This is a genomic window from Flavobacterium chungangense LMG 26729, from assembly GCF_000735715.2.
Classification (GTDB): domain Bacteria; phylum Bacteroidota; class Bacteroidia; order Flavobacteriales; family Flavobacteriaceae; genus Flavobacterium; species Flavobacterium chungangense.
The window spans coordinates 57,672-173,014 of the sequence record NZ_JASY01000005.1; the positions used below are offsets into that span (position 1 = coordinate 57,672).

The 115,343-nt window shown below is 33.1% G+C and carries 98 protein-coding genes (2 of these 98 cut by a window edge); 52 read left to right on the forward strand and 46 right to left on the reverse strand.

Going from position 1 to position 115,343, the window contains the following annotated elements; all coding sequences use genetic code 11:
- The 3 genes from JE46_RS11130 to JE46_RS11140 form a co-directional block, all read left to right on the forward strand.
- On the forward strand, positions 1 to 672 hold the 3' portion of the coding sequence (locus JE46_RS11130; RefSeq protein WP_031455357.1) for a 4-hydroxy-tetrahydrodipicolinate reductase. It extends 78 nt beyond the left edge of the window; only the last 672 of its 750 coding nucleotides appear in the window; the start codon falls outside the window, past its left edge; it ends in the stop codon at positions 670 to 672.
- A 157-nt stretch (positions 673 to 829) separates the two neighbouring features.
- On the forward strand, positions 830 to 2,806 hold the full coding sequence (locus tag JE46_RS11135) for an alpha-ketoacid dehydrogenase subunit alpha/beta (RefSeq protein WP_031455358.1): 1,977 nt from the start codon (positions 830 to 832) through the stop codon (positions 2,804 to 2,806).
- A 41-nt stretch (positions 2,807 to 2,847) separates the two neighbouring features.
- On the forward strand, positions 2,848 to 4,584 hold the full coding sequence (locus JE46_RS11140; protein WP_031455359.1) for a DUF885 domain-containing protein: 1,737 nt from the start codon (positions 2,848 to 2,850) through the stop codon (positions 4,582 to 4,584).
- Positions 4,585 to 4,647: 63 nt separating this feature from the next.
- On the opposite strand, the gene JE46_RS11145 is transcribed toward JE46_RS11140, so the two are convergent.
- The 4 genes from JE46_RS11145 to JE46_RS11160 all read right to left on the reverse strand — a co-directional run bounded on the left by JE46_RS11145 (position 4,648) and on the right by JE46_RS11160 (position 7,406).
- The gene (locus JE46_RS11145; protein ID WP_031455360.1) at positions 4,648 to 5,619 is read right to left on the reverse strand and encodes a quinone oxidoreductase family protein; all 972 of its coding nucleotides are present in this window, start codon (positions 5,617 to 5,619) and stop codon (positions 4,648 to 4,650) included.
- Positions 5,620 to 5,785: 166 nt separating this feature from the next.
- Positions 5,786 to 6,361, reverse strand: coding sequence for a Crp/Fnr family transcriptional regulator (locus tag JE46_RS11150; protein WP_031455361.1), 576 nt, complete (start codon positions 6,359 to 6,361; stop codon positions 5,786 to 5,788).
- Positions 6,362 to 6,400: 39 nt separating this feature from the next.
- Positions 6,401 to 6,985 carry a hypothetical protein gene (locus JE46_RS11155; protein ID WP_031455362.1) on the reverse strand — a complete coding sequence of 195 codons (585 nt, stop codon included), beginning with the start codon at positions 6,983 to 6,985 and terminating at the stop codon, positions 6,401 to 6,403.
- Positions 6,986 to 6,998: 13 nt separating this feature from the next.
- Positions 6,999 to 7,406: a hypothetical protein gene (locus JE46_RS11160; protein ID WP_031455363.1), complete on the reverse strand. Its 408-nt coding sequence runs from the start codon at positions 7,404 to 7,406 to the stop codon at positions 6,999 to 7,001.
- A gap of 258 nt (positions 7,407 to 7,664) precedes the next feature.
- On the opposite strand from JE46_RS11160, the gene JE46_RS11165 reads away from it, so the two are divergent.
- Together JE46_RS11165 and JE46_RS11170 are read left to right on the forward strand one after the other, a co-directional pair.
- A complete protein-coding gene (locus JE46_RS11165) occupies positions 7,665 to 8,048 on the forward strand; it encodes an acyl-CoA thioesterase (RefSeq protein WP_025571465.1) in 384 nt (127 codons plus the stop codon).
- A 99-nt stretch (positions 8,049 to 8,147) separates the two neighbouring features.
- On the forward strand, positions 8,148 to 8,573 hold the full coding sequence (locus JE46_RS11170) for a hypothetical protein (protein WP_031455364.1): 426 nt from the start codon (positions 8,148 to 8,150) through the stop codon (positions 8,571 to 8,573).
- A gap of 51 nt (positions 8,574 to 8,624) precedes the next feature.
- Here the strand turns inward: JE46_RS11170 and JE46_RS11175 are convergent, their stop codons facing one another.
- Both JE46_RS11175 and JE46_RS11180 read right to left on the reverse strand, forming a co-directional pair.
- Positions 8,625 to 9,884: a mechanosensitive ion channel family protein gene (locus tag JE46_RS11175; RefSeq protein WP_031455365.1), complete on the reverse strand. Its 1,260-nt coding sequence runs from the start codon at positions 9,882 to 9,884 to the stop codon at positions 8,625 to 8,627.
- A complete protein-coding gene (locus JE46_RS11180; RefSeq protein ID WP_031455366.1) occupies positions 9,877 to 10,164 on the reverse strand; it encodes a DUF3817 domain-containing protein in 288 nt (95 codons plus the stop codon). Before JE46_RS11180 ends, JE46_RS11175 begins: the two co-directional genes overlap by 8 nt.
- Before the next feature lie 103 nt (positions 10,165 to 10,267).
- Here JE46_RS11180 and JE46_RS11185 point away from each other — a divergent pair, with 103 nt between their 5' ends.
- From JE46_RS11185 to JE46_RS11210, 6 genes are all read left to right on the forward strand, one after another.
- Complete coding sequence (locus JE46_RS11185) at positions 10,268 to 10,801, forward strand: DUF6155 family protein (protein WP_031455367.1); 534 nt, start codon at positions 10,268 to 10,270, stop codon at positions 10,799 to 10,801.
- Between the two features lie 107 nt (positions 10,802 to 10,908).
- A complete protein-coding gene (locus JE46_RS11190; RefSeq protein ID WP_031455368.1) occupies positions 10,909 to 12,447 on the forward strand; it encodes a DEAD/DEAH box helicase in 1,539 nt (512 codons plus the stop codon).
- Positions 12,448 to 12,615: 168 nt separating this feature from the next.
- Positions 12,616 to 13,818 carry a tetratricopeptide repeat protein gene (locus tag JE46_RS11195; protein ID WP_031455369.1) on the forward strand — a complete coding sequence of 401 codons (1,203 nt, stop codon included), beginning with the start codon at positions 12,616 to 12,618 and terminating at the stop codon, positions 13,816 to 13,818.
- Positions 13,819 to 13,922: 104 nt separating this feature from the next.
- Entirely contained in the window at positions 13,923 to 14,969 is a 1,047-nt protein-coding gene (locus JE46_RS11200; protein ID WP_031455370.1) for an o-succinylbenzoate synthase, read from the forward strand.
- A gap of 94 nt (positions 14,970 to 15,063) precedes the next feature.
- Positions 15,064 to 15,537: a CYTH domain-containing protein gene (locus tag JE46_RS11205; RefSeq protein WP_031455371.1), complete on the forward strand. Its 474-nt coding sequence runs from the start codon at positions 15,064 to 15,066 to the stop codon at positions 15,535 to 15,537.
- A 7-nt stretch (positions 15,538 to 15,544) separates the two neighbouring features.
- Positions 15,545 to 16,513 (forward strand): YpdA family putative bacillithiol disulfide reductase, encoded by a 969-nt coding sequence (locus JE46_RS11210; protein WP_031455372.1) that lies wholly within the window; start codon positions 15,545 to 15,547, stop codon positions 16,511 to 16,513.
- A 96-nt stretch (positions 16,514 to 16,609) separates the two neighbouring features.
- Here the strand turns inward: JE46_RS11210 and JE46_RS11215 are convergent, their stop codons facing one another.
- Together JE46_RS11215 and msrA are read right to left on the reverse strand one after the other, a co-directional pair.
- A complete protein-coding gene (locus JE46_RS11215; protein WP_031455373.1) occupies positions 16,610 to 18,178 on the reverse strand; it encodes a protein adenylyltransferase SelO in 1,569 nt (522 codons plus the stop codon).
- Between the two features lie 6 nt (positions 18,179 to 18,184).
- Positions 18,185 to 18,718, reverse strand: a complete 534-nt coding sequence (gene msrA, locus JE46_RS11220) for a peptide-methionine (S)-S-oxide reductase MsrA (protein ID WP_031455374.1) — start codon at positions 18,716 to 18,718, stop codon at positions 18,185 to 18,187.
- 202 nt (positions 18,719 to 18,920) lie between these two features.
- Here msrA and JE46_RS11225 point away from each other — a divergent pair, with 202 nt between their 5' ends.
- Positions 18,921 to 20,393, forward strand: coding sequence for an aminotransferase class V-fold PLP-dependent enzyme (locus tag JE46_RS11225; RefSeq protein WP_031455375.1), 1,473 nt, complete (start codon positions 18,921 to 18,923; stop codon positions 20,391 to 20,393).
- Between the two features lie 267 nt (positions 20,394 to 20,660).
- On the opposite strand, the gene JE46_RS11235 is transcribed toward JE46_RS11225, so the two are convergent.
- Complete coding sequence (locus JE46_RS11235; RefSeq protein ID WP_031455377.1) at positions 20,661 to 20,963, reverse strand: hypothetical protein; 303 nt, start codon at positions 20,961 to 20,963, stop codon at positions 20,661 to 20,663.
- A 369-nt stretch (positions 20,964 to 21,332) separates the two neighbouring features.
- Between JE46_RS11235 and rpsA the strand changes: the two genes are divergently transcribed.
- Both rpsA and JE46_RS11245 read left to right on the forward strand, forming a co-directional pair.
- Entirely contained in the window at positions 21,333 to 23,111 is a 1,779-nt protein-coding gene (gene rpsA / locus JE46_RS11240) for a 30S ribosomal protein S1 (RefSeq protein ID WP_031455378.1), read from the forward strand.
- Positions 23,112 to 23,240: 129 nt separating this feature from the next.
- Positions 23,241 to 25,865 carry a DUF7619 domain-containing protein gene (locus JE46_RS11245; protein ID WP_031455379.1) on the forward strand — a complete coding sequence of 875 codons (2,625 nt, stop codon included), beginning with the start codon at positions 23,241 to 23,243 and terminating at the stop codon, positions 25,863 to 25,865.
- A 79-nt stretch (positions 25,866 to 25,944) separates the two neighbouring features.
- Here JE46_RS11245 and JE46_RS11250 read toward each other — a convergent pair whose 3' ends face one another.
- Complete coding sequence (locus tag JE46_RS11250) at positions 25,945 to 26,469, reverse strand: biopolymer transporter ExbD (RefSeq protein ID WP_031455380.1); 525 nt, start codon at positions 26,467 to 26,469, stop codon at positions 25,945 to 25,947.
- 12 nt (positions 26,470 to 26,481) lie between these two features.
- Entirely contained in the window at positions 26,482 to 26,997 is a 516-nt protein-coding gene (locus JE46_RS11255) for an ExbD/TolR family protein (RefSeq protein ID WP_031455381.1), read from the reverse strand.
- 212 nt (positions 26,998 to 27,209) lie between these two features.
- Between JE46_RS11255 and JE46_RS11260 the strand changes: the two genes are divergently transcribed.
- Positions 27,210 to 27,764 carry a fasciclin domain-containing protein gene (locus tag JE46_RS11260; RefSeq protein ID WP_031455382.1) on the forward strand — a complete coding sequence of 185 codons (555 nt, stop codon included), beginning with the start codon at positions 27,210 to 27,212 and terminating at the stop codon, positions 27,762 to 27,764.
- Between the two features lie 82 nt (positions 27,765 to 27,846).
- On the opposite strand, the gene JE46_RS11265 is transcribed toward JE46_RS11260, so the two are convergent.
- From JE46_RS11265 to JE46_RS11290, 6 genes are all read right to left on the reverse strand, one after another.
- Positions 27,847 to 28,425 carry a PhnA domain-containing protein gene (locus tag JE46_RS11265; protein WP_031455383.1) on the reverse strand — a complete coding sequence of 193 codons (579 nt, stop codon included), beginning with the start codon at positions 28,423 to 28,425 and terminating at the stop codon, positions 27,847 to 27,849.
- 93 nt (positions 28,426 to 28,518) lie between these two features.
- A complete protein-coding gene (locus tag JE46_RS11270; protein WP_157505908.1) occupies positions 28,519 to 29,025 on the reverse strand; it encodes a hypothetical protein in 507 nt (168 codons plus the stop codon).
- Positions 29,026 to 29,032: 7 nt separating this feature from the next.
- On the reverse strand, positions 29,033 to 29,494 hold the full coding sequence (gene coaD / locus JE46_RS11275) for a pantetheine-phosphate adenylyltransferase (RefSeq protein ID WP_031455385.1): 462 nt from the start codon (positions 29,492 to 29,494) through the stop codon (positions 29,033 to 29,035).
- A gap of 81 nt (positions 29,495 to 29,575) precedes the next feature.
- Positions 29,576 to 30,268: a DUF421 domain-containing protein gene (locus JE46_RS11280; protein ID WP_031455386.1), complete on the reverse strand. Its 693-nt coding sequence runs from the start codon at positions 30,266 to 30,268 to the stop codon at positions 29,576 to 29,578.
- 62 nt (positions 30,269 to 30,330) lie between these two features.
- Entirely contained in the window at positions 30,331 to 30,933 is a 603-nt protein-coding gene (locus tag JE46_RS11285; RefSeq protein ID WP_157505909.1) for a zinc ribbon domain-containing protein, read from the reverse strand.
- A gap of 77 nt (positions 30,934 to 31,010) precedes the next feature.
- Positions 31,011 to 31,982 (reverse strand): D-alanine--D-alanine ligase, encoded by a 972-nt coding sequence (locus JE46_RS11290; protein ID WP_031455388.1) that lies wholly within the window; start codon positions 31,980 to 31,982, stop codon positions 31,011 to 31,013.
- A 433-nt stretch (positions 31,983 to 32,415) separates the two neighbouring features.
- Between JE46_RS11290 and JE46_RS11295 the strand changes: the two genes are divergently transcribed.
- The 4 genes from JE46_RS11295 to JE46_RS11310 all read left to right on the forward strand — a co-directional run bounded on the left by JE46_RS11295 (position 32,416) and on the right by JE46_RS11310 (position 35,409).
- Positions 32,416 to 33,039 carry a PASTA domain-containing protein gene (locus JE46_RS11295; protein WP_031455389.1) on the forward strand — a complete coding sequence of 208 codons (624 nt, stop codon included), beginning with the start codon at positions 32,416 to 32,418 and terminating at the stop codon, positions 33,037 to 33,039.
- Positions 33,029 to 34,075, forward strand: coding sequence for an RluA family pseudouridine synthase (locus JE46_RS11300; RefSeq protein WP_031455390.1), 1,047 nt, complete (start codon positions 33,029 to 33,031; stop codon positions 34,073 to 34,075). Before JE46_RS11295 ends, JE46_RS11300 begins: the two co-directional genes overlap by 11 nt.
- 178 nt (positions 34,076 to 34,253) lie before the next feature.
- On the forward strand, positions 34,254 to 35,036 hold the full coding sequence (locus JE46_RS11305) for a HipA family kinase (RefSeq protein ID WP_031455391.1): 783 nt from the start codon (positions 34,254 to 34,256) through the stop codon (positions 35,034 to 35,036).
- Positions 35,026 to 35,409, forward strand: a complete 384-nt coding sequence (locus tag JE46_RS11310; protein ID WP_031455392.1) for a DUF3037 domain-containing protein — start codon at positions 35,026 to 35,028, stop codon at positions 35,407 to 35,409. The genes JE46_RS11305 and JE46_RS11310 overlap by 11 nt, the downstream gene beginning before the upstream one ends.
- Before the next feature lie 292 nt (positions 35,410 to 35,701).
- Here the strand turns inward: JE46_RS11310 and JE46_RS11315 are convergent, their stop codons facing one another.
- A complete protein-coding gene (locus tag JE46_RS11315; RefSeq protein ID WP_031455393.1) occupies positions 35,702 to 36,808 on the reverse strand; it encodes a pectate lyase family protein in 1,107 nt (368 codons plus the stop codon).
- A gap of 234 nt (positions 36,809 to 37,042) precedes the next feature.
- On the opposite strand from JE46_RS11315, the gene JE46_RS11320 reads away from it, so the two are divergent.
- Complete coding sequence (locus tag JE46_RS11320; RefSeq protein ID WP_031455394.1) at positions 37,043 to 37,612, forward strand: Crp/Fnr family transcriptional regulator; 570 nt, start codon at positions 37,043 to 37,045, stop codon at positions 37,610 to 37,612.
- A 391-nt stretch (positions 37,613 to 38,003) separates the two neighbouring features.
- On the opposite strand, the gene JE46_RS11325 is transcribed toward JE46_RS11320, so the two are convergent.
- From JE46_RS11325 to JE46_RS11340, 4 genes are all read right to left on the reverse strand, one after another.
- Positions 38,004 to 38,510, reverse strand: coding sequence for a GNAT family N-acetyltransferase (locus JE46_RS11325; RefSeq protein WP_031455395.1), 507 nt, complete (start codon positions 38,508 to 38,510; stop codon positions 38,004 to 38,006).
- A gap of 84 nt (positions 38,511 to 38,594) precedes the next feature.
- A complete protein-coding gene (locus JE46_RS11330) occupies positions 38,595 to 39,233 on the reverse strand; it encodes a hypothetical protein (RefSeq protein WP_031455396.1) in 639 nt (212 codons plus the stop codon).
- A gap of 46 nt (positions 39,234 to 39,279) precedes the next feature.
- The gene (locus JE46_RS11335; RefSeq protein WP_031455397.1) at positions 39,280 to 39,759 is read right to left on the reverse strand and encodes a hypothetical protein; all 480 of its coding nucleotides are present in this window, start codon (positions 39,757 to 39,759) and stop codon (positions 39,280 to 39,282) included.
- 156 nt (positions 39,760 to 39,915) lie between these two features.
- Positions 39,916 to 40,515: a hypothetical protein gene (locus JE46_RS11340; protein ID WP_031455398.1), complete on the reverse strand. Its 600-nt coding sequence runs from the start codon at positions 40,513 to 40,515 to the stop codon at positions 39,916 to 39,918.
- Positions 40,516 to 40,782: 267 nt separating this feature from the next.
- On the opposite strand from JE46_RS11340, the gene JE46_RS11345 reads away from it, so the two are divergent.
- Both JE46_RS11345 and JE46_RS11350 read left to right on the forward strand, forming a co-directional pair.
- Positions 40,783 to 41,184, forward strand: a complete 402-nt coding sequence (locus tag JE46_RS11345; protein WP_031455399.1) for a helix-turn-helix domain-containing protein — start codon at positions 40,783 to 40,785, stop codon at positions 41,182 to 41,184.
- A 265-nt stretch (positions 41,185 to 41,449) separates the two neighbouring features.
- Entirely contained in the window at positions 41,450 to 42,550 is a 1,101-nt protein-coding gene (locus JE46_RS11350) for a site-specific DNA-methyltransferase (protein ID WP_031455400.1), read from the forward strand.
- Here the strand turns inward: JE46_RS11350 and JE46_RS11355 are convergent.
- The 5 genes from JE46_RS11355 to thrA all read right to left on the reverse strand — a co-directional run bounded on the left by JE46_RS11355 (position 42,547) and on the right by thrA (position 49,275).
- Positions 42,547 to 43,527: a BstXI family restriction endonuclease gene (locus tag JE46_RS11355; protein ID WP_031455401.1), complete on the reverse strand. Its 981-nt coding sequence runs from the start codon at positions 43,525 to 43,527 to the stop codon at positions 42,547 to 42,549. The two genes, JE46_RS11350 and JE46_RS11355, sit on opposite strands and share 4 nt — an antisense overlap.
- Positions 43,520 to 43,735, reverse strand: a complete 216-nt coding sequence (locus JE46_RS11360; RefSeq protein WP_031455402.1) for a helix-turn-helix domain-containing protein — start codon at positions 43,733 to 43,735, stop codon at positions 43,520 to 43,522. Before JE46_RS11360 ends, JE46_RS11355 begins: the two co-directional genes overlap by 8 nt.
- Positions 43,736 to 44,100: 365 nt before the next feature.
- Entirely contained in the window at positions 44,101 to 45,390 is a 1,290-nt protein-coding gene (thrC, locus tag JE46_RS11365; protein WP_031455403.1) for a threonine synthase, read from the reverse strand.
- Positions 45,391 to 45,830: 440 nt separating this feature from the next.
- On the reverse strand, positions 45,831 to 46,754 hold the full coding sequence (locus JE46_RS11370) for a homoserine kinase (RefSeq protein WP_031455404.1): 924 nt from the start codon (positions 46,752 to 46,754) through the stop codon (positions 45,831 to 45,833).
- A gap of 73 nt (positions 46,755 to 46,827) precedes the next feature.
- On the reverse strand, positions 46,828 to 49,275 hold the full coding sequence (gene thrA / locus JE46_RS11375) for a bifunctional aspartate kinase/homoserine dehydrogenase I (protein ID WP_031455405.1): 2,448 nt from the start codon (positions 49,273 to 49,275) through the stop codon (positions 46,828 to 46,830).
- A gap of 547 nt (positions 49,276 to 49,822) precedes the next feature.
- Between thrA and hutH the strand changes: the two genes are divergently transcribed.
- From hutH to JE46_RS11390, 3 genes are read left to right on the forward strand one after another with little or no spacing between them, the layout of a single operon-like run.
- Positions 49,823 to 51,337, forward strand: a complete 1,515-nt coding sequence (gene hutH, locus JE46_RS11380; RefSeq protein WP_031455406.1) for a histidine ammonia-lyase — start codon at positions 49,823 to 49,825, stop codon at positions 51,335 to 51,337.
- Between the two features lie 48 nt (positions 51,338 to 51,385).
- Positions 51,386 to 52,030, forward strand: coding sequence for a DUF47 domain-containing protein (locus JE46_RS11385; RefSeq protein ID WP_031455407.1), 645 nt, complete (start codon positions 51,386 to 51,388; stop codon positions 52,028 to 52,030).
- 29 nt (positions 52,031 to 52,059) lie between these two features.
- Entirely contained in the window at positions 52,060 to 53,391 is a 1,332-nt protein-coding gene (locus tag JE46_RS11390; RefSeq protein ID WP_031455408.1) for an inorganic phosphate transporter, read from the forward strand.
- Positions 53,392 to 53,505: 114 nt separating this feature from the next.
- On the opposite strand, the gene JE46_RS11395 is transcribed toward JE46_RS11390, so the two are convergent.
- From JE46_RS11395 to JE46_RS11430, 8 genes are all read right to left on the reverse strand, one after another.
- The gene (locus tag JE46_RS11395) at positions 53,506 to 54,255 is read right to left on the reverse strand and encodes an acyl-[acyl-carrier-protein] thioesterase (RefSeq protein WP_031455409.1); all 750 of its coding nucleotides are present in this window, start codon (positions 54,253 to 54,255) and stop codon (positions 53,506 to 53,508) included.
- 79 nt (positions 54,256 to 54,334) lie between these two features.
- Positions 54,335 to 55,255, reverse strand: a complete 921-nt coding sequence (gene miaA, locus JE46_RS11400) for a tRNA (adenosine(37)-N6)-dimethylallyltransferase MiaA (protein WP_031455410.1) — start codon at positions 55,253 to 55,255, stop codon at positions 54,335 to 54,337.
- A 153-nt stretch (positions 55,256 to 55,408) separates the two neighbouring features.
- Positions 55,409 to 56,245: an ion transporter gene (locus JE46_RS11405; RefSeq protein ID WP_031455411.1), complete on the reverse strand. Its 837-nt coding sequence runs from the start codon at positions 56,243 to 56,245 to the stop codon at positions 55,409 to 55,411.
- A gap of 30 nt (positions 56,246 to 56,275) precedes the next feature.
- Positions 56,276 to 57,637, reverse strand: a complete 1,362-nt coding sequence (locus JE46_RS11410; protein WP_031455412.1) for an exonuclease domain-containing protein — start codon at positions 57,635 to 57,637, stop codon at positions 56,276 to 56,278.
- A 126-nt stretch (positions 57,638 to 57,763) separates the two neighbouring features.
- Positions 57,764 to 58,456 carry a YggS family pyridoxal phosphate-dependent enzyme gene (locus JE46_RS11415; protein WP_031455413.1) on the reverse strand — a complete coding sequence of 231 codons (693 nt, stop codon included), beginning with the start codon at positions 58,454 to 58,456 and terminating at the stop codon, positions 57,764 to 57,766.
- 114 nt (positions 58,457 to 58,570) lie between these two features.
- On the reverse strand, positions 58,571 to 58,996 hold the full coding sequence (locus JE46_RS11420) for a hypothetical protein (protein WP_031455414.1): 426 nt from the start codon (positions 58,994 to 58,996) through the stop codon (positions 58,571 to 58,573).
- A 47-nt stretch (positions 58,997 to 59,043) separates the two neighbouring features.
- Entirely contained in the window at positions 59,044 to 59,931 is an 888-nt protein-coding gene (locus JE46_RS11425; protein WP_031455415.1) for a 3-hydroxyacyl-CoA dehydrogenase family protein, read from the reverse strand.
- A gap of 89 nt (positions 59,932 to 60,020) precedes the next feature.
- Complete coding sequence (locus JE46_RS11430) at positions 60,021 to 60,986, reverse strand: Gfo/Idh/MocA family protein (RefSeq protein WP_031455416.1); 966 nt, start codon at positions 60,984 to 60,986, stop codon at positions 60,021 to 60,023.
- Between the two features lie 197 nt (positions 60,987 to 61,183).
- Between JE46_RS11430 and JE46_RS11435 the strand changes: the two genes are divergently transcribed.
- Positions 61,184 to 61,825 (forward strand): protein-L-isoaspartate(D-aspartate) O-methyltransferase, encoded by a 642-nt coding sequence (locus JE46_RS11435; RefSeq protein WP_031455417.1) that lies wholly within the window; start codon positions 61,184 to 61,186, stop codon positions 61,823 to 61,825.
- A gap of 145 nt (positions 61,826 to 61,970) precedes the next feature.
- On the opposite strand, the gene JE46_RS11440 is transcribed toward JE46_RS11435, so the two are convergent.
- Together JE46_RS11440 and JE46_RS11445 are read right to left on the reverse strand one after the other, a co-directional pair.
- Positions 61,971 to 62,975, reverse strand: coding sequence for an NADP-dependent oxidoreductase (locus JE46_RS11440; RefSeq protein WP_031455418.1), 1,005 nt, complete (start codon positions 62,973 to 62,975; stop codon positions 61,971 to 61,973).
- 11 nt (positions 62,976 to 62,986) lie between these two features.
- Positions 62,987 to 63,787, reverse strand: coding sequence for an SDR family oxidoreductase (locus tag JE46_RS11445; protein ID WP_031455419.1), 801 nt, complete (start codon positions 63,785 to 63,787; stop codon positions 62,987 to 62,989).
- A gap of 99 nt (positions 63,788 to 63,886) precedes the next feature.
- Here JE46_RS11445 and JE46_RS11450 point away from each other — a divergent pair, with 99 nt between their 5' ends.
- Complete coding sequence (locus tag JE46_RS11450) at positions 63,887 to 64,321, forward strand: winged helix-turn-helix transcriptional regulator (RefSeq protein WP_031455420.1); 435 nt, start codon at positions 63,887 to 63,889, stop codon at positions 64,319 to 64,321.
- 160 nt (positions 64,322 to 64,481) lie between these two features.
- On the opposite strand, the gene JE46_RS11455 is transcribed toward JE46_RS11450, so the two are convergent.
- The 5 genes from JE46_RS11455 to JE46_RS11475 form a co-directional block, all read right to left on the reverse strand.
- Positions 64,482 to 65,714, reverse strand: coding sequence for an ATP-binding cassette domain-containing protein (locus tag JE46_RS11455; RefSeq protein ID WP_031455421.1), 1,233 nt, complete (start codon positions 65,712 to 65,714; stop codon positions 64,482 to 64,484).
- 21 nt (positions 65,715 to 65,735) lie between these two features.
- Entirely contained in the window at positions 65,736 to 66,587 is an 852-nt protein-coding gene (locus tag JE46_RS11460) for a sulfurtransferase (protein WP_031455422.1), read from the reverse strand.
- 18 nt (positions 66,588 to 66,605) lie between these two features.
- A complete protein-coding gene (locus JE46_RS11465; protein ID WP_031455423.1) occupies positions 66,606 to 66,995 on the reverse strand; it encodes a DUF1398 domain-containing protein in 390 nt (129 codons plus the stop codon).
- Positions 66,996 to 67,018: 23 nt separating this feature from the next.
- The gene (locus JE46_RS11470) at positions 67,019 to 68,011 is read right to left on the reverse strand and encodes an alpha/beta fold hydrolase (RefSeq protein WP_031455424.1); all 993 of its coding nucleotides are present in this window, start codon (positions 68,009 to 68,011) and stop codon (positions 67,019 to 67,021) included.
- Positions 68,012 to 68,145: 134 nt separating this feature from the next.
- Positions 68,146 to 69,027 carry a mechanosensitive ion channel family protein gene (locus JE46_RS11475; RefSeq protein ID WP_236010721.1) on the reverse strand — a complete coding sequence of 294 codons (882 nt, stop codon included), beginning with the start codon at positions 69,025 to 69,027 and terminating at the stop codon, positions 68,146 to 68,148.
- A gap of 203 nt (positions 69,028 to 69,230) precedes the next feature.
- Here JE46_RS11475 and JE46_RS11480 point away from each other — a divergent pair, with 203 nt between their 5' ends.
- On the forward strand, positions 69,231 to 72,212 hold the full coding sequence (locus JE46_RS11480) for a LamG-like jellyroll fold domain-containing protein (protein ID WP_031455426.1): 2,982 nt from the start codon (positions 69,231 to 69,233) through the stop codon (positions 72,210 to 72,212).
- 76 nt (positions 72,213 to 72,288) lie between these two features.
- Here JE46_RS11480 and JE46_RS11485 read toward each other — a convergent pair whose 3' ends face one another.
- The gene (locus tag JE46_RS11485; RefSeq protein ID WP_031455427.1) at positions 72,289 to 72,726 is read right to left on the reverse strand and encodes an acyl-CoA thioesterase; all 438 of its coding nucleotides are present in this window, start codon (positions 72,724 to 72,726) and stop codon (positions 72,289 to 72,291) included.
- Between the two features lie 510 nt (positions 72,727 to 73,236).
- Between JE46_RS11485 and dnaK the strand changes: the two genes are divergently transcribed.
- Positions 73,237 to 75,117: a molecular chaperone DnaK gene (gene dnaK / locus JE46_RS11490; protein WP_031455428.1), complete on the forward strand. Its 1,881-nt coding sequence runs from the start codon at positions 73,237 to 73,239 to the stop codon at positions 75,115 to 75,117.
- 1,321 nt (positions 75,118 to 76,438) lie between these two features.
- Here dnaK and JE46_RS11495 read toward each other — a convergent pair.
- Together JE46_RS11495 and JE46_RS11500 are read right to left on the reverse strand one after the other, a co-directional pair.
- Positions 76,439 to 78,337 (reverse strand): hypothetical protein, encoded by a 1,899-nt coding sequence (locus JE46_RS11495; RefSeq protein ID WP_031455429.1) that lies wholly within the window; start codon positions 78,335 to 78,337, stop codon positions 76,439 to 76,441.
- A 175-nt stretch (positions 78,338 to 78,512) separates the two neighbouring features.
- A complete protein-coding gene (locus JE46_RS11500; RefSeq protein ID WP_031455430.1) occupies positions 78,513 to 80,408 on the reverse strand; it encodes a hypothetical protein in 1,896 nt (631 codons plus the stop codon).
- A gap of 952 nt (positions 80,409 to 81,360) precedes the next feature.
- Here JE46_RS11500 and JE46_RS11505 point away from each other — a divergent pair.
- From JE46_RS11505 to JE46_RS11580, 15 genes are all read left to right on the forward strand, one after another.
- Entirely contained in the window at positions 81,361 to 82,851 is a 1,491-nt protein-coding gene (locus JE46_RS11505; RefSeq protein ID WP_167343431.1) for an O-antigen ligase family protein, read from the forward strand.
- Positions 82,852 to 83,463: 612 nt separating this feature from the next.
- Entirely contained in the window at positions 83,464 to 83,691 is a 228-nt protein-coding gene (locus JE46_RS11515) for a hypothetical protein (RefSeq protein WP_031455433.1), read from the forward strand.
- Between the two features lie 72 nt (positions 83,692 to 83,763).
- Positions 83,764 to 84,972, forward strand: coding sequence for a DUF4221 family protein (locus tag JE46_RS11520; protein ID WP_083480874.1), 1,209 nt, complete (start codon positions 83,764 to 83,766; stop codon positions 84,970 to 84,972).
- Between the two features lie 2 nt (positions 84,973 to 84,974).
- Positions 84,975 to 85,439, forward strand: a complete 465-nt coding sequence (locus JE46_RS11525; protein WP_031455435.1) for a hypothetical protein — start codon at positions 84,975 to 84,977, stop codon at positions 85,437 to 85,439.
- Positions 85,440 to 85,605: 166 nt separating this feature from the next.
- Positions 85,606 to 87,921 carry a hypothetical protein gene (locus JE46_RS11530; protein ID WP_167343432.1) on the forward strand — a complete coding sequence of 772 codons (2,316 nt, stop codon included), beginning with the start codon at positions 85,606 to 85,608 and terminating at the stop codon, positions 87,919 to 87,921.
- Positions 87,922 to 88,076: 155 nt separating this feature from the next.
- Positions 88,077 to 90,806: an outer membrane beta-barrel protein gene (locus JE46_RS11535; protein ID WP_031455437.1), complete on the forward strand. Its 2,730-nt coding sequence runs from the start codon at positions 88,077 to 88,079 to the stop codon at positions 90,804 to 90,806.
- A gap of 71 nt (positions 90,807 to 90,877) precedes the next feature.
- Complete coding sequence (gene lepB / locus JE46_RS11540; RefSeq protein ID WP_083480876.1) at positions 90,878 to 92,005, forward strand: signal peptidase I; 1,128 nt, start codon at positions 90,878 to 90,880, stop codon at positions 92,003 to 92,005.
- A 120-nt stretch (positions 92,006 to 92,125) separates the two neighbouring features.
- Positions 92,126 to 94,069 carry a hypothetical protein gene (locus JE46_RS11545; protein WP_031455439.1) on the forward strand — a complete coding sequence of 648 codons (1,944 nt, stop codon included), beginning with the start codon at positions 92,126 to 92,128 and terminating at the stop codon, positions 94,067 to 94,069.
- Between the two features lie 223 nt (positions 94,070 to 94,292).
- Positions 94,293 to 94,520 carry a hypothetical protein gene (locus JE46_RS11550; protein WP_031455440.1) on the forward strand — a complete coding sequence of 76 codons (228 nt, stop codon included), beginning with the start codon at positions 94,293 to 94,295 and terminating at the stop codon, positions 94,518 to 94,520.
- A 69-nt stretch (positions 94,521 to 94,589) separates the two neighbouring features.
- A complete protein-coding gene (locus tag JE46_RS11555; RefSeq protein ID WP_031455441.1) occupies positions 94,590 to 95,795 on the forward strand; it encodes a DUF4221 family protein in 1,206 nt (401 codons plus the stop codon).
- A gap of 472 nt (positions 95,796 to 96,267) precedes the next feature.
- Positions 96,268 to 97,101 carry a hypothetical protein gene (locus tag JE46_RS11560; protein ID WP_031455442.1) on the forward strand — a complete coding sequence of 278 codons (834 nt, stop codon included), beginning with the start codon at positions 96,268 to 96,270 and terminating at the stop codon, positions 97,099 to 97,101.
- Positions 97,067 to 98,212 carry a hypothetical protein gene (locus JE46_RS11565; RefSeq protein ID WP_167343434.1) on the forward strand — a complete coding sequence of 382 codons (1,146 nt, stop codon included), beginning with the start codon at positions 97,067 to 97,069 and terminating at the stop codon, positions 98,210 to 98,212. Before JE46_RS11560 ends, JE46_RS11565 begins: the two co-directional genes overlap by 35 nt.
- Before the next feature lie 646 nt (positions 98,213 to 98,858).
- Positions 98,859 to 99,992 (forward strand): AAA family ATPase, encoded by a 1,134-nt coding sequence (locus JE46_RS11570; RefSeq protein ID WP_031455444.1) that lies wholly within the window; start codon positions 98,859 to 98,861, stop codon positions 99,990 to 99,992.
- Entirely contained in the window at positions 99,982 to 100,422 is a 441-nt protein-coding gene (locus tag JE46_RS11575; RefSeq protein ID WP_031455445.1) for a hypothetical protein, read from the forward strand. The genes JE46_RS11570 and JE46_RS11575 overlap by 11 nt, the downstream gene beginning before the upstream one ends.
- A 200-nt stretch (positions 100,423 to 100,622) precedes the next feature.
- A complete protein-coding gene (locus tag JE46_RS11580; RefSeq protein WP_031455446.1) occupies positions 100,623 to 101,192 on the forward strand; it encodes a DUF6252 family protein in 570 nt (189 codons plus the stop codon).
- A gap of 67 nt (positions 101,193 to 101,259) precedes the next feature.
- Here the strand turns inward: JE46_RS11580 and JE46_RS11585 are convergent, their stop codons facing one another.
- Positions 101,260 to 101,934 (reverse strand): hypothetical protein, encoded by a 675-nt coding sequence (locus JE46_RS11585; RefSeq protein ID WP_031455447.1) that lies wholly within the window; start codon positions 101,932 to 101,934, stop codon positions 101,260 to 101,262.
- Positions 101,935 to 102,090: 156 nt separating this feature from the next.
- Between JE46_RS11585 and corA the strand changes: the two genes are divergently transcribed.
- The 8 genes from corA to JE46_RS11625 form a co-directional block, all read left to right on the forward strand.
- Complete coding sequence (corA, locus tag JE46_RS11590; protein WP_031455448.1) at positions 102,091 to 103,161, forward strand: magnesium/cobalt transporter CorA; 1,071 nt, start codon at positions 102,091 to 102,093, stop codon at positions 103,159 to 103,161.
- A gap of 50 nt (positions 103,162 to 103,211) precedes the next feature.
- The gene (gene pta, locus JE46_RS11595) at positions 103,212 to 105,305 is read left to right on the forward strand and encodes a phosphate acetyltransferase (RefSeq protein WP_031455449.1); all 2,094 of its coding nucleotides are present in this window, start codon (positions 103,212 to 103,214) and stop codon (positions 105,303 to 105,305) included.
- A 74-nt stretch (positions 105,306 to 105,379) separates the two neighbouring features.
- Positions 105,380 to 106,576 carry an acetate/propionate family kinase gene (locus JE46_RS11600; RefSeq protein WP_031455450.1) on the forward strand — a complete coding sequence of 399 codons (1,197 nt, stop codon included), beginning with the start codon at positions 105,380 to 105,382 and terminating at the stop codon, positions 106,574 to 106,576.
- 11 nt (positions 106,577 to 106,587) lie between these two features.
- A complete protein-coding gene (locus JE46_RS11605) occupies positions 106,588 to 107,169 on the forward strand; it encodes a hypothetical protein (protein WP_031455451.1) in 582 nt (193 codons plus the stop codon).
- A gap of 72 nt (positions 107,170 to 107,241) precedes the next feature.
- Positions 107,242 to 109,986 (forward strand): helix-turn-helix and ligand-binding sensor domain-containing protein, encoded by a 2,745-nt coding sequence (locus JE46_RS11610; protein WP_031455452.1) that lies wholly within the window; start codon positions 107,242 to 107,244, stop codon positions 109,984 to 109,986.
- A 243-nt stretch (positions 109,987 to 110,229) separates the two neighbouring features.
- The gene (locus JE46_RS11615) at positions 110,230 to 113,253 is read left to right on the forward strand and encodes a SusC/RagA family TonB-linked outer membrane protein (protein WP_031455453.1); all 3,024 of its coding nucleotides are present in this window, start codon (positions 110,230 to 110,232) and stop codon (positions 113,251 to 113,253) included.
- A 4-nt stretch (positions 113,254 to 113,257) separates the two neighbouring features.
- Positions 113,258 to 114,745, forward strand: coding sequence for a RagB/SusD family nutrient uptake outer membrane protein (locus JE46_RS11620; RefSeq protein ID WP_031455454.1), 1,488 nt, complete (start codon positions 113,258 to 113,260; stop codon positions 114,743 to 114,745).
- 67 nt (positions 114,746 to 114,812) lie between these two features.
- Positions 114,813 to 115,343: the 5' end (the start) of a glucoamylase family protein gene (locus tag JE46_RS11625; RefSeq protein ID WP_031455455.1), read on the forward strand. Its footprint extends 843 nt past the window's final position; only the first 531 of its 1,374 coding nucleotides appear in the window; it begins with the start codon at positions 114,813 to 114,815; its stop codon lies off the right edge, out of view.

Below are 115,343 nucleotides of genomic sequence, written 5' to 3' on the forward strand. Positions count from 1 at the left end.
CTTAAATGGGTAATGAAAAGAAACCATACTTTAGAGAATCGTAATACAGCGGAATATCTGGGAATCGATTCTGACGAGACAGGAAGAATATATTCCAGCGAAACAACTCCAATTGCAGAATTATTAGATAGTCAGCCAGTTGATGTAATAATTGATTTTTCATCTGGTACCGGCATTTACACTTATGGTGAAGCAGCAAGTAAGCGAAAAATCAAGATAATTTCTGCAATCTCACATTATACAAAAAAAGAAAAAGATTTTATAGAATCACTTTCTAAAATGACAACCGTATTCTGGAGCCCAAATATAACTTTAGGTGTAAATTATTTACTGTTTGCTTCCAAATTTTTAAAGAAAATCGCTCCATGGGTGGATATTGAAATTATTGAAGAACATTTTAAAGGAAAAGACGGAATCTCCGGAACAGCCTTAAAGATCGCAGAAGCACTGGAGGTAGAAAAAGATGAGATAAATTCTGTTAGAGCTGGCGGAATTGTTGGTAAGCATGAAGTTGTTTTCGGATTTCCGTTTCAGACCGTAAGGCTGGTACACGAAAGTATTTCACGTGAGGCTTTTGGAAGCGGTGTAATCTTCGTTGCCGAAAATCTAAGGGATAAAAAAGAAGGGTTGTTTAATTTTGAAGATATTCTCACTCCGTATTTTGCAGTTTAAAAAAGCCTTAAGAAATTACGATGAATGAATTTTACCTTAATGATTTAAAGATAGTACCATAAAGTTTCATTTATTAATGATCTTTCAATGATTAATTGTTTAACAAATGCAATTAGGATTGTTGTATTTTTATATATTTGAAATAAAAATAACTACAATGATCTTTTACAGACAAGACCTTACTGACGCTCAATTATTAGATTTATATAAAAAAATACTAAAGCCTCGTTTAATCGAAGAGAAAATGCTCATTTTGATCCGGCAGGGAAAAGTATCAAAATGGTTTTCCGGAATTGGTCAGGAGGCTATTGCAGTTGGTGTTACAGCTGTTTTGGATGAATCTGAATATGTATTGCCAATGCATAGAAATCTGGGCGTTTTTACTTCAAGAAATATTCCGCTGCATCGACTGTTTTCGCAATGGCAGGGAAAAGCGAATGGATTTACAAAAGGGAGAGATCGGAGTTTTCACTTTGGAACACAGGAATACAAAATTATCGGAATGATTTCGCATCTTGGTCCACAGTTGGGCATTGCAGACGGAATTGCCTTAGCCAATAAACTTCAAAATAATAAAAAGATAACAGCTGTATTTACCGGTGAAGGCGCAACAAGCGAAGGTGATTTTCATGAAGCTTTAAATATTGCCGCAGTCTGGAGACTGCCTGTTATGTTTATTATTGAAAATAACGGTTACGGGCTTTCGACCCCTACGAATGAACAGTATTTGTGTGAAAATCTGGCTGATAAAGGACTAGGCTATGGTATGGAAAGCCATGTTATTGACGGAAATAACATTCTGGAAGTTTATACTAAATTATCTGAACTAAAAGCTTCAATGCAGGAAAATCCTCACCCTGTATTATTAGAATTTAAAACTTTTAGAATGCGCGGTCATGAAGAGGCGAGCGGTGTAAAATATGTTCCTCAGGAATTAATGGATGAATGGGCTGCAAAAGATCCCGTTACAAATTATCGAAAGTTTTTGACAGAAACGGGTATTTTGACAGCCGAATTTGATGAACAGCTTCATAACGAAATCAAACAGGAAATTGAGGATAATTTAGCCATAGCAAATGCAGAGCCAGAAATTGTGCCAACTCTTGAGGGAGAATTAGATGATGTTTACAAGCCTTATGAACATGAAGAAATTAACCATTCATCAGAATCTAAAAATATTCGTTTTCTGGATGCCATCAGAAATAGTTTGGAACAATCTATGAAACGACATGAAAACCTTGTTATTATGGGGCAGGATATAGCAGAATATGGTGGAGCCTTTAAAATAACAGATGGTTTTGTTGAGTTTTTTGGAAAAGCCCGGGTTCGCAATACTCCTATTTGTGAAAGTGCAGTTGTTTCAACCGGAATGGGGTTATCAATTAACGGTTATAAAGCGATTGTTGAAATGCAGTTTGCTGATTTTGTTTCAACAGGTTTTAATCCCATTGTTAATCTACTGGCAAAATCCCATTACCGCTGGGGCGAAAAAGCTGATGTTGTTGTGCGAATGCCTTGTGGTGGTGGAACTCAGGCAGGACCATTTCATTCGCAGACTAATGAAGCCTGGTTTACCAAAACTCCAGGGTTAAAAGTAGTTTATCCGGCTTTTCCGTATGATGCCAAGGGATTGTTAAATACTTCAATAAACGACCCGAATCCTGTTTTGTTTTTTGAGCATAAACAGTTGTACAGAAGCATTTATCAGGATGTTCCAAATGATTATTATACGATTCCGTTAGGAAAAGCAGCCTTGATAAAAGAAGGAAAAAAGATAACTATTATTGCTTTTGGCGCAACGGTACACTGGGCATTGGAAACGTTAGAAAAAAATCCTGATATAGAGGCTGATTTAATCGATTTAAGAACTCTGCAGCCTTTGGATACCGAAACTATTTTTGCATCGGTTAAAAAAACAGGGAAAGTTATTATTTATCAGGAAGATACCTTGTTTGGCGGTATAGCAAGCGATATTTCGGCCTTAATAATGGAACAATGTTTTGAATTTCTTGATGGACCGGTAAAGAGAGTTGCCAGTTTAGATTCTCCAATTCCGTTTACAAAAGCTTTGGAAGATCAATTTTTACCAAAAGACAAATTCGAAAAAGAACTTATTGATCTATTGGCATATTAAACCATGATCATTTTGCATTTATACTTTATAAACTAATAAACATGAAAAAAATATTTATTTCAATTATTACACTTCCCCTGCTTTTTTCCTGTAATAAAAGCACTAAATCCAATCAGGATGCAGATAAAAAATTTGACAACTATAAAGATGGTTTTGTTACTGCTTTATGGCAAATTAATCCAGAATGGGCATCTGCTGTGGGATATCATAAATTAGACAGTCTTTTGGTAACTCCAAATGCGGAGGCTGATAAAAAACAACTTGATTTTGTAAATGCACAATTAGATTCTTTAAAACAATATAATATTGAAGACTTATCGGATAAGAATAAAACAGATTTCCATATGATAAAAAATCAACTGGAAAGCACAATATTTAATATTAAAGAATTGAAATCATCAGAATGGGATCCATCAGAATATAATGTTTGTGGTTTATTTGCTGAAATTTTAAATGGCAATTATGACAGTTTAGAAATTCGCCTCCGTGCTTTTAATACCAAAATGAATACTATTCCGACTTATTATGAGGCTGCCAAAAAGAATATTAAAAATCCAACTATTGAGCATACTGAACTGGCTATTGCTCAAAATTTAGGTGGTTCTTCTGTTTTTGAAGCCGATTTAAGATCAGCTTTAGAAAAGAGCAAATTAAGTGATGCTGAAAAAAAGGAAATGCTTGACAAGGCTAAAGTTGCTGTAAAAGCAATTAAAGATTATGCAGACTGGTTAAAAGCATTGCCTAATAAAACGCCACGTTCTTTTAGATTAGGGGAAGCTTTATATGCTAAAAAATTCAATCTTGATATTCAATCCGGTTATTCAGCTGATGAAATTTATAAAATTGCTATTGATCATAAAAAAGACCTGCATGATAAAATGTTTGCCCTTGCCGATAAGCTTTGGTCAAAATACAAAGGGAACACTCCTAAGCCAACTGATAAACTGTCAGTAATTAAACAGGTAATTGATCAGATTTCGCTAAAACATACAACTCCTGAGAAATTTCAGTCTGAAATAGAAAAACAAATTCCAGAGTTAACGGCCTATGTTAAAGCCAAAGATTTATTATACATTGATCCGTCAAAACCATTAGTAGTCCGTAAAGAACCGGCATATATGGCCGGGGTTGCAGGAGCATCAATATCAGCACCAGGACCGTATGATAAAAATGCAAATACCTATTATAATGTAGGCAGCATGTCTGGCTGGACAGCCGAAAATGCCGAGAGTTATCTGCGTGAATACAATGATTATATTTTACAGATTTTAAATATTCACGAAGCTGTTCCGGGACATTATACACAATTGGTTTACAGTAATCAGTCGCCAAGTATTATCAAATCTATTTTAGGAAATGGTGCCATGATTGAAGGCTGGGCTGTATATGCAGAGAAAATGATGTTGGAAAGCGGTTATAAAAACTCTGATGAAATGTGGTTGATGTATTATAAATGGAATTTAAGAGCAACCTGCAATACAATTTTGGATATTAGTGTTCATACTAAAAATATGTCTAAAGAGGCTGCTTTGGATTTGCTTATCAACGAAGCTTTTCAGCAAAAGGCGGAAGCTGAAGGAAAATGGAAACGTGTTACTTTATCGCAAGTACAATTATGTTCTTATTTTACAGGCTATACTGAAATTTATAACTTAAGAGAAGAACTTAAAAAAGAGCAAGGTGATAAATTTAATTTGAAACAATTTCACGAAAAATTCCTGAGCTTTGGAAGCGCACCGGTAAAATATATTAAAGAATTGATGTTGTCTAAAGAATAGATAGATCCTTTAATTCAGTAAAAAGGGTTTGACGAGATTAAATTATCTTATCAAACCTTTTTTTTAGATAGTTACAACCAGACGTTTACCATCAGAGACATCTTTATTCCACATTTTCTCAATATCGATTAAACTAACTTCTTCAATATTTACTTTCAATTTATTTTGAGCTGCAAGAAGAAACATTTCCGGAAGTATTTCTGAAAAAAGTAATTTCACTTCTTCTTTAGTCCAGCTTCCTAATCCGGAACCTGATAAATGAAGATCCACACTTCTTAAAATTCCCGATGATAATTGAATAGTGTCGCCTGAGATGGAACCAATTGAAACAAATCGAACTTTATTTGTAAATGACCCGTTTCCTTTTAATGCTGATAAAATCAATTCAGCAGAATGTCCCCATAAATAATCCAGAATAATATCAATTGGCGTATTTTGATGGATTTCTTTGAGTTGACTGAGTATCGATTCATCTTCTTGTTTAAGAGAAATGATTTCATCAGCACCTAATTTTAAAAGGTTTTCAAGTGTCTTTTCATTTCTTCCGGTTACGATTATTTTTTTTGCTCCGTAATGTTTTGCAAGCTGAATAGCCATTTGGCCTGTAAAGCCCGTAGCTCCGTTTATTAAAACAGTTTCTCCCTGTTTCATTCCGGCTCGAAATCGTAATGCCATAGCTGATCCTGCAATTGCATTGGGCATTGCCGCTGCTGTTGTATTATTAATTCCTTCCGGTAACGCCACCATTCTGTTTTTTTCAACAATTGCCTTCTCAGCAATTGTTCCCGTAATTCCTCTTGCGTAAACCCTTGTGCCATCTTCTAATAAACCAACACCGTCACTTCCTATTACGGTCCCGTTTTGATTTTCATTTTCAGATGAATAATGTTTGCCGCTGGCTTTTGCTTTATCCAGATTGGTAATAGCTACTGCTTTGACCGAAATTAAAATTTCGTTTTCATTTTGTGGAATTGGATCTGCAAATTCTGCATATTTTGGCATTTCGCCTTTTTTGTAAATTACTGCTGCTTTCATATGTTGATATTTATTGATTTTTATCGGTCATATGTAATTCGCATATCTTTATTGGTGCTTACGACCAATTTAAGGTTATGCTCATTTCATAAGTTTAAATTTTATGATACAAAGCTAAATAGCAGTTTAAAGACAGGCGATAACATTTGTTATCAAATTGACCCGATTATTTTTTCTGAAGTAATTTGCTTTTAATCCGGCTTAAATGAACCGTACTTACACCAAGATAAGAAGCAATATAATGCTGTGGAACACGCTGAATAATTTGAGGATTTTCCTCAGTTAAATTTAAATATCGCTGAGATGGAGAATCTTTTATAAAAGAAACAAAATGGTGTATATAATCGAACGTGCGCTCAAAAATCTTGTCAATAAACTGATCTCTTAATTCGGGAATTTCCTTAATTTCTTCCAGGATTATATCAACATCACTTTTATGAATCCACCATAAAACAGAAGGTTCAATGGTTTCAATAAATACAGGGCTTGGGAGTTTTTTAATAAAACTTTCGATGGAAGCTACGCTTTGGTTTTCGAAAAAAAACTGGGTAGTAAGATCCTTGCCGTTATTGTTGAACCAAACCCGGATACAGCCTTTTTCGATTATAAAAAGTCTTTTTGAGATTTCGCCTTCTTCTAAAAGTATTGTTTTTGCAGGAACTTCAAGGCGTTTGAAATAGCTTGTATATTCATTCCATTTTGAATCATTAAGAGGGAAATTATTTCGGAATTGATTGAACATTAATTATATGTTTTTTACTTAAGTAAATTAGAATTAAATTTATATAATTTTTAAATCCTTTGCTAATACAATATTTGTTGTAACAAGTAAATTATCGCTCATCCCGTAAGTTTTATTTTTTTCAAATCCTTTAAACTCTGAAGCACTTAAAATTATAGTTATTCCATTTTCTGTTAACAAAGTAAAAGTTTGTGGATATATAAAATACGTCTTGTTTGTACCACCAATGTTTGAAGTATACACTTCTTCCCAAATTATTTTGAAATCAATAATTCTTTGCCCGACTATGTTAATCCATTTTTCATCATTAGAAACATCAGATTTTTGTTCATGAACATTAGTTTGCTCCGTTAAGTCAATTTGTTTTGCTAAAAGGCCATAACTAAAAAATGTATCATCCCAAAAAATATAAATCGTTAGGTTATCGGTCTTAAAGTAAATAGAATGATCTAATGTATCAATGTCTGGGTACTTTGTTCTGTATGATGGCTGAGTAAAAACATCTTCTGTGTTTTCGTCAAAATAAAATTTTATTTCTCCGTAAATAACACCACGGATTGTCTCACCGATAAAAAATTTACGGCATTCATTTTCATATATAATGTGCTTATTTGATAAAATCATCAGTATTTAAAACCTACTTCGAATTTGATTCCACCTCAAATAATTGAACCTGACTTTTCAATCTGTCAATCAGTAAATTCATCATCCTTTTGTTTAGGCTTGATGAGTTTTGAATATAGGTGTTATACTCTTCAATAGTAAAAAGTGCCATAACAATTCCTTTTAAAGAATTTCGGAACTTAATATCTTTTTGAATGGAATTTTCGATGACCTGCAATTTCTTTTCTACAGTGTATGAATAAAAATCAGCTTTGTTTTTATTGACATAATTAATGAAAACGGCAATAAACAAATCGTTCTGAAGTTTTAAAATGGGTCTAAGGATTTGATTTTGAAATAACTCATCAGCAGATGACTGAGCGCTGATAGTTCCTAAAGTTTCGCCTCTGAATTCTTTTAAAAAAGTGTCTCTCTCTGCCATGGTTTTTCTTTAAAATTATAAAAATATCTTTTATAAAAATACTTTCCCCGGATTTAGTTACTGACAAAATCTACAAAAAATAAGTTCATAAATTAAAATATTTCGTTGACTGTAATTTTAATATTTTGGACTTTTAAAAATGATTTTTGAAATAATTCAGCAGCAAATTTTCGAATTATTGAAATCTTAAGGATTAATAAAAAAACATAATTCGATTATGGGAGTAAAAAACTATTTTTACCCCTATAAAATAAAAATATGAGATTCCATACCAGAAAATGGGTTAAGCCCCAGGATTTAAATCCAAACGGAACTTTATTCGGCGGTCAGCTATTAGCCTGGATTGACGAAGAGCTGGCTTTATATTCAATTGTACAATTAGAGAATCCACGGGTGGTAACTAAGCACATGTCCGAAATCAATTTTAAAAGTTCTGCCAGACAAGGTGATATTGTAGAAATTGGAATCGATGTGGTGAAATTTGGTACAACTTCTTTAGTTCTTAAATGTGCCGTAAGAAATATGATGACACGCGAAATTATCATTACAATTGATCACACCACTATGGTTAACTTAGGCGAGGACGGAAAGCCAAAACCACATGGAAAAACCAAAATTGAATTCGTAAAGGATCGTTTGTAAAATAAATTTCCCACCATATAAGTTAAGTAAGTAAATATAAACTTTGCTTAAAGTTACATGAACTTATATCATTTATATGGTAAAAAAAACTCTTAGAAAATGCTGAAAAATTTTGTAACTGTTTCTCTATTATTTGCTTTTTTAATGTCCTGCAATTCTAAGGATGAAAAAGACAAATACAATCATATTGTCTATCAGGCTGTAAATAATAAAGACACTGCAATTTTGGCTATTCAAATAAACGAAAAACGTTTTTACGGGCGTTATGAACGATCATATTACAGAAATGGTAAAGATTCCGGAGATGTAAGGGGAGAAGTTAGAGGGGATACTTTAAGAGGGGATTTTCATTATATATCAAATGGAGGTAGTTGGAAAAGGGAGCCATTGGCTTTATTAAAAAAAGAAAATAAACTGTTTTTAGGAAACGGTGTAATGGGAACTTATATGAGTCTTCCGTGCTTTTTGCCGGGAACTCTTAATTATAAAAACCCGGAGTATGTTTTTAAAGAAGCAAAAAAATAGTTTCAGGTTTCAGATTTTTTAAAGATGTTCAGCCTGAAACCTGAAGCTTATTTACCTGTCCAAATGACCAATTGCAGAAGGTAATTCAAAAATTTCCAAATCAAAGTATACTACAGAAGCCATAATATGGTCAAAAATATCTGCCATAATATATTCATAATTGGCCCAGCGTTTATCACTCGAAAAGGCATAAATTTCTAAAGGAACTCCATGTTCTGTAGATTGTAGCTGACGGCAGATAATATGCATATTTTTATTCAAGCCCGGATAATTAACTAAATACTGTATAATATATTTTCTAAACAGTCCCAGATTAGTCATATTTCGGCCATTAAGGGCCAGAGATTTATCGATACCGCGCAAGTGATTGTACTTCTCAATTTCTGCTTGTCTGGTTTCAATGTAAGAACTTATCAGCTGCACCTTTTTCATCTCATTCAAATCATCATCATTTAAAAAACGAACGCAGCTGCTCTTGATCAAAACGTGTCTCTTTATACGTCTTCCTTCTGATTTTTGCATGCCACGCCAGTTCTGAAAAGAATCTGAACTTAAAGCATAGGTTGGAATCGTGGTAATGGTATTATCAAAATTCCGGACTTTTACAGTTGTCAGGTTAATTTCGATTACATCTCCATCGGCACCAAATTTATCCATTGTAATCCAGTCACCAATACGAACCATATCGTTAATTGCTACCTGAACGCTCGAAACAAATCCTAAAATGGTATCTCTGAAAATTAAGATAATGATAGCCGAAAGGGTTCCCAGAATCGTTAGTAGTTCTCCTTTTTTGATTCCGAATAAAGTCGAAATAATCATGGCAACTCCGAAAATCCAAAGCACAATCATAATTACCTGAACGAAGCTGTCAATAGGTTTATCGCTGTATTCAGGTTTGTTTTTTAAATAATCACGTAATGCATTAAAAATTGTTCTGATAATCCACAAACTGATCAAAACGATATAAATTCCAACTATTTTTCCAAAAAGCAATTCCCAATACTCATATCTGTCCAAAATAATTGGCACTGCTTTGTAGATAAAGAAGAACGGAATTAAATAAGCCGTATATTTTGTGGTCTTATTGTGAATTAAATAATCGTCAAATTTGGTTTTGGTTCGCTGAGCAAAAATGGCTGTTAGCGTTACCAGAACAAACTTCGCTATATAATAAATGGCAAAAGCCAGTGCTATCATAATAGCAATATTAAAGACAAGGCTGATGTAAGACGCAAAACTGCGGCTCATTCCCCAATCTCTGAAAAGCGGATATAAAAAATTGAATATTTTATCCAAAAACTTATGCATTGTTTTCTAAATATTTTCTCTCAACATAAAAAGTTCCAAACGGTATAAGCGAAGCAACAAGAATAATTCCGAAAGTTTTTAAATCCCAGTTCTGAGATTTTTTTAATAAAGCAGCCAATACAATGTAGCCAATAAATAAAACTCCGTGTCCCATTCCAAAAGGACGTACAATTGTATGATAAAGTTCGGGGTTGTTTGATTTAAGAATAAGCATATTAGCAATTAATACTAAATAAGAGATTCCTTCTAAAATAGCTGTAACTTTAAAAATCTTAAGCATGTATATATTTTTTGAGATTATAGCAGCAAAATTAAGTATTATAGCTGATTATTGAAGTATGTATAATAAAAGTAATTTACTTTTGTAATCTTAAACTTTGAGTATGAGTAAGCGGGATTTAAAAAAATATTTAGGAGAATTAAATAAGGAACAGCTCGAAGAACAAATTATTGAGTTATATGAGAAATTTAGTCCCGTAAAAGTGTTTTATGATTTTGTTTTTAATCCGAAAGAAGATAAACTTTTACAGGAAAGCAAGACGAAGATTTCACACGAATATTTCCCCGTAAAAAAACCTGGGGCAAAATGGCGTCCAAAAGCAAAAATGCGCCGTTCTGTGGCTCAAAAAATTATCAAGCATTTTATTTTATTGGGAGTTGACCCGTTTGTAATTGCAGATATCATGTTCTATAATATTGAAATAGCACAAACATATTCGTCAGGAAATTTTATAAAACAGGAGTTATTTTATAAAAGCATGCTTAATTCTTTTGAACAGGCAGTAAATTTTGTGATTTCCAACGGGATTTTAAATGAATTTAAAGCAAGAATTGTAGCGATTCAACAAGAAACTATTCAACAAAAGTGGAAAATCAGATATGAATTTGAGACAATTTTAGACAAAATCGACATATAAAAACACTTCCCATAAAAAATCTTATTAAAAAGCGTAATTTATTTTACGTTAAAATACAATGAATAACTGTTTTTTAGGTGTACTTTTGCAAAAATCCAAAAATTACAATGCTTCAAAACACTTTAGAAATAGAAAGAGAAGAGAAAAAAGAACTTTATGCATATCAAAAAGGTGATATTGACGCCATTTTTGAACGTTTAGACAATGCTCCCTCAAAACATCATTTATTATACCAGCTCCCTACAGGTGGTGGAAAAACGGTGATTTTTTCCGAAATAGTTCGTCGTTATTTAGCTAATAATGATAAAAAAGTGGTAGTTCTGACACATCGTATTGAACTTTGTAAGCAGACTTCAAAAATGCTGAAAGGGTTTGGGGTTTCCAATAAAATTATCAATAGTAAAGTAAAAGAACTACCGGATCAAAATGATTACTCATGTTTTGTGGCGATGGTTGAAACTTTAAAAAACCGTATTAATGACGAGAAATTACATCTTGATAATATTGGTTTGGTGATTATTGATGAAGCCCATTACAATTCATTCAGAAAGCTATTAAACTCATTCAAAAACGCTTTTATTCTTGGAGTAACGGCAACACCTTTGAGTTCGAATATAAAATTACCAATGCATCAGAGTTATGATGAACTTATTGTGGGAGATACTATTAGTTCATTAATCGACAAAGGATTTTTGGCACGTGCTACAACTTACAGCTATGATGTAGGTTTGACCTCTCTAAAAGTGGGGATCAACGGAGATTATACCGTAAAATCATCTGATGATTTGTATACTAATACTATCATGCAGGAAAAACTTTTGCATGCATACACAGAGCGCTCATTGGGTAAAAAAACCCTGATTTTCAATAACGGTATTCATACTTCGTTATATGTTTATGAAACCTTTAGAGAAGCCGGTTACGACATCAGACACCTTGATAATACAAGCAGTGCCGAAGAACGTAAGGATATTTTGGCCTGGTTCAAAAAAACGCCTGATGCTATTTTAACTTCTGTCGGAATCTTAACCACAGGTTTCGATGAGCCAACAGTTGAAACTATTATCCTTAACAGAGCCACAAAATCACTGACATTGTATTACCAGATGATTGGTCGAGGGTCTCGTAAATTGCCGGGCAAAGATGAGTTTACAGTTATCGATTTAGGTAATAATGCAGCCCGTTTTGGTTTGTGGAGTGAGCCTGTAAACTGGCAGCACATCTTTAAATCACCCGAATTTTATTTGGAGAATTTGCGTGATGATACTGAAATTGAATTGTATTTCAAGTACAATATGCCACCAGAGTTGCGTGCAAAATTCAGTAAAACTGCTGATGTAACTTTTGATGTTGATGAAGAACATAAATTAGCCATTAAGCAAAATTTACGTTCTAAGATTGTTTTGGATAAATCGCTGGAACAGCACGCGGGAATGTGCGTTGATAATACCGAAACACTTCAGGAAGCAAAAGCATTAGGCAAAGAGCTGGATGATGATATCGAATGCCGAATTAAACGTTATGCGAAATGTTTGAGTCAATGCAGTAAAAATTACCGCGAATGGCTGGTTGAAGATTACAAGAAAAACATGATCTTGCTTATTGGCAAAAAGTATCGTGAAAAAATCATGAACGAACCGGATTGATAAAATTTTTAGTTTCAGGTTTAATGTTCGAAGTCAAAAATGTCAAGCAAAAACGAAGCGTATTGCAGTTTTATATTGAAATTGATTTTGGCATTGAAATTTAAATTGATTGTTGATATTTGCAGGCATTGAAATTGATTTTTGTTATTGAATTTGATATTGAAAAAGATGAATTTGAAGAAAATTTTAGTTTTATTTTTAATTAGTTTTTTTTATAATGTTTCCGCTCAAAAAGATGGATATTGGGATAAAGAGCGTGCCACTACAAAAGAAATACTCGTGTCTGCAGGTGACAGAATCAATGTTAAAACTGAAGATTTACCTATTGGTACAACTGAAATTGTTTACAGAATAACACTTTTGGATGAGAATCAGCAAATGGCAAATAGTCTGGTTTCTGTACTAAAAGCTATTCCTGATCCTTACGGAATAGGGCAGGGTTCTGCAGGAGCAGTATTAATAATGTCAAAAATTTCAGGTGATGATAAATGTACTTATGCAGTTTTTACCTCAGATACAAATGCAAAAAAATACATTGATAACGGAAAAGTAAATGATGCCTGTTATGCCCAGACAGAACCAGTAAGTAAAGATGCTAAGCGTTTGTCAATAGACAAATCTTCTTGCCTTAATGCAAACACCACTACAATTTGGTTTGGCTTCGAAAGCAAAAACTGGCTATTGAAACAAAAAATAGTTTTAGAAGTTGTGCCCTGGGTTGATACAAAACTAAACCGTGGATGGAATCAGGATAATAAAAACGAAATTGTCAGCTTGTGCAAAACCTCAACAATGGCACAAAAAATGGCAAATTCTGACGATTTTTGCGTCTGTATTTTAGATAAAATCATGAAGCAATACCGTTATGGCGAGTTTCAAAAATTGCTTGCCATAGAGAAAACTAAGGTTTATAAGGATTTTGGAAATTCCTGTTATAATGACGCTTCTATTTCTAAAAACGTTTATAATGATTTGCGTACTCAGGCAAATACTTTAATTAGACTTCAAAAATACAACGAGGCAATTCCTAAATTAAATACAATAATCACCGCAGGAAAAGCCACAGCACTTGATTACAGTTCTATTGGTTACAGTTATATTTTGACCAAACAATACGCAAAAGCGATAAAGTTTTTAAAAGAAGGTGAAAAACTGGATGATACTGAATTACTTCTAAAATTAAATTTAGCACATGCCTATTTGGTTAGTGACAATTACGGTGATGCAAAAGCAATTTACAAAAAGTACCAGTCCCAAAACGTTACTGATAGTTTAAGCTGGACAGACAAAACCAAACAGGATTTTGCTCTTTTTCAAAAAGCAGGATTGCCTTCATCCGACTTTGAGAGGATCTTGAAATTATATAATTAAAAATATTTTCACCATATAAGTGATTATAGGTTTATTTAAATTTGCCGAAAAAGCGAACTTAAATTTTCTCATAATCACTTATGTGGTTTAAAAAAGCATCACCTATGAAAGCGACTTACCATAAATATATGCTCAAATTTAAGCGCCCTTCCGGAACTTCCAGAGGTGTTATGACAGAAAAAGAAACCTGGTTTATAATTCTGGAAGAAAACGGTAAAAAAGGAATAGGCGAGTGTGGTATTTTAAGAGGACTAAGTGCTGACGACAGGGAAGATTATGAGGCCAAATTAAATTGGGCTTGCCAAAATATTGATTTAGGAGAGGATGTTCTTTGGAAAAAATTACTCGAATTTCCTTCCATTCAATTCGGAATCGAAATGGCTTTTTTATCCCTGAAAAGTGAAAATCCGTATTTGTTATTTCCTTCAGATTTCACGAATAATTCAAAATCAATTGTCATAAATGGTTTGGTCTGGATGGGAGAAGAAACCTTCATGAAAGAGCAGATCGAAGAAAAACTGCAACAGGGTTTTACTTGTATAAAACTCAAGATAGGAGCCATAGATTTTCAAAAAGAACTTGAGTTATTACGCTTTATTCGCAGCCACTTTTCAGCAGAACAAATTGAAATTCGTGTTGATGCTAACGGTGCTTTTTATTTAAATGAAGCTTTAAATAAATTAAATCAATTATCTGGTTTTGAACTGCATAGTATAGAGCAGCCTATTCAAAAAAGCAATGCTGACAGTATGGCAGAATTATGTAAAAACACCCCTTTTCCTATTGCCTTGGATGAAGAATTGATTGGTGTGTTTTTATTCGAAGAAAAAGAAGCACTTTTGCAAAAAATAAAACCGCAATATATCATTTTGAAACCAAGTTTTGTTGGTGGCTTCAGAGGAACTCAGGAATGGATTGTATTAGCAGAAAAATACAATATAGGCTGGTGGATTACCTCAGCACTTGAAAGTAACATTGGTTTAAATGCGATCGCGCAATGGACGTTTTTACTAAATTCTAACATGCCGCAGGGATTGGGTACCGGAGCGCTTTACACCAATAATATTGATTGTCCATTGGAAGTTTTGAACGGACAATTGTGGTACAGTAAAACTAAAAACTGGGATTCGGCTTTTTTAGAAAAGGCCTGATGAAATCACTTTTTTTAATTCTCAAAATCCGAACCAACAAATTCAGTTTAGCGTTAAATTAAGTAACTTGCATAAAATTTAATTTGCAGAACTAATGGTTGAGATTGAAAGAAAGTTTCTTGTAAAATCAGACAAATTTAAGGCACAGGCTTTCGCCCAAAACAAAATCGCTCAGGGCTATTTGAGTTCGCTTCCTGAAAGAACTGTCCGCATTCGAATTAAAGGCAAAAAAGGATTCATTACGATAAAAGGAATCGGCCAGCATGGCGGAATGACGCGTTTTGAGTGGGAGAATGAAATTCCGTTAGACGAAGCACAGGAATTGCTTAAATTATGTGAGAAGGGAAAGATTGAAAAAACACGTTTCGAAATACAATCAGGCAAACATGTTTTTGAAGTGGATGAATTTTATGGAGAGAACGAAGGTTTGGTAATGGCAGAAGTAGAATTGGAATCTGAAACGGAAACTTTTGAAAAACCGGATTGGCTGGGTGATGAGGTTACAAATGATGAAAGATACTACAATGCTTATTTAAGCAAAAATCCTTTTAAATACTGGCAAAAATAACAATTTTATGACACATACATACGATCTGATTATTGTGGGAGGAGGTCCAATCGGGCTTGCATGCGCAATTGAAGCTCAAAAGAAAAACCTGAATTATCTGATTATCGAGAAAGGAGCAATTGTGAATAGCATTTTCAATTATCCTTTGTATATGACTTTTTTTTCTACGGCAGAAAGGCTTGAAATTGGTAATATTCCATTCAACTGTCTTGCTCCAAAACCCGGACGTCAGGAAGCATTGGAATATTATAGAAACATTCACCGTTATTTTAATTTTAATATTAATTTATTCGAAAAGGTCACAGAAGTTCAGAAACTCGAAAATCAGCTTTTTAAAATCACAACAGATAAAAGTCTTTACGAAGCTAAAAATGTAGTTGTCGCAACCGGTTTTTATGATATTCCGATTGAAATGAGCGTAAAAGGTGAGGAGCTGCATAAAGTTCGTCATTACTACAAAGAAGCTCACGAATACGCTTTTAGGGATGTTCTGGTTGTTGGTGCGAATAACTCCTCAGTTGATGCGGCTTTGGAATGCTGGCGTAAAGGGGCAAATGTGACTATGGTAATTCGTAAAACCGAAATCAATAACCGGGTAAAATACTGGGTAAAACCTGATATTGAAAACCGAATAGCTGAAGGCAGTATAAAAGCGTATTTTGAATCGAATATTACTGAAATCAGGCAGGATGAAGTAGAAATTGAAACTCCAAACGGCAAAATATCTATCAAAAATGATTTTGTCCTGGCACTAACGGGTTACAAACCTGATTTGTCTTTCCTTGAAAAAATGGGTATTGAGTTATCCAAAGATGAATTGAAAATACCAACTTATAATGCTGAAACGATGGAAACGAATGTTGAAGGATTATTTTTGGCAGGTGTGGTTTGCGGAGGCATGCAGACTCACAAATGGTTTATAGAAAATTCACGTATCCATGCCAGTATGATTGTGGATTATATTACTTCAAAATAAAAGTTTTAATTACAATTCTCACATTGAGCGGAGTCGAAATGCTTTAGAGATAAAAGGTTCTCGACTCCGCTGAACTGACAAAAGTTAATCTGCATTTTAAGAACTGCACGAAAGCATAGAGCATCCTACTTTTGACCTCGCCCAGTCTGGTCGTTTTGCAAACCATTTTTCGTATTCAGGCTGTTCGTCATAAGGATTTTTTAGTAATTCATATAATTCTGAAATTAGCGAATAATCTTCTTTATCAGCAGCATCAATAGCTAATTGCGCCATGTAATTTCGTAAAACATATTTAGGATTAACTGAATTTTGAAGTTCAATTCGTTCGTTATCTGAAGTGTTTTCGTGATTAAGACGCTGCATATAATCGGCAAACCATAATGACCAATTGTTTTTAATCGTGTCTTTGATTTCTTCCGGTTTGTAAAAAGCATCTTCAATAGCCTGCAGTGCTTTTTCTGCCGAATCGCCTTTTCTGATTTTGTTCAGATTACGATAAAAAATAGTCATATCGGTTTCTGATAATTGCAGATTTGATTCTAAATAGGCTATAAATTCAGCATCATTTTCTGATGGAGTTAATAATCCCAGTTTGGATAAAATCATTTTTGTGTAATCTGAATTGAAATCAGTAATGAACGATTCTAGTATTTTCTCTAAAGGCTCAGCTTCATTGATTAACGGATAAAGCGAATTAGCTAATTGAAACAAATTCCATTGTGCAACCTGAGGCTGGTTTCCAAAACGGTATCTTCTGTTTTGACTGTCGGTTGTATTCGGTGTCCAGTTTGGATCGTAATTTTCCAGCCAGCCATAAGGCCCGTAATCAATCGTTATTCCGTGAATAGACATATTATCGGTATTCATTACGCCATGAACAAAACCTACGCGCTGCCAGTGCAGGATCATTTCTCTGGTTGTATCAGCTACGGTTTTAAAAAACTGTAAATATTGTTCTTTTGGTTCTCCTTTAATTTCAGGGAAATAATGTTTGATATTGTATTCAACAAACTGCTTTAGATTCTTTAACTCATTTCGGGCAGTAAGCATTTCAAAACTTCCAAAACGTATGAATGATGGAGCGACACGGCATACAATAGCTCCTTTTTCGTAAGCCGGATTTCCGTTGTATAAAATATCACGTAATACTTCATCGCCGGATAAAATCAGCGAAAGTGATCTTGTAGTTGGAACGCCTAAATAATGCATCGCTTCGGCACATAAATATTCCCGAATAGATGAGCGTAAAACCGCCAATCCGTCTGCAGTTCGGGAATACGGAGTTTTTCCTGCTCCTTTTAGTTGTAAAGTAAAATATTGATTATTATGTTCAACTTCAGTTAAATTTATAGCTCGTCCATCGCCTAATTGTCCTGCCCAGTTGCCAAACTGATGTCCTGCATAACACATCGCATACGGACGTGTTTGCGACAGAATTTCTTTTCCTGAAAAAACATTTAAAAATTCTTCAGTGTGAATTTCATCTTTTGAGATTCCAACCAATTCCGCAACTTCTTCTGAAGCGTGAATTAGTTTAGGATTGGATGGTTTTGTTGGATTTACATACGAAAAAACTGCTTTGGAAACCTGACGAATTTCATTGGTTTCATCAGGATCTGCAGGCAATTCAGAGGTAAAACGATTGTGTGTTTTTAAATTTTTCATTCTGGTTTATTCTTTTAATTTATCAGCGTACATTTTTTTTAATTTGTACACTTTAGGATCGATAACCATTCGGCAATAACCTGCTTCGGGGTTGTCATTGTAATAATTCTGATGATCTTCTTCGGCTTCATAAAACACCTGAAAAGGTTTTAGTTGCGTTACAATTGGATCTGAAAAAACAGATTTTAATTCATTGAAAACCTGTTCAGCAATTGTTTTCTGTGTTTCATCATGATATAAAATAATAGAACGATATTGTGTTCCCTGATCGGCACCCTGACGATTAAGAGTTGTAGGATCATGGCTTGTCATGAAAATGGTAATTAAGTCATGGTATGAAATTATGTCAGGGTTAAAAACAACCTGTATCACTTCTGCATGTCCGGTTCTTCCGGTACAGACTTCTCTGTATGCCGGATTTTTAATCTGACCATCAGAATAACCGGATTTTAAGGTTTCAATTCCTTTTAAACGCTGGATTACAGCTTCAATACACCAAAAACAGCCACCACCAAAGGTTGCTACGGATAAATTTTTCATTTATTATTTTTTAGTTATCGATTTAGCCTATTAGTTATGTAGGGTAAATTAATAAATTGTTTGTAAAAAGGCGATTTTATTAAATATATTAAGGATATAATTTTGATTTGAAGTTTATTATTGATAAATCTGCAATTTTGGTAAAAAACAATATATTTGCTGTCAAATAAAAAGTACATCTAAGTACCGCAAAAATAATACCATGACTTTAGAAGCGTATTTTAATAATTTCCGAAAAAATATTATTGGAATTAATCAGGAATTTACTTCTCCTTACGGGAAAAAACAAATTATTTATACAGACTGGACGGCCAGCGGAAGGCTTTATCGTCCTATTGAAGAGAAACTTCTAAATGAATTTGGGCCTTTTGTGGCTAATACTCACACAGAAACGACTGTGTCAGGTACTGCCATGACAAAAGCATATCATCATGCCAGACATATTATCAAGCGTCATACAAACGCCAGTTCTGATGATGTTTTGATTACAGATGGTACCGGAATGACAGGTGTTATCAATAAGTTTCAACGAATTTTAGGATTGAAAGTTCCTGAAAACCTGAAAGCTTTTACCACTATTCCGGCAGAGAAAAAACCAATTGTTTTTATTTCACATATGGAGCACCATTCTAATCAGACTTCCTGGCTGGAAACGATTGCGGATGTTGAAATTATTCCGTGTTCTGAAACTGAAAAAGGGCTTTTTAGTCTGGATAATTTAAAAGAATTATTAGAAAAATACAAAGACAGAACAATCAAAATTGCCTCAATTACGGCATGTTCAAACGTAACCGGATTAAAGACGCCTTTTCATGATGTAGCAAAATTGATGCATCAGTATAATGGTGTTTGTTTTGTAGATTTTGCCTGTTCTGGTCCGTATGTTCAGATTGACATGCATCCTGAAGATCCGGAAGCCTATCTGGATGCTGTTTTCTTTTCACCGCATAAATTTTTGGGTGGTCCCGGAACTTCGGGAGTATTGATTTTTAATAAAAAACTATACAATAATATGATTCCGGATTGTCCCGGCGGAGGAACCGTTAGCTGGACAAATCCGTGGGGTGAGCATAAATATATCGATAATATCGAAGACCGTGAAGACGGTGGAACACCAGGTTTTCTACAAGTGATTAAAATAGCCCTTGCGATTGAGCTGAAAGAAGAAATGGGAATTGACAACATCCTGCAGCGCGAGCATGAAATTGTAGATTTTGTTTTTAGTGAGCTGAATCCGATTTCGAATATCAAAATTCTGGCGGGACATCATCAGGAAAGGTTAGGAGTAATTTCGTTTTTTATAGAGGACTTGCATTTTAATTTAGGAGTAAAATTACTGAATGACAGATTCGGAATTCAAACCAGAGGAGGCTGTAGTTGTGCGGGAACTTACGGGCATTTTTTACTGCATGTAGATCAGGAAACTTCGAATAAGCTGGTTGATGAAATTACGATTGGCGATTTAATCAAAAAACCGGGATGGATCAGAATGTCAATTCACCCAACGACAACGAATGAAGAAATTGCTTTTGTTTGTGAAAGTATTAAAGAACTCGCTGAGAATCACGAAAGCTGGAAACTGGATTATACTTATGATAAAAATACGAATGAGTTTGTGCATAAAAATGCTAATTCTTTTGAAGATGAATTGGTTGCTGGTTGGTTTAATTCTTAAGACTGAAAAAAAAATATATAAACCCGACAGGTTTTCAATACCTGTCGGGTTTGTTTTAATTAGTCTTTTTTAAATTCTGTTTCTAACCTTTAGAAATAATACCAAAAAGAAAATGTAAACAACAAAATAAATTTTTATTCTATTATTGTTTTCAATTTCTTCTGAAATATTAATATTTTTTTGATCTTCATAAGCAAATTTTGAAGTTTTATGATCTAATTTCCAAATATATAATGAATCTTGGTGGTCGGTCATGTATTCGTATATTTATTGCTCATACGATTGATGATTTAAAATGATTCCTTTTCTATCTTGATTGGTCAAGATACTTCCTTTATTGAAATAAAAAGTTGTAGATGTTGAAGTTGAAGAACTTTTTCCACTTCTGGAACTTGATATTTTTGTAGAATCAATTTTTACTTTTATCTTTTTAAACTGTTTTTCATGTTTAATGATTTTATAATTGTCTGTAAATTCAAAAATAAAAAGGAATGTCATAAAAGTTGAAAAAAGTAGTAACCCTATTAATAATAAGGATAATATACTTGACTTTGTATTTTCTTTTTTCATATTTGATACGATTTTTAGCTGTAAATATAGGAGGTTATATTAGAAATTTAGATTCAATACTTAATGGAGAATAAAACTTCTAATTTAGCCCCGATAGAGCGGTTATCCTTTTATGGCAGGGTTTGCCATAAAAGATAAGAGCGAAAGCGGGACTTTTGGTCTTGAAAAACCACAAAATCATGTGCTTCTGACCAATTAACTGATAATCATACCTGTTTTTGTTGGCTGTTACAAATAAATGTATTAATTTTGCAGTCCTTTTGGCAGAGAAGAGTTTCCATTAGGAATCAACTATTTATGTAAAACAACTTCTGTTTTTTTACTGCTTTATGAAACTCAGGGAAAACAGAATACAAATTTTTTATCAGCATGTCTGAACAATTAAAATCACAAGAAGAGTTTTTAGCAAATTTTAACTGGCATAACTTCCAAGAAGGAATCGACGCAGTAGATGAGAAAAACTTATTAGAGTTTGAAGAACTAGTATCAAAAACTTTCATCGCTACAGATCAGGAAGAAGTAGTTGAAGGTGTTGTTGTTAGAATTACAGATAGAGACGTTATCGTTGATATCAATGCTAAATCTGAAGGTGTTATTTCTTTAAACGAATTCCGTTACAACCCAAACTTAAAAGTAGGTGACAAAGTTGAAGTATTAATCGACATCCGTGAGGATAAAACAGGTCAGTTAGTATTATCTCACAGAAAAGCACGTACTATCAAATCTTGGGATAGAGTTATTGCAGCTAATGAAACTGGAGAAATCGTTAACGGTTTTGTTAAATGCAGAACTAAAGGAGGTATGATCGTTGACGTATTCGGTATCGAGGCGTTCTTACCAGGTTCTCAAATTGACGTTAAGCCAATTAGAGACTACGATGTATATGTAAACAAAATGATGGAATTCAAAGTGGTAAAAATCAACCACGAATTCAAAAACGTTGTTGTATCTCACAAAGCGCTTATCGAGGCTGATATTGAAGTACAGAAAAAAGAAATCATCGGTCAATTACAAAAAGGACAAGTATTAGAAGGTGTTGTTAAAAACATTACTTCTTATGGTGTGTTCATTGACTTAGGTGGTGTTGACGGATTAATTCACATTACTGACCTTTCTTGGAGCAGAATCAACCACCCAAGTGAAGTTCTTGAATTAGACCAAAAATTAAACGTTGTAATCCTTGATTTCGATGATGAGAAAACAAGAATTCAATTAGGATTGAAACAATTAAACGCTCACCCATGGGATGCTTTAGATGCTAATTTAACTATTGGTGATAAAGTAAAAGGTAAAGTAGTTGTAATCGCTGATTACGGTGCATTTATCGAAGTTGCTGAAGGTGTTGAAGGTTTAATCCACGTTTCTGAAATGTCATGGTCTACTCACTTACGTTCTGCTCAGGATTTCGTAAAAGTTGGAGATGTTGTTGAAGCTGTTATCTTAACTTTAGATAGAGATGACCGTAAAATGTCATTAGGTATCAAACAATTGACTCAAGATCCATGGACTGATATTACTTCTAAATACCCAGTAGGTTCTAAACATACAGGTATCGTTAGAAACTTTACAAACTTTGGTATTTTCGTAGAATTAGAAGAAGGAATTGATGGATTAATTTACATCTCTGACTTATCTTGGACTAAGAAAATCAAACACCCATCTGAATTTGTAAATGTTGGTGAAAAACTTGATGTAGTTGTATTAGAATTAGATGTTGACGGACGTAAATTATCTTTAGGTCACAAACAAACTACTGCTAATCCTTGGGATCAATACGAAGATTCTTTTGCTGTAGGAACTATCCACAATGGTGAGATTTCTGAAATCGTTGACAAAGGAGCTACTGTAGAATTCGGAGATGATATCGTTGCTTTCATTCCTACTCGTCACCTTGAAAAAGAAGACGGAAAGAAATTGAAAAAAGGTGATACTGCTGATTTCAAAGTAATCGAATTCAACAAAGAATTCAAAAGAGTAGTTGCTTCTCACACTGCTATCTTCCGTGAAGAAGAAGAGAAAAACGTGAAAGCTGCAACTGAAAATACTTCATCTAACTCTACTACTAATGCACCAGCTGCAACTTTAGGAGATAACAATGATGTATTGGCTGCATTAAAAGCTAAAATGGAAAAAACTGAGAAAAAATAATTCTTAGCTTTTTATAAATAGAAAGTCCCACAGCAATGTGGGACTTTTTTTGTTTTTATAATTTCTTTTTTAACAAATAAAGTTGTGTTATTGTTTTGAAAAGTTACTTTTGTGTGAAAATTTATATATATGAAGAAAATTTACTTTTTGGTTTTGAGTTTTTGTTTTTTTAATGGATTGAAGGCGCAAACTATTACTTTTGGAAGTGCCCCTTTCAAAGATAGATTACTTGCTGCCAGTACTACCAATGGTTACGCAAAAGACATAAATGGCAATAATATTGCTATTGATACAAACAGAAATAAGGAGATTGAGGCCTCAGAAGCATTAAATATTTATTTTTTGGAATTAGGAGGAACTTCAGCAACAATTTATAATTTACAAGGAATTGAGTTTTTTGCCAATTTAAGGACACTAAACTTTTATGGACAAAGAGTAACAGGAGATTTAAGATCATTAAAAAATCTGGAAAAATTAAATTGTGGAGGGGATTTAGTTACTACTCAACTTAATATTAACGGACTTAATTTAAAAGAATTGTATGCTGAATATAGCTCTACAATAATGCCTTATTTACTTGATAATGGTCCTACAGGGATCTCACAATTTACCAATCTGGAAGTTTTGTATTTGGGAAGCGATAAATTGACATCAATAAATCTTTCAGCACTAAAATCACTTAAAACGCTGGTTATTACAAAGACAAAAATAACAAACCTTGATTTAAGTGGTCTAAGTAATCTTGAAAGTGTAAATTGTAGTTACAATTTATTAACAAATTTAGATTTAACAAATTGTACAAGTCTTTTAAATCTAAATGCTGAAAATAATAAATTTACTACATTTTCATTTGGAAATAATTTTAAAATCGAATCCTTAAATTTGGCAAAAAACACTTTACTTGAAAATTTAAACATTAAAAATTTAGAAAAATTAAGAGTTATAGGTGTAAATAATTGTAGTTTGACAGAATTAGATTTATCTGATTTAGCATATCTTAATGGAATAAGCTGTAGTAGAAATAAATTGTCTAATCTAAATTTAAAAGGATGTGATAGCATACAAACTCTTTATTGTGATAATAATCAACTTCAAACTATAGATTTTTCTGCTTCTACAAAAATTTCATATTTTGATGGAGGAAATAATTTTTTTAAAACATTAGATTTTTCTAATTCCCTACTTGAGTATGTCAATTGTTCAAATAATATAAACTTAGAGTCTTTTTGTGTGAAAAACGGAAAATTAATGAATGAATCATATCTGAATTTTTCAGGCAACCCTAAGTTAAAATATATATGTGCTGATGATAAAGAAATTAACCTGATTCAAAATATGATTACCAATTATGGTTACACAGGATGTCATACAAACTCATATTGCAGCTTTACTCCTTCAAATGACTTTTATATAATTGAAGGAAGTCAGAAAATAGATTATAATAATAATGGATGTGATGCTTTTGATATTTCAATTCCAAATTTAAAATTTAAGATTACCAGTAATAATTCAGGTACATTTATTACTAATTCAGCGGGTAATTATTCACTTCCGGTTCCAAGTGGAACACACAGAATCACACCTGTTTTTGAAAATTCAAATTATTTCAGTATATCACCAACAACCGTGAATATTGTTTTTCCTGCTAGTCAAAGTCCATACATGCAAAATTTTTGTATTAAACCGAATGGTTCATATACTGATTTGGAAGTTTCACTTTTACCAATTGATGCAGCAAGGCCCGGGTTTGATTCTTCTTATAAACTTATCTATAAAAATAAAGGAAATACAATACAATCTGGTGGTGTAAGTTTAACTTTTAACGATGCAGTTATAGATTTTATTACTGCAGATCTGACTATCTCTAATCAAAATGCTAACAAACTATCTTGGAATTTCAGCAATCTTAAACCATTTGAAAGTAAAGAAATTACTTTTAAAGTTAAAGTAAACGCACCAACTGCAACTCCCGCAGTAAATAATGGAGATGTTTTGATTTTTACCGCAAACATAACTTCAGTTGCTACAGATGAAACACCTAAAGATAATACATTCACTTTAAACCAAACTGTAGTAGGTTCATACGATCCAAATGACAAAACCTGTTTAGAAGGTTCGATTATTACGCCAAGTTTAATAGGTGAGTATGTACATTACATGATCCGTTTTGAAAATACCGGAACTTATGCAGCACAAAACATCGTAGTAAAAGATATGATTGATTTATCAAAATTTGATATTTCTACTTTAATTCCAACCAGTTCAAGCCATTCTTTTGTAACTAAAATTTCAGAAGGAAACAAAGTAGAATTTATATTCGAAAATATCAATCTTCCTTTCGATGATGCCAATAATGACGGTTATGTTGCTTTTAAAATCAAAACTAAGCCAACGTTAAAAGTTGGAGATTCGTTTACTAACGAGGCTAATATTTATTTTGATTATAATTTCCCGATACTTACCAATAAAGCGACATCAAAATTTCAAACGACTTTAAGTAATCCAGATTTTGAGTTTTCTAATTATTTTACTTTGTATCCAAATCCTGCAAATAATGTTTTGAACATTAATGCTACTCAAAATATAGAAATACAATCATTAGCGATTTATGACATTTTGGGGCAATTGGTTATTGCGGTTCCAAATGCAAAATCGGTTTCTAATATTGATGTTTCAAAGCTTAGAACAGGAACTTACTTTATAAAGGTTAAATCAGATAAAGGAAGTTCAGGTATGAAGTTTATTAAAAACTAAACTATTAAGCAAAAAGTCCCGCATTACTGTGGGACTTTTGTTTTATGATTGGTTATTAGGAGTTCTTCTTGAAGTTTTATTATTTAGAAGCTAATAATTTTGTTTCTTCAGGAGTATAATAATCTACAATTGCATAAGAATTGATTCCTGTAATATTTATTTCATCAAGAATATTAACCAGATTTCCGTAATTAGATTTTTTACTCGGCTTGATGATTACTGTAACACCTATTTCAGGTTTTCCCATTCCGGCAGAGTATTGATGAACTTTTTTATCAATAATTAATAATTCTTTGCGTATTCCATCTTTTCCATATTCTACTTCTTTAGGTTTTTGAACAGGTGAGTATAGCAATCCCATGTAAGTAATCATTTTGTCATTATCATCGAGTAACACAGTTAAAATGCGATTTTCATCTGGTTTGCTGCAACCAGGTTCAGGACCGCAACCTCTGTCCCCATGTCCAAAGTCCATAATTTTCGGTTTGGCCAATTCAGTTGTAACCATAAAGAACACAATCAGTAAAAATGAAACGCTGACCATTGCTGTTAAATCAACTCTGGTGCTTAATTTTCTGCTTCTGACTTTTTTATTAATTTCCATAGATTTTGAATTTTAGTTCGCTGCTAATAGTTTGGTTTCTTCGGGAGTGAAATCATTATCAATTACATAAGTTTGAATTTTAGTAATTGCCATTTCATCCAGAATATCAACTAAGTTTCCGTAATTAGATTTATTACTTGGCTTTATGATTACGATTGGACCTTTATTTGGATCTCCAGTATAATTATAAATATTAATTTTTTTATTAGATAGTTCTTTACGAATACCATTTTTACCATACGAAACGTTTTTAGGATTTTGTAAAGGATTGTCTAATAAACCTTGATACGTTATTATTTTGTCATCATCGCCTAATAATATTGTGTAAATTCGCCCTGCGTTAATACATGCTATTGATCCACGACAGCTATTTTTTTCTGGCAAGCTGAAATCCATTACAGTCGGTTTCGCCAATTCCTTCGTAATCATAAAAAATATAATCAGTAAAAAAGAAATACTAACCATAGCGGTTAAATCAACTTTGGTATTTAGTTTTCGGCTTCTGACTTTTTTAGGCATATTTTCCATAAAAGATAGGTTTTGATTCTAAAGTTAATAATAAAATGAACATAAAAATGATGCATCTTTAGAAATTTGATAAAAAATAAAATAATTTATTAAATGCCTTGTTTACAAGGCTTACTGCTGGTATTTTGCATTTTTTGTTATCAGGTATTTTTCTTTTGAAAACCAAAATGGGTTTATCCCCGTAAATGACCTTATAACTTAAAACATTCATTATGAAAACTAGAAAATTTTTAGCAACAGCAGTTTTAGCTTTAGGATTTGCATTTACATCAAACGCTCAAAAAACAGTAATGGTAGGCGGAGCAGCGATGTATCCAAATAAAAATATTATTGAAAATGCGGTGAACTCAAAAGATCATACTACATTGGTTGCTGCTGTAAAAGCAGCAGGATTAGTAGAAACATTACAAAGCAAAGGTCCTTTTACCGTTTTTGCGCCTACAAACAAAGCCTTTGACAAACTGCCTGAAGGAACTGTTCAAACATTATTGAAACCTGAAAACATCAAAACATTACAAACTATCCTGACGTATCATGTTGTAGCAGGAAAAATGAATGCTTCGGATATTGCAAAAGCAATAAAAATGGGTAAAGGAAAAGCAACTCTTAAAACAGTTAGCGGCGGAACTTTAACTGCCTGGATGGACGGGAAAGATTTGTATATTTCTGATGAAAGCGGAAATAAATCGAAAGTTACCATTGCAGATGTTAATCAGTCAAATGGTGTAATACATGTAGTAGATACTGTATTGTTGCCAAAAATGTAAAATTATAATAAGGTTAATTGATTCTTTTACAAGTTTTTTAAGTCACCCTTTTGTTAATACAATAAAAGGGTGACTTTTTTAGTTATATCTTTTTAACGTATTGGGTAATGATTACAATTTGCTGACCATCCACTTTTCCTTCAATATATTCGGCATTTTCATGGTCTAAACGAATGTTACGAACAGCAGTTCCTTGCTTGGCCACCATGCTGGATCCTTTTACTTTTAAATCTTTGATTAAAACTACAGAATCTCCGTGTTCTAAAATAACACCGTTACTGTCACGGTGAATAATCTTGTTTTCATCATCTTCGCCTTCGCCGGTTGCCTTCGCCCATGCAAGCGTATCTTCGTCTAAGTACATCATATCTAATAATTCCTGAGGCCAGCCGGCAGCACGCATACGGCTTAACATTCTCCAGGCTACGACTTGAACAGCAATATTTTCATTCCACATGCTGTCGTTTAAACACCTCCAGTGATTTAAATCGACATTATCCGGGTTTTCTATTTGGTCAATACAAATGCTACAGGCTAATACAGCTTCATCAATACCGCCTTTTTGAGTGGGTAAAACGGTATACACTTTTAGGTTTTCTTCAGCGCTGCAAAGTTCACATTTAGATCCGCTGCGTTTATTTAATTCTCTTTCGATGCTCATTTTTTAGTGTTTGTTTGAAAGGGCGAAAGTAGTTTTAATTTATGTCGTAGGCAAATTTAGGCTTGATGTTTACATGTTGAAAAAATCATAAATTTATTTTTGTAATTCTTGTAAAAGAGAATAATGTGCTGTTTTTAAAGATCTAATTAAGTTTTTTTTCTCAGATCCACCGGACATATTCTTGTAAAGACCGACTTTTTTATAAATTTTATTCCCAATTTTATAGTTAATTGTAGATACCATTGTCGCAGAGGATAAATCAAACATCCAAGAAATATCAGTTATTTCAGCTTCAACATTAATATCGGAAACATTGGCTGTTTGATTTTTAAAATACTTTACTTTTAAATTAATTTTAGTTTCTTTAGCTAATTGTGCTACTGATTCATTAAAAGTTTCATTTATATCAGGTCTTCTTTCAATACCTGCTCTAGGGCCTGATTTTTTAATGTTTTTTACACTATTCTCATTAATTGAAAATACAATTGTTTTACCATTAAAATATTCCTGATTGAGGTTGTTTTTTGAAAAATTACTTTTAGTTGCACAGCTAAATAGACTGAGCATTAATAAACAGAGTATTATTTTTTTTAATTTCATATAATATTTATTTCTTAGCTATTCTTACCGCATCCGGAACCAGCATTTCATATTTACCGTTATTACGTAATACATCACGAACAATACTTGAACTGATAAAGGAAGTTTGTGCAGCAGTCAGTAAAAAGATGGTTTCAATTTTAGATAAACGTCTGTTGGTGTGGGCAATGGCTTTCTCGAATTCGAAATCTGCCGGGTTTCGCAATCCTCTTAAAATAAAATTTGCTTTTAGTTTATGACATAAATCTATTGTTAAGCCTTCGTAAGTAATTACAGAAATCTTGGGCTCATCTTTAAAAGTCTCTTCAATGAAACGTTTTCTTTCTTCAAGTGAAAACATGTATTTTTTTTCGGCATTCACACCAATTGCAATTACAATTTCATCAAAAAGAGAAATCCCTCTTTTTATAATATCTTCGTGTCCCAATGTGATCGGATCAAACGATCCAGGAAATATAGCTTTTTTCATTTTTTCATTTTTGAAATTCAGGTTTCAGCAAACAGAGCTCAATTTTTTTATTGAATTTTGAGTTTGATATTGATATTGAATCTAGGTTATTCGCAACGTATTTATTGAAGCGACCCATTCGTCCTTTTGACAGATTTTGCATTTTGCAGTTCCTGATTTTTGTTTTTCAGTATGTCCACAGAAACTACAGGAGTAAGTTCCTTCTCTTGGAATAATTTTGTTTTTTTCAGTAAATAAAGCGGGTAATATTGGTAATCCGTATCCGACTTCTTTGTCGTCATAGTAAAAAACACTTATTTCGCCGCTGGGTTCTATAAATGCATGTTTTACCTGTCCTAAATGTTCGATAGATTTTACCCGAAGTTCTGAGAAAAATTCATCCTGAGCCAATGTTTCTTTTTTGAAACTGGTTACAGAAAATTTCCCGTTATTAATAAGGCACTCAGTTTTACCTTCAATAAATTCTTCAAATTTTTTGCTTTTTCCGGTCAGCCAGGTAACAGTGCGATACAAAACGATTATAACTAAAAAAACGATTGCAGCCGGTACAATGCCAACATCTTCGTAAAACATTGGGTCTCCCGCTGCAGAACCTAGAGCAATTACAATTACGGTTTCAAAAATCGATAATTGTTTTACGCCTCGTTTTCCGGCGAGTTTTAAGGTCAGCAGTAAAATGATGAACATTACGGTTGAACGAAATATGACTTCCAGAAGAAATACTCCCGGTAATTCATTAAATAGCAATCTATTCCATTCGAAGATTTCTTTCATTTGTTGAGGTGCTAAGGTTCTGAGGAACTAAGTTACTGAGTTTTTATTGGAAAATTAAACTATTATTTTCGCCTTATTTTTATTATTTCATCTTCCTGATAAAGTTTTAAAATATCTTTTCTGGAATAATACACTTTTTGATCTGAAAAATTTTCTGGTTTATCCAAATCATCGATTTCGTATGGCATATAGGCCTCAAAATCATTATGGGTAGTATAAATGCTGTCTTTGGTTACTTTGTCAATTCTCATGTTCGAATAATAACCGTTAGAGAACTTTAAATTATAAACGTCCCCCTCAATTGGATTTTTTATTAGAATACTGGTCTCGTCCTTTTCTTCAAAATAATTACTGATTGAAAAAATAATGAATGCAACTAAAATAATGGAACCCAAAAACATCCAGGGTGTAGCATCTAATTTTTCATTTCTCAGTTTTAGTTGAATACTTTCAGGTAAATCTTCGTAATCAAAATTTTCATCGCAATGATTACAATTAATAAAAACCGTTTTACCAACCGGAAACAAAGGAACTAAGGTAAGAGAAATATATTTTCTGTAAATACTAAAATGCAATGTGTTTTCTTCGTTACATTTTGGACATTTTTCGTTTAAAATTATTCCATTTTTTATGTTTGAATCCCGGGTTCCAACTAAAATCATCATAAATCAATGTGTGACATTTTATTAAAAAAATGAGGTGCTGAAATTTTAGAATCTTAGCACCTCATTATCTTAGCATCTTATACAAGTGCCAGTTCAATTGCATTTGTAAACAAATCTTCAAGAGATATTCCGGCTGCTTTGGCTTGCTGCGGAATTAAGCTTTCTGTTGTTAATCCCGGAATAGTGTTCATTTCCAGCATGTGTGGTTCGTTGTTTACGATAATGAATTCGCTTCGTGAGAATCCTTTCATTTTCAACACTTCATAAGCACGTTTGGCTGTTTCGCCAATTTTTTGTGTCAGTTCATCTGAAATTCTCGCAGGAGTGATTTCCTGAGATTTGCCTTCGTATTTGGCTTCGTAATCAAAGAAATCATTGTCTGATACGATTTCGGTAATTGGCAAAACGATAATTTCGCCTTTGTAATTGATAACGCCAACAGAAACCTCAGTTCCGTCAAGGAAACTTTCGATGATGATTTCGTTGTCTTCTTTGTAAGCTACTTCAATAGCGATTGGCAATTCGGCTTCGGTTTTTACTTTTGAAATACCGAAACTTGAACCTGCTTTGTTTGGTTTTACGAAGCAAGGCAAACCTACTTTTTTTACGATTTCGGCTGTATTGATTTCGTCTCCTTTATTTAGGTAATAAGAGATGGCTGTTTTGATTCCGTATGGTTTTAAAACCGATAATAAATCACGTTTATTGAAGGTTACGGCTGCCTGATAATAATCGCAGGAAGTTTGTGGAATCCCTAACAATTCAAAATATGCCTGCATGAGTCCGTCTTCGCCCGGAGAACCGTGAATCGCGTTGAAAACACAGTCAAATTTGATTTTTTCTCCGTTTACAGTAACTGAAAAATCATTTCTGTCAATTGGAAATTCAGCATCGTTTTCGTCTACATAAACCCATTTTTCTTTGAAAATATGAATTCGGAATCCGTTGTATTTTGTTTTGTCAAGGTATTGTTTTACAACGTTTCCGCTGATTAGAGAGATTTTATATTCGCTTGAATATCCGCCCATGATGATGGCTATGTTTTTCATTTTATATTTTTGTTTCAGGTTTATTCTTAGTTTTTATTTGTTTGCTACGCCAATTCGGCTAAAGCCTCGTGTCATGTTTTACAATTTCTTTTTTGTCAGACTGAGCGGAGTCGAAGTCCCCGCAAAGTGATTCGCATATAGGACTTCGACTCCGCTCAGTCTGACACCATTGTCAATAATAGTGACGAAAATGCTCTTATGAAACCAAAAGCCCTAGCCCTGATGGTAGCAGCATCCTTTTGTGCAGTCCCGATAGCTATCGGGAGGCGCAAAAGATACAGCGGACAGCAGGAAACAGCTTCTGAAAATTGAAATTTCAATAATCTTTGTTTTCAACATTAATAACATCGTGTTACTTTCTTGCTTAAAACAAAATTATCATTTTTTTTCAAACGAAATAGCTTTATCTTTGCGTTCATCTAAAAATAAATTTATGAGTTTACGTAAGTATTTAACGAGCCGTGTGTTTTTTTTACAAGTGTTGGGTGCAGCTGCTATTATTGCGGTTCTGGGTTATTTGTTTATGCATTGGCTAACGTTTACAACAGATCATGGACATGAAATTGCAGTTCCGAATTTAGCTAAACTAACGGAAGAACAAGTAGAAGAAAAACTGGATGAGCTGGATCTGGATTATGTGCTTTTGGATAGTGTTGATTATAGAAGCGAGTTTCCTAAATTTAGTGTAGTAGAGCAGGATCCATTGCCGGGAACGATGGTGAAAGTAGGAAGAAAAATATATATAAAAATTAATGCATCGGGATTTTCGTCTGTTCGAATTCCGGATTTAATTGATAAAACGTATCGTGAAGCAGTTCCAACACTGAAAGCTTTAGGACTTCAGGAAGGAACGATTACGTATATTCCGAATCTTGGAAAAGATATGGTTTTGGAACTTCGCTATAAAGGCAGAAACCTGAAAGCAGGAGACAGAGTGCTGAAAGCGTCTAAAATCGATTTGGTTTTAGGTGACGGAAAAGCAAGTTATGTAGATGAAAGTGAGGCTGTAGACAGTACTGCTGCGCCAATTGAAGAAACCCCAACTGATGAACAATAATAGTGAAGAAAATTTAGATCTGGAAGACGAATTATTCGAACATTTCAGGTTTGATGTGCCTAAAGGTCAGGCGCTGTTGCGTATTGACAAATATTTGATGAATATGATTCCGAATGCAACCCGGAATAAAATTCAGAATGCTGCCAGTGAAGGAAGTGTTTTTGTTAATGAGATTCCGGTAAAATCAAATTATAAAGTAAAACCTTTTGATATCATTACGGTAATGTTATCGCATCCTCCGTTTGAAAACAGAGTAGATCCGGAGGATATTCCGTTGGATATAGTTTATGAAGATGAGGCGCTTTTGCTTATCAATAAACCACCCGGATTGGTAGTGCATCCCGGACATGGAAATTATACAGGAACTTTGGTGAATGCTTTGGCATTTCATTTTGAAAATTTACCAATGAACAGCAGTGAACGCCCTGGTCTGGTTCACAGAATTGACAAGGATACATCAGGACTTTTGATTATAGCTAAAACGGAAGCAGCCATGACACATTTGGCCAAACAGTTTGAAGCTAAAACGACGGAACGTGAATATGTCGCTCTTGTTTGGGGAAATGTTGCTGAAGAAAGCGGAACCATTGAAGGAAATTTAGCCAGACATTTAAAAGACCGCATGCAAATGGCGGTTTTTGCTGATCCTGAAATTGGAAAGCCTGCAATTACACATTATAAGGTTTTAGAACGCTTTGGTTATGTGACTTTGATTTCGTGTCGTTTAGAAACAGGAAGAACACACCAGATTCGTGCGCACATGAAACACATTGGTCATCCGTTGTTTAATGATGAGCGTTACGGGGGGCATTTGATTTTGAAAGGAACGACTTTTACCAAATACAAACAATTTATAGAGAATTGTTTTAAAGCTTTGCCACGTCAGGCGCTGCATGCTAAAACCCTTGGTTTTGTACATCCAAATACAAAAGAATTGATGCGTTTTGACACCGAATTGCCTCAGGATTTTCAGGATTGCCTTGAAAAATGGCGTAATTATTCGAAATCACATCATGTTGAGGATGAGGAGGAATAATTAGATAATGAGGTAATTAGTCAATTAGATTACATACTTAAATATTGAAAGCTCCTGATGGAGCTTTTATTTTTTTGTGAATTGTGGGAATTTTGAAATAAGAAGTATAAAGTTCTAATTTCTTAAATGAGTAAGTTTGTAGTTATAAAGTACTGCTTATGAAATATATTTTACCTGTATGAAAAATAACTTCGATCTTAGAACGGTAAATGTTACGCGTTATATCACGCCTTTGCGCGAGGGAGGTTCTTTACCTGCTTTGGCGGAAGCCGATGACGATTTTAAATATGTCCTGAAATTTAAAGGGGCAGGTCACGGGGTAAAAGCTTTGATTGCCGAATTGATTGGCGGACAAATTGCAAAAGCCTTAAAACTCCAGCTGCCGGAATTGGTTTTTGCCAATCTGGATGAAGCTTTTGGACGTACCGAAGCCGATGAAGAGATTCAGGATTTACTGCAGGGAAGTCAGGGATTAAATCTGGCACTTCATTTTTTGTCAGGTGCCATTACTTTTGATCCGGTCGTAACAACTGTTGACGATAAGCTGGCCTCACAAATTGTCTGGCTCGACGCTTATATTACCAATGTCGACCGTACTTTTAAAAATACCAATATGCTGATCTGGCATAAAGAACTATGGCTGATCGATCATGGTGCGTGTTTGTATTTTCATCATTCCTGGAATAACTGGGAACAGCATGCCAAAAGTCCGTTTGCATTGATTAAGGATCATGTATTATTGCCTCAGGCTTCACTTTTAAAAGAAGTTGATGCCGAATTCAGAGCACTTTTAACTCCGCAAATAGTAGAAGAAATAGTTAATACGATTCCGTTGGAATGGCTGCAGTGGGAAGATACAGATGAAACTCCTGAAGCCTTGCGAAATGTATATTTACAGTTTTTGCAGACCCGATTAAATCATTCCGAAATTTTTGTAAATCAGGCTCAAAATGCAAGATAGTCACTTATATGAGTATGCCGTAATTCGTGTGGTGCCAAGGGTAGAGCGCGAAGAGTTCCTGAATATTGGAATCATTTTGTTTTGCAAAAAAGCCAAATTTATAAAAGTATTATCACATATTGATGATGCGAAAATACAAGCCCTTTCGAATGATTTTGATGTAGAACAATTGCACTGCAATATAACAGCACTTAAGAAAATTGCAACCGGAGACAAGGACGGCGGACCCATTGGAGAAATGGATATTCCATCGCGTTTTAGATGGCTGACAGCGATTCGAAGTTCTGCCATTCAAACCTCAAGGCCACATCCCGGAATGTGTGAAGATCTGGAAAAAACAATTCAGCGTTTGTTTGAGGATTTGGTTCTTTAACTTTTAAGGTTTAAAGGTTTTCTCTAAAGACTCACTGTTGTGTGTCTGACAGAATATTTGAAAATCGTACAAAGTTTTATCTACAGATTAAATGGGTAAAAATGACTTTTATTTCATCAGATTAAATCTTTTTAAAATCCTCCGTTAAACAAAAAAGCACTTAAAAGACTATATAACTGTAAAATAAACACAAGAAACTTATTTTAATTTAAGGCTAAAATAAAAAAACCACGAACTGCACAACTGCAATCCGTGGTTAAAAACGAAACTAATTTTTTCTATTTTGGTTTCATTAGAATGAACCGCAAATGTTACCGCCTAAAGTAGCTCCCGCATTAGAAGAAATATCTGCTTTGACAGCTGTTTTATTAAGTTTTACAATAGTATAAGGAGGTGTAAAAGCTGTTTTGTTACCTGCTTTATTTCCTGTTGTATTTGTGAAAACATTGTCGGTTTCAGTAACAGCAGTATAACCACTCATTAAATCGATTGGCGTTTTTACACCTTCAAAAACGTTGCTTTCTATACGAATATCAGCTTCAACACCGGCAGCAATACATTTGTTGCTTACAGTACTATTGAAGAAATTGTTAACCAAATGCACTTTTCCAAAACGAACTCTAGGCATTCTTTCTTTACATCCCGGAGCCCACCAGCATCTTGCAAAAGTGATTCTTAATTTTCCACGATCGGCTGTTGCACCATCGCTTGAACCAATTAAATTTGAATATCTGTGATCATCAGAACCTCCTGATCCACCAGCTTTTGGTGCTTTTAGGTAATGAAATTTAGAATACGTAACCGAAATATAATCAGATTTGTTTTTGATGTCGAAGTTTCCGTCAACACCATCTCTAAATTCGCAGTGGTCAACCCATACATTTTGGCAGTCGTCTAAGATAGCATTGTCCCAGCCATCTGTATCATAAGCACCAGGACCTTCAAAAATTAAGTTTCTGATGATTAGATTTTTACATCTTTTGATGTTAATGATACCGGAACCGTCTTTAGTTTGATTATTAGAAACCAATTTTGCTCCGCTTGCTCCGTAAATAGTTTTTCCGGTTTGATCCTGTAATGATAATCTTGTTGTAACGGTAATAGTTCCGGAAACTTTAATAACTTTTACCGAACTGCTTTCGATTGCAGATTTCAACTCAGCATAAGTTGTAACAACTTTTTCAGCTGCAGAACCTCCTCCGGTTGTGTTTCCGTTTTGTGAAGCCCAGCCAGGTACTTCTGAGCAATTTCCGATTTTTGATGTCGAAATACTACCTGTTTCAATGTTTCCTTCAATAGTTGCTGCTTCATTTGATGAAGCAATTTCTTCAGAATTACACGCTGTAAAACAGAAAACTACTGCAGTTAAAAAAATGGATAATGTTGATTTAAATTTCATAATGTAAGTTTGGGGGTTTATAAATATTTAACAGTACAAATCTCTATATATCATTTTGTAAAAAAAATGAATAAGTTCAAACTTTTGTAAAAAAAATAAGCTAAATAGTTTTTTTAACAATTGTTGATTTACAAAAAAGAACAAATAATATACTTTTGCGTAATCGATTACACTGTTTTTTCCCCCGAATCTGACAGTTATCGAAAAACCACGTTTACTTAAAAAAATATAAACATGTACAACCTACTAAGAAAAAGCATTGAGCGAAAAATTCCGCTCACTGATCAGGAATGGGACATTATTGTCTCAAAAACACAACTTATTAAACTAAAAAAGAATCAATTTCTTCAAATTCAAAATTCCTACAACAGTTATCAGGGATTTATTTTAAAAGGACTGTTTAAAACGTACGCGTTAAACGAAAATGGAACCGAAAGCGTTATTTTCTTTTCGTTTGAAAACGAATGGATGTGTGACCTGCAGAGTTTTTATCATCAAAAACCCACCACGTATAATATTAAAGCTATTGAAGATAGCGAAATAGTAGTCATCAATAAAGAAGAAAAAGCACAGCTGTTTGCAAAAGTACCTAAACTCTTTCAGTTTCATGTACTAATGATCGAAAGTGCCAATGTAGCTATTCAGGAGCGCCTTCTTGATGTTTTAAATAAAACTTCCAAACAGCGTTATCTCGATTTTAAGGAGCGTTATCCTCACAAGGTGCAGAAAATAAATAATAAAAATTTGTCTTCGTATCTTGGAGTCTCTCATGAGTTTTTATCAAAGATTAAGAAAAGATGCTAAGTTTTTGATATACAGATTAGTTTAAGTTTTTATATATAAAAAAATCCCGCGAAGTCACAAAGTTTTATTTCACGCAGATTCTGCAGATTTGAGCAGATTTTGCAGATTTGAGCAGATTTAAAAAAAGATAATCTGCTTAAATCTTTTTTAAATCTGCGTGAAAAAACTTTGCGCATCTATTTGTAGCCAGTAACGAATTAAAAATAGCCAACTAAAGGATCGAAATAAATTTTATTTTCACGCAGATTTTGCAGATTTGAGCAGATTTAAAAAAGATAATCTGCTTAAATCTTTTTGAAATCTGCGTGAAAAAACTTTGCGCCTTTGCGAGATTTAAAAAAAAAATTTGCGAACCTCTGCGTAACCCTTTGCGAATCTCTGCGGTAAAACTCTAAAGTTTCTTCTCTAAAAATATAAACTCCAATGGTTCATCAGAAACCGTAACATGAATTCCGCTTTCCGGAAAAGCTTCACGCGCACCCGTATCCACATAACCATGGCGTTTGTACCAGGCAATAAGTTCCTCACGAACAGAAATAACGGTCATGATAATACTCGATAACCCCAAAGCTTTCGCCTGATTTTCGGCTTCTGCCAAAAGCTTTTTCCCGATGCCCCTGTTTTGAAGTTTTGGCGATACGGTCAGCATTCCTAAATACAATTGATGTTCTTTCTCGACCAATAAAACCGAACCGATAATCGTATTATTCTCTGTAAACTTCAGAATCGTATTTTTTGGATCCAGAAAGATTTCGGTCATTTCTTGTTCGTCGGTTCTTTTTCCTTCGAGTAAATGCGCTTCGGTTGTCCAGCCTTTTTTGGAGGTTTCGCCTCTGTAAGCCGAATTGATTAAAGTTACTAATGGCGGAATATCTTCGAGTAATGCTTTTGTAATCATTTTTTTGTGAAATGTAAATTGTAAAATGTCAGATGGCGAGTTAGATTTTAAACAAAAGTTGGGGACGATGAAGTAAAATTGAAACTACTGTTTCTTTAATCTGTTCTCAAATTTTGATTTTTTCCAGGCATCAATCATTGTTTTCTTATCTTCCTCATTATTATAATTAATATTCACACCAAAATCATAACCATTTATCAGTTTGCTGTATAAAATTTGATTAAGAATTACTTTTCCGTCCGGAGCATAAATTGTAGTGTAAAAAGTATTGAATTTAATTCCTTGGATTATTTCTTTTCCTGATGAAGAATCTACTTTTATACCCTGATCAACATAGGTTTGATAAATTAATGCATTTAAATCTTTATTAGTTTGTTCATATTGCCCGGAAAAATCCTCTTTGAATGGCTCTGATGTTGAAGCGAACAAATTAAATTGATTTTTTTGGAAACTAATTAAGTGTTTTAAAGACTTCAAATCCATCTTTTGTCCTGATGATTTTTCTATTGCTTTTTGCCCTTTTTCTTCCTGTTGCTCTGTGATATCTTTTGAAACAATTGACCAGCCAGTTGGAACTCGAATCTCCCAGCCAATTTCTCTACTTTTATATATTTCTCCTTTTAAAGTTCCTTCGTCAACTTGTTTATTTGGGTCTTTTCTATCGCATGAAAATAATAATAATGAAATAGTGTATATCAATAATGTTATTCGGGATAATCTCATATTATATTTTTTTAAAATTATTTATTTAGGTTTTTATATTGTGATATTATTCAAAAATACCCCACACATGTTTGGAGTCTACAATTGCATTTGGATTTTTTTTGATCTTGTCTAAAAACCAATCGAATTTACCATAATTACTTCGAACCTTATAGCTTATTTTACCGCCGTAATCATTGATAATTATTTTCCAGACTCTTCTTTCATTAATCACAATATTGGTTCTTCTTACCTCAATAATAGTAGAAATATCATGTTTGATTACAGGCTCATTTAATTGAATGCGGTATAAATTTTCTTTATCAAAATAAAAAACCGGCTTTGGAAACAAATACATTTCTAAACCAAACAGAAAGTATTTCGGGCGTGCAGATATCCTTATAAGTGATTGTAAATCAATATCTGTTCTTTTTTTAAACTCAATAGTTCTTTGTTCCTGGTAATATTCAATGAAAGCCAATATTCGTTTATAATTTAAAATTAAAATGAGTATTACGGCTATAAGAACGAGAATTTTTATGTTCATAATTTGGTTTAATGTTTTATTTTTTGATTAAAGCAATTAGGGTCAAACATAAGAAACTATTCCTAAATAAAAACTATAAACTGCACTAAGATAATCGGTGTAATTGTGGTTTTAAATTTATAGAAAACATCAAATTTATATCGGACAAAATGAATATTACTCAATCGAGCTGATTTTTATATGCTCAAATAACCTTCCTGTATTGGGTAAAAAGTAGAATCCATTTTTATTGAGTTTGTAGAAAGCATCTTCAGACTGAATAGAAGAAATTTGCTTAAGCGTATTGTTTTCAAAAAAGTAAATACCTTCAGATTTTGGAAGTTGTTTTATTTTTAAGCTTTTTGGTACAGAATCAACACTAAGTTTTGCCCCTACATCAGAAACTGAATACACAGAATTCCCTTTTTTATTATCTTCATAATGTTCAGAATAAAACCAAATACCATTTTTCTGAAAGCTGCCAGTATCTGAATCTGATTTTAATGGTGGAGCGTAAGCAATGATTACAGAATCATTTTCTAAATAACAATTTGTATCAAAAACAAAATAGGATTTATCTTTCTTGCACAATATTTGACTGATCTGCGGATATCTCGAATTTTGCCCCATTGTAATTAATAAATTTTCTTTACTCAATAAAGTATCGATAGTTTTATATTCTGAATATGTTTCTAAATCGACTTTCTTATAATTATTATTTTTCTCAGAACAGGAGAATAACACTATAGCTAAAAATAATAAAGCAGTTTTTTTCATTTTATAATCAATTGGAAGGGGACAAAAAATATTTTTTTAAATGTATTAAATATTTAACTAATGAAGTCCTAATCTTCGTACTTACTTTTTGTTTATTAATAACACATTCAATTTGTGTTGGGGACGTAGAAATAATTTTTAGATTTGTTTAATTGTAAACTGGATAAACAATAATTTATATAAAATACGAAAAGAGTATCTTACAAAAACAGCTTTGTTTTTTACCAAAATTAATTTTCGTTTAAGAATTTTAAATATCTTTGAATTATGAGTACAGCAACAAAACCAAAACATATCGGCAGAAACATAAGCCGTATCAGAGAGCTTAAAGATATGAAACAGGAAGCACTGGCGCAGGCTTTAGGAATAAGTCAGCAGGCAGTTTCTGCTATTGAAAACAGCGAAACTGTGGAAGAACAAAAACTAGTTGAAGTGGCAAAAGCTCTTGGAGTTTCTGTTGAAGCAATTAAAAACTTTTCGGAAGAAGCGGTTTTTAATTATTTTAATACTTTTAATGATACTGTTTCAAATAGTAGTTTTGGACAAGGAACATATAATAATGAATGTACTTTTAATCCTTTAGATAAAGTTGTTGAACTTTACGAACGTTTGGTTCAAGCTGAAAAAGATAAAGTTGAGTATTTGGAGAAGTTATTGAACGGGAAATAATTTTTTGAATATTAAAATAAAAAAAGAGATCTGTTAAGGTCTCTTTTTTTTGTTCTATTGCTAGCGGAGCGTCTTGCTCGTGCACGTTGCAAGGGGATAACAGCACTTCTTAAATACAAAAACATTTTTAAATTAAGCCTCATTCTCAAATCTCTTAGTAACGGTTGTTAGTGTACTTACGTTTATTTTTGTTAATAACGTCTTCAATTATTTTTTGTAAATTAGATTTTTTGTTATTAAGTTTGCATACTATAATTAGCTATTAATGTCGCATAAAGAATTACGTCATACACAGTTTTCATTGATTGAAAATAGTTTTAGAAATGAAGTTTGTTTTTCTACAGGAAAATCCATCGCTATTATGGGAGATTCTTTAGAAAAATTGAAATTAATTCCTGATTCGTCAATTTCTTTAATTCTTACTGATCCACCTTACCACAGTACAAAAAAAGATAATATTGCAAATGATAAAGCGTTTGGAACTGACGAAGAGTTTATAAGTTGGATGAAAGGTTATTTTATTCAATGGAAAAGAATTTTAAAGCCTAACGGTTCCATTTTCATGTATTGTTCTTCTGCAATGTCTGCAAAACTTGAAATAGCTATGTCTGAATATTTTAATATTCTTTCACATATAGTTTGGACCAAACCAAATGATCCAGGATTTGACGGATGGAAAGGAAAGATGAAAAAAGAAGCATTAAGACAATGGTATCCGCATTCGGAGAGAATTTTATTTGTTGAGCCTGCAATGGAAGGAAATTTAAAACGCTCATGGTTTGGAAATTTTTTAAAAGAGAAAAGAACTATTGCAGGCTTATCTGGTCATCAATTGACAGAAATTGTTGGAGCTTATGGAAAAGTGAATCATGGTGGAGCGGTTTCAAACTGGGAAACAGGAAGGAATATCCCAAGTCGAGAACAATATGATAAAATATGTGTGGCAATTTTGGAAACTGGAAAAGTTTCGGTTATGCCGGATTATGAGGATGTGATTAGAAAATTTGAAGTTTCAGCAGATATTCAATTTATGGATGTTTGGGATTTTAATTCTGTTCGACCATATAAAGGTAAACATCCAGCAGAAAAGCCTTTAGAAATGTTAGAACATTGTATAAATGCAACTACATTTGAAGATGATATTATTTTAGATTGTTTTGCTGGTTCTGGGAGTACATCAATTGCTTCTTTGAACTTAAACCGTTACTCAATAAGTATTGAGTTAGAAAAAGAATGGTATGAAACAATCATTAACAGAATTGAAAATTACAAGAGTTTACCTGCAACGGTAAATGATCAAAAAAACTCAATAATGAAGTCTACCAAATATATTGCCAATAAGGAACAGGTTAGCTTGTTTGGTTAAAATTCAATTCCTTCATTTAGGTTCTTGTCAACTATTATTTTCATCCATTTAAGAGTATCAATTATTCCAGAATCTTTGCAAACAACATTGCAATGATGATGACCCCAACCAAGGTTATAAGGTTTATGATTAAAAGCTCCAGTTCTTAATTCTTTGATATGGAATAAATTAATTTCGGTCACTGTTAAGTCTGGTACAATTCTTCCTTCTGCTTGGACTAATCTACTTAAAAAACCAATTCCTTTTAATTTTTCTAAACACAATGGACAAACAGTGTTTTCATTGTTATCAATCATTCGGTTTTCTTTAAGAAGTTTGTGTTCAGAAAGTTTTCTTTCTTTACAAACCTCTTCAATATATGATTTTCGCTCTTTAATTTGTTCGATTGACATTCCAGCTTCTAACGCAACCTTTTCCGAGTCGAAACATAGCCAAAAAAGATATTCAAGTTGGTCTTGACAATCTTTCATTACTTCTTTACTGGCGTACTCATAAACTCTAATTCCAGCACCTTTTAGTTTACTAATGTTAAATCCATAACTTATCTTTTCATCACCAGATGATGTAGTTGATGGAACTCTAGCAACAAAAACGCCACCAAGAGGTTCAGTTCTGTTTGTTGCAGGTTTTAGTTTTTTATTAATTGGGTTATATTCATTCCATTGTTGTCTCGTTTCGTAAAAAAGTATTGCATTTTTACCAAGCTCTAAACCTTTAGACATCATTTCAATTTCAAAGTTCTCTTTCCAAAAATAATCTACAGGATTTATTAGTACGATAAAACCATTTTCAAATTTCCCTTCATTATCAGGTGCTTGACTTGTCAAGTCGAAAAAATCATAAGGAATTAAAACGGTACTATTTCGATTTACTCTATTTTGAAAAATTACATCATCATCGGCACCTCTTGTCTGTCCAGTTTTGTATATTTTACTTTTTAAAAGTTTCGGTAAACTTGGAATTTTCTTTTTACTCATCAAATAACTCTTTTAAATCAACATTAAGTGCTTTTGCAATTTTATCAATGTTAATAAGAGTAATATTTTTTTCAGCTCTTTCTATCATTCCGATATAGGTTCTATGTAAATCAGCTTTAAAAGAAAGTTCTTCTTGAGAAAGATTTCTTTCTTTTCTGATTTCTCTAACACGCCGTCCAAATTTTGCAAGTATTTCTCTATTATCCATTGAGATTGTTTTCAATGTTCAAAGCTAATTATAGTATGCAAAATATGCTACATACTAAAGTTAGCATTTAGTATTGAGCGATATATTTAAAATTAAAATAAGTTCAGTTAATTTTTCTTTTTTGCACTTTCGCCGTAGTATGTTTGTTAGCTCATTTATAGACGAAACAAACTATCAAGTGTACATTTAAAATCGAATAGATAAGCGAAGAATTATTTTATTTTTCTTGCAATAATTTTTAAACTTGACATAGAATAATTATTTTTTGGTAGAAGAAAAACCTAAAGATGCCTCGGATAGCACTATTAATAAAAAAACGACTGAAATAAATCTCAGTCGTTTTGTATATGATATAAATAAATTTGTTACCCCAAGAACTCCTTCAACTCCTCATAAGTCCCAATCTTCACACTAACTTTTTCCTCATTAATTACACTCTCAATCTGAGCAGGAATAGGAAGTGTAATTCCTAGCGCCGGTTCAACAACATCTAGAAACTTAATTGGGTGAGCGGTTTCTAAGAAAATTCCAATGGCATTGGGGTGTTTTTCAAGCTCTTTTTTCAGACCTAAATAACCAACCGCGCCGTGCGGTTCTGCAATGTAACCGTCTGTGTTATAAATTTTCTTCATAGCATCAAGGGTTTGTTTATCTGTATAGCTATAAGAAGAAAAATCTTTTTCGAAAGCTTTCAGGTCATTATTGTATAATTCCTGAATCCTGATGAAGTTACTTGGGTTTCCAACATCCATTGCGTTAGAGATGGTTGCTTTAGAAGGTTTCGGGTCGTATTTTCCGTTTTCTAAGAATCTTGGTACGGTGTCGTTTACGTTTGTAGACGCTACAAAGTGTTCAATTGGCAAACCTAATTTCTTTGCCATAATTCCGGCACAGATATTTCCGAAGTTTCCGCTTGGGCAAGAGAAAACCAACGGTTTGTTTTGGCTTTTCAACGCTTTGTAAGCAAAGAAGAAATAAAACATCTGCGGCAGCCAGCGCGCAATATTAATTGAGTTTGCCGAAGTCAGGTTTTTATGCGCTAAAGTTTCATCTAAAAACGCTTTTTTTACCATATCCTGGCAATCATCAAAAACACCGTCAACTTCAAGTGCTTTAATGTTTTGCCCTAAAGTAGTCAATTGTTTTTCCTGAATGTCGCTCACTTTTCCTGACGGATATAAAATGACAACATCAACGCCGTCAACGCCTAAAAATCCGCTTGCCACTGCGCCTCCCGTATCTCCGGAAGTTGCCACTAAAACGGTGTTTTTAGCGTCTTTTTTGTCTTTGTTGAAATATCCCAAACAACGTGACATAAAACGCGCTCCAACGTCTTTAAAAGCCATTGTCGGACCGTGAAATAATTCTAACGAATAGATTCCGTTTTCGACTTTCACCACCGGAAAATCAAAAACTAAAGTATCAGCAATGATTTCTTTAAGTTTTGCTTCTGGTATTTCATCGCCAACGAATTGTTTAATCGCTTCAAAAGCAATTTCTTCGTGGCTTAAACTTTCGATTTTATCAAAAAAAGACGGATCTAAAGCAGTAATATTTTCCGGGAAATATAATCCTTTGTCACTCGCTAATCCTTGTATCACCGCTTCCTGAAAAGAAACTTTTGGGGCATTATGGTTTAAACTGTAGTATTTCATTTTTATTTTAGATTTTTAGACTTTAGATTTTTAGATTTTTAGAAAGTAAATTCCAATACTAAAATTCTAAATTCCAATAAATTATGTTTTACTATTTTAATCGCTTTTTTGTCATTTCGACGGAGGAGAAATCTTCGCAAGTAACTCCGCAACGAAAGTCCAATCTTTGTCGGGCTTCTTGGGGAGATTTCTCGTTCCTCGAAATGACAAACTGTATGGTTATGCTTTGCGTCTGTACTTTGTCGAGCTTCTAGCGGAGATTTGCTTCGCCTATTCGCTATCGCTCGGGTCTCCTTCGTCGAAATGACAAACTGAACGGTTATGTTTTGTGTCTGTACTTCGCGTAGGCTTCAACTTCGCTCAGCCTGACAAACGCCTCGTATAAATCTTAATACGTAATTCTTCGTACTTAATACATTTCACAATTCACATCTCATATTTTACAAAACGCGTACTCCGTCCGGGTTAATTTTCGAAACATGAATCTCATAAGGTAAATTCATTTTTTCGTAAACCTCGCTCATGGCTTTTGCTATTTGGTCGGCAGTTTCTTTTCCTCTGCTTAAAGCAAAAATCGACGGACCGGAACCTGAAATTCCCGAACCTAAAGCACCGTTTTCGTAAGCGGTTTGTTTGATCTGGTCAAATCCCGGGATTAAAACACTTCTTAGAGGTTCTACGATTTCGTCATGAAGCGATCTTCCAATCAATTCGTAATCTTTGGTGTAAAGACCTGCAACCAATCCGCCCACATTTCCCCATTGCATGATCGCACTTTTTAGGGAAACGTTTTGTTTTAAAACCGAACGGGCATCCGATGTTTTTAATTCGATTTGCGGATGAACCACTGTTGCGTATAATTCTTCCGGGCTGTCAATTCTGATAATATCAAGCGGAGCATAACTTCTTACCAAAGTAAATCCACCAAGAAGGGCAGGAGCAACGTTATCAGCATGTGCGTTTCCGCTGGCTAATTTCTCGCCCTGCATCGCAAACTGAACCAAATCTTTACGGGAATATGGTCTTCCTAATAATTCATTAATTCCGAAAACCGCTCCCGCAGAACTTGCAGCACTGCTTCCGATTCCGCTTCCGGCTTTGATGTTTTTATAAATTTCGATTTCAAATCCAAAATCCAATTCGTCCAAAGTAGCTAACATCGCCAAAGCCGCCACACCCGAAACGTTTTTCTCGGTTTCAAGAGGCAAATCGGCACCCACAATTTTAGTAATCCGAACGCCTTTCTGATCTGATTTTCGAACGATCATTTCATCGCCCGCATTGTCTAAGCAAAGTCCAAGAACGTCAAATCCGCACGATAGATTTGCGATAGTAGCCGGGCAAAATAGTTTAATCTGAGTCATAAATTATGTTGTTGGTTGTTGGTTTTTAGTTGATGGTTTGTCTATCAACCATCAACTAAAAACGATCAACTAATTATATGTTTCCAATTCTAATTACATCCGCAAAAATTCCTGAAGCGGTTACGGCAGCACCGGCACCTGCTCCTTTGATCAATAAAGGCTGGTCTACGTAACGATCGGTGTAGAAAAGCACGATATTGTCTTTTCCTTCCAAATTATAGAAAGGATGATCTTTTGGAATGAACTGAAGACCAACACTTGCTTTTCCGTTTTCGAATTGCGCTACGTATTTTAGTCTTGAATCTTTTGCTAAAGCTTCTTTGTAAATGTTTTCAAAATGAGAAGCGTGTTTGATTAACGATGCAAAGAAATCTTCGTTGTTTGTTGTTGCTAAGCATTCAGCTGGTAAAAACGATTCATTTGCAATAGCGTCAATATCCATTTCGTAACCGCTTTCACGAATTAAAATCAGGATTTTACGCGCTACGTCGATTCCGCTTAAGTCGATTTTAGGATCCGGTTCTGTGAATCCCTGAACTCCGGCTTCTTTCACCACATCATGGAAAGAATTATTCTCATCAAAATTGTTGAAAATAAAGTTTAAACTTCCAGATAAAACCGCTTGGATTTTATGCACTTTATCACCTGAAGCGATCAAGTTTTTTACAGTATCGATAATCGGTAATCCCGCACCAACATTCGTTTCAAATAAAAACGGAGCGTTATACTGGCGAGATAAACTTTTCAGTTTTTTATAATTGTCGTAAGCAGATGAACAGGCAATTTTGTTACAGGTTACAACGGCAATGCTTTCTTTTAAGAATTTCTCATACATTTCAGAAACGCTTGCATTTGCTGTAATATCTACGAAAATGCTGTTTCTTAAATTCAGTTCTTTGGCACGTGCGATGAATTCTGTCGGAATAGCAGCTTCTCCTTTATCCAAAGTCGACTGCCAGTCTTTTAGAGAAATTCCGTCCTCATCAAAAATCATTTTTCTGGAGTTCGACAAAGCAATTACACGAACATTGATTTTTAGAACCTCTTTTAAGAATTTCTTTTGAGAGTGAATCTGCTCGATGAATTTCTCACCCACATTTCCAACACCCATTACGAATAAATTCAGCTGTTTGGTGTTTTCTTCAAAGAAGTTTTCGTGTAAGGTGTTCAGTGCTTTCTTAACATCTCTTTCGTTGATTACTGCTGAAATATTTCTTTCAGAAGCTCCCTGAGCAATCGCACGGATGTTTACGTTATTTTTTCCTAAAGTACTGAACATTCTTCCGCTCAGACCCTGATGATTTTTCATGTTTTCACCTACCAAAGCAATAATGCAAAGGTCTTTTTCGACAATGCAAGGGTCGATTTTGTTTTGTAAAATCTCAACGTCAAAAGCTTTGTTGATCGCTTCTTCGGCATTTTCAGCATCCGAATTCAGGATTCCGATACAAATTGAATGCTCAGAAGAGGCCTGAGTAATAAATATAACGTTGATTTTTTCGTGTGACAATACTTCAAACAAACGTTTTGATGAACCTGAAACCCCAATCATTCCCGGGCCTTCAAGCGTCAGTAGCGAAATATGGTCAATATGGCTGATTCCTTTTACAGGAGTAGTTTGTTCTGAAATCTGATTAGAAATCAGAGTACCTTCTGCTTCCGGTTCAAATGTATTTTTGATTAAAATTGGAATGTTTTTTCTTAAAACCGGCTGAATCGTTGGCGGATATAATACTTTGGCACCAAAATGAGACAATTCCATCGCTTCCTGATACGAAATATTTGCAATTGGCTGTGCCTGTTTTACAATTTTTGGGTTTGCTGTAAACATTCCGTTTACATCGGTCCAGATTTCAAGCTGTTCAGCATTGATTGCTCCGGCAATGATAGCAGCAGTATAATCAGAACCTCCACGTCCTAAAGTTGATGTGATGCCATCAAGAGTCTGAGCAATAAAGCCAGGCAAAATAGTAATTCGGGATTGATTCTCTGCAAAATATTCCTGAATCAAAACATTTGAAACTTCAAAATTTACAACCGCTTTGCTAAAGTCATTATTCGTTTTGATTAATTCACGGCTGTCTTTATAAACTGCATCTTTGCTAATTTGCTGATAGGCCTGAGCAATAATATATGAAGAAAGTAATTCGCCAAAACTCAAAATAGTGTCTGCAGTTCTTGGGGATAATTCGCCCAAAAGGAAACAGCCATCCAGTAAAGTTTCTAAATGATTGATGATTCTTTTTACGTGGCTCAGCAAACTGCTTTGTTCGCTTACCGGAATCAGTTCTTTTAAAGTATCTAAGTGTTTTTTCTCGATTTCAGCAACGATATCCCTGAAGGTTTCATCATTTTCAGCTGCTTTTGCTGCTGCCAGATGTAGCAAATCGGTTACTTTGCTTAATGCCGAAACAACAACAACGAGTTTGTCCTTTTCGGCTTTTTGTTTAACAATTTCGAGAACGAGTTTTATATTTTGTGCATTGGCAACCGAAGTTCCGCCAAATTTTAATACTTTCATTTTGATGTTTTTTTCTTTTATGCAAATATTTTTATGTATCCAAAGTCTTTCTTCTTTCAGGAAAAAAGTATAGATAAACAGGATTATATGTAAAAATGTATACCCCTAAGGGGTTGTAGTTGTTGTAGTAGAAATTGTGGTAACAGCAATTGCAACTTCTGATTGAGTTGTCATTGTAGATTGATATTTTGTGCTGCTACTTTTCATTTTTGATTTTTCAAAAGTACAGTTTTTTATAAAAGTTAAAAAGCTAAATTGTTTTTTTGCGAATATTTTAATAAAACAAATGATAAAAAATCAATATTGAGTATTTGTTAAAATTACAAGCTTTAAGTTGGGTTTTTGATATATTTAAGATTAAAATTCATCTGATCAAAGAATTTGTTTTTAACTGGATTTGTACTAAAAGCGGTATTTGTATTTCTAAGTTAGGATTGTGAAATAAATAATTTTAAAAATCACTTGATTAGAAATTTTAATTATTGTGATAAATTGTTGCTTTTTAATGTTGATTTGTTGAATTTTGACGTTTTAATTTGAAACCATCATGAGGGAAATCCATTATATTAGTACTGAAACCATAACTTTAGAGACATTGCAGGAAATTTTAAGTCACGATAAGGCATTAGAATTATCTGAAGAAGCTAAAGTAAATGTGCAGAAATGCCGTGATTACCTGGATAAAAAAATGGCTTCACATTCTGAACCTATTTACGGCATCAATACAGGATTTGGATCACTTTACAGTGTAAAAATTTCGAATGAAAACTTGTCAAAACTTCAGGAAAACCTTGTAAAATCACATGCTTGCGGAACCGGAGAAGAAGTGCCGGCTGAAATTGTAAAATTGATGCTGCTTCTTAAAATTCAGTCCCTGAGCTACGGGCATTCGGGAATTCAGTTACAGACCGTAAACCGTCTGGTCGATTTTTATAATAATGACATTCTTCCTGTAATATATACGCAGGGGTCACTTGGTGCATCAGGGGATTTAGCGCCTTTGGCTCATTTATCTTTACCTTTGATAGGAGAAGGAGAAGTCTATTTTAAAGGCGAAAGAAAAGTTTCTGCCGAAGTTTTAAAACATTTCAACTGGGAACCGATTGTTTTGCAGTCAAAAGAAGGGTTGGCTTTATTGAATGGAACACAGTTTATGGGGGCTTACGGAGTTCATATTTTGATTAAAGCCTATAAATATTCGTATTTAGCAGATTTGATTGGAACGATTTCTCTGGAAGCTTTTGATGGAAGGATAGAACCTTTTAATGAACTGATACATTTTATACGTCCTCATAAAGGGCAGATTGTAACGGCACAGCGAATTAATGAATTTTTAGAAGGAAGCGAAATTATTGTACAGCAAAAAAAGCATGTTCAGGATCCGTATTCTTTCCGTTGTATGCCTCAGGTTCACGGAGCGTCAAAAGATGCGATTGATTATGTTCGAAAAGTATTCAAGACCGAAATTAATTCAGTTACCGATAATCCTAATATCTTTATTGAGTCAGATCAGATTATTTCAGGTGGAAATTTTCACGGACAGCCTTTGGCATTGGCATTGGATTTTATGGCAATTGCTTTAGCAGAATTGGGAAGCATTTCTGAAAGAAGAACGTATCAGTTAATTTCGGGTTTACGCAATCTTCCGGCATTTCTGGTGGATAACCCGGGACTGAATTCAGGATTTATGATTCCGCAATATACAGCGGCAAGTATTGCCAGTCAGAACAAACAGCTGGCAACACCTTCAAGTGTTGATAGTATTGTTTCGAGCAACGGGCAGGAAGATCATGTAAGTATGGGAGCAAACGGAGCAACAAAGGCGTTAAAAGTTATGGACAACTTAGAGCGTATCCTGGCAATTGAATTATTAAATGCTTCGCAGGCTATAGCATACAGAGAACCATTAAAATCAAGCGATTTTATAGAAATGTTCTTAAACAGTTACAGAGAAATTGTGCCTCTGGTTAAGGAAGACCGAATCTTACATTATGATATTGAGAAGACCATTTTGTTCCTGAGTAGTTTTCAAATTGAAAACGATTTGTTAACAATGGCTTAACATTGTAAAACAATATTGAAGTAATTTTGCACTATCAAAAATATAAAAATGTCAATAAACAGTATTTTCCAATTTTTAGTGCCGAAAGACAAAAAATTCTTTCCACTTTTTGAAGAAGCTTCAAGCAATTTAATTGAATTAGCTTCTAACTTACACGAAGCTGTAAATCTTCCATTGAAAGAAAGAGAAGTTCTTTTTCAAAAAATTGATGAATTAGAGCAAAAAGGAGAAGACATTACACGTCAAACAAACTTGGAACTGAGCAGAAACTTCATCACTCCGTTTGACAGAGAAGATATTCATACCTTAATTACTTCAATTGATAACGTTGCGGATTACCTGCACGGTGCATCAAGCCGAATGAAATTGTATCAGGTTGATAAGATTACAAAATCGATCAGAAAAATGACAGAAATTAACCTTGAAGCTTGTCAGAATATTGACAGTGCGGTAAAAGAGTTGAGAAATTTAAAGAATTTTAAAGTCATTAAAGATGCTTGTGCCAGAATCAATAAACTGGAAAACAAGTCTGATAATGTATATAACAAAGCAGTTTTTGAAATTTTTGAAAACGAAACAGACGCTAAAAATATCATTAAATATAAAGAAGTGTTATCTGTTTTAGAATCAGCAACAGACAAATGTAAGAGTGTTGCCAACATACTGGAATCTATTTCTGTAAAACATTCTTAATTCAATTTTTCATTCTGAAGTTATAATTTATGACGCTACTTATAATTATTATAGTATTAGCTTTAATTTTTGATTACATCAACGGTTTTCATGATGCGGCAAATGCTATAGCGACTGTTGTTGCAACAAAGGTTTTGACGCCTTTTCAGGCCGTTCTTTGGGCAGCATTTTTTAACTTTCTGGCGTACTGGGTTTTCGGATTTGGAGTTGCAGATACTGTTGCCAAAACAGCGCACACAATGGAAATTAACCTGGTAGTTATTTTAGCAGGAGTTATTGCGGCAATCTGTTGGAACTTATTGACCTGGTGGTTAGGAATTCCTTCCAGTTCTTCTCATACTTTGATTGGAGGTTTTGCAGGAGCAGCTATAGCGCATGCAATTGCAGTTCACGGTTTTTCAGGTTATCCCGGAGAAGACGGAACAACACATTACTGGTACGAAATCGTAAGCTGGTATAAGGCAGGAAAGGATGGCGGAATGCCTTCGGGTGTTATCATTATTATTGCTTTTATTGTATTAGCACCTTTATTAGGAGCGTTAGCCTCTTATTTAATATCAATTTGGTTGTTAAATGCTTCCCGTAAAAATATTGGTCCTAAAATATTTACTATAGCTTTAATGATTGCAACAGTTTGGCTTGTCAGTAATCTGATGGTTCCTTATTCAGAAATTGAAAAACCTCGTTTCGATTCACATTTTTGGAGCGTAGCTTTTGATCCGCATAATATTAAATGGTTTTTAGTTGCTTTTATTATCTTAACGGTAAGTGCTTTTTGTTTAATATTTAGCAGTTTAAATTTGCATCAGGCTGATGCAGCTTTGAAAAAAATGCAATTACTTTCTTCAGCGGCATTCAGTTTAGGTCACGGAGGAAACGATTCTCAAAAAGTTATGGGTATTATTGCAGCTGCTGTTGCAGTTTATATTAACACAAATCCGGGAGTTCACATGGATTCATGGTTAGATGTTGTTTTGCCTAATGATGACAAGGGAATAAAAGGAGTAATGCCAGGCTGGATTCCGCTGGCGTGTTATTCTGCAATTGCTGCAGGAACTTTGAGCGGTGGCTGGAAAATTGTAAAAACGATGGGATCTAAAATTACAAAAGTAAGTTCGTTTGAAGGTGTTGCTGCTGAAACCGCAGGTGCTTTGACGCTTTACTTTACAGAACATTTAAAAATTCCGGTAAGTACAACGCATACCATTACAGGATCAATCATCGGGGTTGGATTAACGAAACGTGTATCTGCTGTTAGATGGGGAGTAACCGTAAGTCTGATCTGGGCATGGGTATTAACGATTCCTATTTCAGCTTTATTGGCAGGATTGGTTTACTTTGTTCTGAGTGTTTTTATCTAAATGGGTAAAATGATTTTTGTAAAATGTGAGATGTAAATTACATTTAATAATATAAAAAAAGCTGGTTTCTTAATTGAAACCAGCTTTTTGTTTTTTTGTGGATGTTAAAAAGGCTTATTTTTTCCAGTTTAGCTGTAAGGCATAACAGGTTTTTTCTCCTTTGGTGATGCTAAAAGTAGTAGCGGAATTATCTTCGGTATCACTTTCATGAATTATTACGGTGTCTTTTAACGAAAGTTCTTTCATGAAATTCATTTCGAAACTTTGTACTTGTTGTTTCAGAATTCGTTTTGGTTCAACATGATCCAGACACCATTCCAGATATTTTACGTTATTAACGTGGTTTACAATATCCAGATCTGATAAGTAAACTGTTTTTTCGAATACAGCTTCTTTTTCATAATTGATATTGATTTTTGAAAAGCCTTCTATTGTGGCTCTTTTATCGGGAAATAACTCAAAATGTTCATAGGGTAATGCCAAAGCTTCCGGACGACGTAGTTGTGTGTTAAAAACCGCCCAATACGTTTCGCAGCCTACAATCTTTTTTCCATTTACATACATTTCCAGTGCACGTACAGATCGTGAATTTTCAAGGCTGTTGATCCAGGTGGTTACGGTTACAGTATCTCCTGATTTAGGCAAATCTGTAATCTCAACGCGCATTCGGCTTAAAACCCATGCCTGGTGAAATTCCTGCATGTCATAAAAACTGATGCCTCCAATTTCAGAATGTGCTGCTGCAGTGAGTTGTAAAATATTGCAGAGATCTGTATATTTTAGAAACCCGCTGGGTGTACATTGTGTGAAATTGATTTCCCAGTCTTTGCTTAGAATGGATGTGAAGTTTGGTGATATTGGCATTAATTTAGACTCTTAGATTGTTGGACTTCTTAGATTTTAGATTTTTCGAAAATAGAATAAAGAGTAATGAAAAAAGATTTTATTTTACAATTTCGTCAATATAATCTATAATTTTTTTTCTCTCTGCAGCGTAATCAAACCATCTGGTGTTTTCATTTCGTTTGAACCACGTTAATTGTCTTTTGGAAAATCTTCGGGTATTTTTTTTGATTTCCTCTATAGCGAAAGGCAAAGTAAATTCTCCGTCAAAATAACTGAATAATTCTCTATAACCGACGGTTTGAAGCGCATTTAACGCTTTATTAGGATATAATGCTCTGGCTTCTTCAAGTAAACCTTCGTTTATCATAATGTCGACACGTTGGTTGATTCGACTATAAATTACTTCTCTAGCGGCTTCTAAACCAATTAAGATGGGAGTGAAGTTTCTGTTGTTTTTCTTTTGATTCAAAAACGATGAATAGGGTTTTCCTGTTCCGATGCAGACTTCTGTAAAGCGCATCATTCGCTGCGGATTTTGAAGGGTCTGCGGATTTTCTAAAGTAATTTTTTGAAAGTAATCCGGGTCGAGATGTTGCAATTGCTGCTGTAAATATTCAATTCCGAGTTTTTCGTAGTTTGAATTGACTTCTGAGCGTACTTCGGGGTTGATTTCAGGGAATTCGTCAAAACCTTTCAATATGGCATCAACATACAATCCGGAGCCGCCAATCAGAATCGCGAAATCATTATTTTGAAACAATTCTTCGATTTTTGCTAAAGCTTCTTTTTCGTAATCGCCAACAGTATAGTTTTCGAAAATAGATTTATTCTGAATGAAATGATGTGTTGCTGATTGTAATTCATCCTGATTTGGAACGGCTGTACCGATGCTCATTTCTTTAAAAAACTGACGGCTGTCACAGGATATTATTTCGCAATTAAAATGTTTTGCCAATGCTATGCTTAAGGCTGTTTTGCCTATGGCTGTTGGTCCGACAATGGTAATTAGGTATTTCATATGTTTTTTAGCCCGGATGGAAATGGAAACCCCGGACTTATATTTGTTAGTTTTTGTGGCCTAAAAGAAGCGACTTTAGAAGCTGCTTTTATGACTTAAAAAACAACAAAGATAAGGAGGAGTTGCAATGTACAGCCGGAATAGCTTCATAAATTAATGATGTAATTCGGTTCCGCACTCGTGACAGAATTTAGCATTGTCAAAATGAAGCTGTGAACCGCAGATCTGACAAGAGGTTTTTGTAGAGACGGTATTGTTTCTGAGACTTTTTTTAGCAAATTCGGCTGTTACGATTCCGGTTGGAACTGCTATGATTCCGTAACCTAAAATCATGACCAGCGCCGCTATAAACTGTCCTAATGGAGTTTGAGGAGAAATATCTCCGTAACCAACGGTTGTCAGTGTTACAATTGTCCAGTAGATCCCCATTGGAATACTCGTAAACCCGGAATCTTTTCCTTCGACAAGATACATTATGGTACCAATTATTACTGTGCTGATAAGGACAAAATAGATAAAAACCAGAATCTTTTCCTTGCTGGCGTCAATCGCTTCTTTCAACTGAAATGACTGATGTGAAATTTGAGGGAGCTGGAGAATTTTGAATAATCGAAGGAAGCGTAAAGCTCTTACGATTGATAAAATGCTTGCACCGGGGAAAAATATCGATAAATACATAGGTAAAACAGCGAGTAAATCGATGATTCCGTAGAAACTGAAAATGTATTTGATGGGTTTTTGAATGGAAATGATTCTTAGAGCATATTCAATTGTGAAAAAGATGGTGATTATCCATTCGCAGATCCATAATTGGTAATGATATTTGGAACTGATGCCCTGAACTGTGTCGAGCATTATTAGCAGAACGCTCAATAAAATCAAACCTAAAAGAACTAAATCGAACATTCTTCCTAAAATGGTATTAGTACCATACAGAATGATTTTGACTTTTTCCCTGAAGATTTCGTATTGTGATTTTTTGTTTTTCATATCCTTAAAGATAATGAAAGTTTTGTTTTACTAAAAATGAAGTATTTTCAACGATTTGCTTTTTCGGATGTATTGCTGAATAATGTTTTTTACGTCGCGATTGTGCTGCATAGGAATCAGAATTTTGTTCAGGATTTCGATATTGGTAATCTGATAATTCAAATCGTAATAAGCGTAGCCTTTATAGATTCCGTTTTCGATTAAAACAGCACTTCTTTCGTTTACATTTCGGCCTCTGTCCAGTAAAATCATGCTTTTGTTTTCAAAACTATTTTCAGAAATAAACTGCTGAACCCTTAAATTGTAAATTTCAGGAGTGATTTCGCCAATACAGGCACCATCACATTCTTTGATTTTGTATTGAAAACATTCTTTCTTGGTCTGATATAAACCGGTCAGTTTTTGGCACAAATGATATTTCGCGGTGAACTTGAAAAGTGCATTTTTACCTTCCTGCAAAGAAGCAAATGATGTGATTTCTTTTTTGCGTCCGTCGGCTTTTCCGAGGTTTATATTCAGATAGCCGTTTGAATCTTTTTCCACATAAATGGCGAATGGAAAAAAACTCTTTTTTTGTGAGCGGTTGTGTCTTGGGCGGTTTATTTTTACTTCTTCACTTTCTTTCAGTAAAGCAATTAATTCGCTTCCTGTTTCCTCATAGGTGATAGTAAAAACTTCGGCCTGTATTCTTTTGCTCTTTGTGGTAATTCCTGTAAAATGCTGATTGACTCTTTTTCGGATATTGAGACTCTTACCGATATAAATTAAATGTCCACCTTCGTTATGAATGTAATAAACGCCTGTTTTTGAAGGCATCTGGTTTACCAAATCCTGAAGTTTTGGTGAAATTCCTTTTTCAATTTCAAATTTTACAAAATCTTTGAGGATAGTTTTTTCCAGATCTTTTTCCAGTAATATTTTGAATAATTTGGTCGTGGCAATAGCATCTCCGCTTGCACGATGTCTGTCGGCTATTGGAATTCCGAGAGAACGGACTAATTTTCCTAAACTGTAAGAAGGCTGTTCCGGAATTAATTTTTTAGCAAGTTCAACGGTACAAAGTGTTTTTGATTCGAAATTATAACCTAAACGTCTGAATTCGGTACGCAGGATTCTATAGTCAAAAGAGGCGTTGTGTGCTACAATAATACAATCAGAAGTAATTTCGATGATTCGTTTCGCGACTTCAAAAAATTTAGGAGCAGAACTCAGCATAGCATTATTGATTCCGGTTAATTTAGCCACAAAAGGCTGAATCGGAATTTCGGGATTAACAAGGCTGATGAATTGATCAACGACTTCATGGCCATCAAATTTATAGATGGCGATTTCGGTAATTCCCTCTTCATTGAATTGGCCTCCGGTGGTTTCTATGTCTAGTATTGCGTACAAATTAAGTTTTTGGTTGTCAGTTTATTGTTTATAGTTTGTTGTTTGTTGTTCATGATTGTTAGTTTACAGTTTTTTAAGTTATAGGTAAATCAACCAAAAACCAAAAACCATCAACCAAAAACTCTTCTATCTTCCTCCAAAAATGCTACTGCCAATTCTAACCATTGTGCTTCCACATTCTATAGCAAGTTGGTAATCGCCTGACATTCCCATTGAAATCGTTGAAAAATGTGTTGCTGTTGAAATACATTGCTGTGTGTCCCGGCATTGTGCATCTTTGTTTTGAAGCGAATCAAAAATCGATTTTAAATGAAGGAATTCTTTTTTGATTTGGTTTTGATTTTCTGTAAAAGTTGCCATTCCCATCAATCCTAAGATACGAATGTTTTTCATCTCTTTAAATTCAGAAGAAGACAATAAGGCGGTCAGTTCTTTTTTGTCAAGACCAAATTTTGTTTCTTCTTCGGCAATATATATTTGAAGCAGGCAATCAATTATTCGATTGTTTTTTAAAGCTTGTTTGTTGATTTCCTGCAATAATTTTAAGCTGTCAACACCATGAATCAGACTTACAAATGGCGCCATAAATTTGACTTTATTCGACTGAACATGACCAATCATATGCCATTGAATGTCTTTTGGCATTTGCTCGTATTTATCGGCCATTTCCTGAATTTTATTTTCTCCAAAAATACGCTGGCCGGATTCGTAAGCCTGCATCAAATCTGAAACAGGTTTTGTTTTTGAAACCGCAACCAGAGTCACGTGCTCAGGAAGGGTTGACTTTATTTCTAGCAGATTTTGCTTTATTGAATTCATTTTCGATTATAAATCTTAATTAGTTCATTATTTTTTTCATTTACAAAACTTTTAATGTCCATTAAAAATATGTTTTTTAAAACTTTTGCATCATTTAATTCAGAAAGGCTAAGGTTAAGTTTCTGAAATATCTTCTTTATTATTTTCAGTTCTGATTACTTTAATTTTTACATAAAAAAGCGAGGTTTTAAAATAGTAAAACTCACCGTAAATATTTTCTGAATATGAATTTTCATAATGAATAGCCTGGTGATAATCTCCTTTTATTAAATCGCTATATTTATCAAAATCATATTTCCTTTTTTCAATCTTTGATAATTTATCATAGTTTTCTTCATTAAAATGATTTACATAAAGTTTATATGAGAATCCTCCGCTTCCATTTAGAATCTTTGTTTGATTCCTTTTGATTTTACTTTCAATTGATGTGCTTATTCTCCCTTCTGAAATGATATCTCTACCATTTTTTTTACAAATGCTATCAATTTCATTTGTTGTAAATTTTTTAATTGAATCTATTTTACGTTTTGAGAAAAACAAACCATTGTTGTAAAATGAACGATAAATAAAAATAGATTTTTCATTACTTACATAAACTGCTTGGAAATCTTCTCAGCCTTTTTACTTTCGCTGTAATCATAAAAACCTTCTCCGGATTTTACTCCCAGTTTCCCGGCTCTAACCATATTCACTAATAACGGGCAAGGAGCATATTTTGGGTTTTTGAAGCCGTCGTACATTACATTTAAAATGGCAAGACAAACGTCAAGACCAATGAAATCGGCTAATTGAAGTGGTCCCATTGGATGTCCCATTCCTAATTTCATTACCGTATCAATCTCATAAACGCCGGCTACTTTGTTATATAACGTTTCGATAGCTTCATTTAGCATAGGCATTAAAATTCTGTTGGCAACAAATCCCGGATAATCGTTTACTTCGACTGGAACTTTACCCAGTTTTTCAGATAAATTCATGATTATTTTGGTGACTTCATCGCTGGTATTGTATCCGCGAATAATTTCGACCAATTTCATAACCGGTACCGGATTCATAAAATGCATTCCGATAACACGCTCCGGATGTGCAACAACAGCACCAATTTGCGTAATTGAAATCGATGAAGTATTGGTTGCTAAAATCGTATTATGTGAACAATATTCGTTTAATTGTTTAAAGATATTGAGTTTTAATTCTACATTTTCTGTCGCTGCTTCGACTACCAGATCAACTCCTACAACACCGTCCTTGATATCAGTATACGTAATAATGTTCGTAATGGTTCTCGCAACATCTTCCTGAGTGATTGTTCCTTTAGACAGCATACGTTCGAGGTTTGCAGCTATAGTCGCCATTCCTTTGTCTAATGATTTCTCAGAAACATCAATCAGTTTTACAATAAAACCGCTTTGCGCAAAAGTATGTGCAATTCCGTTACCCATTGTTCCTGCACCAATTACAGCTATAGTTTTCATCTAATCTGGTATTTGAATTTTAAAAGTTAAGGTTTAAAGCGGCTTTGAAGCCTGCTTTAAACCTTAAAGATAATAAGTTTTATTTTTTATTATTTATCGAAACAATCAATAATCTGATAAGCGACTCTTAATGCATCTGTAGCTTGTTCTAATGTTACAACCGGAGTTGTATCAGTATTGATAGCATCGGCAAACGAATTTAATTCGTCTAAAATGGCGTTGTTTTGTTCTACGTCCGGATTTGTAAAATAAATTTGTTTTTTTACCCCTTCGGCATTTTGAAGAATCATATCAAAATCTCCCGGAACTTCCGGAGCATCTTTCATACGGACAACTTCACATTTTTTCTCCAGAAAATCAACTGAAATATAGGCATCTTTTTGAAAAAAACGTGTTTTACGCATGTTTTTCATCGAAATTCGGCTTGCAGTTAAATTGGCGACACAGCCATTTTCGAATTCAATTCGTGCATTGGCAATGTCCGGAGTTTCACTGATTACCGAAACACCACTGGCATTGATATTTTTAACTTTTGAATTAACTACACTCAAAATCGCATCAATATCATGTATCATTAAATCCAAAACTACAGGCACATCCGTACCACGAGGATTAAATTCGGCCAAACGATGCGTTTCAATGAACATCGGATTTTCGATCATGTTTTTGGTAGCGATAAACGCAGGGTTAAATCGCTCTACGTGACCAACCTGTCCTTTTACATTGTATTCTTTTGCCAAAGCGATAATTTCTTCGGCCTCATCAACAGTGTTGGCAATTGGTTTTTCTATGAAGATGTGTTTTCCTGATTTGATGGCTACTTTGGCGCATTTGTAGTGCGAAAGGGTTGGAGTTACAATATCGATTACATCCACGGCGTGGATTAATTTTGCAATTGTGTTGAAGTTTTTATAGCCAAATTCTTTTGAAATTCTTTCGGCATTTTCCTGATTTTCATCGTAAAATCCAACTAATTCGTATTTGTCAGATTGTTGTAATAAGCGTAAATGTATTTTACCTAAGTGACCCGCACCTAAAACTCCTACTTTTAACATGAGAATGTATTTTAAACAAAAATAGAATTTATTTGTCGAAAGTGAAAATGAATTTAGCTAATTGTGAATTGTGAATTGTAAATTATGAGTAACGGCTTCCAACTTTCGACCATCAACTTTATTAATTTAATAATTAAAAATCAATATTTGATTTCCTTTTTAGTTTCTTATTTTTGCAAAAATAAAACCTACCCATTTTGAAAGATACTGCCAAACATCAAGGACTTCGCAATCAATTAGTAAGCACTTTAGAACAAAAAGGTATTACTGACAGAGCGGTTTTAGATGCGATAAAAAAAATCCCGAGACACCTTTTTTTAAATTCGAGTTTTGAAGATTATGCTTATCAGGATAAGGCTTTTCCTATAGGAGCAGGGCAGACTATTTCGCAGCCCTACACGGTTGCTTTTCAATCGCAGCTGCTGGAAGTAAAAAAAGATCATAAAATTCTCGAAATTGGTACTGGCTCGGGCTATCAGACTGCTGTTTTGTTTATGCTGGGTGCAAAAGTGTACAGTGTTGAAAGACAGAAAGAGCTGTTTAAAAGCACCTCCAATTTATTTCCTAAATTAAATATCAGACCTAAACATCTTTCGTTTGGAGATGGTTATAAAGGCCTTCCGAATTATGCTCCGTTTGACAGCATTATTGTTACGGCAGGTGCTCCGTTTATTCCACAGCCGTTGATGGCGCAGTTGAAAATAGGAGGAAGACTGGTGATTCCGCTTGGCGAAGACGTTCAGATTATGACTTTATTAATTCGAAAGAACGAAACACAATTTGAAAAACATGAATTTGGAGAATTTAGATTTGTGCCTTTGTTAGAAGATAAAAATTAGAAATAAATGCCCCACAATAATTTAATATTTATGGGGCATTTTTATTTGGGATCAATAAGCAAAAATGTTTTAAGGTCTTAGAGAATTAGTTTTCACAATAGTTATAATAGAGTAACTGAAATTTACCGGGCTGTACATACAAAAATTACTTAATCTTAATTACGACTTTTCCTCTGGATCTCCCTGTTTCAACATAAGACAATGCTTCGTTAGTCTGTTCGAATGAAAAGACTTTATCAATAACAGGTTTTATAATCCCGGCTTCAATCAGTTTTGTTATTTCGCTTAACTGTCTGCCTTCTGCTCTCATAAACAGAAATACAAAATTGGTGTTTAATTTTTTTGCTTTTTTCTTTACTCCCAGACTAATCAGTTTCGTTACTAATTTTAAATACCAGGGCAAACTAATTGTTGTGGCAAATTCAGGCGTTGGTGGGCCTACTAATGAAACAAGCTGCCCTCCAGACTTTAAAATTCGTAATGATTTTTCTAAAATTTTTGAATCTCTGTTACTGTGCAAAACAAGATCATAATCTTTCAGTTTTGTTTCAAAATCTTCCGTTTTGTAATCAATAATAAGATCGGCACCAAGAGATTTTACTAATTCAATATTTTTTGCGCTTGTAGTTGTGGCAACAAAAGCCCCTAAATGCTTTGCTAACTGAATAGCAAATGCGCCAACACCACCCGAACCAGCCTGAATGAAAACTTTTTGCCCTTTTTGTATTTTTCCTATTTCAACAAGAGCCTGCCAGGCAGTTAAACCAACCAAAGGTATAGAACCTGCTTCCTCCATTGAAAGGTTTTTGGGTTTTAAGGCAACATCATTTTCATTAATAGAAATGTATTCAGCAAAAGTACCAACCCTATAATCTGACGGACGAGAATATATTTCGTCGCCAACCTTAAACTTACTGACTCTGGAACCTATTTTGGTTACAACACCTGCCACATCGTGACCATCGATGAAAGATGGCTTGTAGGGTAAAAACAGTTTAAAATCACCATTTCTAATAAGTGAATCTAATAAATTAACACCTGCAGAATGAACTTGTACCAATACATCATTTTCATTTACAATTGGTTCTGCCCAATCTGTCAAATGTAATTTTTCTTTTTTGCCGTATTTTTTTACTATGAATGCTTTCATTTTTTTTCTTTTTAGGCTTTGTTTAATTGTTTGAGAACATTTTTTTCTAAAACTCCATAAGCAAAATGTTGCAGGTTTATTAAGGCAGAAGTCCCTTTGCCTACAATATTTCTAAATTTTGGCTTATCTGTTTGAACTACTTTAAGCACTTTTTCTGCAACCATCGCAGGATCTTCGGCCTGATCTACCAAGTTTTCTGTGAATTTTTCAATCTTATTTCTTAACGTATTGTAATCTTCAATTTTATTTAATGTTGTTGTGGAATTATCTAAAATGCTTGTTTTAAAAGCAGCCGGTTCAATCATGGCAACACTAATATTAAACTCGTTCAATTCGTATCTTAATGATTTGAAATAACCTTCTAAAGCGTGTTTTGAAGCCGCATAGTAAGCTGCATTAGGAAATGATACAAGTCCTATAATGGAACCAACAGTAATTATTTTGCCAAATTTTTGTTTTCTAAAATGGGGTAATATGGCATTAGTGACTTTAATGGTTCCCCAAAAGTTAGTTTCCAATTGCTGCCTGCCCAACTCAACAGGCGTTTCTTCTGCAATACCTGACACTAAAAATCCGGCATTATTGATAAGAATATCCAATTGCCCTATTTTCTTAAAAATTCTTTCCGAAAAACTATTTATCGATTGTTCTGAATCAAGGTCTAATGCTATCATTTGAAAAGGAATCTTACCTATATACTTTTCAGGATTCCGACTTGTACCAATTACATTATAACCGTTTTTGTGTAACTCGTTTGCGATAAGTAAACCAAATCCAGAACTTGCACCCGTTACTAAAATATTTTTTTTCATTATTATTTGTTTTAATTTAATCCGTAAATTTGCTTGCTAAATGCAAGTGCAAATATATAAACAACTTTTAAAATGCAAGTTAAAATTTAAAAATAATTTATGGAATTGAATAAAAAAAGATCAGACTGCCCACTGAGCTGCTCTCTTGACGTGTTTGGAGACAAGTGGTCTTTGCTCATTATCAGAGATTTGATGTTTGGAAATAAATGTACTTATAATGATTTTTTAAAGTCAGATGAAGGTATAGCTACCAATATTTTAGCATCAAGACTGAAAGGGCTTGAAGAAAATGGTATTATTGAAAAGTCGGCTCACCCGGACAGTAAAGCAAAATTTTTGTACAAACTGACCCCAAAAGGAATTGACTTATTGCCCATAATTATGGAAGTCTATATTTGGTCGGATAAATATTATGAAATGCCAGCTGATCTAAAAGCAACAATTCAGGAAGCAAGGAAAGACAAAGAGAAATTTGTAAAACAGATTACAAAGGAATTGAAAATAAAAATAAAAGATAAAAAAAGCGACAGCTAAAGAAGTACCATCATAACTATTTAAGAATAAAACAACCTTTTTTAAAGCGATTTAAAAAAGGTTGTTTTTGTTTTTTCGAACTTCCAAAAGTAGCTAACAGGTTGTAAAAAAGTAAAGCTTTTTAATTATATAAAAGTTTGATATTCAATATTTTAAAATGCTACTTAATTCTTCCAACCGATCCCGTTTCTGAAGGAATAAGTTCAAAAACTGAAGTAGGAGCAAGACCTGATTCGATTCTGTGTGAAACGTACAAAATAGCTACATTGGTTTGCTGTTTGATAGTATTGATTAACTGAATCACCAAATCTACGTTTTCGTCGTCCAGACCTTCCACAGGTTCGTCCAGAATTAATAAAGGCGGATGTTTTAAAACAGCACGGACAATTAGTGCTACTCTTTGCTGTCCGATTGAAAGATCTATAAAACGTTTCTTTTTTAAATGACTCATTTCAATTACTTCCAGCCATTGTGCAACGATTTGTTTTTGTAAAGTTGTCGGTTCAATATACAATCCGATAGAATCGAAAAAACCGGATAGGATCATTTCTTCCAGGGTGTGACTTTTCTGAAACAGATCCATCATGGCGGTGGTATAAATACCGATTTGCTTTTTGATTTCCCAAACGCTTTCGCCGCTTCCTTTTTTTCTTCCAAATAAAAATAAATTCTGACCATATCCTTTCGGGTTATCACCTGTAATTAAGGATAAAATAGTGCTTTTTCCGGAACCGTTCGGGCCAATTAACTGCCAGAATTCGCCTTGTTTGATGGTCCATGAAATGTTGTCCAGAATTTTTCGGTCTTCATAACTTACTGAGACATGATCCATTTTTATTAATTCACTTTCGTGAAAAGTACCCGTTTCATGAGCCTTTGGAATTGCAGCTGTATTTAAGGTTTTAAAATGGTTTTCGGTTTTTGAAATAGGGTATAAAGTAAACGAATTGTCTTTGATCTGGACTTTATTCACCACAAAATCCATTAGATCAACCGTACGATTTACAAGCTGAATAATAGATATTGTATCAGTAAGTTTTTCTAAAGAAAGAGCCAAAGCCAGACGCGAAGTCTGATCTAAGTGATCGAAAGGGTTATCGAAAATGATAAAATCGGGATTTTGGCTGATACAGTATTTTAAGAACTCTTTTTTGCGTTCTCCGGAAGAAAATGTCCGCAATTGCCTGTGTGATTCAGGAGATGCTTCAACAGATTCGTATTGATATTCTCTTTCGATGAATTTTTCAATTGAAATATCTGAAAATAAAATTCCTTTTTGGTTGTTAAAAACGGCTAATTCTTCTTTAGCTTCGCCGGATAGGAGGGAGTCTATGAACTTTTTTTTATTTACCTGATTGGTTAAAAGAATGTCCCAATGTTGTTTTTGATGCATTATGTATTTCTTGAAAGGATATTATTTTTTAGTGTTGATTGGTAAATTATTTCGGGACCATTCGCTCCAGGAACCCACGTAAAGCTGTGGAATTGGAATTCCGGCATAATCCATTGCTAATAAAGTATGGCAGGCCGTAACTCCTGAACCGCAATAAACGATTACATTCTCCGGTTTTATGGTTCCTAAAATTTCAGTGTATTTTTTTGCCAGTTTTTCAGCAGAAAGATAAAAACCATTTTCATCTAAGTTTTCGCTAAATGGAACATTAACCGCACCCGGAATATGACCTGCAATCAAATCCAATGGTTCTGTAAGGCCTTCAAAACGTTTTTTGTCTCTTACATCAATAACGATATTTTCAGGATTGTTGCGGGCTTTATCTACCTCTTTGATGTTGCTTAAAGAGAGCTCCCAGTTTGTAACCGGATATTTTTCAGCTTTCTCAAAACTTTCTGTTTCTGAACTTACAGGAAAACCTGCTTGCATTGCAGCCAGTAAACCTCCGTTTAAAACCTGTACTTTTTCATGGCCAACAGCTTTTAGCATCCACCAAAATCTGGAAGCAGCGTTTGAACCATTTTTATCATCATAAATAATAACGTGACTTTGCGGTGTAATACCAAGTTTTGAAAGTACTTCTGCAAATTTATCCAATGAAGGTAAAGGATGTCTGCCACCATTTGCAGGATTGCAGTCGGCAGTAGCTAAATCTTTGTTTAAATCGACGTAACGGGCACCTTTTAGATGTTCGTTTTTATAATTTTCTTCAGCATTGAGTCCGGCTCTCGCATCAACCAAAATAATTCCAGATGATTTTTTTAGCAGAAGTAATGTTTCGGGACTGATTATGGGGAACCAATTTTGCGACATATGATTTCGTTCTAAAAATTAACCCGGAATTTTTTCAATTAAAATTTCGGCACCTGATTTGTCAAAATAAGTGCAGGTCATCTCGATAATATCAACACGCCATTTCGCGATTCCGCACTGTCCGGAGTGATTGCAAAATGTAATATAATCGGTCTGGCCATCCTGATGGGCTACCAGAAATTCTATAAAACGTTCTTTGTTGGCTGTATCTTCAACTTTTATTTCAGGGTATTTTTCTTCTGAAATCACAGAATAATTATTTACACCATAATATTCCACATGGCCGTCGTTTACAAAAGTATCATAACCTTTTACGCCCAAAATAATTAAATCCTGTATATAATTTGGAAAATCGGCACCGCTTTTTACTTTGGCATGCGCCTCTTTTATTTGTTCTATTGTAAACATAAAATTTGATTTAAGGTTTTACTTTATTGTTTCAAAAATACGATTAAAGGTTTTATAAATGCATCAAAAGATTCAATATGTGGCAAATGTCCGGTGTCTGCAATTTCTACAAGTTTAGAATTGAGAATTGCTTTTTGTGTTTTTTTGCCCAATTCGGCATAATTGCCCATTGTTTTCCTGACTTCTTCCGAAACAAGCGGTTTTCCTAAAGCGGTTTTATCCCTTGTTCCAATGATTAATAATGTTGGACTTTTGATGTTTTTAAATTCATATAAAACAGGCTGTGTGAAAATCATATCGTACATCAATGCCGAATTCCATGCTACAATATTATAGTTTGAAGCAGTTGTCCAGCCGGCACCTAACTCTGCCCATTTTTGGAAATCAGCATTCCATTTTCCGTCATAATAATTTGCCATTTGGTATTTTTTGATGGCTTCGTAATTTTGTTTTAATTCGCTTTCGTACCACCAATCGACAGGTTTGTACGGAACAACTAATTTCCAGTCTTCTAAACCAATCGGATTTTCCAAAACTAATTTTTCTGCAGTTTCAGGATACATCAGTGCAAACCTTGTAGCTAGCATTCCGCCCATTGAATGCCCTAAAACAGCTGTTTTTTCAATTCCTAAATGATCTAGCAGCTTTTTCGTATTCTCAGCAAACTGCTGAAATGTGTACTGAAAACTTTCCGGTTTTGATGATTTTCCAAAACCAATCTGATCGGGAACAATAACTCTGAAACCTTCTTTTGTAAGGGCTTTGATAGTGGTTTCCCAATAGGTTCCGTTGAAATTTTTTCCGTGCAGTAAAACAATATTTTTATGGTTGTAGTGGGAAGGGGTTATGTCCATATAAGCCATTTTTAAAAGCTGACGCTGATTGTTCAGTTCAAAAAACTTTACAGGAAAAGGATATTCGTAATTACTTAAATTAATATCGAGCTGTTTTATCTTTTCTTCCTGCGAAAAGCAAATAAGAGGGAGCAGCAATAATAAAAGTTTTATGGTTTTCATTTGAAAGCGAATTTATTTGAGAATTATAAATTTACCGCTATGCATTTGAAAGGCAAAAATTATAATCTTAAAATTATCAGAAAGTGGGAATAATATAAAATGAGCCTATTAGAGATACGATATTTAATGCTGCTTTAGGAATGAGGCTGACTTTGATCTGTTTTTATTGTTACGACTCTTTGTGGATAAGGAATGTTGATTTCTGCTTCATCAAAACGTTTTTTTATACTCTGCAGTAAATCACAATACATTACAAAACCATCAGTAGAATTTTTTGCCCAGCCCCATGCTTTCAGGGTTACGCTTGAATCAGCCAAAGCCACAACTCTTGCAATTACTAAAGGTTGTTTCTGCTTTTTATTCTCTGGAGTTCTGGTGTCAATAAAAAGAGGATGTTTGGCAATTTCATCTTTCATTATTTGTAATGCTTTGTCAATATCAGATTCATATCCAATCCCAATTTCGATTATTTTACAGCATTTGGTGTCGTGCATATTTGTATTTATGATAATCTGATTACTAATGACGGAATTCGGAATGATGATTCGATTGTTCTCTGCATCTTTCAGAACAACCTGCCTTAAATTGATATCTTCGACCGTACCGACAAATTTATCAATAGTTATTTTGTCATTAATTTTAAAAGGTTTAAAAATGACCAGAAAAATACCGCTTACAATATTACTTAAAGCCTGTTGAGAAGCAAGACCTGCTACTAAAGAAATAACGCCGGCACCTGCCAAAAAAGAATGTCCTATAATCTTAAATTCGGGAATTTGGATTAAAGCAAAAGCAAATCCTAAAATGTAAATCACCGTAATAATTAAATGTTTTAAAAACTTAAAACCCGTTGGATCGTATTCTTTATTGTTCAACTTTTGATGTAAAAAGTAGCGAAGTACTTTTTCTGTTATCGCACCTAAAATAATGGTTGTGATGGCTATTATAGCTATGAAGACAGCTATTCTGAAGTCTTTTGTGAAGTCGATCATACGATTTAATTCTGAATTAGACATTAAGACGCTAATTTACGAAGTTTTACAGCTATCAAAAATAGTTTCATAATATTAAAAGAATTATCTCATGGCTATCATGAGGCATTAAAAGGATGCAGGATGGGGCAGGACAGTATCTTATTGGCTTATAACTAAATTGGTTATAACTATTTAACCAATTTTAACCAATTATGACCAAGAAAATTACTTTAACATTTAAGCATATGCTTAAAGTTTTTATGATTTGCGGGTTAATCACTTTTTATGGTGATTTGAATGCCCAGACATTAGCATTTCCGGAAGCTACCGGTTTTGGACGATTTACCACAGGAGCCAGAGGGGCTGCAAATCCTCAGATTTATTTAGTAACCAATTTAAATGACAGCGGACCGGGATCATTTCGTGATGCCGTTAGTCAGGAAGGAAGATTTGTAATTTTTAAAGTAGGAGGTATTATTAACGTAGCCTCTTCGATTGCAATAGCAAAAAACACAACTATCGCCGGGCAGACTGCAACAGGAGAAGGAATTGTGCTGCTGGGAGCTAAGGTGTCATTTACCGGAGCTAGTAACACAATTGCCCGTTATGTTCGTATTCGTTTTGGAGCGACCACTCAAAATCAAGATGCATCGGGTATCTCAAATGGGGCAAATATAATTTTGGACCATATGAGTTTTACCTGGGGTACAGACGAAGTGTTTTCTGTTAACTGGGATAGCAAAGGTGTAAGCCCGGATAACATAACGATTCAAAATTCTATTATTGGACAGGGAATGCACCGTCACAATCATTCAGCGGGAGGATTGATGCAGCCTCCGGCTGGCGGTAAAATAAGTTTAATAGGTAATTTATATATATGTAACAAAACCCGTAACAATAAAGTAAAAGGGATTAATGAGTTTGTAAACAACGTTGTCTACAACTGGGGGAACTACGGAAATACTTATGGACATACTGAATCCGGTGATGCCTACATTATGGGTGGAGATTCTGCCGGAGGTTCAGATGTTAATATTATCAATAATTATTTTATAGGAGGACCAAATACAAGTACTACGGTTTCATCACCTTTTAACCGCGGCAATGATAATTTCTCTTTATATGGCTCTGGAAATTATTTTGACAACAATAAGGATGGGGTGCTAAATGGTACGTTAGTTCCTTACGACTTAACAGGATATCCTACGGGAGATGTAGCCACTCTTTTGTCAGCACCATATGATTACCCGATGAAAAACCCAACATTGTCTGCTGTGGATGCTTATAATAAAATTGTAGCGAGTGTTGGGGCTTCGTATCCAAGACGTGATCAGGTGGAAAATTTAATGATTTCAGACTTGATGTCTAAAGGCACAACCGCTACGTATGTGTATGTACAAAGCGATTTGACAAGTAAATTTGGTTTCATCAACGGTGGAGCAGGACATGTTTATGGCGCTCCGGCCTCTTTGGATACCGATAATGACGGAATGCCGGATGCATGGGAAGACGCTAATGGATTAGATAAAAATACTGCTGATGCTTTGGCAGTAAGTACAACAAATGCTCCTTATCTGAATATTGAAGTGTATATTAATGGACTGACTAATATAACCCCTGCAGACTTTGTTGTTCCACCGTCAAATGTGAATTTTACTAATGTGGTTTCTACTGAAGTTCCATCATCAAGTTCTTTAAAAATAAATTGGATTGATGCAGCTACTAATGAAGATAATTATATCGTGGAGCGTTCAGTGAATGGTACAGATTATAATGTTATCGCTACCCTTGGAGCAAACGTTACAAGTTATAATGACACTGGTTTGGATCCAAATACCCAATATTATTATCGCGTTAAAGCAAAAAATACTACAGAATCATCTGTATACGAAACAGGAACGGTAACGACACCTCCAATTCCTTCAGCACCAACAAAAGCCTCAGTGCCTAATCCAGGTACAGGACTTACTAATATTCAGTTATCAGGTGGTAATTTAACGTTGAAATGGAGCGGAAGTACGAACACAACAACTTATGCTGTTTATTTTGGTACAGATCCTTTAAACTTAACAAAACTGGGCGATGTAGCTTATGTTACTGCTCCAGTATATCAACTCACAGGATTAAGTCCGGCAATAACGTACTATTGGAGAATTGATGCTTCTAATGCTAAAGGAACAATAACTGGCGATGTGTGGAATTTCCGTGCCCTCACGCCAGAACTTGTTGGTCATTGGCCGTTTAAGGAAACTGCAGGAGAAGGTCAGCAAATTGCTGATATTACAAACTATGCAAATGATGGTCAGTTAGATGCAGCTTTTGATAATAGTACTGTTCGTGTAGCAGGAAAAGAGAACAAAGCGATAGATTTTGCAACATTATTGCCAAATAAACTTATGGTAAGTATCCCAAATCAGGATCAGATATTATTTGATAAAAATTCTTTTGCTATTTCATTTTGGATGAAGGCAGATCCTGCTCAAATGCCAACAGGATCGACATCAAGTTCGTATATTTTATGTAAAGGATCAATCACAAAAAAGCCTGCAACGGGTGCAACAGGAAAAAGATTTAATGTAGAAATCAAAAGTAACGAATTGCGATTTGCAATAGATTCTGATGATAAAACGAAAACAGAAATTAAATCAACCCTTCCAGCAACTAATTATTATAACAATAATTGGGTAAATGTGGTTGTCATGAGAGATCTTACTGCATCTAAATTAAGAATATATACTAATGGCGTTTTAACAGGTGAGGGGAATGATACAACAGGAACAACAGTTGGTATTGGTGAAGCAACTGATTTGGTAATAGGTAACATTGGAGCGCTTGAACTGTTTGCAAGTTCTACCCCACAACCTTACAAAGGATTGTTTGATGAACTTAAAATGTTTAATTATGCTTTAACTGCTGCGGAAGTTACAGCTTTATACAATCAGACATTTTTGAATACCAATAAATTCAATCAAAGCAAAAGCAATATTGTTGTATATCCTAATCCGGCAAAAGAGAAGATTTTTATCCATATTCCGGATAGTAATTTGTCTTTTGTAACTGCAACTTTAAGTGATGTGACCGGGAAAATCATTCTTAAAGAAAAGATTGCGTCAGACGGGAATGGAACTTTTATTTTGAATATATCCAATAAAAAAGTAGCAGGACTTTATATCCTAAACGTTTCAGGAGAAAATTTAAATGGCAATTACAAAATTGTAGCAGAATAAAAACAGAATATTTGTTATAAAATAAAACCGTTACATTAATTTGTAACGGTTTTATAATTTTAAGGAATCGGTTTATTTACAACCCGACAAAATCATCACTTTTTGGGAAAATACTCAATGCTTCGACAGCAATTTCAGGTGTTGGAGAAGCTAATTTTCTAAGTTTTGTATCCATCCAGGCACCATCAACAGTAATAGTAGCACAAAGTGTATCATCTTCTCTTCGGAATTCGTGGATGATAGACCAGCGTGAAGCATCAGCCTTCATTTTGGACGTTTTGGTATGGATGAAAATTTTATCCGAAAGTTTTAATTCTTTTCTAAAAACACATTCCTCTCTAAATAAAACAGGTCCAAAGTTTTGTTCCTGCATTACCCTTAGAGTCAAACCAAGTTCTGACAGGATTTCAATACGATGCTGTGCGCCAAAATCGTAATAAGCACTGTGACGAACGTGAAAATTGGGGTCGAGATCTGACCAGCGAAAAGATATTTCTTTTATAAATGAAGCCATTTTTAATTGTAATTTAAATAATTTGAAAAATCGAAATTACGAATAAAAGAAAAAAAGTTTGTCTTAAAAAGGCTAATTTTTGGAATTGTTTTTTTGAAGGATTGATTCTATATTAATTAAGGAGGTTAAAATAAACTCCAAGATTCTTAGCTTTATAGTTATCTGACCTGTTCGGGTTCGTTATATTTAGATCACCAAGTAATTCTAAACCTAAATTTTATTTTAATTGAAGTTCAGTGCACTTCGTTTGAAGTAGTATCCTTTATTGTGATGGCGGTTCATTATAAAAAATACAGAGTATAGCAGGAATCAGCTACTTGGCTCCTTAATATTGACATGAAATATAGACGTGTGCCATGATTGTCAGGTTTTGAAAATGCCATGTTGTCAGATTTTTTTTTGCGTGTCAATAGTAAACTGACAATTTACTTTCGTTTTTTATATTGGCACAAAGATTGACTTATGCCACCTGAGTTATTAAAATGTATATCAAAATTAAATATATAAAAAATGGGTAAAATAATCGGAATTGACTTAGGTACGACGAACTCTTGTGTTTCTGTAATGGAAGGTAACGAAGCAGTTGTTATTCCTAACGCAGAAGGAAAAAGAACTACACCATCTATCATCGCTTTTGTTGAAGGTGGAGAAATTAAAGTAGGTGATCCTGCAAAAAGACAAGCAGTAACGAATCCTACAAAAACGATTGCTTCTATTAAACGTTTTATGGGACACACTTTTGCTGAAACTCAAGATGAGGCAAAAAGAGTTCCTTACAGTGTTGTAAAAGGGGACAACAATACGCCACGTGTGGATATTGATGGTCGTTTATACACTGCTCAGGAGTTGTCTGCAATGACACTTCAAAAAATGAAAAAAACTGCTGAAGACTATTTAGGTCAAACTGTAACTGAAGCAGTTATTACTGTTCCTGCTTACTTTAATGATGCACAACGTCAGGCTACTAAAGAAGCTGGAGAAATTGCTGGTCTGAAAGTTATGCGTATCATCAACGAGCCAACTGCTGCTGCACTTGCTTACGGATTGGATAAAAAAGGAACTGATCAAAAAATTGCTGTTTACGATTTAGGTGGAGGTACTTTTGATATCTCTGTTCTTGAATTAGGAGACGGTGTATTTGAAGTATTATCTACAAATGGTGATACTCACTTAGGTGGTGATGATTTTGACCAGGTTATTATTGACTGGTTAGCTGACGAATTCAAATCTGAAGAAGGTATTGATTTACGTTTAGATCCAATGTCATTACAACGTTTAAAAGAAGCTGCTGAGAAAGCTAAGATTGAATTATCATCTTCTGCTGAAACAGAAATCAACTTACCTTACGTAACTGCTACTGCTTCTGGACCAAAACACTTAGTGAAAAAATTATCCAGAGCTAAATTTGAGCAATTATCTGATACTTTAGTAAAACGCTCTATGGAGCCAGTTGCTAAAGCATTAAAAGATGCAGGTTTATCTACATCTGATATTGACGAAGTAATCCTTGTAGGAGGTTCTACTCGTATGCCAAGAATCGCTGACGAAGTTGAAAAATTCTTCGGTAAAAAAGCTTCTAAAGGTGTTAACCCTGATGAGGTTGTTGCTATTGGAGCTGCTATTCAAGGTGGAGTTTTATCTGGAGATGTAAAAGATGTATTGTTACTTGACGTAACACCTCTTTCTTTAGGTATCGAAACTATGGGTGGTGTATTGACTAAATTAATCGAGTCTAACACAACGATCCCAACTAAAAAATCTCAAGTATTCTCTACTGCTGCTGATTCTCAACCATCTGTTGAAATCCACGTATTACAAGGAGAAAGAGCAATGGCTGCTGATAACAAAACTATCGGTCGTTTCCACTTAGATGGTATCCCGCCAGCACCAAGAGGAGTTCCTCAAATCGAAGTAACTTTCGATATCGATGCTAATGGTATCATCAAAGTTTCTGCAACTGACAAAGGAACAGGAAAATCTCACGATATCCGTATCGAAGCTTCTTCTGGATTAACAGCTGAAGAAATCGAAAAAATGAAAAAAGATGCTGAAGCTAACGCTGATGCAGATAGAATCGCTAAAGAAAGAGCTGAGAAATTGAACGAAGCTGATAGTACTATCTTCCAAACTGAATCTCAATTGAAAGAGTTAGGAGATAAATTAACAGACGATCAAAAAACAGCTATAGAATATGCTTTAACTGAATTGAGAATGGCTCACCAATCTCAGGATCTTGACGCAATCCAAAAAGGATTAGACAATGTAAATGCAGCTTGGAAAACAGCTACAGAAGCAATGTACGCTCAAGGTGGTGAAGGTCAGCAAGCAGCTCCACAACAAGAGCAGTCTGGAGACAATGTTGAAGACGTTGAATTCGAAGAAGTCAAATAAGTACTGATTAACATCAGTTAATAATAAGTGTTAAACCGCTGTAAACAAAATGTTTACAGCGGTTTTTCTTTTTTATGTATTTTTGTTTCTGCTGTTTTTTAATCGTTTTTTATCATATCACATATATGCAGTAAAAAAGCATACAAACAGAAGATAAAGCGGCTTAAAATTGAAGGCGAAGTCAAAGCTCTGATAGATAAAATACCTGAGAACAGGGCATTTATTTCTGTTCCTGAAGCTGGCATGCTTTTTGGCATTGCCAAAAAGACCCTTTACAGGCTTGTCGGCCAGGGAAAAATTCCTTCAGTCAATCTTGGAACCCGCGTATTTCCTGCGTTTTTATTTTTTTTCGACCTACTGTGCCCCGGTTTTGCCATAAAACTCAAATTACCAATTTTTTTAATTTTTTTTAGGTAATTTAACGGGTTAACTTGCTTGAAATGAGTGTTATAATTCTAAATGTGTTGAATTTCAAAAATACATAATAATTCTACATAATGAAAAAAAACATTTTGATCCTTTTTTAATAGAAATTTCAAAAAAACGATTTAAGTTTTTGTGGCAAAAAAGGTATCCACTCCATTTGTACTGTGCCACGATTCTGCCATATAACTTAGCCTGTTGAAATATATTTAAAAACCGTCTTAATTTTTTGTGGCAAAAAAGGTATCTATTCCAATCTCAGTTAATAATTTTAGCCTATAAAAATACCATGTATAATTTATTTTTTAGACACCTTGAAAATGGAAATCACTATATTTATATAAGAGGAAAAATCACATAGAAAGTTTAATCAGTTATATTTTATTCATTTTAGATAAATGATGAGTTTTACTACAGGGCTTCACAAAACATTTTCAAAAGAGTCGGTCAAAAGTTTCAAATCTTCAAGCAAAAGGTTGGAATTAACTCTTTACTAAGGTTATAGGATTCGAGCCAGTGTTAATTTCTTTATTTTTTTAGTTGTTTAGGTTTTTTAAAAATGTCTGTAAAGTATAAAAAATAGTGACTTTTGCTGTTTTTTTTATAAAATATGATCTTACTACAGCTACAACTTTGGAGCATAGCTTAATCCCGTCCTTTTTTTGACTTAAGTTTTGAAATTAGCCTTGCTCTGTAAATGTGTTAGATTGGAATTCCTGAATGTGATGAACGAGCAAATGTCTAACGAAAATTAATGCTTACGTTAGCAGGCATCTCCTTGGTGTACTATGTAGGTATAGCCTCAAAATATGTTATATTGCTTAGGCTCACTTCTGAAACGTAATACATTAACTCTCAGATTTTAATAACTACATGAAAGGTAAAGATCTTCTCTGTACTAATAATTATCAAATCCTAACCATCTTTGCTTGTGTTTTTTATCAATATAAAAAATATGTTCTTCTTTGCCAGTACTATAATTTTTTAACCATAAAAGGCTGTTTTTTGGTGTATTGTAATAGAGTGTAGTATCTTTTGCAGTCTGCTTGCCTAGCGTTTTCCAGCCTTTCTGCCAGTAAAATAATTCGTATTTCTCCCCAGTATTAATATGATTATTATCATTTCTTACCTGAAAAGCAATACTTCCTATTAACTGTGGCTTTAAAAAATGTAATCCCAGCGAGAAGTCTTTACCTCCAGAAAACGATAGAGGATCATTATCAAAAGCTCCGTTTTCCCATTTAAATTTCCTGTTATTTATTTTTACAACTTCTCCGTCTAAATTTTCTCCATCTACGTTGTAGAAGGCGAGCAGGCTAAGGTATGTTTCTTTTTTATTAGAATAAAAGCGAACATACTTAAATTTTTTAACCGATTTTACTTTTACAGTCTGAATATGGGTGCTATTAAAATTTGATATATTATAAAGCGTAATTGCGTTTTTAAAATCTTTAGTATCAGACCCTTGAAAAACTCCTTGATTGAGGTTTTTTATCCAATCAATTATTCTCCTGTTTTTTGGTGAGCTTAATCCGCATTTTCGCAATAGGATACTGGAATTATATGTTGATTTATCGGGTTTAAAAAAATGAATTTTTTTTGAGCTATCAATAAAGAAAGGATAGTTAATTGGAATTACAGTATTGTTTTCAAGACTAGCCGCCATATATAGAACATTGATGCCTACATCATTAAAAGTAAAGTTATTGTCGTGGTTCTGACCAAATGAAATTGCTTTCCATTGATCATTAACATCAAAAACGCATAAAACAGGCTTTGTGGATGATGTGGAAAAAAGTTTATCAATATTAATTTTTACAGTTGGTACATAGGTAGAGGTAACATCTTTTAAGTTGGGAGCATAGATATAATTCTGCTGTAAACTATATGTTTTTCTCATAACTTTAGGCAAGCTTTCGCCTATATATTCTTTCTTTAAGTCAATGTTTCCTACAACGTCTGTCGAATACTCTTCATTGCCATACTTCACATACAGCCAGGAATGTCCTAAAGCTGGATGATTACCCCAGTGAGGTGTCATATCACGTGCGCTTATAATGCCTAAGGACCTGAATACATTTACAAAATAATTCACACCGTCATCACATAAACCAAATCTTGATTTTTCAACTTCGTTTATACTTAGAGTTTGAGGGTAAAAGGTCCTTATTTCTATAATAATTTGAAAATCAAATTCACGTGTTATGGAGTCAACTACATATCGAAGCGATTTTCCCTCATTGAGAAGCTTGGGAACCCATGAATATTTTAAAGCCAGCTCTTTTCTTGAATTTTCGCTAATAGGCTCATCACTATTTTTGTAAGGAAGTATAAAGTTGCAGAAATCATCAAAAGAAGCTCTTTTTTGTTTTGGAATTTTATTCCATGCATTAAAAGCTAAATTGATATTATTTATCAAATATTTAGAGTTTATAGTATTAATGTCAGGGAGTAATTTCGCTTTGTTTGTATCTGTTTCTTTTGAGACTGAATCTAATATTTTCCTAAAAACTGCTTTGCGATAATCATTCATTGGATAATTGCTTATGCTGTCAAAAGCACTATTAAATCCATTTATTTTTTTTTCTGAATTGTGCCCGGGCATATTTTCAATCAGGAACTCTGCAGCTTTATATCTCAGGCTGTCAGAAGAATTTTTGCTGTACAAGTCTAAAACATTTTGTAATTCTTGTCTGTTGTCAGCTGCCATTTCTAAAGCTTGTGATAAAGGACTTGAATTCTTTGAACAAGACAGAAGCGTTAATAATAAAATAAATAAGTGAATTCTTTTTTTCATTTTAAATTTTTATAAAGTGTTTAAAAATATTTTAATTATTTACTAAAGCTTGGGCTTGGACAAACGTAATATTCATTGAAGCGATAGGTTATATGTTTTTAATTTTACTGGGATGTAATTATTTTTGTAATACAGTGTTTTGGCGGCTTTTTGTTTTACGAAAAATGGCGCTGGTTTAAAAATTATCAAATCCTAGCCATTGTTGATGTTTGTATTTATCAATTGTAAAAACATGCTCTTCTTTACCCTCAGTGTGATTCCTTAACCACAATAGTGAATTTTGAGGAATGGAGTAGTGCAGGACCGTATCTTTAGCTGTTCTTCTTCCTAGTGATATCCATTTTTTGTTCCAATAAAAAAGTTCATATTGATTTCCAATATTTATGTGGTTGTTATCATTTCGTACCTGAAATTCAATAGAATGGATTTCTGTAGATTTATTGAATTTGAGTCCTAGAGAAACTTCTTTTCCTCCCGAAAAAGATAAGGGATTGTCATCAAAAGCCCCTTTAGTCCATTTAACCACTGAATTGTTTTTTTCAATAACAGTTCCTTTTAAATACTCGCCTTGACTATTGTAAAACGATAATTTTGCTAAATAAGATTCTTTATCATTGGAGTAAAATCGAACATATTTGAACTTTCTTTTATTTATTATTTTGACTTTATTTATCTGGGTACTTTTAAAATTAGATATCGTATGTAGGGTTACCGCATCACTAAAATTAATATTGTTGGCTCCTTGAAAAACACAACCATTTAGATTGTTGATCCAGTCAATGTTACGGGTGCTTTTTGGGCTGCTAATTCCATATTTTCTCAGTAATTGTGAATTGACAATTGATTGAAAAGGTCTGAAGGAATGAATTTCTTTTTTTTTGTCTAAATAAAAAGGATAATTAACAGGAGTAATAACATTGTTGTTTGGTATACCAATCATGTAAAGAACATTAATTCCGACAGCATCGAATGTGTAATGTTGATTATTGTATCTGCCAGATGAAACTGCTTTCCAGGTATTATCTACATCGAAAACATATAAGAACGGCTTTGAATCTTGTGCTTTGAAAACATTGGGAATATTGAGATTTACAGTGGGAGCGTATTGAGTTGTCACATCTTGGGAAAATGGAGAAAAAGTATATTGATCCTGTCTGCTGTATCTTTCTCTAAATACTTTTGGAATACTCTCACCAATGTATTGATTTTTTAAATCTACACCACCCTGTACATCGGTAGAATATTCCTCTGAGCCATATTTTACGTAAATCCACGAATGCCCCAGGGAATAATGATTGCCCCAATGAGGGATCATTTCTTTTGCACAAATAATTCCTAAAGATCTAAATACATTCACTATATAATTGACCCCATCGTCGCATGTGCCTACTCTAGTATCTTCAACCTGGCTGATACTTAGTGGCTGCGGGTAGTAATTTTCCATGTTTGTGATACTGGAATGACTAAATTCAGCTGTTACAGAATCCACAATTTTTTTTAGTGAAATGTTGTTTTCAAGTTTTTTATAGACCCATGAGTATTTTTTGATCAGTTTTTCTCGTGTATTTTTTTCAATTGGTTCACTTCCGCTTTTGTATGGTAATACATATTCACAAAATTCTTCAAAAGAACCTCTTTTGTTTTTTGGCAGTTTATTCCATGACTCGAATGATAATTCTATGTTCTTTATGAGGTAATTAGAAGTAAGGAACTGCATATCTGCAATCAATTCAGCGTTTTTTAAAGTAACTTTTTGTGAAACTGAATCAAATATTTTTCTGAATACCTCTTTTCGCGTATCACTTATGGGATATTTACTCATGCTTTCAAAAGCATTTTCAAACCCAGCTAAAGATTTATAAGACTTACGATTTGGCATGTTTTCTATTAAAAAGACCGCAGCTCTGTACTTAAGACTATCAGAAGGTTTTTTCTTGTAAAACTCCAACACTTTTTCCATTTCATTTCTATTATCTCCAGCTTCACTTAATGCTTTAGTTAAACTGTCCGAATGATTTTTGCAAGATGCCACAATTAAAATCAAAATCAGTTGGTATAAAAATTTATTCATTTCATTTAAGTCAGGTTGTTATACAATGTGAGGCTGATTAATATAATTCATTAAAAATAAATTATAATATTGCAAGTATGGTAATTTAACAAGTAGCAATGTTGGCTGGATCTGATCATGTTTTATCAATTTAATTAAATGTTCTGTAGAAGTGTGCAACATTAAAATAACATTAGAATAAAATTAAATAAAACGCAATATTTTTAATTATTTAATAGTTATAATTAGATTAACACAATCTTATTTGTTTAAATTTATAAATAATTTAAATTATTTTTTAAATATATAATTTATTTGTAAATATATTTATATTTTTACAATCGATTACATTTTTTAATTTTTGAAGATAAGTAAAATAATGGCTATTAAAAATTATGAATTTAATATTTATGAATAATGTAATGTGATTACTTATCACTTACGTCTTAACAATAAATATTGAATTTTTTGTAAGATTTAACAAATACGCAACAAATTAAAATAACAAGGTTTTACATAAAAAAAGAAGATTTGGATTAGAGAAAATTAAAATAACATAATTAGCTTGGTAATGATTTTAAAAAATAAGGTTTTATTTCTTTCAAAGTTTTTGAGCATCACTGCAGTAATTATTCTTATCTTAATTCTTCCTCAAATTAATATGAAGGATTATGCGCAGTCAACAATAACTAGTAAGTTCATTATTTTTCAATATTTTATCATCTCGCTTATTATTTTATGTGTTGTTGAAATCCTGTACAGTAAAAAAAGAATCTTTTTGCTTTCTAAGATTGATCTTGTTTTAATAATACTTGCTGCTTACATTATCATTAATCGTTATTTTATTCAATCTCATTACGGATTTTCAATTCGATTTATGGAATTGTTAGGACTTAGTATTTTTTATATCATTCTAAGACTTAATTCATTCAAAATTTTTTTCTGGTTGCTGCTTTGTATTATAATTTCAGGTATGATACAAGCGTTACATGGATATTTTCAGTTATTGGGTTTTTTATCTTCAAATCATTCGGGGTACAAAATCACGGGAAGTTTTTTTAATCCCGGACCTTATGCCGGTTTTTTAGTAGCAGTTTGGATAATTGCTTTGGGGATGTATTTGTTTCATGAAAAAATAGTAAGTCAGTTACAAATACAGGATGGTAAATCTTCATTGTTTGCAGAGCATTATTCAAAGCACATTTTTTTGTATATTCCCCTTCTTACACTATGGTGTATATCCATGCTGCTTTGTGTTTTACAATCCCGTGCCTCCTGGATAACTGCATTGGTGTGCGGAGGAATATTAATTGATTTAAAGTTTCATTTTTTTAGAAAACTCAAAAAAAGATTAGTTGGCGGCTACTCTAAAATAGCTTTACTAACCTTATCAATATTAATTGCCTGCCTTATAAGTTTTGCTATTTATAATTATAAAAAAAGTTCTTCGCAGGGAAGAACATTTATATGGAAAATTAGCAGCGAGATGATTTTAGACTCTCCTTTTTTTGGAGTTGGTTTTGATCGTTTCAAAGCGCATTATATGAGTTACCAAGCCAATTATTTTAAGGAAAATGCTAAAATAGCGGAATCCTATTTGGCAGATAATACTTATTATGCCTTTAATGAGTTTATCCAGTTTACAGCTGAAAACGGTTTTACAGGTTTATTAATTCTAATAGCATTAATTTATACAACATTTTGTGTTTCAACTGAGCCTGCGTTGGAGTCGTATTCGCAAATTATAAAGTCTGCTTTATTGGGAATACTTCTTTTTTCTTTTTTCTCTTATCCTATGCAGATTCTTCCTATAAAAGTGATTATGTATTTTCTATTGGCCGAGTTGGCTAATTTAGATTCAAAAAAATCAACATTTTTAGTTCATGATAATGTTTTAAATCAAGGAGTTAAAAATAGTTTTAAAGTTTTTGGTATAGCTAGTAGTGTTGTTTTTATAACAGCTGGAATAATAGATGTAAGACAGCTGCATGAGGCTTTTAAAAACTGGAATGAAGCACAAAGGAGATATAATACCAATGATTATGCTGTAGCAGTTCAAATCTACGAGCAAGTTTATCCTGTTCTGTATGATGAGGGGGATTTTTTGATGAATTATGCCAAAGCTTTATCCTTAAATAAACAAGATAAGCGGGCTATTGAAATTTTTGAACTAGCAAAAAGACAGTTAAACACAACTATTATTGAAACTGGTTTAGGAGATGCTTACAAGGGCGAAAAGGAGTATGATAAAGCAGTTGTAGCTTATCAAAACGCTTACGATATGATTCCTTCCAGGTTTTATCCATTATATCTCAGAGCAAAATTATATGAAGAAACTGGAGAACATGAAAAAGCGGTAGTTGTTGCTCAGCTAATTTTAAGAAAAGAGGTTAAAATATATTCAACTGCTATTGTTGAGATGAAAGCTGAAATGAAAAAAATAATTACCAAATATGATAAATGAACCAGTAAGTTCTTATATGGTCTTACTTGAATAATGAAAGTAGGCTGATTTAATTTGAAATCATTTAAGAGTTAGGATTGCCTTGGGATTTAATGTCCTTCTGATATTTTGAAAATATAATTGAAAGGATTAGTTTAAAATGATAGCATTATGACTTACACTGAAAGAAAAGAAAAGGAAAGCTACCTTCTGTATTTAATAGAACATAAAAGACTGAATTCTCTAGAAAAAGTAGCGGGGGACTACAATTGCAGTATCAGGACAATCAAAAGAATGTTGAACAGTTTAAGATATGAAGGATATAATATCAGATACTGCAGAAAAAGTAATAAATATTTTATGGCCAAGTAGCAAAGTGACAGAATTTGTCCCTATAATGTTATTCTTTTGTGAAAATAAGACCTCTGGTCTCCTAATTAAAAAATATAATCACACATCATTTAACTAAAATATGAGCTTATGAATTAAACTCAAATGAAACCAGAGGAAGTCTTTAATTTTATTGACTAAATAATAGCAAATGAAACTATTATTTAATATTTGGTAAAGGTAGTATTTCCTAAAAGACTTTTACAAGACATAAAATAATTTGTAAAATTTAAATTTATTAAAATGAAAAAAATTATAGGAGTTTTAGCAGTTTTTACTTTTTCAGTAGTAATGTTTTCAAACACAGATACCGAAAATCAATCAAATCAAGATACTAGCTTGAGTAATCTTTTGCAATTAAATTCAGCTAATGCTGAATGTACACCGTCCGGCTCATCCTCTGCAAATGCTTTTTGTACAGCATCAGGCAGATGCAGGTATGATACTACAACAAGAGATTGTCACTTGTAGATTGCTTATTAATAACAATTAATTTATAATTCAAGACCAGACTTGTGTTTGGTCTTGTTTAACAATCTTTTTATGAAATTAATAAACCTTAAAGTATTATGCAGCCTGCTGCTTTTTTGTATGATTTTATCCTGTACATACAATACAAACAAAATTGAAAATGTAAATCAAGGGAAACTTACAGCGACAATGCAGCTAAGTGAAGTTCAGACAAAAAGAATTATTTTGGATACCAATACGGCTCCTAAACCTCAATATATTCAAATATATAAAGACTTGAACAACATATTGAACCTAACCTTTCTAAATACCTACAATAATTCTATCTATTTTTATAATTACAAAACATCAGAGTTTTTAAAAAGAATAACTTATGATAAAAATGGAGTTGATGGAATTGATATGCCTTTGGGGTATCATATTAAAAATATGGATTCTATTTATGTATTTAATTATAAAAATTTGGAATTATTGATTACTAATGATAAAAGTAAAGTATTTGATAAGATACCATTAACTGATAATCAGGATTTCAAAAAGTCGTCTAGTCAATCTTTGTATTATTCTCAATTCCTCCCTGAAACTTCTAACCCTTTTTTAGAAACTTCTAAGGAGCTATTGCTCCCTGCTCAATACATTAGAGCTATTCCCGATTCATTAATTTCTAAAATAAAATTTCTGGAACGAATTAGTCTTAAAACAAATGAATTAACACTCAATAATACTTATCCTTCTTCATTATATGGAAACAATTACAATTGGGATGATGAAACATTTACGGAAGTTTTTGCTGAGCTTCATCCTGACGGTGATAAAGTAATTTACAGCTTTCCAATTTCACACGAACTTTATATCACCAAAATTGGTTCCGAACAGTACAAAACTGTATATGCAGGAAGTAATTTTGCTGGAAATATTTTATCGATTGATAAGAAACCAAATAAAACAACAAGAGAAAACTTAATCCTGCATATTGCCAGCCAGGACTTATATGCTGCGATCAAATACGATAAGTATAGAAAGGTATATTATCGTTTTTTGCGCAGGGCAATTCCTAATTCAACAATTAAGAATCAGATTAAGGAGAAACCTATAACGGTAATAATACTTGATAGCAATTTTGGCTATTTGGGGGAAAGCACTATAGGAACGAGTGAAGATTGGCACTGGCAGAATAGTTTTGTAACAGAAGAAGGACTTAATATAGAATTCATAGATAAAAAAGATGTTAATGAAGGAAGTCTGAACTTTAAAATATTTGTACCTAAAAAAATTAAATAAACATGAGAAAATTATTGTTTTACACCATACTTTCGTCTTTAATTGCTTTTTGCTTTTCATGTAATAAAAGTATTCAGGAAAAAGAAAAAGATCAATTAACCGATGCTGTTGATAATATCGGGATAAAAAAAAATATAGACTGGATCGTAATACTTCCTGGTTTAGGATGTTCAGGTTGCATTCAGGAAGCTGAAGATTTTTTGAAAAAAAACGCCAATAACAAAAGAATCTTTTTTGTATTGACAAAAATAGAGTCCCTTAAAATTTTGCAGCAAAAAACAGGCGTAAAAATAGGTGAACATTCTAATATTATAGTAGACAGAGCAGATCAGTTTATTGTTCCCACAGACAATAGCATTTATCCCTGCATTATCAAATTTAGTGACGGAGAACTCTTAAGCCATGAGTTTCAATCTCCAGATAACTCAAACGCTTTTGAAAAGCTTAAAGCCAGAGTAAGTTTGTAAAAAAAATTACTTGTTTTTAAATAAGATTGCCAGTTAGGAGTTTTTGTTTCATAACAGTTAAGATCTCAATGTACATTCTATAAAAGCCATTTTAAGTTACCAAATAGTGAAAAGCCAAGCGAAATATCATATAGCCCTATTGTTACTAAGGTTTAGCGTGTGTTTGTTGTATATCATATCAGCAGTATGTTATTCTCAAACAAAGACTAGTACTGCCGACGTGATAGCCGACAACATTCAGACACTGACCAAAAATCATAATTTAGATAATGTTTATATACAAACCAGCAAAAACATATACGAAACCCAGGAAGATCTTTGGTTTAAAGCGTATGTATTAGACTCACAAAGTTTTATTCCTTCTTTACGCAGTAAAATTTTATTTGTTCAGCTCATCGAAGATCAAACCGATAAAGTGGCCTGGGAAGAAAAATATGAAATTGAAAATGGTTTTGTATCAGGGCATTTATATTTAGATGATTCCTTAAAACCTGGTTCTTACACATTGGCGGTCTACAGTTCGGCATCTTTTTACAAAGGCATCAAAAGTTTTAATTCAGCAGCCAGGATAAACATCCTAAAAAGCATTAATGACAAACCCAGGTCTCAAAGTAAGGCATCTCAAAAAGATACTGATTTAAATTTCACACTTTTCCCTGAGGGTGGAAATATGGTCTCGGGCATTCAAAATAAAATTGCTTTCAAGGCTTTGGATTCAAAAGGATTACCAGTTGATGTGTCTGGAAAATTGTATGAAAACAACATTGCGGTGTTAGATTTTAAAAGTGTTCATGTAGGGATGGGAAGTTTTTTATTTGAGCCCAAATCAAATAGTAAATATCACATTGAACTGAGCAACAAAACAAGTTATCCATTACCGCAGATTTTCAACCGTGGTACTGTTTTACATTTACTGAGTAATGATAATAACTTCGCTGTCTTTAATGTACAAAATAGCGGGAGTGCAATCAAGGAGAATGTTTTTTTAAGAGTGCAGTCCAGAGGTATAGTGTATAGTGTTGCAATTGGAGTTTTAGAAGATAAATTAACCATTAGAATCCCTCTAAAGGAGTTGCCTCAGGGTATTGCCGAGGTAACTCTTTTTAATGAAAATATAGAACCAATAGCAGAGCGCTTGATATATGTTAATCAGCAAAAGAAATTAAACATAGAAGCTTTGCTTGATAAAAGTGAATACAAAAAAAGAGAAAAAGCCAGTTTAAAAATAAAGGTCACCGATGAGAATAATCAACCTGTAATTGCTAACTTGGGAGTAAGTGTAGTTGATCAATTGTATATAAATAAATCCGATTCAAGAACTATAATGAGCCATTATTATCTTTCTAGTCAGTTGAATAGTAAAGTTTATGACCCAGGGTATTATTTCAATAAAGACAATACCAATAAAGACAGTGCACTGGATCTGTTATTGCTTACCCAGGGATGGAGACGTTATATTTGGAATGAAAACAACTTGAAAGAACATAATATACTTTTTAAGACTATTCTATCAGATAGCATTTCCGGAAATCTTGGGCTGGAGAATCCAAATAAAAAAAACTCAGAAGCAATACCAAAAATTGTAATGGTTTTTACATCTGATCCTTTGAAAGGACAAGACATTTTTACGGCCAATCCTAATGGCACCTTTAGTATAACCCCGAATCATTTAAAAATGGGGGAAGGGGAGAATCTATTTATTAAACCAATGACAGCTGATAAACCCAAACATGTTATTGCTATAAAAGACAATTCATTTGATATCATAAACTCAAGCAGGAAAGAGATAGCCGGTAACTATCCAGTTGATAAATTGGTAAAGGAAAATTTTGATGATATATCTAAAACATTAATGCGTTTGGATCATCTTCAAAAATTAGATGAAGTTGTTATTGGAGATAAAAAAAAGAAAGTTTTTAGAAATAAATATTTAGGAACCTTGGATAGCTTATCACGATTGAATTCCGGGAATTCGGATTTTGTATGTTTGGAAGGAGGACCGTCGAGGCCTATTTTAAATTGTTTTATGAACAATCACCATGAAGGCAAAACCAGAGCTCCAAAAAACGGAGAAAAGGTTGTTGTGCTTCTGGGTAAAAACAGAGAAATATTAGGTACCGATTATCCGCACCAAAATTATTACGGGACAAGTGAAATTATTTATAAAAATCCTGATCAGGATTTAACGGAAGAACAGCTTCTGAAAAAGTTCAATTTAAAAATGATCAAAGGCTATTATGGAAAGCGGGAATTTTATGAAGCGGTCTACGATCAGGTAACCATAAACGATCCTTTCCCTGATTACAGAAATACCCTGTTTTGGAAGTCCGATGTTATTACTAATGAAAAAGGGGAAGCTGTTGTAGACTTTTATTGTTCGGATATCGACACCATCTTTTTAGGGCAAATTGAAGCAGTAAATGCTGGGGGCTTGCTTGGAATGGGAAATTTCAAACTTAAAGTTGCAGCTAAAGAGAATTAAATTATATGCTGCTCTTGATGATTTCTCATTATAGATTTTATTACCAGTTTCGATTTTTAAGGTCGTCAAAATTATAATATAAAATCATTATTAGATAAAGATATAATAGAAGCCAGCTTTTATGCAGATTCAACATTATAAAAAAATACCAATTAATGAAATTAACTATAAATTATATCCTATTGATCTTTTGTTGTTTTGGCAGTTTTTATTCTTTTGCACAAAAGAACATTGTTGTCAATGGCAGGGTAATTAACCATAAAGCGGAATCTTCCATAGAATCAGCTACAGTTTATTTAATTCATTCAAAAGATTCCTCTGTAATAGCATACACTATTTCAGATAAATACGGACGTTTTAAATTAGAGACCAGGTCTAAGGCAGAAAATGTAATATTCAGGATTTCAGCAGAAGGTTATCAGGAAATCTCTAAGACATTGGAAAATATCAGCGAGGATCTAGATTTAGGGGTATTCAAGCTTTTGGAATATGAAAACAAACTAAACGAAGTCATAATAAAGAGCATAGCACCGCCTATTCGTATCAAAAAAGATACTTTGGAATTTAATGCATCTTCATTTAAGCTTCGCCCGGATGCAAATGTTGAAACGCTATTGAGACAATTGCCAGGTGTTACCATTGATGCTGACAAAAAAATTATGGTAAACGGTAAAGAGGTCAATCAAATACTGCTTAACGGGAAACCTTTTTTTGGAGAAGACGGTAAAATCGCTCTTCAGAATCTACCTTCGGAAATTATTAAAAAAATACAAATCTCCAATACTAAAACTAAAGAGGAGGAATTTACAAAGCAAGCCTCCAGTTCTAATAAAGCTTCTATTAATTTAACAATTGAAAAAGATAAGAGCAAGGGTTTCTTTGGAAAATTTCTAGGGGGATATGGCAGTTCTGACCGGTATGAAAGCAGTGCCTTGCTGAGTTATTTCAAAGATAAAAGAAGAATTAGCTTTTTGGCTTCTTCCAATAATATCAATGCCACTGGATTTTCTATGGATGAGGTTTTTGATAACATGCGGGGAGGGAGAAACTCAGGGTCTCGCGGACCCGTAATTGGAAGAGGGCCGGGAATTATCAAATCAAATTTAATAGGGCTGAACTATGTTGATGAATGGTTTAAAGGCAACAAATCAAATGGAAATTATTTTTTTACAGATTCTGATTCTGAAAATAATAACAGAACATCAGAACTTACACTCTTGCCTGAGAGTTCTTTACTCGCCGAATCGACTACCAAAACAAAAAGGGGTTTTTCAAAACACAATGCAGATTTTAATCTTGAGTTTGATATTTCGGCAATGACAAAAATTATTATTACTCCAAAACTCGACATCGGAAACACTACAGAAGCTGTTTCTTTTTATAGAAAGACCACCGATGATAATGATCAACTGATCAATACTACTGATTCTGACAATTCGAATCAAACTGATAACACAAATTTTCAGAATAATATTAGCGTTTTTACAAAAACAAAAAAGAAAGGAAGGTATTTTACGGCTAATTTTTCTAATGAAAATTCAAAAACGGACTCCAATTCGATTATAGAATCCACTACAATTTATCAGCAGGGAGATACACCAGATGACATTCGTAATCAAAATGTCAAAGCAGTAAATAAGAGAGACAGTTATTTAAATTCTTTGCGTTATACAGAACCGTTAACGGACTCTTTGAGCTTGAATTTTAATATCAATACGGAATGGGAAAAAATAGTCGATGACAAAAAAACGTATGATCGCAATTATACCGTTCATCAATTAGTAGATTCCCTTACCAATTATAGTTTATCTACCAGATTCCAGATTAACCCTAAAGTGGGCTTTACCATCAATAAAAGTAAATTGAATTTAACAGTCTCTACAGGAACCTATTTTGTCACGGCGCAAAACAATGCAGAATATATAAATCAGATTACATCCTTAAATAAAAATTATATAATTCCTGAGGGATCATTAAAAGGAAGTTATCAGTTTACAGAAGAGAAAGGATTGTACATGTTTTATGAACGTAGATTTTTAATTCCTAAAGATTATCAGATTTTAGCAGTTCCTAATCTGGATAATCCATTAGTGACAAGAACCGGAAATCCGGATTTGAAAGCATCAACATCGCATGTTGCTTATTTTACTTACACCAGTTACAATCCTCAAACTCTTTCTGGCTATGATATATATTCTAATACCACTATTTATGATAATCAAATAATAGCTGCCTCAGCTTTTAATAGTGCCGGGAGACAAATTTCAACTTATCAGAATGTTTATGGTACCTACAATACGCTATTAGGAATTGAATGGAATAAAACAATAAAGAAGAATTTACATGTATTTCTGCTGATGTTCGCGATAAACACGGACTATCTTTTAGATAAAGGATTTACCAACGGGCAATTGTATTCTGCAAAAACATTACGTTTTTCTCCTGTTCTACAGCTTTCCTATGATTATGGAAAATTGATGAGTATCAAACCAAGATATAGTTTTGCATATAATGATACCAAATACACTAATAGTTTTATTAATTCAACATCTAATAAACTGCATAATTTTAATATTGAAACAACCTGTTATTGGCCAAAAAGCTGGGTTTTTGGAAATGACTTTGGCTATACTTACAATTCAGATATTTCCGGACCGTATAAAAAATATTTTTATTTATGGAATACCAGTTTATCCTACAAATTTGCAAAAGATAAAATGACTTTCAAAGTAAAAGTATATGATTTGCTGAACCAAAATCAGAGTACTTCAAGAACCATTACACCAACAGCTGTTGTGGATGCTGAAAATACAGTTTTAAAGCGTTATGTTATGTTTTCATTACTGTATAAATTTCAAAATTTCGCCACAAAGAAAAAGAATTAAAAAATAACTATATACACTAAAAATCACCTTAAGAAGTGAATTTTGAATAAGTAGAACTACACATTAATTTTATGATAAAAAAGATACTGATCAGTTCTCTGCTGCTATTTTTAATAGTTTTAGGTTTATTTTGGCTTAGTGCCGCAATACTGCTTTTTATAGTAACCTACAGTATTATATCACATTATATTAAATTAATTAAGCATTCTTTTTTAAAAAAAACAATTAAATGCATAGTTGTGTTTTTGTTTCTTTTATCATCATTGATCTTTAGCAGGATGTTAATCCTTGATTTATTTAGAATTCCAAGTTCTTCAATGGAAAACCTGTTTTATCCTGGTGATATTATTGTGGTGAATAAACTAAAATATGGCCCAAAATTACCACGTTCTCCTTTTGATATTCCTTTTATAAACCTGGCTTTTTATAACAATAAAAATGCTTTGTCAAGAATAAAGAGCAACTGGTGGAATTACAATCGGTTAGCAGGTACAACAAATGTTAAAAGAGGAGATGTCTTTGTGTTTTCGTTGGACATAAGCCGAAAATATTTTGTTGTTAAACGATGTGTTGGACTCCCGGGAGATACAATAAAGATAATTAAAGGGGAAGTCTATGCGAATTCCACACTATACAATTCTCCTGAAACGGTCAAAAACAGTTGTAATTTCAGATTAAAAAACAAAAAAAAATTCTTCACTATAATTGATTCACTAAAAATAGAAGAAAATTTAATTTACGACAATAGTTCTCCAAATTGGGCTAGTGGAATCTTTTCAAAACACGAATTGCAGATACTCCAGAAAATGAATTGCATTGACTCGATAAAAAAGAATATAGACCATCTGAATGTTGCTCAGGAAGAACTATTGAAAACCACGGACAGCAGATGGACTTTAGATGATATGGGGCCTATAATAATACCAAAAAAAGGAATGGAAATAGATTTGAATCCTGATAACTTTTTGCTGTATAAAAAAATATTTAACTTATTTGAAAATAGTATTATCATACAGCGAAACGGTATTTACTTCATTGATGGCGAAAAAGAAACTACATATAAATTCAAACTAAATTATTATTTTATGATGGGAGACAATAGAAAAGGGACTTCAGATTCAAGATCTTGGGGATTTCTTCCAGAATCTAATGTTATAGGAAAAGTTCAGTGTGTATTATTTTCGAATAAAAATAAATAAATTTTAATGAGATGGATTGTTCAAAGTGGTTTAAATTAAGATTATCAAATACTTGCAGCTATTGTATTTAGACAGGCTCGTCATTGGAGAACACATAAGAATATAACCGAATTGGGATTTATGAAAAAAATAGTATGGATTATTATATTGATTGTAGTTGGATCCTGTGCCAGACACAATGAGGAATTTCAACTGGAGGTTCCGCAGGATGTTATAAAAAAAAGTAATGAGGCTAAAGAATTTGTTTTAAAAGCCTTAAAGCCAAAAGATGATTTTAAATCTAAATCAGCAAGATGTCTTTTAGATAATTTAAGGTATCAAAAAAACAGTAGCGGCTTAAGGCAAAAAACATATGATAAGCTTATCAATGAATACTACAAAAATCAAGATTCTTTGCTTCTGCAAATGACTGATATCAAAGATGAATTTCCAGAGGATACTGAATCATATGATGTTGATTTAATGAGCAAAAAGAGTCTTTTGAACAACATTGAAGACAGCTATAAGACTTTTTTGGAATGCCGCTGGAACCATCAGATTTCCTTGGATACCTATTGCCAGTATGTACTTCCATATAAAATAAATAAGGAGCCCCATACTTTAGAGTGGAAGAATAACTTTAGAAACGAATTTATAAAAGATAATGGCAGATCTGTTTTCCAACAGGACATTACAGGCGCTGCGTCGAAAGTACATAAATGGCTTTTTGAAAGAAAAAGTGCATTTCGTTTGCATAGTAATGAGATAGGCTTAAATATACCAGATCTTTCAGTAAATACCTTAGACAAATTGATGTTTGGCTCATGCCATGAAATTTCAGCTGTTGGTGTAGGGTATATGCGTGCACTGGGAATTCCTGCTGCAATAGATTTTGCCCCGACTTATTTGAATACCAATGCAGGTCACGAATGGAGTGCTGTTATTGTTGATTCTACGCATTGTCTTCCATTTGACATTACCACTAAAGAAATAAATGTCATTAAAAAAGACTTTTATTTCTTTTCTAAAGTTTATCGAAGAGCTTACATCCCTGTTAAAGAGTCACATTTTATGCAGAGAGGAAATTGTAGTTTTTTGCCGGAATTTTTTAATAACCCATTTATAAAAGATGTTACAAATTCATACACAAAAACAAGCAATATTAATATTGAGGTTGTAAATGATTTTAGTTCAAAATTTGGATACATCTGCGTCTTTAATAGGAGAACATTATCATGGAGTCCTGTGGGCTGGGGTAAAATTAAAAATGGAATTGCATCCTTTAATAATGTTGGCACTGGTGGTGTTTACTTAGCTGTAATGATTGAAGAAGATGGATCAGCTCCCATCAATTCCTCTTTTGTATTAAATAAAAATGGAAAAGTTACCTTTTTAAAAGCTAAACTATCAGCTCTGGAATCGGTAAAACTGTTTCGAAAAATTAACAGCAATCAATTTAAAGAAGATCAGAAAGACCGTATGATAGGAGGGGTGTTTCAGGGAGCAAATCGTTTAGATTTTAAAGATGCAATAAATCTGTATAACATAAAGAAAAACCCTGGAGATTTTTTCAATAGCATTGAATTGGAGAGTAAAAGTATTCAGGAATTTAAATATGTAAGATATCTTTCGCCAGAGAAATCATTTGGGAATGTAGGTGAAGTAGAATTTTACCAGGCTGGGAGCTCAATTCCTGTCAAGGGAAATGTAATTGGTACAGTCGGCTCTTTTTATGATAATCCCAAAACCACCAAAGAAGCGGCATTTGATGGAAGCGTCTTAACTTTTTTTGATTCTAAATTTGCTGATCACAGCTGGGTGGGGCTGGATTTAAATTTCAAGAGGAAAATCAGTAAAATTAGATTTATTGCAAGAAACGATATGAATTGTGTACAGACGGGAAATCTATATGAACTTTTTTACTGGGATGATAAGTGGATATCGTTAGGAAAAAAGACCGCAGAAACAACATCGCTGATCTATAAAAATGTGCCCAAGAATTCTCTTTTGTGGCTTAGAAACCTAAGTGAGGGCAATGAGGAGAGAATATTTACATATGAAAATGGAAAGCAAGTTTGGTGGTAGAAGCAGGATTGAATAGAATGTATGAAATTAAAAATATAATCACAGATCGTTTAACTAAAAAATAGGTTTATGAATTAAAGCTCACGTAACCAGAGGAAGTCTTTAGTTGTTATAGGCTAAATGATAGCTTTAACTAAGTCTATTATTTAATATTTGGAAGAGTAGTATTTCCTCACAGACTTTTGCAAAAAAAATAATATTGTAAAAATTTAAATTATCAAAGATGAAAAAAGTAGTAGTAGTTTTAGGTTTTTTTGCCTTTTTTGTAGTCATTGCATCAAATACAGATATTCAAAATCAGTTGAATAACGATGTGAATATGAGTACTCTTTTGAGATTAAATACGGCAAATGCAGAATGTATACCCGCTTCAAACGGAGCATCAGCAGGAAGATGTTCGTTTTCTGGCAGATGTTTCTATGATGTGACAGTTAGGGATTGTGCTCTTTAAAAAGTGTATAACAATTAAATAAAAACTAAAGACCAAACTAAATGGTTTGGTCTTATCTACAATTTCACCATGAAATGCATAAACCTTAAAGTATACAATTTACTATTTTTTTTGCTCCTTTTATCCTGTACCTCCAATACAAATAAAATTGAAAATAGAAAGAAAGGAAAGCTTCAAGAATCAATGGAGTTAGCCGAAATACAAACAAAAAGTATTGTTTTAGATAGCAATACCTCTCCCAAACCACAGTATATACAAATATTTGAAGATGAAAACGGTCTGCAGAATTTCACTTTTTTAAATACGTTTAATAACTCTATATATTTTTATAATTATAAAACTTCTGAATTCATAAAAAAGATAAGTTATGATCAAAATGGAACTGAAGGAATTCAAATGCCTCTGGGATATCATATAAAAAATATGGATTCAATATACATCTATAATTATTCCAACTTGGAGCTCTTAATTACTAATAGTAAAAGTAAAGTCCTGGAAAAGATTTCGTTAATTGGAAATCATGATTTTAAAAAATCATCAAATGTTTTATTATATTATCCTCAATTTTTCCCCGGAACATCAAACCCCTTTATAGAAACTAACAAAGAATTATTGTTGCCAGCACAATATCCTCGCACTCTTTCTGATTCGTTGCTATCTAAGATTAAATTTCTCCAACGAGTTAATCTTAAAAATAATAAAGTGACATTCAATAATGTTTATCCCTTTTCATTATATGGAAATAATTACAATTGGGATGATGAGATTTTCACTAAAGTCTTTACAGAAATACACCCTGATGGCAATAAATTAATCTACAGTTTCCCTGTTTCACATGATTTATATATAACAACGATAGGGTCTGATGATTATAAAGTAATATATGGTGGAAGTAATTTTGCTGGTACAATTACCTCCATAGATAAAAAAGTAAAAGAGAATACCCGAGATAAAATTGGACAGCATATTGCTTCTCAAGATTTGTATGCTTCTATTAAATATGATAAATTTCGAAAAGTATTCTATCGTTTTTTAAGAAAACGGATTACTGATGCTTCAATTCATATGCAACTTAAAAAGCAGCTTATTGCTGTTATTATCATGGATAGCAATTTTAACTATTTAGGTGAAACAGTTATAGGAGCAAGTGAAGAATGGAACTGGCAGAATACTTTTGTAACAGAAGAAGGGCTTAATATCGAATATTTAGATCGTAAAGATATTGCGGAAGAAAATATAAACTTTAAAATATTCATACCGAAGAAAATTAAATAGCTTTTCTTAGAATATTAAAAAGAGGTTCTGTCACATTTGGGAATGAGTTTATTTTGACCAAGGCGGTTATGCATCTTTCATTCTTTTATGTGGAATCAGTGTTAATGCAGTCTTATATATAATAAATGATTATAATAATTTTTTAAAAAAAAATATCCACTAAAGGAGATTCAAGTTGTTTATTTTAAGGTATTTAAATGTAAAATAACTCCAGTTCTGCTCACGATTATATTTACTATCGCTGGTTTAATCCTTTTACATTAAGTGGGCAAAATGAGGCTTTTTGGTTTTCTTTTGCCGCAGGCTCAATTGGAAGACTAATCTTTTCTTTGATTGGAATATTAGTTTATTTGCCTATTCTGACTGTTGAAAGACAAAATATTTGAATTAATAATGTTTACGTATTGAAAACCAGATATACATAAATGGGAAGACCCAATGTTTTTAAATTTTATTAATAATGTATTGAGTTATGAAAAAAACAATTACAATTATTCTAGCATTATTCTGCTATTCGTGTCAAAAAAAACAAGAAAAAGTCGAAATTGATGTTCCTTTATCAGTGGCTGAAAAAACAGTATCTTTAAAAAACAGTGTTTTAAAGGAAATGCATAGTGAAAATTCATTTCAAATTGAATCAGCTAAAATTTTTTTAGATAATCTAAAATTTCAAAAAAGTTTAAATGGCGAGAGGTACAAGCTATGGAGCAGATTAATAAACGAGCATTCAAATAAAACAGATAGTTTATTAATGGAGATTGGAATACGTAAAAATAATTTTTCTCCAGATGTTGAATCGTATGATATTCTTGCAGTAAAAAAAGAAAATATAGTCAGTAACTTACTGCTGACTTATAAGACTTATCAAAAAAGTAAATGGCAGAATGAGATTTCACTTGACACATATTGTCAATATTTGCTTCCATATAAAATAGGTAAAGAACCGTTCGTTCCTGAATGCAGAAATTATTTATTAAATCAATTTTTAAAAGAAAAAGGTGATTCTATATACAGTGCAAATCTCGTTTCTGCTGCGAAACAAGTGCATAAATGGTTATATTCAAAAAAGTATAAATTTAAGATCCTTGGGAATGAGGAGCAAGCTAATATACCTGAGATGTCAGCAGATATTTTAGATAAATTAAATTTTGGCACATGTCATCAGCTTACGGTAGAAGGAGTTAGTTATATGCGTGCCTTAGGGATACCAGCATCAATAGATTTTGCACCGACATATTTAAATATTAATGCTGGTCATGAATGGGGGGTCAGTGATTTTAGATTCGACGCACTGTCTTCCTTTTGATATTACCTCAAAAAAAATAAATAATATAAAAAAACAATACTTTTATTTTTCAAAAGTATACCGAAGAACCTATCTGCCTGTTAAGGAATCTCACTTTATGCAAAGAGGGGAAAGTATCGCTCTGCCAGCACTGTTTAATAATCCATTTATAAAAGATGTAACAAAATTGTATACGAAAACAGCTAATTTTCAGATTCCAGTTCCAAAAAATGTTACATCAAAGTTTTGTTATATCTGTGTATTTAACAGGAGATCCATGTCTTGGGACCCTGTTGGATGGGGGAAAATAGAAAATGGAAAAGCATCATTCAATGATGTTGGGGTAAATGGAGTATATCTTTCAGTAGTTGAAGAATCTAATAAGCTTGCTATAGTTAATTCGCCCTTCATACTAGACAAAGAAGGCAAGACCAAATTTCTAATTTCAAATCCCTCAGAAACAGAAACTGTTAGATTGTTTCGGAAAGTTAATAGTAATGTATTCAAGGACGTCCAGAAAAGCCGTATGGTCGACGGAGTATTCCAAGGATCTAATTCCATAGATTTTAAAAATCCCGTTAATTTTTATACAATCAAAAAAAATCCCGGAGATTATTTTAATACCGTTCAAATTGAGAAGAAGGGAAATAATGGGGTTAGATATGTTAGATATTATTCCGCTAAAGATTCTTATGGAAATGTAGCTGAAATTGAATTTTATCAGAGTGATTCTGCTAGTCCTTTAAGAGGTAAGATAATTGGGACAGAGGGTTCATATTTGGATGATCCAAAATGCACAAAAGAAGCTGTATTCGACGGAAATCTTCTTTCTTATTTTGACTCAAAATTTGCTGATCATAGTTGGGCAGGCCTTGATCTAGGCGTTAAAAAGGAAATAAGTAAAATTAGATTTATAGCTAGAAATGATATGAATTGCATTCAGATTGGAAATATTTATGAGCTTTTTTATTGGAATAACGGTTGGAAAACATTAGGAAAAAAAACTGCAAAATCAACTTTTCTTGATTACAATAATGTGCCAAAAAAATCTTTATTGTGGTTAAGAAATTTAACAGAAGGCAATGAAGAAAGAATTTTTACTTATGAAAATAAAAAACAAGTCTGGTGGTAATAAAGGTAGAAGAAAAATGGTTTTCTAAAAGTTTCGAACCTAAACTCGTTAGAATTTGATTTTGTTGGATTTCTAGTTTCCCGAAATGCGATGTGCCACAATTCTGCCACAAAACTTAGACTGGTGAAATATCTTTAAAACAGCCTTAACTTTTTGTGGCAAAAAAGGTATCCACTCCAAAAGTGTAGTTCAAATTTTTATGCCATGTAAAATTTGAGCGGTTTTGGAGATAATCAAATTAAGCTTTTAATTAATAGGTGTGTTGAAAAACGGGAATATAATAGAATCATATTTGCGAAAATCCCTGTATTTACTGATATTTAGCTCTTATATGTGATTTTTAGTAAATTATATCTTTTGAATGGGTTTTGATTAATTACGTCTTTTTTTAGATTCGGAAACTTTTGAGATCCAATGAGTGGACAAATCTTTAATTTAGTAGTCTTTTTACTTGTTATTTTGTAGGTTTATTTGTATCTTATTTGTATCATTTTGTAATGTATTGGTATATATAGGTTTGTTACTTTCAAATAAGTGAAATAATTCTTTTGTATTAAGTAATTAGTACAAAGTATTAAGATAGAAACCGGGTCAGAAATGACTCGGTTTTTTTATTTATATTTACATTGTAATTACAAAATGAGAAATGGAAAAGTTAATAGTTAAAAATTTTGGACCAATAAAAGAAGCTGAAATAGATTTGACTAAATATGTTGTGTTTATTGGAGATACTTCTACAGGAAAAAGTGTTTTGGCGAAGTTGATTTCAATTTTTAGAGATTTTTTTAATTTATTGAAAGATAAAAATAATACAGGCGAATTTAATTACGAAAAAGAGCTTGACTTATTTAATCAGTTGAAAAATTATAATATTGATTTTAATTCTGAAAATTCTCTTTTTGAATATTATAATTCAGGACTTATTTTAAAAATTAAAAAAAATAAAATTGATGAAATTAAGGATGATCATAAAGGAGGTAAAAGTTTTGTAAAAATAAGTGATTTACCGGAAAATTTATTACAAGAGGAAATTAATAAAATATATTCTATAATGATAAATAGGGGAAAATCTGTTTATTTTCCTCCAGAAAGAATGTTAACATCTTTGATTGGGTCTTCGATTTCAGGACTATGGGCTAATAATGTTGCGCTTCCAGTTTGTTTTAAGAATTTTGCAGCTAAATATGAGGTTGCTAGAAAAGAAAATGAAAATATGTTATTTGAAGATTTTGGTTTCAGTTATTCTTTCGTTAATAATGAAGAAATAATATCTAATCCTAATGGAGAGTTTCAATTGCATAAAGCTTCAAGTGGAATCCAATCATTATTGCCGCTTCTTTTGGTTCTAAATTATGAATTGAGATTAGAAATTTTGAAACCAGAACTAAATTTTTTAGTTGAAGAGCCTGAATTAAATTTATTTCCTATAAAACAAAAAAAGTTAATTGATTATTTGATACAAAATATAAATGGTACAAAACATAAATTAATAATTACGACGCATAGTCCATATGTGCTTTCCGCATTAGATACGCTAATTTTGGCTAAAAACACTTTTAATGAACGCGAAGTTTTAAAGAAAGAAATTAACGATATTGTTTTTTATTTGCGATGGTTGGATTATGAAGATATTTCTGTTTACGAAGTAAGAAATGATGGAAAAGTATATTCAATCAAAAACGAAGAATTTAGAAGTATTGATACGAATGCAATTGATGGAGTCTCAGATATTATTTCTGAAGAGTTTGATAAACTAACAGAGTTACGATATGCACAATAGTTTTGATGATTTGATTGAAGCGCATCAAGATTGTTGTTCAAAAAGTAAAGTAGCTTCTGAGAATGGAAAACGGTTTGAAATTGACTCAAATGAAGATTTTACAAGAATTAAAATCGACGATTGTTTGATTGCTTCTCAACAAGTTGAAAAATGTGATTTTGGATTTATTAGGCATTCAAATGACGAATTTTATTTCGTTGAACTAAAGGGAAAAGAAATAAAAAAGGCACTAAGTCAAATCATTAGTGCGATCACACATTTTGAGGATCATTTTGTTGGAATACCTAAAGACAAACGATATGGATTTATTGTGAGTTCTAAAAATCCGTTAGCTGGTCAGGCAACAAATATTTTAAAATTAGAATTTGCTAAAAAGTATGGCAAAATTTTAGAGATAAAAAATATACATTGTAAATATATACCAAAATAAACCGGGTCAGAAATGATCCGGTTTTTTTTATGAAATTAAGTTAAAGTATTGAAAAAAAAAGTTGTATGTGTTTGGTGTTTTTTAATAAATCATCTTGTTGAAATTATTTTTAAAAACAACTTTTTATTTATTTTATTAGGTCTTTTATTGTTTAAATTTGCCGAAAATCATTTAAACAATTTAAATCCTAAAACCAGTTTATGACAAAATTTCTATCTATTGGATTACTTTTATTATCTATTGTATTCGTTTCATGTAGTAGTGATGATAATAATTCGGAAAGCGCAATATCAGCTACTATTAATGGTAAAGAATGGAAACCAACAAAAATTAATAGTGTTACTTTGGTCAAAGTTCCAGGTTACCAACAGCTTTTTAATATAAACCTTCAGGATAATTCAATAATGTTATCATTGGCTTTTACAAGCGAATTAACAAATAATGATGGAATGCCGGTAAAGCAGTACAATTTTTTTGAGGATCCTGAAGATGGTCAGATTAGCGATGCATTATTTGTAAATACGTATTTATATTCGAACGGAAATACGCTTACGGAACATTTTCCAAAATCAGGAAAAATTACAGTTACTTCCATAGATATTGCGAAAAAAACAATATCGGGAACGTTTAGTTTTAGATCAGAAAAAGAAACGTCTGAGGATTTAAAAATTAAAGATACAAATCCAAGTTCAACTCCAAATGTTTTTGAAGTTACAAATGGAGTATTTACAAATTTATCATATACAGTAACTACATCTCCAGCACCGTAATACTTTAGTATATATAAAACATAAATATTAATGAACCGGGTCAGAAATGAACCGGTTTTTTTATGATTTAATTTTTATGAAAAAGGCGATACCAAAAATTTCTTTTTACAGCAACAGCTCCGCCTACGACATGAGAGATTGTAGGTGTGTCTAATTCTATAGCACCCAAGTTTATGGGCTTTAATACTGTAATAAAGTAATCAATGTATCCGGCTTTACTAATTGATATTCTATCGTTTTTATTTACTTTTATGCAAAATCTGCCATCTGCATCAGGATGAAATATTTTGTCATAAAGAACAATATTTACTTCTTCAAAATTTGGATTTGTTTCGCCAAGAAAAATTTTCCCTTCAATTTCTATTTCTTCTTTTTTATTATCCATAGAAATATTAGTTTCTATTGGCTTTTTATCATTTTGTTCTATTCTTATCTTTCCCTGAGCTTTTATAGTTTGAGTTCCCAGTCCTAAAAAAGCAATTATTGAAGCAGCTGCAATTACCCAAATTGATTTTTTTTCTTTTGGGATTACTAAATTTCGATTGATTTGAGAGTTATTAAATCGTCCGCATAATTTATCATTTTCATTAAAAGCCATTATAATTTTCTTATCCGAAGATTTCGTAAAGTCAATTACATTTTTTTGGCAGGTGTTACAAAATCTTCCTTTTTCAACTGGAGACATTTCCATCCAATTTTCGTGACATGGTTCAGGAATTGAGATTTTTATTTTATGAATCATTTAGATGATTTGTTTTTATGGGAATAATTAAGAAACTTGATTCTTATAAAAGTAATTATTATTTTGAATTACGAACAATATCTTCATATCAAAATGATAATTGTCATTTCCTTTTCGAATTCTTTTTTGTAATATTACTATAATAAATAATTTTTGATGCGTAAGATAAAATACAAAGAAGGCCGCAAGCTACAGCATACCACCTTAGAGTATACAGGGGCTCATAAAGATCACGAATCAGAAATGCAGCTTTTTGTATATAATGATGCTGATGTTGTTGAATATGAAAAGTTTACTGTGTTAGCCTTAAATTCCTGTTTTGATTATACCAAAAATAATTGGCTAAATATTCACGGATTAAACAATATTGATCTCATTAAAACAATCGGGGATCATTTTAAGCTGGATGACTTTTTACTTGCCGATATTTTAAACACAACAAAAAGAACAAAGCTGGAAGAACAGCAGGATGTTTTATTTTTCAATATTAAATCACTTTTACCTTCAGAATATTCAGACGGACTTAAAGTAGAGCAGCTTAGTTTTATTTTAAAAGACGGAATCCTGATTTCGTTTCAGGAAAAGCGAAGTGACTTCTTTACACATATCCGGGAACGCATTCGCACCCATGCCGGAATTGTAAGGACTAAAAAAGTAGATTATCTGCTTTATTTATTGTTGGATGCGGTAATGGAAAACTTTTATATTACAATTGAAGATGAAGAAGATAATATTGAGGAATTAATTGATTTGACCAAAAAAGGAGCTGATCCGATTATTCTGGAAAAGATTGAAAATCACCGTGATAATTTTAACTTTTTAAAGCGTGCAATTGTGCCGCTTCGGGATTCCTTGTATTATTTGAAAACAATCAAAGACGATGATACAAACTCCCTTATTCAAAAAGAGACATTTAATTTCTTTGTAAGGCTGCATCAAAAAAGTCTGGAGCTTTTAGAGCAAATCGATTCAGACATGAGTTCTTTGGAAAGTGCTTCAAATTTTTATTTTTCAGAACAAAGCAGGAAAATGAATGAAATAATGAAAACGCTGACCATCATTTCGGCCATATTTATTCCGCTTACTTTTATTGTTGGAGTTTACGGAATGAATTTTGAAAACATGCCGGAACTGAAAACAGAAAACGGCTATTTTATTGTTATAGGAACCATGTTTTTATTGGTTATAGCCTTGATTATTTATTTCAAAAAGAGACGTTGGTTTTAAATGTTCAGCATTAGAATTCAAATACATTTATTAGTATCAAAATATAAATTATGAGTAAAGCAATCTATATTGCCACAAGCGACCAAAATAGCGGAAAATCAATTATCACACTCGGTTTGATGAGTATTCTGATCGGTAAAACAGCAAAAGTTGGTTATTTCAGACCTATTATTGAAGATTTTGTCGATGGAGAACAGGACAATCATATTGAGACAGTACTTTCTCATTTTAATCTTGATATCCAATTTGAAGATGCATATGCCATCACCAAAAGTAAATTAATCAAGAAGAAAAATAAAGGCAAAATAGGGGAGGTTTTAGATTTAATTATCGAAAAGTATAAAAAACTTGAAGAACGTTTTGATTTTGTTTTGGTAGAAGGAACGAGTTTCACGGGCGAAGGAACTTCAATTGAATTGGATCTTAATGTTTTGATTGCTAAAAACCTCGGAATTCCAACTATAATTATTGGTTCAGGAGTTGGTAAAACATTAGAGGAACTATTGGATAGTCTGTATCTGGTTTATGATTCTTTCAAAGTAAAAGAAGTCGAAGTCTTATCTGTTTTTGCCAACAAAGTCCAGCCGGAAAATATTGAACTGGTAACTAAAAGTCTTAAGAAAACTTTGCCAGACAATGTTCTGATCAATACGATTCCGCTAATTTCGAGTTTAAATAATCCGACCATGCAGGAAATCGTTAATGAACTTGATGCAAAGGTTTTATTTGGAGAAAATTACCTCAATAATGAAATTGGACATTTTAGTGTTGGAGCCATGCAGCTGCACAATTATCTTGTTCACCTTCATGATAATGCTTTGGTAATTACTCCGGGAGATCGTTCGGATATTATTTTAGGAGCTTTGCAGGCAAATGAATCGGCTAATTATCCAGCTGTTTCAGGGATTATCCTGACAGGGAATATTCTTCCGGAAGAAAGTATTTTGAAATTGATTGAAGGACTCTCAGCCATTGTTCCGATTATTGCTGTTGACGGCGGAACGTATCATATTACAAATAAAATTGGTGCAATTCGATCTGAAATTTATGCCAATAACACCCACAAAATTGAAACCTCAATTACAACATTCGAAAAATATGTTGATAATGATGCCTTATCTGAGAGATTAATCACTTTTGTACCTGAAGGAATGACTCCGAAAATGTTTCAGTACAATATGGTTAAAAGAGCTAAACAGCATCGCAAACATGTTGTTTTACCTGAGGGAAATGATGATAGGATTATCATTGCTGCTTCAAGATTATTAGATATGGATGTAGTCGATATTTCGATTATTGGAGATAAAAGACAAATTGAAAATAAAGTGACAGAACTCGGAATTTCGTTTGATTTTTCTAAAGTTAATATTATCAATCCAATAGAATCTGAGTTTTATGAAGAGTATGCCCATACCTATTATGAGCTTCGAAAGGCGAAAAATGTAAGCATCACAATGGCAAGGGATTTAATGGAGGATGTTTCGTATTTCGGAACAATGATGGTTTATAAAGGTCACGCTGACGGAATGGTTTCAGGAGCCGCACATACGACACAGCATACCATTTTACCGGCATTACAATTCATTAAAACCAAACCCAATTCATCAGTAGTTTCATCCGTATTTTTTATGTGTCTGGAAGACAGGGTTTCTGTTTTTGGAGATTGTGCCATCAATCCAAATCCAACTGCGGAACAATTAGCAGAAATTGCTATTTCATCAGCAGATTCAAGTTCAGCTTTCGGGATTGAACCAAAAATAGCGATGCTTTCCTATTCTTCCGGTTCATCAGGAAAAGGGGATGAAGTGGAAAAAGTTCGTACTGCGACCGAAATCGTAAAACAAAAACGACCGGATTTAAAGATTGAAGGGCCAATTCAGTACGATGCTGCTGTAGATCGTGCCGTAGGGAAAAGTAAAATGCCGGATTCTGAAGTTGCAGGGCAGGCGAGTGTGCTTATTTTTCCGGATTTAAATACAGGTAATAATACTTACAAAGCCGTTCAGCGTGAAACCGGAGCTTTGGCAATTGGACCAATGTTACAAGGTTTAAACAAACCTGTAAACGATTTGAGCCGTGGCTGTACCGTTGATGATATTATAAATACGGTTGTTATTACGGCGATTCAGGCACAGGGATTGTAATTGAAGTTAAAAGTTAGAAGTAAAATGTTATTCGGTTTTTTCGTTTAGCAACAAATAGAAATAGAATTAAAAAAATGAAAATATTAATAATAAACTCAGGAAGTTCATCAATAAAGTATCAATTAATGGTTATGCCGGAAAACGAAGTAATTTGTACCGGAATGATTGACAGAATTGGTTTAGAAAGTTCGAATGTTACTTTTAAGGCTTCATCAAATTCATATGAAGAAACCGTACCAATTGCGACTCACAAAATAGGTCTGCAAAAAGTAGCCAATATGCTGTTGGATGATCAAAAAGGAGTTATTAAATCGACTTCTGAAATCGATGCTGTAGGGCACCGTGTGGTTCATGGCGGAAGTACTTTTACAGAAACCGTAAAAATCGACGAAAAAGTAAAAGCAAAAATCAAACAGCTTTTTGACCTTGCTCCATTGCACAATCCTGCAAATTTAGAAGGAATTAATGTAGCTGAAGAAATTTTTAATTCTGCTGTTCAAATTGCTGTTTTCGATACTGCTTTTCATCAAACCATACCCGAAGTAGCGTATAAATTTGCAATTCCGAATAAATTGTTAACAGAAAGCAGGATTCGCGTTTATGGTTTTCACGGTACAAGTCATAAATATGTATCTGAAAAAGCAATTGAATTTTTAAGAGAACATAATAAACCATTTCAAAATATAATTACTATTCATTTAGGAAACGGCTGTAGTATGACGGCTGTTAAAGATGGTAAAAGTATTGACCATTCTTTTGGATTTGGTCCTACAAATGGTCTGATAATGGGTACCAGAGCAGGTGATGTTGATCAGTCGGTTATTTTTTATATGCAAAATTCATTAGGATATTCTTTGGAAGAAATAAATAACATTCTGCAAAAACAAAGCGGAATGCTTGGACTTACCGGTTATAGCGATCTGCGTGATATTGAAGGACAGGCTGAAAAAGGAAATAAAGAATGCCAGCTGGCTTTGTTTATGAATGCTTATCGTATTAAAAAATTTATTGGCTCCTATGCTGCTGCTCTAAATGGTTTGGACGCGATTGTATTTACGGCTGGAATTGGTGAAAATTCATCCTATATGCGAAAACTGGTTTGTACTGATATGAGCTATTTTGGAATAAAGCTGGATGAAGATAAAAATCAAATGCGTTCTAAAGAAAACAGAGCTATAAACAGTCCGGATTCTAAAGTGAAAATTTTGATAGTTCCAACTGATGAGGAATTTGAAATTGCCAATCAGGTTTATCATTTATTGGAGAATTAAATTCTAATTTTATGAATCAATTATTCAAAATTTATATTTTATTTATTTTTGGATTTTTATCAAGTAATTCTTTTTGTCAAAACTATAATCATGTAGTTTTTGAGGTATATGGGGATTTAAATAAAGATGGTTTAAATGATTTAGTACTTGTAAAAGAAGATAATAAAGACAAGCATAATCCATTTTTGTTAGAAATTAAATTTCAGGGAAAAGATAAAAGCTATCGTACTGTCTTAAGTTCAGAAACGGCAGTAGTTGATAAATTTCCCGGAGAAGATAACATGACTATATGTTTGTTAGAAAGTATTGAAATAAAAAAAGGAATATTAATTTTTAATCAAAGTTTAATACGAGGAACATTTACACATAAATTTAGATTTCAGAAAAATCAATTTGAGTTGATAGGTATACATTTTAATAGTGCCAATCCCGGATACTTTCTAACTGTTGATTATAATCTTTCAACGGGAAAAATGATAGAAATAAAAAAAGCGTATGAAACAGATAAAATAATCGAGAATAATACAACAATAGAAAAAATTACACCTTTGCCAAATCTCAAAAAGTTTGATCCTTTAAATTATTTGTATTAATACTTGTCGTAAAAAGTATCATCTTTCTAAATTAAATATTTGTCAGTATATTTGAGTTTAAATCCGAATACTTTGAAATCGATACTCTTAAAATTATTTTTCTTCTTTTTCATTACCTCTCAAATTCAATCGCAAGAATTACTTCCCTTTGTAGAAAATTATAGTAAGTCCAATTATCAGGGCGACAATCAGATCTGGAATGTCGTTCAGGGAAAAGATAACGCCATGTATTTTGCCAACAATCATTACTTACTACGATATGATGGCGTAATATGGGAAAAATATACTTTGCCAAACAAAACAATCATCCGTTCCATTATGATTGAAGGCGATAAAATCTATTCAGGTTCTTATAAGGAATTTGGTTATTGGTACAGAAAAGAAGGTAAAATGCATTATGTTTCAATTACCAAAAAACTACGCTTATTTGCTGAAAAAGACAATGAGGAAATTTGGAAAATATTCAGATATAACGGTTCGTTATATTTTCAATCCTTTAATGATGTTTTTATTTATGATGGAAAACATATTAAAAAAATCAAATTTCCATTTTTAATATCGTACTGTTTTGTGGTGGATAAAGAGCTTTTTGTTGCTTCTGTCGATAAAGGACTTTTTAGAATGGATGGTTCCCGAATTGCAAATCCAAAAGGCTGGAATATTTTAAAGAACACAGTCGTTCATGCAATCGAAAAACACAAAGGCAAAACTTATATTTTTACCCAAAAGAAAGGAATTTTTATTATAGAAAAATCAGGTTTGATTCCTTGGAATAATCCCTTAAACGAAACATTAAAAGTAAACGGAATCAATGTCGCGAGGTTTATTAAAAATAACAAATTAGTTATCGGAACCGGAAACAAAGGAGTTTATATTTATGATTTTAATTCAGCGACATACAAAAATATAGACCGAAATAATGTGTTGATGAACAACTCAGTTCTGTGTATTGGCTTTGATAAAGAAAATGATTTATGGCTTGGTCTGGATAACGGTATAGCACACGTTGAAGTGAATTCACCCATATCTATTTTTTATGACAATTCAGGAATTTTAGGTTCGGTATATTCCGTTGCAACCACCAATAAAGGATATTTAATTGCTTCAAATCATGGTGTTTTTGAATTTGATTCAGGTAAATTCAAAATGATGCCCAATACACAAGGACAGGCCTGGAATATTACTAAAATTGAAAATAAATACATCATTGGACATAATGACGGAACTTTTTGCTATGAAAATGGTTCTTTAGTTAAAACAAATAATATTAGCGGTGGCTGGAATTTATCAAAAAGCAGTATTAACAATACTTGTTTTCAATCTACTTATAGTGGGATTTTGGCATATGATGATATTTCAAAATTAAGTGATTATAAAAAAATTAAAGATATTTCAAAGCCTATAAAATATGTAGCTCAAAATAAAAAAAATGAAATTTTTGCTGCAGATAATTATCGTGGTTTATATCGTGTTGTGTATAGTGATGATTATCAGACTGAAAAGGTTGAAAATATCACCCAGCAGAGTAAAATACAAAATGATTTTGGGGTTAAGATTTTTGAATTTAGAAATGAAATTTTGTTTCTAATTGATAATTCATGGTTTACCTATAATTCAATTACCAATAAATTGGAAGAAAATGAATTGTTTAATACTAATTTTAAAAATATAACAGATGTAGTAGCAATTGATGAAAATCATTTTATGGTACTTCAGGAAGGTATTTTGTACCATATTTATGCTGTCGAAAATAAATTTGTCTGGAATATTATTCAGGAAAAATATTACAAAGGAAAACTCATAAATGACAATTTAAGGATTTTTAAAACTCAGAATCACTATTTACTGAATCTGGATGACGGATTTATTTCTCTTCAGCTTAAATATGAAAATAAGCAAAATACACATGTTAAAATTGAAGCATTTAATAACGGAATACTGCTTCCCGATGATTCTAAAATTAAATACAATACCGAATTAAGAATTAATGTAATATCAGGAATTTACGGAGCCAGTAAGCCTAATTTATTTTATAAAATCAATAAAAGTAATGATTTTGTACCCATTTCCGATGGCTTAATTGTACTGAATAATCTAAGTAGTGGTAATCATACCATTGTCGTTTATAAACATGACGGAGCCAATTATGATAAGGTCTGTAATTTCGATTTTAAAGTAGCCCAGCCCTGGTATTTTTCTGTTTGGATGATTTTATTATATCTCTTATTAGTAGGGGCAGTTTTGTTTTTTTATTATAAGTGGAATAAATTTCGCTATATGCAAAAACTGGAATTGCAGGCAGAAGAAGAAAGACATCAAAGGAAAATTCTGGAAATGGAATTAAAGGCCGAAAACGAACTCAATATTCAGGAATACGAAAAACACATTCTTGAACTCGAACTGCAAACTAAATCATCTGAAGTTGCCGGAAAATCATTATCTATTGCCAAACAAAGTGAAATGATTGAAAATATTCAGAGTATTCTGGATTCTGAAAAAGATTTTAATAAACTGAAAAGTGAAATTAAAAAAGCAATTAAGATCAATGAAGTCAATAAACATGAATGGGAAATCTTTGAAACCAATTTGAATCAGATTCATAATGAATTTATCATTAACCTTTCGAAGAAATTCCCAAACCTGACTCCTAAGGATATTAAGTTATGCGTTTATCTAAAAATGAATCTTTCCTCTAAAGAAATTGCACCGCTGATGAACATATCATTCAGAGGTGTTGAACTACACAGATATCGCCTAAGAAAGAAGTTAAATCTATCTCAGGAGGATAATCTTTCTAAGTTTTTATTAAGTCTGTAAGATTTTGGTTTGTTTTTTATACAAATACTATTTTTTCAATCCTTTTTTTACATTATTACAATACATCATTACTACATCATAACATTGTGTTGATGAAATTTATTTAATAATTAAGTTGTTGTTTTAAAAGGTTTTAATTGTATTATAAGAGTGTGTGATGTGGTTGTGTAGTAGTACTATATGATGTACTCAAACGTTGTAATTGTTTAATTTGGCTCTACTAACTTAAACGATTTAAACTGTATGAAAAATTTTATTTTTAGCTTTCTGGCTCTCTTGCTTTTACCGGCTTATATGTCGGGTCAGGCAATAAAAGGAAAAGTAATAGATAATAGCGGAATGGGAATCCCCGGAGCAATTATTAGTGCCCCTCAATCCAAAACTACTGCCGATGCTGATTTCGACGGAAATTTTACAATTAATGCCAAACCAGGTGAAATTCTAAAGATTTCGATGCTGGGCTTCGATGCTGTTTCTGTAGCAGCAACTTCCGGTTTAATGACAATTACTTTAAAAGAAGCAGGCGATACTGCTTTAAAAGAAGTAGTAGTAATTGGATATGGTACCAGAAAGAAAATTGACAATACGTCTGCCATTACTTCATTAAAAGCAGAAGATGTCACAAGAACAAAGGTATTAAATGCTTCTCAGGCTATTCAGGGGAAAGCTGCAGGGGTTCAGGTAACTTCTTCAGATGCACCAGGGAGTACACCTTCTGTAGTCATTAGAGGTTTGGGTACTGCATTAGGAGGCAGAAATCCTTTATATATTGTTGATGGCATGCCAACGGAAAACATCAATAATATCAATACAAATGATATTACTTCTTATGAAATACTAAAAGATGCTTCGTCCCTTGCTATTTATGGTACAAGAGCAGCAAATGGGGTTATCATTATTACTACTAAAAAAGGTAAAGGAGATAAAGTTTCTGTAGAAATTGAAAGTTTTGGCGGTATCAGAACACCGCTTAAGAAAGTAAGAATGGCAGATTCTAATCAATATGCAAGCTATTCTAACGCCTCTTTAGGCACAAACAGATTCTCTACAAATCAGCCTGTTAATACAGATTGGTTTGATGAAATTACAAGAACGGGTACTTATACTCAAAATAATATTTCTATTTCCGGAGGTTCAGAAAGTGTTAAATACTTTTTTAGCGCAGGTAACTATCAGGAAAAGGCGATTCTTAACGGCTTAGATTACAGCCGTACAAATTTTAGAAATAACAATGAATTTAAACTTTCTAAAAAAATCACTTTAAATCAGAACTTTAGCTTTACATCGGCTAATTCTACACCAAAACCATTAAGCGCATTTACAAATGCTTACAAACAGTCATCAATTGTGCCGGTGCGTTTTGCAAATGGTCAATATGGTGCTCCTTTTGCAGATGCAAGCGGAGTGGCAAGCCCAATAGGTACTTCATTTAATAATGTTGGAAATCCTGTATCACAATTAGATTTTTATAATGAAGAACAAAGAAGTATTACCCTTCAGGGTGGTTTGAAACTGGATTATGAAATCTTAAAAGGCTTAAAGTTTACTTCACAATTTAATGGTGAATACTATACCTGGAAAAATTATAATTTCGAGGATACTAAAAATGTTTGGTTAGCGGCTAATCCAACCCGTAAAGATGCTGATTATTCAAGTACTGATCCTATTAATTTATTAACGAGAGGCAGAGAACAGTATTTTAACTGGAACCTGTCTAACTATTTTACTTATAATAAAGTATTTGCTAATGTTCACGATGTAGAATTAACAGCAGGTATTGAAACTTCTGTAAAAGGGCCAAGAGAAAAATTGGTAATCACCAGAAAAAATGTGAGTCCTGATTCTAACTATTGGTCTTTATATAATGCGACAGATGCAGAAGGTGTTGATTACTCTGGTACTGTTACAAATTTACAGGATATTGTTTTCAATGAAAGTAAATTAGCATCTTATTTTGGACGTTTCCAATACAAATTAATGGACAGATACTTAGTAACCGGAACTATTAGACGTGACGGATCTTCAAATTTTGCAAAAGATTACCGTTGGGGAACTTTCCCTTCTGTAGGTCTTGGATGGATTATGACTAAAGAAAGTTTTCTGACAGATGTTAAAGGAGTTGACTTAATCAAATTAAGAGGTAGCTGGGGTAAATTGGGTAACCAAAATGTACCATTAAACAGTCAAAGTTATAATTCGGGTTTAAACAGTTATTTAGGAGGTTCAATTTTATATGAAGGATCAAGTATAACTTCTCAAATTGACCCGTCTTTAACATGGGAAATTACTGAAGAGGCTTCTGCAGGTGTAGATTTCGAACTTTTGGGCAACAGATTAAAAGGATCTTTCGATGTTTATGACAAAAATACAGATAATGTAATTTTATATGTAAAACCTTATCCGACTTCTGGAATTACAACGGCTTCTCCTTCTCATGTTGGTGAAGTTTCAAACAAAGGTTTTGAAATTGCTTTACGTTGGGATGATAAAATTAATGATAATTTAAGTTACTGGGTTGGTGGTAACTTCTCTCACAACAAAAATGAGCTTACAAGCTTAAAAGATGTTTCATTATCTCAGGTTATTGGAGGTAATTTAGGAAATGGTCAGGATACCAAATTATTATACAACAACTCAATTGGCCAGCCATTAGGTAGTTTTTATCTTTATGAATATGCAGGTGTAGATCCGGCAAATGGAAACATGCTTTATTACGATTTTACTGGTGCTAAAGTAACTCAGGATGCTTTATCTGCAACAACTGATAAAAAATACGCAGGTTCAATTTTACCAAAAGCAAACTACGGAGTTTCTTTAGGACTTGTTTACAAAAACATTGATTTTTCAGTTGACGGATATGGGACTGGCGGAGCAAAAGTGTACAATGGTAAAAAAGCACAGCGTTTTGGAGGTGAAAACATCGAAGCTTCTATGACAAATGATTATTGGACGGCAACAAATACAACATCTCAGAATCCAGCACCATTTAATATTGTTCCGGTTGCTTCAACTTATTATATGGAATCTGCAGATTTCTTTAGAATCAACAATATCACTGTAGGGTACAAACTTCCTCTTAAAGAAGATCAATTTATTAGTTCTTGCAGAATTTATTTTAATGCAATTAACCCGTTTATTACACAAAAATATTCTGGTTTTTCTCCTGAGTTAAATGGAGATGGTAATCCTTATGGAACACAAGGTGTTGAACTGGATGCTTACCCAACATTAAGATCATTTGTAATTGGTGCTAATTTAAAATTTTAATATTATGAAAAAAATATATATATCAATCTTCGTGTTATCGGCATTAACTTTTACAGGATGTGCAGATGATTACCTGGATGTTAAACAAACTGAGACTATTTCTACAGATGATATTGAGTTATTTAACAATGACAGCGGAGCAAAAACCTTTGTTACTTCAATCTACAGTAAATTTTTAGATTGGGACATGAGTTCATTCGGATGGATTGGCCTGGCAAGTATTACATCTGATGATGCTGATAAAGGTTCAACTCCAAGTGATACAGGTACTGATAAAGATGTTTTGGATGCCTTAACTTATAATGCATCAAATCCATCTGCTGAAAGTACTTTTAATGCAAACTATGATGGAATCAATAGATGTAATCAGGCATTAGCGATTCTTCCTAAATTAGACAAAGCTGATCCTGCATTAAAAGAAAGATTAATGGCTGAGGCAAAATTTTTAAGAGCTTTCATGTACTTTACTTTAGTGAAATGTTACGGAGGAGTGCCAATTGTAGATCACGTTTCCAGTATTCCATTATCAGCAGAAGATAAAGCAATGCAGTTAACTCGTAAAACAGCTGCTGAAGTGTATGCTTTTATTGAAAAAGATTTAACTGAGGCTGCAGCAGTTTTACCAAATAAATCTGAATATGCTGATGCTGAAAAAGCGAGAGCTTCAAAAGGAGCAGCTTATGCTTTATTGGCAAAAGTAAGTCTGTATCAGAAAAAATGGCAAGACGTCGTAGATAACTGTAATCTGGTTACAGGATATAGCATATCTCCCGATTATGCAAAAATGTTCAGACTTGAAGGAGAAAATGATGGGGAATCTATTTTTGAAATAAACGGGAATGGTGCAGTACCAACTCGTGGAATTCAGGGGTATTCTAATACTCAAGGCGTTCGTGATGCATGGGGATGGGGATTTAATCAGCCTTCTCAAAGTTTAGTAAATGCTTATGAAGCCGGAGATGTTAGAAAAGAGGCGACGATAATTTTTAGAGGTACAACCTTATATGATGGAAGAGTAATTCCAGTAGTTAGTGCAGACGATCCTAATCCGAGATATAATTATAAAGCTTATTCTTCTGCCTATACAAGTGCATGGGAAACAGATGCTAATATTAAATATTTAAGATATGCTGAAGTTTTATTAATGAAAGCAGAAGCTTTAAATGAATTAGGGCAAACTTCAGAAGCTATTCCTTTGTTGAATCAAATCAGACACAGAGCCGGATTAGGCGATACTCCTGCGACTTCGCAGTCAGCGGTTAGAACTGCAATCTGGAAAGAAAGAAGAGTTGAATTGGCTTTTGAATTTGACAGATTCTTTGATCTTGTCAGAACAGGACAGGCCAAAGCTGCTTTTGAAGCAGATAAGAGCGATATTTTCCCTAATGGAAGAGTCTTTACAGAAGGAAAAAATGAATTGTTCCCAATACCGGCATCATTCTTATTACAAGCCAACGGCTTATCGCAACAAAATCCGGGATATCCGAATTAACAGCATTAAATCACTTCCTTCAGATTTTCCGGAGGAAGTGTATTTACCATAATCTTAAATTTTTATAATGATTAGAATTTCAGTCTTATTATTAGTTTTTAGCTTTTTTGGTTGTGGATCTAATTCCGAAAAATCCAAAGAAAATGAAGGAAAAAATACTGCAACTGTAATATTAACAGATGAACAGCTTATTGATGCCGTTCAAAAACAAACATTCAAATATTTCTGGGATTATGCAGAACCCAATTCAGGATTAGCACGAGAACGTTATCATCCAGATGGGAATTATCCTGAAAATGATTCGAATATTGTAACCACAGGCGGTTCAGGTTTTGGATTAATGGTTTTGGTTTCAGGTATGGCTCAAGGTTATATTACCAAAGAACAAGGAGTCGAAAGACTGAACAAGATTGCAATTTTTTTAGACAAAGCAGATCGTTTTCACGGAGCATGGCCACATTGGATTGACGGAAATACAGGAAAGGTAAAACCTTTTGGAACCAAGGATAATGGTGGCGATTTAGTTGAAACTTCATTTTTGGTTGCGGGAATGATTACGGTTCGTGAATATTTTAAAGATGGCTCTGAAAAAGAAAAA

Bases quoted from the DNA above. Each gene is read 5' to 3' on its own strand.
- JE46_RS11245 (WP_031455379.1), top strand. From the start codon at position 23,241: ATGAAGAAAATTTACTTTTTGGTTTTGAGTTTTTGTTTTTTTAATGGA.
- JE46_RS11160 (WP_031455363.1), bottom strand. From the start codon at position 7,406: ATGGCAGAGAGAGACACTTTTTTAAAAGAATTCAGAGGCGAAACTTTA.
- JE46_RS11430 (WP_031455416.1), bottom strand. From the start codon at position 60,986: ATGTTAAAAGTAGGAGTTTTAGGTGCGGGTCACTTAGGTAAAATACAT.
- JE46_RS11620 (WP_031455454.1), top strand. From the start codon at position 113,258: ATGAAAAAAATATATATATCAATCTTCGTGTTATCGGCATTAACTTTT.
- thrA (WP_031455405.1), bottom strand. From the start codon at position 49,275: ATGAAAGTATTAAAATTTGGCGGAACTTCGGTTGCCAATGCACAAAAT.
- JE46_RS11190 (WP_031455368.1), top strand. From the start codon at position 10,909: ATGCTTCAAAACACTTTAGAAATAGAAAGAGAAGAGAAAAAAGAACTT.
- JE46_RS11225 (WP_031455375.1), top strand. From the start codon at position 18,921: ATGACTTTAGAAGCGTATTTTAATAATTTCCGAAAAAATATTATTGGA.
- JE46_RS11545 (WP_031455439.1), top strand. From the start codon at position 92,126: ATGAAAAAAATAGTATGGATTATTATATTGATTGTAGTTGGATCCTGT.
- JE46_RS11555 (WP_031455441.1), top strand. From the start codon at position 94,590: ATGAAATGCATAAACCTTAAAGTATACAATTTACTATTTTTTTTGCTC.
- JE46_RS11195 (WP_031455369.1), top strand. From the start codon at position 12,616: ATGAATTTGAAGAAAATTTTAGTTTTATTTTTAATTAGTTTTTTTTAT.
- miaA (WP_031455410.1), bottom strand. From the start codon at position 55,255: ATGAAATACCTAATTACCATTGTCGGACCAACAGCCATAGGCAAAACA.
- JE46_RS11390 (WP_031455408.1), top strand. From the start codon at position 52,060: ATGACGCTACTTATAATTATTATAGTATTAGCTTTAATTTTTGATTAC.
- pta (WP_031455449.1), top strand. From the start codon at position 103,212: ATGAGTAAAGCAATCTATATTGCCACAAGCGACCAAAATAGCGGAAAA.
- JE46_RS11315 (WP_031455393.1), bottom strand. From the start codon at position 36,808: ATGAAATTTAAATCAACATTATCCATTTTTTTAACTGCAGTAGTTTTC.
- JE46_RS11260 (WP_031455382.1), top strand. From the start codon at position 27,210: ATGAAAACTAGAAAATTTTTAGCAACAGCAGTTTTAGCTTTAGGATTT.
- JE46_RS11370 (WP_031455404.1), bottom strand. From the start codon at position 46,754: ATGACTCAGATTAAACTATTTTGCCCGGCTACTATCGCAAATCTATCG.
- JE46_RS11535 (WP_031455437.1), top strand. From the start codon at position 88,077: ATGAAATTAACTATAAATTATATCCTATTGATCTTTTGTTGTTTTGGC.
- JE46_RS11165 (WP_025571465.1), top strand. From the start codon at position 7,665: ATGAGATTCCATACCAGAAAATGGGTTAAGCCCCAGGATTTAAATCCA.
- JE46_RS11335 (WP_031455397.1), bottom strand. From the start codon at position 39,759: ATGAACATAAAAATTCTCGTTCTTATAGCCGTAATACTCATTTTAATT.
- JE46_RS11585 (WP_031455447.1), bottom strand. From the start codon at position 101,934: ATGATTCATAAAATAAAAATCTCAATTCCTGAACCATGTCACGAAAAT.
- JE46_RS11475 (WP_236010721.1), bottom strand. From the start codon at position 69,027: ATGTCTAATTCAGAATTAAATCGTATGATCGACTTCACAAAAGACTTC.
- JE46_RS11465 (WP_031455423.1), bottom strand. From the start codon at position 66,995: ATGTTTACAATAGAACAAATAAAAGAGGCGCATGCCAAAGTAAAAAGC.
- JE46_RS11580 (WP_031455446.1), top strand. From the start codon at position 100,623: ATGACAAAATTTCTATCTATTGGATTACTTTTATTATCTATTGTATTC.
- JE46_RS11320 (WP_031455394.1), top strand. From the start codon at position 37,043: ATGTACAACCTACTAAGAAAAAGCATTGAGCGAAAAATTCCGCTCACT.
- JE46_RS11300 (WP_031455390.1), top strand. From the start codon at position 33,029: ATGAACAATAATAGTGAAGAAAATTTAGATCTGGAAGACGAATTATTC.
- JE46_RS11440 (WP_031455418.1), bottom strand. From the start codon at position 62,975: ATGAAAGCATTCATAGTAAAAAAATACGGCAAAAAAGAAAAATTACAT.
- JE46_RS11515 (WP_031455433.1), top strand. From the start codon at position 83,464: ATGAAAAAAATTATAGGAGTTTTAGCAGTTTTTACTTTTTCAGTAGTA.
- JE46_RS11265 (WP_031455383.1), bottom strand. From the start codon at position 28,425: ATGAGCATCGAAAGAGAATTAAATAAACGCAGCGGATCTAAATGTGAA.
- JE46_RS11480 (WP_031455426.1), top strand. From the start codon at position 69,231: ATGCTTAAAGTTTTTATGATTTGCGGGTTAATCACTTTTTATGGTGAT.
- JE46_RS11505 (WP_167343431.1), top strand. From the start codon at position 81,361: ATGATACAAGCGTTACATGGATATTTTCAGTTATTGGGTTTTTTATCT.
- JE46_RS11200 (WP_031455370.1), top strand. From the start codon at position 13,923: ATGAAAGCGACTTACCATAAATATATGCTCAAATTTAAGCGCCCTTCC.
- JE46_RS11450 (WP_031455420.1), top strand. From the start codon at position 63,887: ATGGAATTGAATAAAAAAAGATCAGACTGCCCACTGAGCTGCTCTCTT.
- JE46_RS11215 (WP_031455373.1), bottom strand. From the start codon at position 18,178: ATGAAAAATTTAAAAACACACAATCGTTTTACCTCTGAATTGCCTGCA.
- JE46_RS11495 (WP_031455429.1), bottom strand. From the start codon at position 78,337: ATGAAAAAAAGAATTCACTTATTTATTTTATTATTAACGCTTCTGTCT.
- JE46_RS11520 (WP_083480874.1), top strand. From the start codon at position 83,764: ATGAAATTAATAAACCTTAAAGTATTATGCAGCCTGCTGCTTTTTTGT.
- thrC (WP_031455403.1), bottom strand. From the start codon at position 45,390: ATGAAATACTACAGTTTAAACCATAATGCCCCAAAAGTTTCTTTTCAG.
- JE46_RS11485 (WP_031455427.1), bottom strand. From the start codon at position 72,726: ATGGCTTCATTTATAAAAGAAATATCTTTTCGCTGGTCAGATCTCGAC.
- JE46_RS11355 (WP_031455401.1), bottom strand. From the start codon at position 43,527: ATGAGTAAAAAGAAAATTCCAAGTTTACCGAAACTTTTAAAAAGTAAA.
- JE46_RS11550 (WP_031455440.1), top strand. From the start codon at position 94,293: ATGAAAAAAGTAGTAGTAGTTTTAGGTTTTTTTGCCTTTTTTGTAGTC.
- JE46_RS11205 (WP_031455371.1), top strand. From the start codon at position 15,064: ATGGTTGAGATTGAAAGAAAGTTTCTTGTAAAATCAGACAAATTTAAG.
- JE46_RS11460 (WP_031455422.1), bottom strand. From the start codon at position 66,587: ATGTCGCAAAATTGGTTCCCCATAATCAGTCCCGAAACATTACTTCTG.
- JE46_RS11445 (WP_031455419.1), bottom strand. From the start codon at position 63,787: ATGAAAAAAAATATTTTAGTAACGGGTGCAAGTTCTGGATTTGGTTTA.
- JE46_RS11310 (WP_031455392.1), top strand. From the start codon at position 35,026: ATGCAAGATAGTCACTTATATGAGTATGCCGTAATTCGTGTGGTGCCA.
- JE46_RS11395 (WP_031455409.1), bottom strand. From the start codon at position 54,255: ATGCCAATATCACCAAACTTCACATCCATTCTAAGCAAAGACTGGGAA.
- JE46_RS11135 (WP_031455358.1), top strand. From the start codon at position 830: ATGATCTTTTACAGACAAGACCTTACTGACGCTCAATTATTAGATTTA.
- JE46_RS11500 (WP_031455430.1), bottom strand. From the start codon at position 80,408: ATGAATAAATTTTTATACCAACTGATTTTGATTTTAATTGTGGCATCT.
- JE46_RS11290 (WP_031455388.1), bottom strand. From the start codon at position 31,982: ATGAAAAACATAGCCATCATCATGGGCGGATATTCAAGCGAATATAAA.
- msrA (WP_031455374.1), bottom strand. From the start codon at position 18,718: ATGAAAAATTTATCCGTAGCAACCTTTGGTGGTGGCTGTTTTTGGTGT.
- JE46_RS11455 (WP_031455421.1), bottom strand. From the start codon at position 65,714: ATGCATCAAAAACAACATTGGGACATTCTTTTAACCAATCAGGTAAAT.
- JE46_RS11170 (WP_031455364.1), top strand. From the start codon at position 8,148: ATGCTGAAAAATTTTGTAACTGTTTCTCTATTATTTGCTTTTTTAATG.
- JE46_RS11405 (WP_031455411.1), bottom strand. From the start codon at position 56,245: ATGAAAAACAAAAAATCACAATACGAAATCTTCAGGGAAAAAGTCAAA.
- JE46_RS11560 (WP_031455442.1), top strand. From the start codon at position 96,268: ATGAAAAAAACAATTACAATTATTCTAGCATTATTCTGCTATTCGTGT.
- JE46_RS11525 (WP_031455435.1), top strand. From the start codon at position 84,975: ATGAGAAAATTATTGTTTTACACCATACTTTCGTCTTTAATTGCTTTT.
- hutH (WP_031455406.1), top strand. From the start codon at position 49,823: ATGAGGGAAATCCATTATATTAGTACTGAAACCATAACTTTAGAGACA.
- JE46_RS11570 (WP_031455444.1), top strand. From the start codon at position 98,859: ATGGAAAAGTTAATAGTTAAAAATTTTGGACCAATAAAAGAAGCTGAA.
- JE46_RS11140 (WP_031455359.1), top strand. From the start codon at position 2,848: ATGAAAAAAATATTTATTTCAATTATTACACTTCCCCTGCTTTTTTCC.
- JE46_RS11340 (WP_031455398.1), bottom strand. From the start codon at position 40,515: ATGAAAAAAACTGCTTTATTATTTTTAGCTATAGTGTTATTCTCCTGT.
- JE46_RS11350 (WP_031455400.1), top strand. From the start codon at position 41,450: ATGTCGCATAAAGAATTACGTCATACACAGTTTTCATTGATTGAAAAT.
- corA (WP_031455448.1), top strand. From the start codon at position 102,091: ATGCGTAAGATAAAATACAAAGAAGGCCGCAAGCTACAGCATACCACC.
- JE46_RS11250 (WP_031455380.1), bottom strand. From the start codon at position 26,469: ATGGAAATTAATAAAAAAGTCAGAAGCAGAAAATTAAGCACCAGAGTT.
- JE46_RS11425 (WP_031455415.1), bottom strand. From the start codon at position 59,931: ATGAAAACTATAGCTGTAATTGGTGCAGGAACAATGGGTAACGGAATT.
- JE46_RS11185 (WP_031455367.1), top strand. From the start codon at position 10,268: ATGAGTAAGCGGGATTTAAAAAAATATTTAGGAGAATTAAATAAGGAA.
- JE46_RS11280 (WP_031455386.1), bottom strand. From the start codon at position 30,268: ATGAAAGAAATCTTCGAATGGAATAGATTGCTATTTAATGAATTACCG.
- lepB (WP_083480876.1), top strand. From the start codon at position 90,878: ATGATAAAAAAGATACTGATCAGTTCTCTGCTGCTATTTTTAATAGTT.
- JE46_RS11325 (WP_031455395.1), bottom strand. From the start codon at position 38,510: ATGATTACAAAAGCATTACTCGAAGATATTCCGCCATTAGTAACTTTA.
- JE46_RS11210 (WP_031455372.1), top strand. From the start codon at position 15,545: ATGACACATACATACGATCTGATTATTGTGGGAGGAGGTCCAATCGGG.
- JE46_RS11575 (WP_031455445.1), top strand. From the start codon at position 99,982: ATGCACAATAGTTTTGATGATTTGATTGAAGCGCATCAAGATTGTTGT.
- JE46_RS11470 (WP_031455424.1), bottom strand. From the start codon at position 68,011: ATGAAAACCATAAAACTTTTATTATTGCTGCTCCCTCTTATTTGCTTT.
- JE46_RS11155 (WP_031455362.1), bottom strand. From the start codon at position 6,985: ATGATTTTATCAAATAAGCACATTATATATGAAAATGAATGCCGTAAA.
- JE46_RS11285 (WP_157505909.1), bottom strand. From the start codon at position 30,933: ATGATGATTTTAGTTGGAACCCGGGATTCAAACATAAAAAATGGAATA.
- JE46_RS11605 (WP_031455451.1), top strand. From the start codon at position 106,588: ATGAATCAATTATTCAAAATTTATATTTTATTTATTTTTGGATTTTTA.
- JE46_RS11360 (WP_031455402.1), bottom strand. From the start codon at position 43,735: ATGGATAATAGAGAAATACTTGCAAAATTTGGACGGCGTGTTAGAGAA.
- JE46_RS11385 (WP_031455407.1), top strand. From the start codon at position 51,386: ATGTCAATAAACAGTATTTTCCAATTTTTAGTGCCGAAAGACAAAAAA.
- JE46_RS11415 (WP_031455413.1), bottom strand. From the start codon at position 58,456: ATGAATTCAATAAAGCAAAATCTGCTAGAAATAAAGTCAACCCTTCCT.
- JE46_RS11615 (WP_031455453.1), top strand. From the start codon at position 110,230: ATGAAAAATTTTATTTTTAGCTTTCTGGCTCTCTTGCTTTTACCGGCT.
- JE46_RS11145 (WP_031455360.1), bottom strand. From the start codon at position 5,619: ATGAAAGCAGCAGTAATTTACAAAAAAGGCGAAATGCCAAAATATGCA.
- JE46_RS11150 (WP_031455361.1), bottom strand. From the start codon at position 6,361: ATGTTCAATCAATTCCGAAATAATTTCCCTCTTAATGATTCAAAATGG.
- JE46_RS11270 (WP_157505908.1), bottom strand. From the start codon at position 29,025: ATGAAATTAAAAAAAATAATACTCTGTTTATTAATGCTCAGTCTATTT.
- JE46_RS11235 (WP_031455377.1), bottom strand. From the start codon at position 20,963: ATGAAAAAAGAAAATACAAAGTCAAGTATATTATCCTTATTATTAATA.
- JE46_RS11255 (WP_031455381.1), bottom strand. From the start codon at position 26,997: ATGGAAAATATGCCTAAAAAAGTCAGAAGCCGAAAACTAAATACCAAA.
- JE46_RS11175 (WP_031455365.1), bottom strand. From the start codon at position 9,884: ATGCATAAGTTTTTGGATAAAATATTCAATTTTTTATATCCGCTTTTC.
- JE46_RS11345 (WP_031455399.1), top strand. From the start codon at position 40,783: ATGAGTACAGCAACAAAACCAAAACATATCGGCAGAAACATAAGCCGT.
- JE46_RS11305 (WP_031455391.1), top strand. From the start codon at position 34,254: ATGAAAAATAACTTCGATCTTAGAACGGTAAATGTTACGCGTTATATC.
- JE46_RS11330 (WP_031455396.1), bottom strand. From the start codon at position 39,233: ATGAGATTATCCCGAATAACATTATTGATATACACTATTTCATTATTA.
- JE46_RS11295 (WP_031455389.1), top strand. From the start codon at position 32,416: ATGAGTTTACGTAAGTATTTAACGAGCCGTGTGTTTTTTTTACAAGTG.
- rpsA (WP_031455378.1), top strand. From the start codon at position 21,333: ATGTCTGAACAATTAAAATCACAAGAAGAGTTTTTAGCAAATTTTAAC.
- JE46_RS11180 (WP_031455366.1), bottom strand. From the start codon at position 10,164: ATGCTTAAGATTTTTAAAGTTACAGCTATTTTAGAAGGAATCTCTTAT.
- JE46_RS11600 (WP_031455450.1), top strand. From the start codon at position 105,380: ATGAAAATATTAATAATAAACTCAGGAAGTTCATCAATAAAGTATCAA.
- coaD (WP_031455385.1), bottom strand. From the start codon at position 29,494: ATGAAAAAAGCTATATTTCCTGGATCGTTTGATCCGATCACATTGGGA.
- dnaK (WP_031455428.1), top strand. From the start codon at position 73,237: ATGGGTAAAATAATCGGAATTGACTTAGGTACGACGAACTCTTGTGTT.